The following is a 113423-nucleotide window of genomic DNA, read 5'->3' as shown; positions in this document are numbered from 1 at the left end:
CCGCATGGATTTTCCCGGTCTCATCGTAGCCGACGTCATAATCGACCACAAAATCGTGCCGCTTGCCCGTCGCGCTCATGTCGTCGTCGCGGTCAGGACGGATCTTGCAAGCCCTGTTCCACTTCTTGGCCGCCAGCGCCGCCACCACGGCAAACAGGTTCCCCTGCGTTTCCTTGCCGCCAAAGCCACCGCCCATGCGACGAACATTAACAGTGACAGCATTGTGCCGAATGCCCAGCGCCTGCGCGACGATTAGCTGAATTTCGCTCGGATGCTGGGTCGAAGAAAAGAGCGTAACGTCCTCGTCCTCGCCTGGCACCGCCAGGGCGATCTGCCCCTCGAGATAAAAGTGATCCTGCCCGCCAATGGTGATCGCACCCTTTGCCCGACGCGGTGCGCCCGCCAGCCCAGCCTTCACATCCCCGCGCTCAAGCTTGAGCGGCGGGGTGACCAGCTTGCCGCCAGCCGCCTGCGCCGACCGCACATCGGTGAAAAACGGCAGCTCCTTGTAGTCGATTTTGGCAAGATGCGTTGCACGTCGCGCCTGATCGCGCGTCTCGGCGACCACCGCGAAAACCGGCTGCCCCCAGAAATGCACCACCCCATCGGCGAAAACCGGCTCGTCATGCATATGCGCCGAGCTGATATCCAGCACGCCCGGCACATCGTCATTGGTCAGAACGCCAATAACTCCAGGCGCCGCAAGCACCGCCGAAAAGTCCATGCCGGCGATCTCGGCATGCGGCTTGGTCGACAGCGCCAGATAGGCATGCATCGTGCCCACTGGCTCGATCATGTCGTCGATATATTCCGCCGTACCCGTGACGTGCTTCGGCCCACTATCGTGCCGGGTATTGGTATGCATTACGGCGAGGCTGATGGGCGCAGCATGCTTGTTCATCACGCCACCTCACGCTTCAGCCGCACATCCTGCCCCGAAACATCGAGGAAGAAGCGTTTGAGCAAATTCTGGGCCGTGAGCAGCCGATAGTCGGCCGAAGCGCGCATATCGCTGATCGGCTGATAATCCTCGGCAAAAGCCGAAACGGCCGCTTCGATGGTTTCCATCGTCCAGGACTTGCCAACCAGCGCGGCCTCGACCGCCTTGGCCCGCTTCGGCGTCGCCGCCATGCCGCCAAAGGCAATCCGAGCCATGCCGACTACACCGGCATCGCTGACAAAAACCCGGAACGATCCGCACAGCGCCGAAATATCTTCCTCCCGGCGCTTGGAAATTTTATAGGTCGCAAACTTTTCGCCCGCCGGCAGCAGCGGCAGCGTTACGCTTTCGACGAACTCACCCGGCTGCCGATCCTGTTTGCCATAGGCGACGAAGTAATCTTCGAGCTTGATTTCGCGCCGATGCTCGCCGCGACGCAGACTGAGCTTTGCTCCCAGCGCAATGAATGGCGGCGGCGTATCCCCAATCGGCGAACCATTGGCGATATTGCCGCCAATCGTCCCCATATTGCGGATCTGCTCGCCGGCAATCCTGTTCCAAAGCTCCCCGAGCTGCGGGAAGTTCGCCTGAATGACCGGGAGCGCTTCCGAGTATGAGACGCCAGCGTAAAACCGCACTTCGCTGGCGTTCTCGGCGATGCGCTTCAATTCCTGCAGGTGACCGATAAAGATCACCGGCCCGATATTGCGCATGAATTTCGTCACCCACAGCCCGACATCGGTCGAGCCGGCAACGATCCGCGCATTGGGGTTGGCCTCATAAACGGCAGCGAAATCGTCGAGGCTCGCCGGGATGATGATCTGCTTGTCACCCTCGCCAATGACGACGCGCCGCCCATCATTCAGCGCCTTGATCGTGTCCTTGACCGCGATCCGTTCGGCCCAAAGCACATCGCCCTGCGGCTGCCCATAGGTGCCCATGGCCTCGCCCGCGCGAATGATCGGCGCATAACCGGTGCAGCGACAAAGATTGCCCTGCAGCGCCTTCTCGATCGCTGGTCGCGTCGGGCTCGGGTTCCGCATCCACAGCCCATAAAGGCTCATCACAAAACCCGGTGTGCAGAACCCGCACTGCGACCCGTGGTGATCCACCATCGCCTGCTGCACTGGATGCAGCGCGCCATTCTCGCCGCGCAGGTGCTCGATGGTGACGACATGCGTCCCATGCAAACTTCCGACGAAACGGATACACGCCGTCACCGAGTCATAAATGACCTCGTCGCCCATCAACCGGCCGACCAGCACCGTGCACGCTCCGCAATCGCCCTCGGCACAGCCTTCCTTCGAGCCGCGCAAACGTCGCTCCAGCCGCAGCCAATCGAGCAGCGTCAGATCAGGTGCGACATCGGTGAGGGTGACTTCTTCGCCATTGAGGAGGAACCGAATGGCATCAGCAACCTCGACCATGGCTCAGCTCCCCCGATAGGTGGAGTATGAAAAGGGGCTCACCAGCAGCGGCACGTGATAGTGCTTGTCCTCGGAAATCGTAAAGCGGATCGGCACGACATCGAGGAACGGCGTTTCGATCTCGACCCCAATGCGCTCAAAATACTGCCCGACATGAAAGCGGATTTCGAACTCGCCCTGCTGGAACTGATCGTCCGCGAGGAGCGGCTGATCCACCCGGCCGTCGGCATTGGTATAGCTGTCGCCAAGGTGATGCGTGTGGTCGCCATGCACAAAGTGCAGTTCGAGCCGCATGCCGCGCGCCGGCTTGCCCGCCATCGTGTCGAGAACGTGAGTGGTGAGGCGTCCGCCGGCCATATGCTGCTCCTAAGCACACCGTCCGAACGTAGGGCGTTTCGGAGCGGCATGCGCAATTCGTTTCCCCGAAGAGCACCATAGAACTGCGATTCTGCTCTTGATACTCTCAAATTGGGAGCACTATGCTGCCGAAACGGCAACAACAAGTCCCACGATGACCGACAAGAGCCCGACAGCCGATCGCCCCCGCGAACACGCGCTTTCTGCGGGCCTGCTCGCCCGCGTGTTCCATCAACCGTCGCTTCTTTATTTCAACGCGGTCGCCACCCACCTGTCGATCCGTGAAGCCGCCCGCCGACTCAACGTGGCCTCGTCGGCCGTCACGCGCCAGGTTGCCCAGCTCGAAGATGCCCTCGGCATCACCCTCTTTCTCCGCGACAAGCGCCGCATGCGCCTTTCCCCTGCCGGCGAAATCCTCTTTCGCCATTCGCGCCGCCTCGCCGCACCAATGGAAGCCGCAGTCTCCGAAATCGAACTCCTCCGCGGCGTCCGTGCCGGCGTCGTACGCATCGGCACCGTCGAAAGCGTCGGCCTCTCCTTCCTGCCGCGCCTGATCTCAGATTTCGGCCAGCGCTATCCGCGCCTCACCATCGATCTCTCGATCATATCCTCGAGCGAAGTGGTCGAACGCCTCGTCGAAGAGCGCATCGACATCGGCTTTGGCTTCATCTCCAAGCCGCCTCGTCAGATCGACATCGCCTTCCGCCGCGATGTCCATATCGGGGCCGTCATGGTCCCAAGCCATCCTTTGGCCTCGGCCGAAAACCTAACCATGGACCAGTGCCTCGATCACGCTGTCGCGGTCGCCCGGCCCGAAATCTCCATCCGCGAAGTCATAGAGCCCTTCCTCCGCCGCCCGGGCCTCGCGCTGCCTCCGATGGTGGAAGTCAATTCCATCCGCATGCTGGTCGAATTGGCCTTGGGCGGCCATTACCTCTCGATCATGACCCCTATCGGCGCACAAAACGAAATCGCCGACGGCCGCCTGATCTTCAAACCGCTGCACGATCCCGATCTTCCGACGAACCGCTTCGGCATCCTCGTCCGCACCGGTAGCGCGCTTCATCTCGCCCCCGCCATCTTCTTCGATCACGCCAAAAGCTACTTCGATGGATTGCAACTGCCCGGTGCAATCTGACGACTGGTAAAATCACCCGTCCTGCGCTTACCCTGCCCTCAACGACACCGACGCATGAGACAGTGATGAACCGCTACCCCCGCGACATGCAAGGCTACGGCCGCAATGCCCCAAATGCCAACTGGCCCGGTGGTGCCCATGTCGCGGTGCAATTCGTGCTCAATTACGAAGAAGGCGGGGAGAACAACATCCTTCATGGCGACGCGGCCTCAGAGGCCTTCCTCGTCGACGTCCTCGGCGCCGCCCCCTGGCCCGGCCAGCGCCACGCCAATGTCGAAAGCATGTACGAATACGGCGCCCGCGCCGGTTTCTGGCGGCTCCATCGCATGTTCACCGAGGCCGCACTCCCCGTCACCATCTATGGCGTCGCCACCGCCCTGATGCGCGCGCCCGCGCAACTCGCCGCCATGCAGGACGCCGGCTGGGAAATCGCCTCACACGGCTACAAGTGGGTTCAGCACAAGGACATGTCGCTCGATGAAGAGCGCAGCCAGATCGCCGAGGCCGTGCGACTTCATACGCTGGCCACCGGCTCCCGCCCCCTCGGCTGGTACACCGGCCGCTCCTCGCTCAACACGGTCGACCTCGTCGCCGACTATGGTGGCTTTGCCTATATCTCGGACACCTATGACGACGACCTGCCCTATTGGAAAGTCATCCACGGCCACCCTCAGCTCATCATCCCCTATTCCCTCTCGACCAATGACATGCGCTTCGTCACCGGCCCCGGCTTCGACAATGGCGAGGAATACTTCCAGTTTTTGAAGGACACTTTTAACTGCCTCTACGCCGAAGGCCAAGCCGGCAGCCCCAAGATGATGTCGCTGGGCCTTCACTGCCGCCTCGTCGGCCAACCCGGCCGCTTCCAGGGCCTTAAAAAGTTCGTTGATTACATCAAGACTTTTGACAAAGTCTGGGTCCCGACGCGCCTCGATATCGCCCGCCATTGGATGCAAGAACATCCCTACACCGCGCCCAAAGTCACCCCCAGCCTGCTCCCCAAAGACGAGTTTGTCACCCGTTACGGATCGATCTTCGAACACTCGCACTGGATCGCCGAACGCGCCTGGGAAAGCGAACTTGCCCCCGCCAACGACACCGCCATCGGCCTCCACTTCGCGCTCCGCACCCAGTTCCGCATGGCAACGCCGGAAGAACGTCTCGCAGTTCTCCGCGCTCACCCCGATCTCGCCGGAAAACTCGCTGCTGCGCAGCGCCTGACCGCAGACTCCACCGCCGAGCAGGCCTCAGCTGGCCTCGACGCCCTGACCGATGCCGAGCGCGAAAAGTTTACCGCGCTCAACAATGCCTATACCCAAAAATTTGGGTTCCCCTTCATCGTCGCCGTCCGCGACCACGATAAGGCGAGCATTCTCGCCAATTTCGAAAAGCGCCTCGCCAATTCGGCGCAAGATGAATTCGACACCGCCTGCGCGCAGGTCGAACGCATCGCGCTGCTGCGCCTCAAGGCCATCCTGCCCTGAGCCACCCTGGAATGGCGGCCTACCCGTTCATATCGTCGGGGTCAGCGTCGAATTGAGGTTCGTCGCTGAATAGGCCCATGAACAAGGCCAGCGCTGCCAACCACGGCAGATGATGCTGCAGCCAGGTAGAGGATCCGACGAAAAGCGACACGCTTGGGTTACTCATGCCTTCAACCATCAGACCAAAAGTTGAAAATTTGGTAACCCTAATCGAACCTTAGCGCTATTTGTAGAAGCCCGCGCGCAGGTTGATCCCGTGCTCGACATAGACTTTCAGCGCGCACAGCATTCCCGTCCACCCCTCGCAATTGCCATAGGACGCCTTCTGCGCCGCCGCGTTATCGCGCCAACCGCTTTCGTGGATCGTCACCAGCGTCCGACCATCGTCCAGCCCGGCAAAGCTCATCGTCACCGTGGTCTCGTATTGCCCTGCTTCGTCATTACCATCCGCTGCACCCCATCGCAGGACGATCTTTTCGTCAGGCACGACCTCGACCACATGGACAGGAAACGCGCCGGGAAAATCGTGAAAATCCCAAGTCACCACGGCGCCGGTCTCAAGCCGCCCTTTCGCGCCGCCTGTCGTAAAATACCCCGACAATTCCTTGGGATTAGCCACTGCCTCGAACACCTCGTGTACCGGCTTGCTGATCCGTCCGGATACAGAAAATTCCGGGCTCGGACGCGGCCCCTTGCTCACGACTGCACGCATATTTCTCACTCCTCCGCTTGACCCACAAAACCATATGTTATAAAAATATAACATGTCAACCGACGACCAAGACGATCTGATTTTCAAGGCTCTGAGCCACCGCATCCGGCGGCGCATGCTTGATGTTTTGAAGACCGAACCCGCGACCACTGGCACGCTCTGCTCTGCGTTCCCCGAGCTCGATCGCTGCACGATCATGCAACACCTAGGCGTTCTCGAAGCAGCCGGTCTCGTCATTGCCGAGCGCCGCGGTCGCGAGCGCTGGAACCACCTCGATGCCCTGCCCGTCCACGCCATCCACGAGCGTTGGATCGGCCCATACGCCGCCTATGCCGCGTCCATGTTCAGCAGGCTTGAGAAGAACCTAGCCCTCAGCGAATAAGAGGCATGGCCTCATCCGTCGTTCCGCTCTAATCTTTTCCGGAATCGTCCAGAATTGACCCGAGCTCATGGTAACGACCTACGCCTCACCCATCGCCGGCCTGCCGACCCAGATGGCCCTCCACACCGGCCGTGCCACCTTCACCGAGGCCTATGCCCTGATCCCGCACGGGGTGATGCGCGACATCGTAACATCCTACCTGCCCCATTGGCGCGAGACCCGGCTCTGGGTCATCGCGCGCCCCATGTCCGGTTTTGCCGAAACCTTCTCGCAATACATCGTGGAAGTCCTGCCGGGCGGCGGGTCCGAACGGCCTGAGGAAAACCCGGAAGCCGAAGGCGTCCTTTTCGTCGTCGCCGGCCAGATCAACATCACGATCGACGGTCAGACGCATACGCTCAAGGAGGGTGGCTACGCCTTCCTGCCGCCCGGCTGCAAGTGGTCCCTCACCAATCATGCGACCGATCCGGCCCGCTTCCATTGGGTACGCAAACGCTATGAAGTCGTCGACGGTATAGACATCCCCCCGCCCTTCGTCACCAACGAGCAGGACCAGCCCATCCGCTGGATGCCGGGCACCAAGGACACCTGGGGCACGACGCGCTTCGTCGAGCCCACCGACCTCCGCCACGATATGCACGTCAATATCGTCACGCTCGAACCCGGCGCGGTCATTCCCTTCGAGGAAACCCACGTCATGGAACACGGCCTCTATGTGCTCCAGGGCAAGGCGGTCTATCGGCTCAATCGCGACTGGGTCGAGGTCGAGCCCGGCGATTTCATGTGGCTCCGGGCCTTCTGCCCCCAGGCCTGCTATGCCGGTCCCGAGCGCTTCCGCTATCTGCTTTATAAGGACGTCAACCGCCACGCCAAGCTGCCGTTCTGAGCCGAGGAAACCGGAATGACCGACACCATCTTCATCGAGCCGCTGACGCCAGATGCCTTCGCCCTCTTCGGTCAGGTCATCCAGACGGAAGGCGCGCACCACTATCCGATAAATGCCGGCAAGACCGAACGCTTCCATGATCTTGCCCGCGTCGAACTCGGCGGCGTCCATCCCCGTCCACTGATCTCGATCTTCCGCGGCCAGCCTTACGCTTTGCCGCTCAGCCTCACGCTTGTCGAGCGTCACCCCCTCGGCAGCCAGGCATTCTATCCCCTCGGCGACGCCCACTGGCTGGTCATCGTTGCCGAGGACGAGAGCGGCACGCCGATCAATATCCGCGCCTTCCGCCCCGGCCCAGGCCAAGGCGTCAACATCGCCATGAACACCTGGCACGGCGTGCTGACGACGCTCGATAAAGAGAGCGATTTCCTCGTCGTCGACCGCGGCGGCGACGGAAATAATCTTGAGGAGCACGTTTTCGCAGACCCCCTCATCGTCACCCATCGCGAACAGGGCGCTTAACCCCAAGCGCCACTTTGCCTCGCCAACGTCCTGCCGACCCGCTACGCTAAAACGATAGGGAGGATTGCCATGCTCACCCGGCTTATCTCGATCGTTATGTCGCTTCTGCTGCTGTCGAGCTCAGCCTTTGCGCAGAGCCTGTCGCTGACCGGCGAAGTCACCTATCGTGAACGGATGGCGCTTCCCGCTGGCGCAAGCCTTTACATCGGCCTCGTCACCTTGCCCGATGGCCGCCCGGTCCTTGGTGCCGGCTCCTCCGTTCCCTCAGGCGCCCAGCCGCCGCTCCAATTCGCGCTGGCCATCCGCTCGGATCTGACCGGGTCGAAAAAATCCTATGGCCTCGTCGCCGATATCCGCCTCGGTAGTACCATCCTCTTCCGCAACGACGTCGCCGTGCCGGTAGATCTCAACTCGCCATCGCCAACGACAATCGTCGTCTCGCGTTACACGGGTGCCCAACCCGTCGTTGAACCTGTCATCGAAACCGGTCTCATCGGTGCAACCTGGCAGGTCACCAGCATAGCGGGAACGCCCGTCTCTGGCAGCCGCCCCATAACACTCTCCATCGCGTCCGATCTGCGCGTGGATGGTCATGCCGGATGCAACGATTATTTCACGCAAGCCACGATCGAGAGCGGCGGCCTCCAGTTTGGGCTGCCTGCATCGACCAAAAAGGCCTGTAGTGCCGACCTCATGGCGCAGGAACGGGCCTTCTTCGCGGCTCTTGACGCCACCGCGTCTTATGATCTCACTGATGATAGCCTGCGCCTTCTCGATGGCGCGGAGATTCCGTTAATCGGTCTGATCAAGGCCAAGGAGTAGATTTTGGAAACGACCCGCCTTCTCCAGCGCTTTCTCGATGTCATCGAGCACGACATCGTGCCGAAAACCGCGAGGGGAGTGGCCGCAGGCAACAAGCTGTTCGGCGCGGCGATCCTCCGCAAGTCTGACCTGTCGCTGGTGATCGCCGAAACCAATAACGAAACCGAAAATCCGCTTTGGCATGGCGAAATGCACGCCATCAAAAAGTTCTTTGAATTGCCCGAAGATCAGCGGCCCGCAACCAAGGACTGCATATTCCTCACGACCCACGAGCCTTGCTCGCTCTGCCTATCCGGCATCACCTGGGCAGGCTTCGACAATTTCTATTATCTCTTCACCTACGAAGACAGCCGCGACAGCTTCGCAATTCCCTACGACATTCAAATCCTACAGTCGGTTTATGCCGTCCCTGATCCTGATCGCGACAAAGTGCCGGATGAGCGCCCGCTCTATAACCGAGAGAACGCTTTCTTCAAAAGCCGGTCGATTGGTGAATTGCTGGCAAGTCTTGATCGCGGACAGCGCGAAGAACTGCTCGCGCGGGTCGACGATCTACGGGCCGCTTATGGGGATTTGTCGTCGATCTATCAGCGCGACAAAGGCAGCAAAGGCATTCCGCTTGCCTGAGTTTTGCGCAGCGACTTCAACGGTCGCCTGACCAACGTTTCGATCCCAGCGCATTTTGGCATGGGAATAACGACCCGAAACAATTCAGGTCGTTGAAGCTCGCTTTGCGTTGCGCTCGCCTTATTCATTGCTCCCTACCGCAATTTGCGCATCCGTCACCGGCATTTCCGCAAACGAAGCCGCTAATGTTATGAAGCTCAGCGCCGCAACGAAGAGAGCGGTCAGCATCAGTTGCGACTGAACGGGCTTGGTGAGCATAGGACGCATTTGTTCTGGTAATCCCTCAACTTAGTCCGAACCGAGCTGTTCACCGGTTCGCGATCATAAAACGCAACAAAAGGCATATCGCTCCCAACCTGAGGTGATCACGAACGCGTGATTTAGATTTCGTTCATATTCCCGCCACGTGCATGTCTGCCGTGTGGCGCGAACTTTTCTTCTCCCGTGGCGTTAGGTCTCATGAGCCGTAATCCGAAGTGAGAGAAGTTATGAACGAAATGCTAATTCGGAATGGCGCCGAGCTGCCCGCGCTGGCCATCTTCACCGACTTCGACGGCACTCTAGTCGAAATCGCCGAGCGGCCGGATGCAGTTGTGGTGCCGAGCGATCTTGCAGAGCAGCTTGAGCGCGCCACCCAGGAATTTGACCACGCCTTTGCCGTCATAACCGGACGCGAAATCTCCGACATCGATCGCTTCCTGTCCCCACTCCATCTTCCCGTCGCCGGAGCGCACGGTTCGCAGCGCCGTCGCGCCGATGGCTCGATGGAAGAGCTGGACGAAGAGCTGATCGTCGGCGCCGAAAAGATCGCTCGCGCTATCGAGCCGCTCGCCATGGCGCATCCCGAACTGATCATCGAGCCCAAGGCCGGCGCAGTGGCTCTTCATTTCCGTCAGGCGCCGGAGCTTGAAGGCGATTGCCTCCGCGCGATGGAAGAGGTGCTGGAAAGCCATCCGCAATATTCCCTCGTGCCCGGCAAAATGGTGCTCGAAGCGCGTCCTGCAGCCTTCGACAAGGGCGCCGCGCTGCGCGCTTTCATGGAAGAAGAACCCTTCAAGGGCCGCACGCCGATCTTCATCGGTGATGACCGGACCGATGAAGATGCGTTCCTCGCCGCTCAGGAACTTGGTGGCGTCGGCATCAAGCTCGGCGCCGGTGAGACATCAGCCCGTCTTCGCATTGCCGATGTTGCTTCAGTCCACGCACTGATCCGTGGCCTCACCGATATGGCGCATCGCGACGATGCACCGATCCTGGCGGACACGACGGCCAACTGATCCGAGGTGTCGATTACAGCCTGAAACCACGCAAGTTCAGACCCGGGCGCACCAGCGTCCGGTTCATTGTTTTTCTTACTAGGGGGTCTACCTATGAGCCGCATCGTCATCGTTTCCAATCGTACGCCAGGCAAGGGTCCTGCGGCCGGGGGCCTTGCGGTCGCTCTGAGAAAGGTGCTGTCCAACCACGAAGGCTTCTGGTTCGGCTGGTCTGGAAAACTCACCGAAACTCCATCGTCAAAGACGCATTTCGAAGACATCGATGGTTTGAAGGTCGCCCAGATCGACCTCACCGCCGATGATCACCGCGCTTATTATGCCGGCTTTTCCAACTCGATCCTCTGGCCGAGCTTTCACCTGCGCCTCGATCTCGCGACCATCGAAGGCTATTGGTACGAGGGCTATCGCCGCGTGAACCAGCAGTTCGCCAAGGCGCTTATGCCGCTCCTTAAGCCCGACGACGTTGTATGGGTGCACGATTATCACCTGATCCCCCTCGCCAGCGAATTGCGGCGCCTCGGCGCAAAGAACCGCATCGGTTTTTATCTCCACATCCCCTTCCCCACGGCGGACGCGCTTTACGCTATCCCGCACCATGGCGATCTCATGCGCGACCTGTCGCGCTACGATCTGATCGGCATGCAGGCCAATCGCGACGTTGCGGCCTTCACCGATTTCGCCGAACACCAGGCACCCTCGACCTTCGCTACGGCGTCGACCGAAACCATCGATTTCTCCAAAACCGAAGTGACCGCCTTCCCCATCGGCTCGGACCCTGAGGCTTTTACACGTCTCTCGACCAGCCCGGCGGCCAAGAAGATGATCCACCGCATGCGCCGCGCCCTCGCCGATCAACGCCTGATCCTTGGCGTCGATCGTCTCGATTATTCCAAGGGCCTGCCACAGCGCATCGAAGCCTATGAAAAGCTCCTCGCCAACAATCAGCGCTTCCGCCGAAACGTGCATTTGCTGCAGGTCGCCCCACCCTCGCGCGACAGTATCAAGGAATATCAGGAAACCAGCGACACGCTCGACGCCATGGCGGGTCGCGTCATGGGCCGCTTCGCTGAACCCGATTGGGCTCCTCTCACTTACGTCAAGCGCGCCTATGGCCAACCCAGTCTCGCCGGCCTCTATCGCCTCGCCCGCGTCGGCCTCGTCACGCCCCTCCGCGATGGCATGAACCTTGTCGCCCACGAATATGTCGGCGCTCAGGACCCCGAAGACCCCGGCGTCCTTGTCCTCTCCCGCTTCGCCGGCGCTGCCGAAATCTTCCCCGAAGCCTTGCTCGTTAATCCATTCGATACCGACGAAACTGCCGAAGCCCTCCGCATGGCCCTCGACATGCCGCTCGAAGAACGCAAGCAACGCTGGCAAGCCCTCTGGGCCGCCGCCACCAAGCACAATGTCGACGACTGGGCCCTCAGCTTCCTCAAGCGCCTCTCCCCCGGCATCGAGGATCAAGCTCAGGTCGACAAAGACACCATCTACATGGCTTCGGTGGCGTAACTGCTAAAGTCGCAGCGCTGCGGCAATGACTTCATGGTGAGATGCGATGCCTTGAACCACTGAGTTGCAGACAGAATTGGCAAACAAAAAGGGCGGCCACCGGGCCGCCCTTTTCGTTTAACCTTCGCCGCGGCGATTGCGTGCTGCGGACTTTTTCGCCCCTGTGGTCCAACGCGGCTTGGCCTTCAGACCGTCAGCGCGCGGCGGCTTCACCGAACGAGATGGCGCCAGCGGATTGCGTGGGTCACGGGCCGGGCCAGCGCTCGCTTCGCGCGGAGCGTTGGCGTCGCGCGGGCTGCCGCCCCTGCCACGTTCGCCACCCGGACGCGGCGTGTTGAACTTGCGCGGATCGGGCTTTGGATTGCGTGCGGTTCGCTGCCCACCAGGAGCCCCAACAGTGTGCCGTGGCTGACGCGGCGCCGAAGCCGTCGCTTCTTCGACCATGTTGACGTCGCCCGAAAGCGGCAGCGTGCGGCGGATCAGCTTTTCGACATCGCGCAGTTTCGAGCGCTCGGTGCCGTCGCAGAGCGTGATTGCGATGCCCGTTGCGCCATTGCGGCCCGTACGGCCAATGCGGTGCACATAGTTTTCCGGATCGTCCGGCAGATCATAGTTCACGACATGGGTGATGCCGGGAACGTCGATACCGCGCGCGGCAATATCGGTCGCAACGAGAATGCGAACATTCCCGCTCGCAAAACCCTTCAGCGCGGCCTGACGTGCATTCTGGCTCTTGTTGCCGTGAATGGCAGCAGCCTCATGCCCATCGATGGCGAGGTTCTTCGTTACGCGGTCAGCGCCGTGCTTGGTGCGCGCAAACACGATGACGCGCTCCATGCCTTCCTTTTCGTCGTCGAGGAGGCCATTCAGCACATTGCGCTTGGCCTTAGCGCCGGAAAGGATGACGCGCTGGTCGATCTTGACGACGGTCGACCCCTGCGGCGCTGCCTCGACCTTCACCGGCTCCTTGAGGAGCCCCTTGGCGAGATCTTCAACCTCAGCCGCCATGGTCGCCGAAAACAGCATGGTCTGACGACGCAAACCAATGGCCTTGGCAATGGCCTTCACCGGCGCAATGAAGCCCATGTCAAGCATGCGGTCGGCTTCGTCGAGCACCAGCCAGCGCGTTTCATTGAGGCGGATCTTATTGTCGTCGAGCAAATCCTTGAGACGGCCCGGCGTCGCCACGACGACGTCCACGCCCTTGGCAATCTTCTGGACCTGATGGTAGCGCGACACGCCACCGAGCACGAGGACCGTATCAATCTTCTGCTTGGAGCCTGCAAACTTACGGATATTCTCTTCGATCTGCACGGCAAGTTCACGCGTCGGCGCGAGGATCAGCGCGCGTGTCGTCATCGGCCGCGGACGGCCGGTCAATTGCGCAAGCCCAGCAAGGATCGGCAGGCCAAATGCTGCAGTCTTGCCCGAGCCGGTCTGGGCAATGCCCATCATGTCCCGGCCCTCGAGCAGCTTGGGGATCGCTTCGCTCTGGATCTTGGTTGGCGTCTCGAACCCACCCGCCTTGAGGCTATCAACGAGGGCGGTGGGCAGTCCAAGACTGGAAAAATCGGTCAAATCTAGATCTTTCATCATGCGCAAAACACTGCGCGGGCACGCTGCGAACCGCAGGCGCCATAAATAAAAATGCAATCGGGCGATAGGGATTATCGCGCGGGTGCTGGCTCAAACCCGGAGCATTTTCGCTATCCGGGCTGACTTCGCCGCTCACCGCTGAGTAAGAAGAGAAGTCCGTTAGCGGCACATTTCGCCGCAACGCTGGTAGTGATATGGGCGAGAATGGCAATAAACGCAAGTGCCGTGGGTGCATGGGTGGCCTGAGGGAAAGCTCATCCCCAGCCTACCGGTCCAGGCGACGTGTCAGACTGGAACAAATCTAGCCCCAAACTCGCTTCAGCACCTCCCCCTTTATGGGGAGGCTGGGAGGGGGTGTCGGCGAGCCCAAATGCCCTCTCAAATTCCTCCATACCAATCATAGCCGTTATCCGGCCAATACCCGCCCTTGCCCATGCCGAATGGGGTCAGATCATCGACCAATTCGATCGTGTGCAGATATTTCGGCTGCTTATACCCAAGCGCTCGCTCGATCCGCAGACGCACCGGCGCACCATTGCTCACAGGCAAAACCTGATCGTTGAGCCCATACGACAAAATGGTCTGCGGATGATAGGCGTCCACCAGGTCCGAGCTTTCGTAATAAAAGATCTCGCCCGAGAGCGACTTCTGGATATTGTCGAAGCAGTGATAGACGCAGTAGCGCGCCTCGGGCTTCACGCCGGCCATGTCGAGGAGCGGTCCGAGCTGTGTCCCGGTCCACTTGGCAATGCAACTCCAGCCTTCGACGCAATCGTGCCGGGTGATCTGGCTACGCGCCGGCATATTCCGCAATTCGTTGAGCGAGAACGAGACCTCGCGTTCCACCATGCCCTTGATGGTGAGCTTGTAAGACGCAAAGTTCTGCATCTTGAGGAAAGTATATTCCGGCGTCGTCGGCTGCGTGGAGCCGTTTGGCTTCATTCCCTGGCGGATTTCGCTGGCCGAATATTCGCGTGCCAGCGTCTGATCGCCAATCAATGCCCGTTGCGCGCGATAGGTCAGCACATTGGCCTGCTCCAGCGCCTGCCGCACAGGATGGCCGCGCTGCCCCAGAAAGTCGAACTGATCGCATCCAGCGAGCGCCAGGCTGGAGCCAAGCGCCGCGGAGCCCACCAGCAGTTTGCGGCGGTTCATGATCAGGCCGCTCATGGCTTATCTCCTTCGGCAGCCGGCGTTCCCGGGCTTGTGCGATACCACCCGGTTATCATCGAGCGCAGCTCATTGAGCGGCCCGGCCAGCAGCACCATCAAAATGTGGACGATGAAGAATAGCACCAGCAGCACCATCGTGCCGAAGTGGATGGTTCGCGCGGTCTGCCGCCCGCCGAAAAGATCGAGCAGCCATGGCCAGGCGGCGTCCATGCCGGGGCTCATGGTCAGTCCCGTCAGCACGATCAGCGGAAACAGCACGAAGAACACGGCGAAATAGCTCAGCTTCTGCAGCGGCGAATAGCGCCGCCCATGATGCAGCTTGAGCCGCGCATGGTCCCCGATATCCCTCGGCAGTTCTTTGAGATCATCACCACGCGGCAAGATATCCCGCCTGAGATGCCCGTTGATGAAGCTCGCCAAAAACCAGACGAATAGCGCGGCCACCATCAACCAGCCGAAAAAGAAATGCACAACCCGGCCGGTGGCAAGATCGCGATAGGATGGAATGGTCACTGCCCCCGGAAAACCCACATAAGCTGGCGCTTCAGCCGTACCGCTCATCCCGAGCACGCCAGTCGTATCGAACGTCTGCCCGAATACCGTCGTCTGCCCGCGCGGCCCTTGTGGCGTGTTGACCGCTCCGATCCGCAGAACAGAATTATCGAACTCGAAGCCCGATTGCTGGCCGATATAGAGCGCGGGATGGGCATTGAAAATCTGCAGCCCGGAAAGCAGCAGAAAGAAGAGGCAGATGACCCAAACCCAATGGGTCAACCGGGTCCAGATGGATTGGCGATAAACCAACGGTCCTTTGGGTCGAGCCACCGGCGTTTGGGAAGACGCGTCGGCGGAGGGCCTTGGCTCTCCACCCGCAGGTTGTTCTTGGCTCGAATCCACGCTCATCCTGCTCTCCTTGATCGTTTCAGATACGAGAGCAAAACGGGTCGGGTTTCAACTCACCTTCGAGCGAGAGCCTATTCGGCCCGCGCTGCCCAATTCATGCCCCGACGCATAATCGTGGCCATATCGGCGTTCTCGAATTCCTTGGCCTGATGGCCGAGCGTCATATGGAACACCTTGCCCTGCCCATGGCGGCGCTTCCAGACGACCGGCATGACGACACCATTGATCCAGCTTGCATGCTCGCCGGTGAAGGTCGTCGTCGCCAACACCTCGTTAGAGGGGTCGACATGCATGTAATACTGCTCTGACTTGTAGGGAAACGACGCGGGGATGCCGTCCATGATCGGGTCTTCAGGCTTCGTCACATCGACCGTATAGTCGATGATATTGCCAGGATGCGCCACCCATTGGCCCCCAACCATGAACTGATAGTCCACCGCTTCGCGGAACGCATCGCTCATGCCGCCATGATGCCCAGCAAGGCCAACGCCGCCTTCAACTGCCTTGACGAGGTTTTCGACCTCTTCCTTGGCAATCTTGCTCATCGTGAAAATCGGAACGATCAGCGAAAGATCGTGGATGGAGGGGTCGGCAAAGGCGCTGGTTTCGGTCGCGGTACGCACCGCATAGCCGTCTTCATGGAGCCAGCGACGATAGATCGCCGCACATTCTTCCGGGTCGTGACCTTCCCAGCCACCATAAACGATCAAAGCACTACGCATCAGGATTAACCCCGCAAATCAAACGGGGCGGAGAATACCTGACTCAACCGCTATTGAAACCCCGTCCCGTGCCGCCTTCGATCAATCGAGCAAATTGCGCTGCCACAACACTTTTCACTGTCATAATTAGCTGATTAACTAAACCTTATGCTTCCCCCGGCCGCTTGGCGAGGTGCATCGCCGGCGGTCCCGAAGCGGATTTTGCCACGAGCCACAAGGGATTTGAGGGATGAAGAAACTACTGCTGGGCGCCACTACGCTCACGCTTTGCGCTGGTTTTTCGACCACCGCCTATGCCGAGTTCACGCTGAACATCCTGCATATCAACGACTTCCATTCGCGCTTCGACCCCATCACCGGCTCTGATTCCAATTGCGATGCCGAAACCGACGCGGCCGGGGAATGCTTTGGTGGCATCGCCCGCCTCAAGACCATCATCGACGATACCCGCGCCAAATATGACGGCGGCAATTCTCTGCTGCTCTCTGCCGGCGATAATTTCCAGGGGTCGCTCTATTACACGACCTACAAGTCCAAGGTCGTCTCGGACTTCTTCAACCAGATGGGCTTTGACGTCGTCGCCACTGGCAATCACGAGTTCGACGATGGCCCGGAAGAATTCCTGAAGTTCATCGAAGCTGCTAAATTCCCGATCATCGGCGGCAATTTCGATGTGACCAAGGATGAAGGCCTCCGCGGCAAGATCGAAGGCTCGATCGTCCTCGATATCGGCGGCGAAAAGGTCGGCATCATCGGCGCGACCACCGAAGACACGCCCGATATCGCCTCGCCCGGCGATGTCGAATTCCACGATGTCATACAATATGTCCGCGGCGCCTCCGAAGCGCTCGATGCGGCCGGCGTCAACAAGATCATCCTTCTCAGCCACATCGGCTACAATGAGGATCTCAACGTTGCCGCCTCGCTGCCGCTCGTCGACGTCATCGTCGGCGGCCACAGCCACTCGCTCCTCGGCTCCATGGAAGGGGCCGTTGGCCCCTACCCCACCATGGTCACCAATCCCGAGGGCGTCGAAGTCCCCGTGGTTCAGGCCAATCAGTATGGCAAGTATCTGGGCGATATCGCCATCACCTGGGATGACAAGGGCAAAGTCACCAAGGCCGAGGGCGAGCCCTTCCTGATCGACGCATCGGTCACCGCCAACGAAGAGTTCAAGACCCAGCTCGCCGAACTCGCCGGCCCGATCGAGGAAATGACTAGCCAGGTCATCGGCTCGACCACCGCCAAGCTCGAAGGCGCGCGTGAAGTCTGCCGCGTCGAAGAATGCTCCATGGGCAATCTCCTCGCCGACGCCATCCTCGATCGCGTCGCCGATCAGGGTGCTACCATCGCCTTCCAGAATGGTGGCGGCATCCGCTCCTCCATCGACGCAGGTGAAATCACCGTGGGCGACGTGCTGACTGTCCTACCCTTCTCCAACACCCTCGCCACGGTGCAGATCTCCGGCGCCGATGTCATCGAAGCGCTCGAGAACGGCGTCTCCGACATCGAAAACGGCGCCGGCCGCTTCGCTCAGGTCTCAGGCCTCAAATATAGCTACACTCTCGCGAAACCCGCCGGCGAGCGCGTGAGCGATGTGATGGTCAAGGGTGAAGGCGATACCTGGGTGCCTATCGACGAGGAAAAGACCTATACCATCGTCACCAACAACTATGTCCGCGGTGGCGGCGACGGCTATGGCACCTTTGCCGAAGGCGAAAACCCCTACGACTTTGGCCCGCCGCTCGAGCAGGTGGTTGCTGAATACCTCGCCAAACTCGGAGGGGAATATACCCCCTATACCGATGGCCGTATCACGGTGATCAAATAAAAACTGGAAGGGCGCCCACCGGGCGCCCTTTTCGCTTCAGTTCAGCGCAATCGCTGAGGTGAGCAGGTCTTCATTCCAAGGCTTGGGGACGAAGCGCGCATTGTCGGGCATTTCGCCCGAAAACGGCTTTCGTCCCGCCGAAACGACGACGATCTTGATATGGGGCCAAATGAATCTCACGTGGTTCGCGAGCACCATACCGTTTCGCGTGCCGGGCATGTTGATGTCGGTGATGAGACCCGAAAAGGCATCGCCCGCCCGTTCAAGAATACCGAGAGCTTCTGCGGTGCTCCCAGCTTCCCATGGCTCATAGCCACACTCTCTGACGACCTCAGCCAGTTCCATCCTGACGATAGGCTCGTCATCGACGATCAAAAACGACTTGCGACCCGATTGTGTACTCATGACCAGACAACAACTCCGACCCATTCACGTTCCGGCCGTTATCAACGGCGGCGCGCGACCAGACCCCAAATGACGAGAATAATGATGGCACCGACCACCGAGGCAATGAAGCCTGCGCCGTCATTCGGGCCATACCAGCCGATCTGCTGACCGAGCCAGGTTGCGAGAACCGAACCGACGATGCCGAGGATAGTCGTTAGAATGAACCCGCGCGGTTCGTTGCTGCCCGGTGTGATCCACTTGGCGACGAGACCTGCGAGGAAGCCGATGATGATGGCCCAGATGATACCCATTTGACGCTCCTATTGTGATGCCGAATAAACAGCGATCCTGCCATCCCGGTTGCAATGGCTCATCACAATTGCCGCTTTCCTGTCCCCTTTGCTTAAAAGTGTTGCAACTGCCCGGTTAGCCCCCCGTTGTCAGGCGGGGGGCAATTGCAACCGGAGAATACCGATGAACAAGATCCTGGCCGCCGTTTCGGTCGCCGCTCTCATGAGCGCAGGTTCTTTTGCTATTGCCCAAGATGCAGCTGTTGGCGTGGATGCCGGCGCTGGGGTAAGCGTTGACACGCCTGCGATGGATGCGCAGGTAGGTGCTGGTACCAGCACCGATGCCAATGCCACGACGAATGGCACTTCCACGACCGGCAATGCCGGTACGAATGCCAATGCAAACGCCAAGGCCGGCACCAATGCCGGTGGCATGTCTGACAACACCTACGGCTCTGTCGTGTCCTCGATCTCTGGCAATGCCAGCGTCGATCTCTCGGCAGTGACTGAAGACTCCCAGGTCAGCATCGTTCTGCTGACCTCGCTCCAGGGCAATGCCGCCAGTGAAGCGGCCGCGCTTGATGAAGCTCTCTCGGCCAATGCCGAAGGCCAGACCACGCTTCACTCCAATATCGAAGCGAACGATGCTATCAAGGCCAAGCTCGATGCCGAAGGCTACACAGCCGATGACGTCGTCGCCGTCAAATCGGCCGCCGATGGCATGGTCACCGTTTATGTGGACGATCGCGCCTAAAACGACCCAAACTTAAAAAGAAAGCCCCGGTTCACATCGGGGCTTTTTTGTATTTCGGATATCGCGCTGAGGTTCTCAGACCTTGTGCTCCATCCGGTCACGGTCCGTCACCGTGCCCAAATCGAGCACCTTCTGAATGTTCGTCGCGTGACGGAAGCTCGGCTCCATATTCTGGCCCGTCCGCACCGCTTCGGCAAAGCGCTGATAGTTGGTGAACACCGGTTCCACCTCGACCTCGGTCCATGTCCCGGTCTCGACATCGTCGCCGAGGCAGGTGAAGAGCTTGGACCAGTCATGCCGGTGTTGCACTTCCACCGAGCCCTTGTCGCCATAGACACGAAGACGCAGTTCGTTGAAATGCCCGGTGGCCCAGCGCGTCGCATGGATGACGCCGAGCGCGCCATTCTCAAGCTGCGCTGTCATGGCAAAGCTGTCATTTGCGTCGAGATCGTATTCACCGATCTGGTTGCCCTCTGCCTTATCGAAGGTTTCGAGCCGGCAGAAGACCCTTGAGAAATCGCTCCCTGCCCCATAAGCGGCAAAGTCGAGGATGTGGACGCCGATATCGCCCAACACGCCGTTCGAGCCGTGCTTCTTCGACAGACGCCACAGCCACTGGCTTTCCGTGCGCCAATCGCCCCAGGCCTTAGAGACAAGCCAGCTCTGGAGATAGCTCGCCTCGAAATGCTTGACGCGACCCACCTGCCCCGATTGCACGATCTCGCGCGCCTTCTGCAGTTGCGCAACATTGCGATAGGTCAGGTTGACCATGTTGACGAGCCCGAGCCGTTCGGCCGTCTCGGTCATTTCCATGGCCTTGGCATAGTCGGTCGCCAGCGGCTTTTCGCAGAACACGTGCTTGCCCGCATTCAGCGCCGCCATAGTAGTCGGGTGGTGAATGCTGTCCGGCGTCACATTGGCGATGGCATCGAACTCGCCCCAGGCCAAAGCCGCATCGAGCGAGCCAAAGCCGCGCTCGATCCCGTGGCTTTGGTTGAACGCCTCTACGCGCGCGGGATCGACGTCCACGCCGCCGGCCAGCGTCACACCCTCGATCGCCGCAAAATGCTTGGCATGCTGGTTCGCCATGCCGCCAGTACCCAGAATGAGGATACGCATTCTTTTAATTCCTTGGCCGCCAAAACGACCGTCTGATTGTTTCACTACTCGAAGCGACAAAGAGCTTCGATACCTGTCCCGTCGTCATCGCCCGGCTTGTCCGGGCGATCCAGTCTCACGCTAGTAACGCCCGTGGATTGCCCGGACAAGCCGGACAACCAACGGACGAAGCGTCTCTTACTGCTTCACTTCGCCGGCGTGATCGGATGCACTGAGCTTGGCGCCGCGCTCTTCGATCTTTTCGATCGCCTCGCCAACCGGCGTGTTCGGCGCCTTCATCAGGTGCGCATGGCGGTCGCCGTTATAGGCCCAGTTCACCGCGTTGCGCAGCACCTGGCCGACATTGGCATCGTGATAGGTCGGATAGGTTTCGTGGCCGGGGCGGAAGTAGAAGATATTGCCGGCGCCGCGACGATAGGTCAGGCCCGAGCGGAACACTTCGCCACCCTGGAACCAAGAGACGAATACGGTCTCGAGCGGCTCCGGCACGGTGAAGGGCTCGCCATACATTTCTTCATATTCGAGTTCGAAATAGGCCGGCAGGCCCTTGGCGATCGGATGGCCCGGATTGACGACCCAAAGGCGCTCGCGCTCGCCGGCTTCGCGCCAGTGGAGGTTCGCCGGCGAACCCATCAGGCCCTTGAAGACCTTCGAATGGTGGCCCGAGTGGAGAACAATCAGACCCATGCCCTGCCAGACGTGTTCCATCACGCGCTTGACGACAACATCGTCGACCTTGTCATGCGCCGCGTGACCCCACCAGAGCAGCACGTCGGTTTCTGCCAGCACAGCATCGGTAAGGCCGTGCTCGGGCTCCTGCAGCGTCGTGGTCTTCACGGCCAGATTGCCGTCCTGCTTCAGCAACGAAGCGATCTGGTTGTGCATGCCCGTTGGGTAATTGTCGGCAACGACCTTGTTCTTCTGCTCATGGACGTTCTCGCCCCAGACCAGCGTACGGATCGGCATTGGTATTCTCCTAGATTCATGGCGAAGCGGGGAGGCGATCGCCATTCCTTGGTTTTTTCGGCGTCATTCCCGCGAAAGCGGGAATCTCCCGTTATCGAGGAGACTCCCGCTTTCGCGGCAGTGACAGATTGGGTGAGAAAGGTGACGATGCTTGGACCGTCACCTTTATTTTTTCGTCAGCGGATCGGCTTACCGGCTTCGTCGAAGCGATGTATATTTTCAGTCTGTGGCGATACGCGCACCGTTGAGCCGCTCTGATAGCTCGACGCGCCGTCGAGACGGACGACCACGGGCTCTTCTTCGCCCATATCGAGATAGACATAGGAGTCGGCACCAAGATTTTCCGTATGGATGACAGTGCCCTCCCAGATCCCATCGGGCGAGACCGTCAGGTGCTCGCCGCGAATGCCAAGCGTGGCGCAATTGTGCGCTGCCGCCTTGTCCTTGGTCAGGAAGTTCATCTTCGGTGACCCGATGAAGCCGGCAACAAAGATACTGTCCGGCCGCTCGTAAAGTTCCATCGGCGTGCCGACCTGTTCGACGAGACCATCACGCAGCACACAGATCCGGTCGGCGAGCGTCATCGCTTCCACCTGATCGTGCGTCACATAGATCATCGTGACGTCGTTCATTCCCTCGTGGAGCTTGGCGATCTCGATACGCGTCGCGACGCGCAGGGCGGCGTCGAGGTTCGAGAGCGGTTCGTCAAAGAGGAACACCTTGGGGTCGCGGGTAATAGCACGGCCAATAGCAACGCGCTGGCGCTGTCCGCCCGAGAGCTGCTTGGGCAGACGATCGAGATACTGCCGGATCTGCAGCATATCCGCAGCCCGCTCGACGCGGCGGCGGATCTCGTCCTTACTGTGGCCTTTGTCGAGCTTGAGGCCAAAGGCCATGTTTTCGTAGACCGTCATATGCGGATAGAGCGCATAGGACTGGAAAACCATGGCGATGCCGCGCTTCGACGGCGTCAGCGAATTGACCACCTCTCCGTCAAAGAGCATCTCGCCAGAGGTGATGTCTTCAAGCCCCGAGATCAGGCGCAGCAAGGTGGATTTGCCACAGCCCGAAGGCCCGACAAACACCATGAACTCACCCTTCTTCACCTCGAGGTCAACGCCCTTGATGACGTTCACCGCGCCGAAGGACTTCTTGATATTGCGAAGTTCGATAGATGCCACTTTTTGGAACCCCTTCAGACCGATAGGACAGTCAGTTTCGGATGAGACGAAAATTGCGATCTGCGAGAACCGGACCGGAGCGTACGTTTGAGGTACGTGAGGACCGGAAGCGCAGGAGATTGTAATTTGCAGGCCATCATAAGCTGAATGGACATCGGTCTTAGCCTTTGACGCCGCCGGCGGTGAGGCCGGACACGATCTTGCGCTGGAAGATGAGCACCAGTGCAACGAGCGGCACGGTGACGATGACCGAGGCAGCCATGATGATGCCCCACGGGATTTCATATTGCGATCCGCCCGAAAGCAGCGCGATGGCCACAGGCACGGTGCGGGTCTGGTTCGAGACGGTGAAGGTCAGCGCGAACAGGAACTCGTTCCACGCCGCGATGAAGGCAAGAAGCCCCGTCGTCACCAGCGCCGGCCACATCAGCGGCATGAACACCTTGGTGATGATCACCCAGGGCGTTGCACCATCGACGATCGCGGCCTCTTCGATCTCGATTGGCAGATCACGCATGAAGGTAGTCAGCACCCATACGGTGAACGGCAGCGTGAAGATCGTGTAGGCAAAGATCAGCGCCCAGGGCGTGTTGTAGATGCCAAGGAAGCGGATCACCTCGAATAGGCCAGCCAGCACGGCGATTTGCGGAAACATCGAGACCGCAAGGATCGTCATGAGCAAGAGGCTCCGCCCCCGGAACCGCACACGGCTGAGAGCAAAGGATGCCGTGATCGCAAGGAACAGGGCGAGGATCACCGTCACCGAAGCGACGAAAACCGAGTTCAGGAGGTTGCGCGGAAACTCTCCTTGCGTGAACACCTGACGGAAATTGTCGAGGCTGAACGAGGTCGGCCAATAGGTCACGCGGAATAGATCGGTGCCCGATTTGAGGCTCGTCAGGATCGCGTAGTAGAACGGGAACACCGACACCACGACGATAACCACGACGAGAGCGTAGAAGAGCACGGTTTTCGTGGTCTTCCAGAGATCGAAGGTCGCACCCATCAGCGGTCTCCCCCATCGAAATTGACTTTGCCGATCCAGATATAGAGCACGGTAAAGATCGCGATCATCAAGAACAGCAGCGTCGACTGCGTCGAGCCTTCGGCAAAATTGTTGAACTGGAACAGGTTTTCCTGCGCCAAGACCGACATGGTCTTGGTCGCCGAAGAGTTCGGTGTCAGCACATAGATCAGGTCGAAGATGCGCAGCGCATCGAGCACGCGGAAGATGATCGCGACCATCAGCGCGGGCCGCACCAGCGGCAGCGTGATCCGGAAGAACTGCTTGACCGGATGCACGCCATCGATCTCGGCGGCCTCATAGATGTCGCGCGGGATCATCTGCAGACCCGCGAGGATCAGCAGCGCCATGAAGGGCGTCGTCTTCCAGATATCGACGATCAGAACCGTCGTCATCGCCGTATCCGCCGAAGCTGTCCACGCCACCGGCGCGGCCAGGAGCCCCAGCTTCATGCCCAGATCATTGATGATGCCGAACTGGTCGTTGAGCATCCAGCTCCACATACGGGCGGAAACGATCGTCGGAATGGCCCAGGGAATAAGGATTGCGGCACGAACGATGCCGCGGCCCTTGAATTCTGCATTGAGCACCAGGGCAACGATCATCCCGAGGATGGTTTCCCAGAACACCGACCAAAAGGCGAAGCGCACGGTGTTCCACACCGCATTCCACCAGTCGGGATCAGCCAGCACGCCGCGATAGCGCACGGTGCCGCTTTCGAGCACCTGCCAGCGAAGGTAATTGCCGAAGCCGATCCATTCGGCGCCGTAGAGATTGTTGAGGGTTGCATCGGTGAAGGAGAAGTAGATCGAGCGCAGCAGCGGCCAACCGGCCACGATCGCCAGCGCGACCAACATGGGGATCAGAAACAGCCGAGCGGCACGTGCGCGCTGCAGCATGAGTTCTGATTTCGCCTTCGGCGCATTCGCCGTCGCAAGAGGCGCCAGTGCATCGGTCGCCATGATCGTCGTCCTCCCTATCCAGACAATTATTGAAAAAACGGGCGGCGGGGATAAACCCCGGCCGCCCGTCCATTAGGCTTGCCGGGAGGACTTACCAGGCGTCGCCCTTGAGATCGTTGAGGTCGGCCTCGAGCAGTTCGAGGTTTTCGGCAGCAGTGCCGTTACCCGAAAGCGTTTCGTGCACCGCACTCCAGAACATCGAAGAGACTTCGTTATAGTTTGTCTTGGTCGGAGCCGACGGACGCGGCACGGCCTGTTCGAAGATGGCCTTCCAGTTCGCCATGAAGGGCGACGCGGCAAGCACATCCTTGTCTTCATAGAGCGCTGGAATGGTCGGCAGGTTGGACTGGTTGATCGCGCGTTCCTTCTGCACTTCTTCCGAAGCCAGATACTTCACGAGCTCGATTGCAGCTTCCTGATCCGGAGAATACTTGGAAACGGCCATGTTCCAGCCGCCAAGCGTTGCAGCCGAACGAGCGCCTTCGCCGTCACCGGCTGGCAGCGGAGCGACGTCGAACTTGCCCTTCACGGCAGAGTCTTCGCCATTGCTCAGTGCATAAGCATAAGGCCAGTTGCGCATGAACACGGCATTGCCGAGCTGCCACACGCCGCGGCTTTCTTCTTCCATATAGGCCAGGACGCCATCGGGCGCGATCGTGCCAACCCAGCCGGCAGCACGATCGATCGCGGCAGCAGCCTGTTCGTTGTTGATCGAAATCGTACCGTCGGCCTCGATGATCTGGCCGCCGCCATTCGACACGACCCATTCGAGAGCGTCGCAGGTCAGGCCTTCATAGGCATTGCCCTGGAACACGAAACCCCAGAGTTCGGAAGCACCGGCGCCACGTTCGGCATCCATGATTTCCTTGGCCGTGGCTTCAAGCTCGGTCCAGGTCGTCGGCACGGACTTGCCGTACTTTTCAAGCAGGTCCTTGCGATAGTAGAGCGCAGGAGCGTCGGTGAACGCCGGCATGGCGACGAGCTTGCCGTCGACGGTCTGGGATTCGATGATCGAGGGGAAGTGGTTGCCCACGACATCCTTCATCGCTTCGGTCAGATCGGTGAAGTGCTCGGCAAGCTGCGGAGCCCAAATCACGTCGGTCTGGTAGACGTCGATATCGGCATTGCCGGCAGCGAGCCACAGGCGATACTGGCCGAACTGGTCGGTGGTCGAAGACGGCATCGGCACAACAGTGACCTTGTTGCCGGTCTGCTGTTCGAACTTGTCGAGCTGGCTGCGCAGGAATGCCAGGCCATTACCGGTATCGCCCGAAACGATCGAGAGATCGGCAGCCTGTGCAGCGCCCACCAGCGTCACGCTCGCCATCATCGCAACGAGCAGCTTGTTCAACATCATCGGAAGTCCTCCCAAAAGAATTTTGCCCGGGGAGACATAAAGGCACGCCCGGTGCCATACGCCAGGCCAGACCTGATCTCCCCCAAAGCCCTTTGCCACACCCATTTGCCGGGCACGTTTTCAAAGCGCTTTGAACGAAAAAGAACCAGAGCGCCGGAAAACTGTCAAGCAGCACCAATGCCGTATTTTTACCTTTTTTGATGGAACCTTATTTTTAGCATTATTTGTCAGCCACTTATCCCAATTCAGAGCCTCGAAGTCGTAAATTTGGCTGAATCTACGCTGACGTACGCACCTCAAACAATTTGAAACTTTGGACACCCTTGCATCCAAAATTGAAATCGCTTTGAATGGACTTTGGAGGAGTTGGGCCAAGGCTCTGGTCAAAGAGGCTGGCCTGCCCTAATGGGGCGGCAAACCAAAGGCTTTTAAAGCCGGATGCCGCACCAGCTGGGCCACGAGCGCTATGAGATTGAAGGAGCTCGCCGAGCATCTCGGCCTATCGCAGACGACGGTCAGTCGCGCGCTCAATGGCTATCCTGAAGTCAAGGAGGCCACGCGCCTGCGCGTCTCCGAGGCTGCGCTTGAGCTCGGATATCGCCCCAATGCCAGCGCCCTACGCCTCGCAACAGGTCGCGCTAGCGCCGTGGGGATGGTCTTGCGCGGTGCCGACGAGCTCGGCCCCCACATGTCAGAATTTCTCTCCGGCCTCGGCGGCCGCATGGCAACACAAGACATCGACATCGTCGTCACGACCGTTGCAAGCCAGCAGGAAGAACTCGCCGCCTATCGCCGCCTCGCCGCCAGCCAGCGCGTCGATGCCATGATCCTCCATTCGCCGACGCTCAACGACGAGCGCGCCGAGCTGCTGATGGATCTCAAAATCCCCTTCGTGCTTCATGGCCGCACCAATGCGACCCGCCCCGTCGCCTGGCTCGATATCGACAATACCGGTGGCCTCGAACGCGCCACGAGCCACCTGCTCGATCTCGGCCACCGCCGCATCGCGCTCCTCAATGGCGTCAAAGGCCGTACCTTCGCCGAACACCGCGAACTCGGTTACATGGCCGCCCTCTCCGCCCGCGGCGTCGCCTTCGATCCCGCACTCATGGGCAATACCGCATTCACCGACGAAGTCGCCTTCCGCATGGCCCAATCCATGCTCGAACTGCGCCCCCGCCCCACCGCTTTCCTCGCCGGCTCGATGATGACCGCCCTCGGCGTCTTCCGCGCCATCCGCCAGGCCGGCATGACATTGGGTACCGACGTCTCGATGATCGCCCACGACGACGTCTTCCCCTATCTCAACGCCGACAACATGTACCCCACCATGTCGACGACCCGCTCCTCGATCCGCCAAGCCGGGTCCCGCATCGCAGAACTCTTGCTTCAGCTCCTCGGCGGCAAACCCGTCAGCGAAATCCACGAACTCTGGCCCGTCGAACTCGTCCTCCGCGAAAGCTCCGGCCCCGCGCCTTTGTTTTAGCTGAAGAAGAAGCGTTTTGGTCGCGCAGCGACACCTCTCTCTTTGGGGAGAGGTCGGACTGCATGGCAGTCCGGGTGAGGGGGCCTTCTTCGGCCCTGGCTCAAAACCTCACGCCCCGAGCCTAAACCCTCGCATCCGCTCATAAAACGGCCGCGCCTCATCCGCGATGTCAGCCAACTCCCCCGGGAGCGCCCCGATCTCATCCGGCGGCGAGAACCCAGTGCTATTGTAAACCGCATTATACCAATGCGGCCCCCAGACCCCATCCTCCGGATGCGCGCCCTTGGGCCAGCGCAACATGGCCGGGTCCCAGGCAAGCTCGATCGCCGCACAAAGCGCCTGCAGCGTCCCCTCCGGATCGCGCCTGATATCATCGCTATCGACCACCACGGGCGCGCTCCCCGTCCGCTGCGCCACCCGATCGAACAGCATGGCCTGCCCTTCGAAACCGATATCGGCCAGCGTTACGCTTTCCCGCTTCTGCGCGTATGACGCGAGCACCCGCTCCGGCGCCCGCAGCAGGAAAACATTGGTCACCTTGTCCATCCAGTCGAGCGGAAACCCCTCGATCATATGGTGGCTCATATGCTTCTGATACCAGACGGACTTTCCGCCCGGCACAGGCCCGAGGATATAGTCGACCACCGCCTGAGGATCCTGCGGCTGCGACGCAAGGACCTCTTCCTGCATGGGATGGACGATCCCCGTCGCCTTCAGATAAGCCGCATAAAACGGTTCGTCGCTGACAAAGCTATCCGCCCGCGAAGAAAAGCTCCGCATCATCGCGGTAGAAAGATTTCGCGGCCCCGACCACATGGCAATTCGCATGACTTCGCTCATGGCCTAAAGGTCTCCGCTTCGATCAGGTCCCGATAAAGCCCGGCTAGCCGCGCCGTCATCTCTCCAGGAATTGGTCCCGGCCCCTTCAGCGGATGTCCCATTTTCCGGCCATCCACCTCGCGCACCGAGGTCAGCCCCGCAAAGGTCCCCGTCACAAAAGCTTCGTCCGCGCCATAGACATCGGTCAGCGAAAAATTCTTCTGCCGCACGGTGATCCCGGCAGCCTCAGCCACCCGGATAATGTTTCCGCGCGTAATCCCGCCGAGGCAATAATCCCCCGTGGACGTCCAGACCTCGCCCCGCCGCACGATGAAAAAGTGCGTCGAATTACACGTCGCCACAAAACCCTGCGGATCGAGCATCAGCGCCTCGTCCGCCCCTGCCTTTGCCGCCTGGATGCAGGCCTGAATGCAATTGAGCTTGGAATGCGAATTCAGCTTCTGGTCTTGCATATCCGGCGCCGTGCGGCGGATCGTGGAGGTAAAAAGCGAAATCCCATCGGGCTTTGCCGAAGGCGCCTTGTATTCGGGGATGATGACAATGGTCGCATCCCCGATCGTCACCCGCGGATCCTGATAAGGCGTCGCCTTGATCCCGCGCGTCACCATGAGGCGGATATGGACACCATCCGTCATGCCGTTGGCAGCAAGACAATCGAAAATCCGCTTCACCAATTCGTCCGGCGTTAAGCCGACCGAAAAATCGAGCGTCTTCGCCCCCTCATAGAGCCGCTCCAGATGCGCCCACAAAAACGGGATCCCGCCCTTATGGAGCCGAAGCCCTTCCCAAACGCCGTCGCCGAGCACGAAGCCAGAATCGAACACCGATACCACCGCCTTGTCGCGCGGCATCAACTGGTCATTGACGGCAATCAGAATGGAAGCATTACGCGGATCATCCGCATAGGCATGAACGCCATAGGCCATGAGGAGAGGCTCTCGAATTGTTAGTCGGGCTAAGCTTCACGTCCGCCAATGGAAAAGTCGAGATGGAATTGAGCGCTGGACGAACAGTGACCGCTTTTCTAGTCTGAAATAAACCTGGAGGATGGTTTGAAGAATATAGCAAAATTATGCTGCCATTTGCGCTTGCCACGGCCTCACTTGCAGGGCTGCCTGTGGTTGCAGAAACATACATCCTGCCTATCGAATTTCCACGACCCATTCTTAACGACTTGGTCGACAATGGCTCTGCTGAACTTGTCGAACAGAACGGGACGGAGTGGATCTATCGGCTGGAGATGAAGGAAGGCGTTTGCACAACGCGGTTGATCGTCATCAACCACTTCAGGCCTCTCTTTTTTCAATACGATCTTTGTAGCGGGAAGCTTATCGCCAAAGATAACTTCCAATGATTAGCATCTACTCCCCGCGACGATACTTTGACCATCTGGACGAGACTGTCACAATTGGGCAATCTCACCGTGCGGCTGGGAGGACGCGAGCAGATGGGCAGATGAGCGCAATCGATTGATGTTGCGGCCATTATCGCCCCTCTGTGGGCGACTCCGCACCGTCACCAATATGTCATTGCACTGTCATCTGACGTCTCTACTCCCTCGCCCGTTCGCACCAGCTCTCCTTGGGGAGGGCGAGCGACTGCTCATTCAGGGAGACAAAGAATGACGTTCAAGTCTGCGCTGACCGCATCGGTTTCGCTTCTCAATGTGCTCAGCTTCGCGGCTCCGACTTTCGCCCAGGCCGATCTGACCGCGCTCTACGACGCCGCCAAGACCGAAGGCCAGCTCACCGTAATCGCCCTGCCCCATTCCTGGTGCAACTATGGCGGCGTGATCGAAGGTTTCAAGGCCAAGTATCCCGGCATCAAAGTCAATGAACTGAACCCCGATGCCGGTTCGGCAGACGAGCTCGAAGCCGTCCGCGCCAACAAGGGCAATACCGGCCCGCAGGCTCCTGACGTTCTCGATATCGGTCTCGCCTTCGGCCCGCAGGCCAAGGATGAGGGCCTCCTCCAGGCTTACAAGGTCTCGACCTGGGACGAAATTCCGGACGATGCCAAGGACGCCGATGGCTTCTGGTATGGCGACTATTATGGCGTCCTCGCCTTTGGCATCAACAAGGACATCATCACCGGCGAAAACCCGGCAACCTGGGCCGACCTGAACAAGGACGAGTTCGCAAACTCCGTGGCTCTGGCTGGTGATCCGCGTACCGCCAACAACGCCATCATGTCCGTCTATGCCGCTGGCCTCTCGACCGGTGCCGCTCAGGATGCTGCCGCCCAAGCTGGCCTTGAATACTTCAAGGCGCTCAACGACAAGGGCAATTTCGTCCCCGTCGATGCTGAAGCTGCCGCCATTGCTCAGGGCACGACCCCGATCGCGATCAACTGGGACTACAACCTTCTGGCCGCCCGCGACAACCTCAACGGCAACCCACCGATCGAAGTCGTCGTGCCGTCCGATGGCGTCGTCGCCGGCGTCTACGTCCAGGCCATCTCGGCCTTCGCACCCCACCCGAACGCTGCCAAACTCTGGATGGAATACCTCTATTCCGACGAAGGTCAGCTCGGCTGGCTCGCTGGCTACTGCCACCCGATCCGCTTCAACGCCATGTCCGACGCTGGCGTCCTACCAGCCGACCTGATGGCCAAGCTCCCGGCCGCCGAAAACTACGCCAAGGCCGTGTTCCCCTCGATTGAAGAGCAGAACGCCAACAAGGCCACCATCACCGGCGGCTGGGATTCCACCGTCGGCGCGAGTGTTCAGTAAACTGACTGTTGTTGCTCAACCCACTGAATGTCACCCCGGCGAAGGCCGGGGCCCATCCTGAAATCTCAAGATGGATCCCGGCCTTCGCCGGGATGACAGCCGGTGAACTGGGCTGCAGCACCCCCACCCATCCTCCCCCTCACAAGGGGGAGGAGCCACATCGAGTTCGAGGCAAAATCGCGCCACATCCACTGCGCGGTCCCTCCCCCTCCCAGGGGGAGGCTAGGAGGGGGTCGCCCCAAGCACCATGAGCGCATCTAACGCCAAACGCCGCATCCACTGGGACAGCCTCGCCGTCTTCCCTTTCGTCCTCTTCGCGGTGATGTTCCTCTTCCTGCCGACGCTCTCCCTCCTCGGCGCCGCCTTTACCGATCGCGAGGGCAATTTCACCTTCGAAAACATCGCCGGCCTGTTCACCGATCAGATCATGGCCGCCTATTGGATTTCGATCCGCGTCTCCGGCGCCTCCGCCATTCTCGGCGCGCTGATCGGCCTTGCCATCACTCTCGCGATCATTCGCGGCAAGCTGCCCGCCGGCTTCCGTTCCGCAGTCATGACCTTTTCTGGCGTCGCGTCCAATTTCGCCGGCGTGCCCCTCGCCTTTGCCTTCATCGCCTCGATCGGCCGCATCGGCCTCGTCACCATCATCCTGCGCGATGTCTTCGGCTTCGATCTCTACCGCGCTGGCTTCAGCCTCTTTTCCTTCTGGGGCCTGACGCTGACCTATCTCTATTTCCAGATCCCGCTGATGATGCTGACCATCGCTCCCGCGATCGACGGCCTCAAGAAGGAGTGGAACGAAGCCGCCCAGACGCTCGGTGCCTCGCCCTGGCAATTCTGGCGCTATGTCGGCCTGCCCATTCTCTGGCCGAGCTTCCTGGGCACCCTCAGCCTACTCTTTGCCAATGCCTTCGGCGCCATCGCCACCGCTTGGGCGCTTACCGGCTCCAACCTCAACATCGTCACCGTGCTGCTCTACAATCAGATCCGCGGCGATGCCCTGCAAAATCCCGGCCTCGGCGCCGCTTTGGCCGTCGGCATGATCCTCATCACGTCTTTCGCCAACGTTATCTATCTCGTCGTCGCCGCGCGTGCCGAAAGGTGGATGAAATGAAGGCCCAAAAGTTCTGGCCCTGGCTCATCGTTTCGCTCGGCGCCGCCTATTTCCTCATTCCGCTGCTCGCAACCTTCATCTTCTCGCTGCGCATGCGCCGCAACGAGTACACCTTTGACGCCTATGTCTCGGTCTTCTCCGATCCGAAATTTTACGCGACCTTCGGCTATTCCCTCAGCGTCGGCGTCTTCACTATTATCGTCGGCATCCTCGTCGTCGTGCCTGCGGTTTATTTCGTCCGCTTGCGCATGCCCTGGCTGCGCCCCTTCATGGAATTCGTTACCCTCCTGCCGCTGGTCATCCCCGCGCTGGTGCTGGTCTATGGCTATGTCCGCCTTTACGGCTCAAGTTCTCTGATTCCATTCACGGGCTCCATCCTTGGCACCGATATCCTCCTCACCTGTGCCTATGTCATGCTCGCCATGCCCTATATGTATCGGGCGGTCGACAACGGCATGCGCACCATCGATATCGGCACCCTCACCGAAGCCGCGCAGATCATGGGCGCCAGCCAGGTCCAGATCATCGGCAATATCATCCTGCCCAATATCCTCGTCGCCATCCTCTCTGGCGCCTTCCTGACCTTCGCCATTGTCATCGGCGAATTCACCATTGCGAGCCTCCTCAACCGCCCTGCCTTCGGCCCCTATCTCGTGGGTATCGGCACCAATCGGGCCTATGAGCCCGCCGCGCTCGCCATCATTTCCTTCATCATCACCTGGGGCGCCATGGGCATGATCAACGTGCTCGGCCGCTTCGCCCCCCGCACTTCCGCCCGGACCGATTGACATGCCCGCCTTTCTCGAAGTTCAGAACCTCGTCAAATCCTTCGGCACCAATACGGTCGTCAAAGGCGTCAATTTTGCCTTCGACAAGGGCGAGTTCATCTCACTCCTCGGCCCCTCCGGTTGCGGCAAGACCACGATCCTCAGGATGATCGCCGGCTTCGAGCGCCCCACCTCCGGCACCATCCGCGTCGATGGCGAAGACATCACGCATCTCAAGCCCAATCAGCGTAAGCTCGGCATGGTCTTCCAGGCCTATGCGCTCTTCCCCAATATGACCGTCGGCGAAAACATCGCTTTCGGCTTAAAAATCGCCGGCATGCCCGCCGACCAGCGACGCGCCCGCGTCGATGAGATGCTCAAGCTGATCGGCCTCCCCGGCTTTGAAAAGCGTTACCCCTATGAAATGTCCGGCGGCCAGCAGCAGCGCGTCGCCCTCGCCCGCGCCATCGCGCCAAAACCGCGTCTCCTGCTGCTCGACGAACCCCTCTCCGCGCTCGACGCCAAAATCCGCGTCTCCCTCCGCGAAGAAATCCGCGCCATTCAGCGCGACCTCGGCATCACCACCGTCTTCGTCACCCACGATCAGGAAGAGGCCATGTCCATTTCCGATCGCATCGTGGTCATGAACTCAGGCAATATCGAGCAACTCGGCGCCGCCCACGATATCTACAATCGCCCCGCCACCCGCTTCGTCGCCACCTTCGTCGGCCAACTCAACACGCTTCCCGCCGGCGTTCTAGCTGCCACCTCGGGCGAACGCGCCATCCGCCCCGAGCTCATCTCCCTCGCCCCCCGCCCCGAAACCGACCTCACGCTGACCGGAACTATCGCCGATCTCCACTTCCTCGGCTCCGTCCAACGCCTCCGCGTCGACATCGGCGGCACGCTCGTCAACATCGACACTTTTAACAACCAGACCAGCCCCCTCCAACGCGGCGACACCGTCACGCTCCACCTCGCCCAAAAAGACCTCCTCACCCTCGGCGCATGAAGCACCTACGCCCCCACGTCCACAGGTTGTCGTCCCGGCGAAAGCCGGGACCCATCCCCAGATATCGGTGCGACCACCTGGAGAGAGGTTAGTCCCCCACGCATACCTCCCGCGTCGATTTACCCTTTGACCGCCGCCCGGCGCGGCGCCATTGTCCCCCCACAGCAATGAGGAATCGCGTGATGGAAAGCCTTTTCGTTTCAACTGAATGGCTGGCGGAACATCTGAGCGATCCAAACATCGCCGTGGTCGATGCGAGCTGGCACATGCCCAACGCCTCGCGCAATGCCCAAGCCGAATATCTCGCCGGCCACATCCCCGGCGCGGTCTATTTCGACATTGATGGCGTCGCCGATACGTCCTCCAACCTGCCCCACATGCTCCCCGCCCCCGAAGATTTCGCCCGCATGGTCGGCGCGCTCGGCGTTGGCAGCGACATGACCATCGTCATCTATGACGAACTCGGCCTTTTCAGCGCCCCCCGCGTCTGGTGGACCTTCAAGACCTTTGGCGCCAAGGACGTGCGCATCCTCTCAGGCGGCGGCCCCAAATGGCGCGCCGAACGCCGCCCGCTCGAAGCGGGCCACAAGACCAAGGCCCCGGCCACCTTCACGGTCCAATTCAATCCCGATCGCGTCGTTGATTTTGGTGCCGTAAACGACCTCAGCAAGACCGAAACGGCGCAGATCCTCGACGCCCGCCCCGCCCCGCGCTTCCACGCCGAAGCCCCCGAGCCACGTCCCGGCCTCCGCTCCGGCCACATCCCCAATAGCCGCAACGTCCCGGTGAGCCTCCTCACCGAAAACGGCATGCTCAAATCCCCCGAAGCCCTCAAGGCGCTCTTCGACGAGCGCGGCGTCGATCTCTCCGAGCCCATCGTCACCTCCTGCGGCTCCGGCGTCACCGCCTCGACCCTCGCCCTCGCCCTCGAACAAGCCGGTGCCAAATCTGTCGCCGTCTACGACGGTTCCTGGGCCGAATGGGGCTCCCGCCCCGACGCCGAAGTCGAAAGCTAGGTCTCGAATAGTCCAGTAGCCCTCATCCTGAGGTGCTTCGCCTTTGCGAAGTCTCGAAGGACGAGGGTGTGCCACTACCCCTCACAATCCCGAAACCTTTCCGCATTTTAATTTAACACGCCCGGTCAACCTGTTACCGTAACGGTGTTTTTCCCGTTTACAGTTTGAGGTTTGGTTTGATCCGGCAGATTGTCGCCTCGATCGTCATTCTCGTGGCTGCCGCGCTGGCGTGGCTCTTCTTCGCCCCTGGCGCCCATCAAACCCTGTCCGATGCAGGCATCACCCTGCCCTTTGGCCCGCAAGCCGAAGCTGCGCCGCAGCAAGGCGGCGGCCCGGGTGGCAATCGTCCTGGCGGCGGCCAGGGCGCCCAGGCCAGTGGTGGCGGCGCTCCCGGAGGCGGTGGCCGCCCCGGCGGCTTTACCCCTCGCGCCACCAATGTGATCACAACCGGCGTCACCATGGCCGATATCAACGACACGCTTGCCGCCATCGGCGAAGGCACCCCGGTTCGCTCCGTCACGGTCACGGCAACCGCCGGCGGCGAACTCGCTGAAGTCGCCGTCCGCCCCGGCCAGGTCGTCGAGCAAGGCGCCATCATCGCCCGCTTCGATGCCGCCGCCGAACAGATCGAATATGACCGCGCCGAACTCGCCGTCGAGGACGCCCGAGCGACCCTGACGCGCACCGAGGGCCTCGCCAGCAACAATGTCGTCGCCGGCACGGCCCTTTCCGCCGCTCAGCTCAGCGCCGCCAATGCCGAACTCGAACTGCGTAATGCCGACGTCGCCCTCTCGCGCCGCACCATCACGAGCCCCATCGCCGGCCGCGTCGGCCTCATCCGCGTCACCCCCGGCAATTACGTCCCGGCCCAGACCGCCGTCACCTCGATCGACGACACCTCCTCGATCCTTATCGATTTCTGGGTACCCGAGCGCTATGCCGCCCAGATCGAGCCGGGCATGGCCGTCTCCGTCGCCGCCGTCGCTCTCCCCGGCCAGACTTTTACCGGGGACATTTCCGCCATCGATACCCGCATCGATCCAGCGAGCCGCACCCTGCAGGTCCAGGCCGAAATCCCCAATCCCGACGACACCCTCCGCGCCGGCATGAGCTTTACCGTCTCCCTCGCCTTCCCCGGCGAGCGCTATCCAGCCGTCAATCCGCTGGCCATTCTCTGGTCCGCCGAGGGCTCCTATGTCTGGAAATATGTCGAGGGCAAAGCGACCCGCGTTCCCGCCGAAATCATCCAGCGCAACAGCGACGGCGTCCTCGTCCGCGCCGACCTCAAGCCCGGCGACGCCATCATCACCGAAGGCATTTTGCAACTGAGCGAAGGCGCCACCGTCACCCTGCTCGAAGGCCCGGACGGCACCGACCAAACAACCGCAGCCACAAACCCGTAAGCCACCGGCCATCCCTCCCCCTACCAGGGGGAGGCTAGGTGGGGGTTATCTAAAGGCCGAGCCCCCATCGCACCCACCGACACCGAGGGAACAAAAATGTCCATTGCCAGCAAGAACGAACGCGGCGGCGCTCTCGCCACCCTCTTTGTCCGTCGCCCGGTAATGGCCATCGTCATCAATGCCCTCATCATGGTGGCGGGCCTTGCCGCCCTCATCGGCATCGAAGTGCGCGAGCTTCCCCGCGTCGAAAGTCCGGTCCTTTCGGTTTCCACGAGCTTCACCGGCGCCGCCGCCGAAACCGTCGATCGTGAAGTCACCGCCATTGTCGAAGGCGCCGTCGCCCGCGTTCAGGGCGTCACCGCCATTTCCTCGAGCTCCTCGGTTGGCCAAAGCCGCGTCACCCTCGAATTCTCGGAAAACACCAATCTCGACATCGCCACCTCCGACGTCCGCGATGCCCTGAGCCGCGTCACGCGCAGCCTGCCCGATGACGTCGAAGCGCCCACCATCTTCAAAGCCGATAGCGATGCGCAGCCGATCATGCAGCTCGCCGTCACCGCGACAAACACCGACATTGCTGGCCTTAGCGAACTCGTCGATGGCATCATCACCGAACGTCTCGCCGCCGTCGAAGGCGTTGCCGAAGTCCAAGTATACGGCACCCGCACCTCGGCCTTCGAGGTCGATATCGACCCGGTAAAACTCGCGAGCCACGGCCTCACCGTCGCCGATATCCGCAACGCGCTCTCGACCATCGCCTTCGATTCCCCCGCCGGCTCCATCAACGGCCCCAACCAGAACATCACCGTCCGCGCCATTTCCGAAATCACCGAGCCCAAGGATTTCGAGGCCATCATCATCAATGGCCGCACGCGCCTCGGCGATGTCGCCAGCGTCGTCTTCGACGCTGCCGCCAGCTCCTCCTCCATCCGCGCCGATGGCCGCCCCGGCATCGGCCTCGGCATCGTTCGCCAGGCGCAGTCCAATTCCGTCTCGATCTCCCACGCCGTCCACGAAGCCGTCGACACGCTCAATCAGTCCCTTCCAGAAGGCGTCACCGTCACCATTTCGAGCGACGAAGCCGTCTTTATCGAAGGCGCGCTACACGAAGTCGAAATCGCGCTGATCGTCGCGCTCGTCGTCGTCGTGGGCATCATCTATCTGTTCCTCCTCGATTGGCGCGCCATCATCGTGCCCGCCATTTCGATGCCCATCGCCCTTCTCGGCGCCGTCGCCGGCATGTATCTCGCAGGCTTCTCGCTCAACATCATAACCCTTCTGGCGCTCGTCCTCGCCACCGGCCTCGTCGTCGATGACGCCATCGTCGTCCTCGAAAACATCATGCGCCGGAAGCATATGGGCGCCGGCCCCCGCGCCGCCGCCGTCCTCGGCACGCAAGAAGTCTTCTTCGCCGTCGTCGCCACTACGGTCACCCTCGTCGCCGTTTTCGTGCCTCTCTCCTTCCTCGAAGGCCAAAGCGGCCGCCTCTTCCGCGAGTTTGGCTATACCCTCGCCATCGCCGTGCTGCTTTCAGGCGTCGTCGCTCTCTCCATGGGCCCCATGGTCGCCTCGCGCCTCCTGCGCAACTCCTTGGGCGAACACACCGGCGGGCCCTTCGCCAAGATCGGCCACTTTTTCTCCGGTCTTTATCGCCGTACGCTGCGCGTCGCGCTCCGCAACCCGCTCGTCATCATCCTCGTCGCCGTGATCTTTGCGGGCTCGGCCTATTACGTCTATGGCAGCCTCCGCCAGGAAATCACCCCGTCCGAAGATCGCTCGGCCATTAATCTCCGCATCAACGCCCCCAACACAGCGAGCCTCGATTTCGTCCGCACCCGCCTGTCCGAAGTCGAATCCATGCTGCAGCCTTATGTGAAATCGGGCGAAGTGCGCTCCATTTTCGTCCTCTCCGGCTGGGGCAATGGCGGCTCGATCACGCTCACCCTTGCCCCCTGGGGCGAGCGAGAACGCAGCCAGCAGCAGATCGCGTCGGAGATCAGCGCCCTCATGGCCCACGTCCCGGGCGTCCGCGCCAATGTCAGCCAAGGCAATAGCCTCGGCATCCGCGGCGGCGGCTCCGGCCTCCAATTCGCCGTCACTGGCTCCGATTATGCGGTCCTCTCCGAAACCGCCGAAAAAATCTCCGATGCCCTCACCGAACATGGCCGCTTTGGCCGCGTCTCGGTCAACTTTGATACCACCCAGCCGCAGCTGACCCTCACGGTCGATCGCGCCCGCGCCACGGCCCTCGGCATCGACATCAACGGCCTCGCACCCGCCATGCAGGCCATGATCGATGGCTCCGATATCGGCACCATCTTCATCAATGACGAAAGCTATTCAGTCCGCATGCTCTCGACCTCTCACCCGGTCAACGACCCGCGCGATCTCGAAACCCTGTTCGTCCGCACCGGCGATGGCCGCTACGTCCCCATGTCCACCATCGCCACCATTGAAGAAGCCCCGGTGCCGCCGTCCCTCCGCCGCGAGCAACAGCGCCGCGCCGTCACGGTCACCGCCAGCCTCGAAGATGGTCTCGCCCTCGGCGACGCCTACACCCAGCTCCAGACCATCGCCGCCCCGCTCCTCGCTCCGGGCACGGCGATCATCCCGCTTGCCGAAGCCAAGACCATCGGCGAAGCCAACAACGCCCTCTTCCTCACCTTCGGCTTTGCGCTGGTCATCATCCTCCTCGTCCTCGCCGCCCAGTTCGAAAGTTTCTGGAGCGCCATCATCGTCATGGCCACAGTCCCCTTCGGCGTCGCCGCGGGTCTCTGGGCCATCCTCCTCACCGGCGGCAGCCTCAATATCTTCTCCCAGATCGGCCTCGTCCTCGTCGTCGGCATCATGGCCAAGAACGGCATCCTGATCGTTGAATTCGCCAATCAGCTTCGTGATCGCGGCATGTCGGTCGCCGAAGCCATCGAACAGGCCTCTAACATTCGCCTCCGCCCGGTCCTCATGACCATGATCGCCACCATTCTCGGCGGCGTGCCCCTCGTCCTCGCCTCCGGCGCCGGCGCCGAGGCCCGCGCCGCCCTTGGCTGGGTCATCGTCGGCGGCCTCGGCTTCGCCGCCATCGCCACCCTCTACCTCACCCCCGTCGCCTACCTCCTCCTCGCGCGCTTCTCGAAACCCAAATCGGAAGAAGAAGCTCGCCTCGAACGCGAGTTCGAAGAAATCAACGCCAAGGCCGAGCCTGCCGAGTAATCCCTCACTTCCCAAGTGATTACACCGCCTATATCCCTATACCCTCACGCATAAGACGTGTTGGGAGGAGCAGTCATGAAAGTCATTCGCGGCGATCTGCTGGCTTTGGCGCTTGCTGGCGAGTTCGACGTCATCATTCATGGCTGCAATTGCTATTGCACCATGGGCGCCGGCATTGCCTTTTCCATTAAGCGACTGTTCCCCGAAGCCTTTGCTGCCGACAAACAGACCAAATCCGGCGATAGGAAAAAGCTCGGCACGATCACCAGCGCCGACATTGTGCGCGGCGCAACCCAGTTCACGATCGTCAACGGCTATACCCAGTTCGACTTCCGCGGCCACGGCACCCGGGCCGATTACGACGCCATCCGCAGCGTCATGAACACCGTCGCCACCCAATTCCCCGGCAAACGCATCGGCTACCCCAAGATCGGCGCCGGCCTCGCCAAGGGCGATTGGTCGGTCATCTCGGCCATCATCGACGAAGAACTCGTGGGCCAAGACCACACCCTCGTCGAATTCGCCGGCTGAGAACCCGCGCGCCAAGGCCAAACCTGAGGTTGACCGATGCCCCTCGCCCTCCAAAAGCCCCGCCGCCTCGTGCCCGGTGACCGGATCGCGGTCGTCTCTCCATCATGGGGCGGCCCGGGCACTCTGCCCCAGCGTTATGCCGCGGGAAAACACCAGTTAGAGAAGACTTTCGGCCTCCAGGTCGTCGACATGCCCCACACGCTGGCATCCGCCGAAGACCTCGCCGCCCACCCCGAATGGCGCGCCGCCGATCTCCATCAAGCCTTCGCCGACCTCAGCATTGCGGGCATTTTCGCCAGCATCGGCGGCGACGACTCCATCCGCCTCCTCCCCCATCTCGATCTCGACATCATCCGCCGCAATCCCAAGGTCTTTCTGGGTTTTTCCGACACGACCACCATCCACCTCGCCTGCTGTGCCTTAGGCCTCGCTAGCTTTTACGGCCCCAGCATTATGGCCGGTTTCGCCGAAAACGGCGGCATGCACGCCTACACGGTCGATAGTCTGCGCAAAACGTTGTTCTCGCCCGATCCACCTGGCCTTGTCCCCGTCAACACGGCGGGCTGGACCACCGAGCGTACCGATTGGTCCGATCCCGTCGCGCAAGCCCAACCCCGCGCCCTCAACCCCGCTGCCCCGCCCAAAATCCTCCAAGGCACAGGCATCGCCCGCGGCCCCTTGATCGGCGGCTGCGCCGAAGTGCTCGAAATGATCAAAGGCACCGCCTGGTGGCCAGGCCTCGACGCGTGGGACGGCGCCATCCTCTTTTACGAAACCTCAGAGGACGCACCGCCCGACAAGTTCATCCGTTACTGGCTCCGCAATTATGCCGCCCAAGGCATCCTCGGTCGTCTTAGCGGCATCCTCCTCGCCCGCCCCGACCCCTTGGGCGATCCGACATACCAAAAGCAACTCGAAACCGTCGTCACCGATATCCTCGCCGAAACCGGCCTTCCAAATCTCCCGGTCCTCTCCGGCCTAGACTTCGGTCACACCATGCCGATGCTCACCCTGCCCTATGGCGCTATCGCGGAAATTGACTGCGCGAATGCCAGCCTTTCCATCACCACTTCAGGCGTCACCTGACGCCCCGCCCCCTCACGTCGTATCCCCCTCTTTAGCCCTCAACTGCTCGAGATAATCCCGCAGCAATGCCACGCGTCTTGGCCTAAAACTCTCTCCGGTCACGCGCGCTGCCCGCATCCGGTCGCCCCGAAAAATCCGAAAATCCTGCCTGAGGCAGCACCTGGCCAGCACCGATAGTGTCCGCTCCGTATAGACCAGCGCCAGCGGCCATATAGTCCGCTCGCTCTCGGCGCCATGTTGATCCACATAAGCTATCTCGACCGCCCGCTCCCGCCATGCCGCCTCGCGCAAGATTTCGAGATCGACACCAACCGCCCGCGGCTCCGGCCGATAGACCAGCGACACGGCATGCAGCACCTGCTGCTCCGCCTCGTCGGGCAGGGTCGCGGCGATCTTGGCCAGCGCCGAACGCGCCGCATCCGCCAGCGCCTTGTCCCCCATGCCGCGCACTTCGCTCAAGCCCAACACCAGCGCCTCAATTTCGGCCCGCGTCAGCGTCTGCGGCGGCAACGCAAAATCCTCGATCAGCCGATAGCCATAGCCACGCTCGCCCTCGATCCGCGCCCCCGCCGCCCGCAGGCTGTCGATATCGCGATAAAGCGAGCGCAGCGACACGCCTGTCTCTTCTGCCAGCCGTTGCGCGGTGATCGGCGCCGGCATCAGGCGCATGGCTTGCAGCAGCCTCAAAAGTCGATCGGATCGCGCCATGTCCAACTGCCGAAAAATGTCAGTTGGGTAGCGCTACAACAGCGTCATCACTTGAGCAAGGACGACGCCATGAGCATCACCACCACCACCCATCTCAATTTCCGCGGCGAGGCCCGCGAGGCTCTGGCCTTTTACCAGTCGATCTTCGGTGGCGAGGTCATGATCCTGACCCACAGCCAGATCTATCCCACCTTCCCAGCCGAAGAAGCCGATCACGTCGCATTCGGTCAGGTCCGCAGTCCGGACGGTTTTCACATCATGGCCTTCGACGTGCCCACCGCCCGCCCGTTCGATCCCGGCATCACGCCGATCTTCGTCTCGGTTCACGGCACAGACGCTGATGAAATCACCCGCTACTGGAATGCCCTCGCCGCGGGCGCCACGATCGTCCAACCCCTTGCCGCCGCAGGATGGGCTCCGCTTTACGGCATGCTCTCCGACCGTTTCGGCATCACCTGGGTCCTCGACGTCGCCAACACCGACGCGCGCTGATCTGGCCTAGCAAAGACAGCGGGCTGCTCGTCTCACTGACGGGCAGCCCAACTCTTTCCGCAGCCTCAGCCGGCTACGCCGACCGCGTCAACAATCCCGACGCCAGCGCATTGAACGCCCCGATCACGCGCGGCAGCGTCTCATCTGGATCAGTGCTCGCCGCCACCCAAAGCGCCGCGTTCAGCGCCGCCCCATTGATCAGCCGCGCCGCCGCCTCGACGTCCACTTGCTTGACCCGGCCCTCAGCCATTAGTCGCTCGAGTGTTGCCCGCGTCGCCTGCAGACAAGCATTCTGGCTCGGCCATTGTGACGGGTCTCCCAGCACCGATGGCCCATCGAGCAAGACGATCCGCTGAACTTCCGCATCGAGCGCCATCTCAATGTAAGCCGCGCCCTCCGCGAGCAGTCCCTCCCACGGGTCGTACTTCTTCGCGCCGATTGCCTGCGCCTTGGCCGCCATGGCGCCGTCGATCTCTTCGACCACTGCCGCCAGCAATCCCTTCTTGTCTCCAAAATTATGATAGAGCGCCCCGCGCGTCAGCCCCGCCGCCGCCGTCAAATCATCCATCGATGCCCCGGCATAACCGTTCGCGGCAAAAGCCGCCCGCCCCGCTGCGATCAACTTGGCGCGGTTTTCTTCCATCATCGCAATGCGCTTATTGGCCATATCCCCAAACCCAATTCACATACGCACCGTATCTGAATTTGACATACGGCACGTATTTCATTACATACGCCTCGTATATCAAATCCCGCGCGCTGCCGAAAGTCCGCGCCCAAACCAGTGATTGGAGCCCTCCATGGCCACCCGCGATCCCGTCTACCCCGCCGAACGCCACGCCCTTTATGAAGCCCATGGCTATTCCGCCGCCATCCGCTCCGGCGATCTGCTCTTCGTTTCTGGCCAGGTCGGCACCCGCCCCGATGGCTCTGCCGAACCTGACTTTGCCGATCAGGTCGAGCGCGCCTTCCAAAACCTCAGGGCCGTCCTTGCCGCCGCCGGCGCCACCCTCGATGACATTGTCGACGTCACGACCTTCCACACCGATCCCGAAAGCCAGTTCGAGACAGTGATGGCCGCCAAATCCCGCCATTTCGACACCAGGCCCTACCCCAATTGGACAGCAGTCGGCGTCAATTGGCTTGCCGGTTTCGATTTTGAAATCAAGGTGATCGCCCGCCTTCCTGAATCAGCCTGAAAACAAAAAGGGCCGCCGGATCTCTCCGGCGGCCCAAAACTGAAAGCCCGAGAAAATCAGGCGGAGCGGTTCTTGTTGTAGAGGTCGAAGAACACGGCTGCGAGCAGCACCACGCCCTTGATCATCTGCTGCCAGTCGATGTTGACGCCCATGATCGACATGCCGTTGTTCATCACACCCATGATGAAGGCACCGATCACTGCGCCAGCGACAGCACCGACACCGCCGAGTGCCGAAGCACCGCCGATGAACACGGCCGCGATCACGTCGAGTTCGAGACCCTGGCCGGCCTTTGGCGTCGCCGAGTTGAGGCGGGCCGCATAGATCATGCCGGCGAGCGCGGCGAGCGCACCCATGATGGCGAAGATGTAGAAGGTCGTGCGTTCGGTCTTGATGCCCGAAAGCGCAGCTGCCTTGAGGTTACCGCCGAGCGCATAGATGCGGCGACCAAAGGTCATGCGCTTGGTGAGGAACACGAAGAACGCAATGAGGATGCCCATGACGACGAGCACGTTGGGCAGGCCGCGATAGGACGCCAGCATATAGGCAAAGAACAGGACCAGAGCCGCGATGACGAGGTTCTTGACGACGAAGAGGCTGAATGGCTCGACATCATAGCCACGAGCCTTGCGGCGGGCGCGGGTGCGGATGGCGAAGAACACGGTCGCAACCACGGCAACAATGGCGATCACCATGGTCGTCGTGTGGAGGATCAGCGGCTGCACGCCTTCGCTGGCTGCAACCAGCGTGGTCGGCCCGATCACGTCGGGAATGAAGCCAGCCGAAAGCAGCTGGAATTCAGCCGGGAATGGACCAACCGACTTGCCGGCGAGGATTGCGAGCGACAGGCCCTTAAAGATGAGCATGCCCGCCAGCGTCACGATGAAGCTGGGGATCCGGTGGTAAGCGATGAGATAGCCCTGCGCCGCCCCGATCGCCGCGCCGACGATGAGACAGATGATGCCGGCAACGATCGGATTGGCGAGGAATGCCAATTCCGGCGGGAAGCGCCAGCCGACCATGAGCATGGCCGCGAGAGCACCGACAAAGCCGGAAACCGAGCCGACCGAAAGGTCGATATGGCCGGCAACGATCACCAGCAGCATGCCGAGCGCCATCACGATGATGTAGCTGTTCTGCAGGATGATGTTGGTGAGGTTCACCGGCTTGAAGAGCACGCCGGCGGTGAAATACTGGAAGAACACCATGATGAGGATGAGCGCCAGCAGCAGGCCATAGTCGCGCATATTGGCGCGAACGGCCCCGAAGAAGCTCAGCTCCTGGGTCTTGGTCTGATCGGCCGGAACGCCGGTCGGTGCAGTTTGAACGGTCATGATGCTTTTCCTTCAGCGCGCACGATGGAGCGCATGATCTTTTCCTGGCTTGCTTCGCTGGTCGGCATTTCGCCAACGATGCGGCCTTCGTTCATTACGTAAAGTCGGTCGGTGATGCCGAGCAGTTCCGGCATTTCCGAAGAGATCACCAGGATGGCTTTGCCCTGCGCCGCCAGCTGATTGATGATGGTGTAGATTTCATATTTGGCGCCAACGTCGATGCCGCGCGTCGGCTCGTCGAGGATCAGCACGTCCGGGTTGGCATAGAGCCACTTCGAGAGAACGACCTTCTGCTGGTTGCCGCCCGAAAGATTGCCCACGGTCTGATAGACGCTTGAAGAGCGGATATTGGTCTTCTTGCGATAGTCATTGGCAACATCGAGCTCGGCCAGATCGTCGATCACGCCCCAACGCGATACGCCCGGCAGATTGGCGATGGTTGTGTTGTTCTTGATGTGATCGATGAGGTTGAGCCCAAAAGTCTTGCGGTCCTCCGTGGCATAGGCAATGCCGTGGCGGATCGCGCGGCCAACCGTGCCGGTATCGATCTTCTTGCCATGCATGAAGACTTCGCCGGTGATCTTCTGACCCCAGGATTTGCCGAAAAGGCTCATGGCAAATTCGGTACGGCCCGAGCCCATCAGCCCGGCAATGCCGACGACCTCACCCTTGCGCAGGGTAATGTCGACATTCTTGATGACCTGACGGTCGCGGTGCTGGGGGTGATAAACCGACCAGTTCTTTACCTCCAGGATCGTCTCGCCGATCTTGGGCTCGCGGTTCGGATAGCGATCGTCGAGCGACCGGCCCACCATCGAGGTGATGATGCGGTCTTCGGTAATCTCTTCGTTTTCCATCGTCTCGATGGTGCGGCCGTCACGGATGACGGTCACGCGGTCGGCAATGCGCGAGATCTCGTTCAGCTTGTGGCTGATGATGATCGAGGTGATCCCCTGCTTGCGGAATTCCATCAAGAGATCGAGCAGCGCCTGGCTGTCCTTTTCAGAAAGCGACGCGGTCGGCTCGTCGAGGATCAGGAGCTGCACCTGCTTTGACAGCGCCTTGGCGATTTCGACGAGCTGCTGCTTGCCGACGCCGATATTGGTCACGAGCGTATCGGGGTCTTCCGAGAGACCGACCATCGAGAGGAGCTTGCGCGCCCCGTCACGGGTCTCGTCCCAGTCGATCACGCCATTGCTCGCCTGCTCGTTGCCAAGAAAGATGTTCTCGGCGATCGAGAGCAGCGGCACCAGCGCCAGCTCCTGGTGGATGATGACGATGCCCTTGTGTTCGCTGTCGCGAATGGAGCGGAACTGCTGTTCCTCGCCCTTGTAGAAGATCTGCCCTTCATAGGTGCCGTGCGGATAAACCCCGCTCAAGACCTTCATCAGGGTCGATTTACCGGCCCCGTTTTCGCCGCAGATCGCGTGTATTTCGCCTTCCCGCACGTCGAGATTGACGTCCGAAAGCGCCTTCACGCCTGGAAAGGTCTTGGTGATGCTGCGCATCTCAAGAATGGTGTTGGACATACTGGTCCCTGTTTTCGATAGAAGCCGCTCCGCCGTCACGACGGACCGGAATTGAGACTGCCGCTGTGGTTAAACCGCATTCTGAGCTTGTCGAAACACGAGGCCGTGTCCGGCTTTCGTGCCTGCCACCGTGCTTGGAAAAGCTCACCCTGAGGCCATCCGGTGCAATCTCGAAAGGGCCCCGCGTTGCCGCGGAGCCCCTGGTTTCAAAAACCGCAGTGATTACTGCAGGTCTTCTTCCTTGATGTAGCCCGAGTCGACGACCAGTTCCTTGTAGTTGGTCGCATCGACTTCATACGGGGTCAGCAGGATCGACGGCACAACCTTGACGCCATTGTCATAGGTGGTGGTGTCGAGACCTTCCGGCGTGCCGCCCGAAACCACGGTGTCGACGAGGTCGGCAGTGGTCTTGGCCAGTTCGCGGGTGTCCTTGTAGATGGTCGAATACTGTTCGCCGGCAATGATTGCCTTCACCGACGGAGCTTCAGCGTCCTGGCCGGTGATGATCGGCCATGCGAGGTCGCCCGAGCCATAACCAACGCCGCGGAGCGACGAGATGATGCCGCGCGAGAGGCCATCATAGGGAGCGAGAACGCCGTCAACGCGGCTGCCGTCCGAGTAGTTGGCCGAGAGGATGTTGTCCATGCGAGCCTGGGCAACAGCACCGTCCCAACGCAGCGTACCGACCTGGTCCATGCCCATCTGGCCGGACTTAACAACGATGTCGCCCGAGTCGATCATCGGCTGCAGAACGGACATGGCGCCATCATAGAAGAAGAAGGCGTTGTTGTCGTCCGGCGAACCGCCAAACAGTTCGACGTTCCATGGCTTGGTGTCGGCGAAACGTTCCTTGAGGCCCTTCACGAGGCTGTTGGCCTGGAGAACGCCAACCTGGAAGTTGTCGAAGGTGGTGTAGTAGTCGACATTGCCCGATTCGCGGATCAGACGGTCATAAGCGATGACCTTGATGCCGGCATCAGCGGCCTGCTGCAGCACGGACGAGAGCGTGGTGCCGTCGATCGAAGCGACCACGAGAGCCTTGACGCCCTTGGTGACCATGTTTTCGATCTGAGCAAGCTGGTTCGGGATGTCGTCTTCAGCAAACTGCAGGTCGACGGTGTAGCCCTTGCCTTCAAGCGCGGTCTTGAGCTCGTTGCCGTCCGAAATCCAGCGGAGCGACGACTGCGTCGGCATTGCAATGCCGATCTGGCCCTTATCCTGGGCATGGGCGGCGGTTGCAGCGGTTGCCATCAGGGCACCAGCGGCAAACAGCGTCGCAATTGATTTCAGAACCTTCACGTCTCGACTCCCTTAGATTTTTCGAGGTGATTGATGTGTTCGGCGTGGCTTGGCGATCGGGCCAATTCGTTTCCGGCTCCGCTCCCGGCGCGGCTCAAACCGCATCCGGACGGACTGTCCCTGCCCTGCCGGCGCACTGCCGGGGTCAGGAACGAAAACTGCATGATGTCCTCCTGCTCGGACGGCTCGTTAGCCGCCTCGGCCCTTCCAAGGCCACGGGCGGGAAATTAGGATAATCAGATATGCATGTAAAGCGGGGCTGCCTCCCGCATAGTTATTTTTTCGATTGTCGAAGATATAAATTTAGGCTTAGAACCCCTGCTTTCAGGGTGTTGCTGGTTGCAACCTGCATCGATACCCTGGATGACAACGAGGCGACTCCCCGCCAAAAACCAGCCGAAAAACGGCACGCGGGAGTCAAAGGTATCAGATACCTTGGGAGGCTTCATGGGTGTGTTGAGTGATGAGGCGCGCGCCGATCACACGAGCGCGGCAAGCGCTGTGGCCGATCACCTTGCGCAGGAGATTCTGGGCGAGCTGACGCCGGGCCAAAGCCTCCCCAGCGAAGCCGAATTGGCCGAGCGTTATTCGGTCAGCCGGCTGACGATTCGCGAGGCCGTAAAACTCCTTGCTGGCCGCGGACTTTTGGAGCTTTCGCGCGGTCGAAAAGCCGTCGTCCGCGAGCCCGATGGCTCCGCCTTTTCCGACTTCCTGACGAGCATCGTCCGCACCGATCCAAAGGGGCTTTTCGATCTCGTTGAGGTACGTCTGTCTTTGGAGGTCCAATCGGCGACGCTCGCCGCAAAACGTGCCAATCGCGCTGGCATCGTCGCCATTGAAAGCGCCCTCCAGGGCATGCGCGACGCCCTCGGTGATTCCAACGAGTTCGCAGATGAGGCCGCTGAAATCCGCTTCCACGCATCCGACTTCGGTTTTCACGAAGCGGTAGCCTTAGCGAGCGGTAACCGTGTTTTGGGATATTTGTTCGAGGCCATGGCCACGCCCCTCCGCGAGGGATTCTTCATCAGCCAGCGCGGCCACGTCGATCGCGGGCACACGCCCCACGACACCATCGCCGCCCATCAGCGCATTCTCGATTGCATTCGCGAAGGCAATGGCCGCGCCGCTGCAGAAGCGATGCGCCTCCATCTCCGCGATACCGAGCGCGACATCCGCAAAGTCGTCTCGAAAATGGGGCAGTCCGCCGCCCGTCGCTGATGAGCCTAACCTACATTAACCGAGTTTTGATCATGATTGCGCACAGTGTCCGTGGCAATTCAGCCTGCAAACATGTGTCGCTCTCGTGTTCCATCTATCTAAAACCATCTCGGGTAAGCTTTTACTTGTCTCGGGCGTCTCGATAGCGGCGATTCTGTCCGTCTACACCGCCTTCAATGTTTGGTCCGCCAAGACGCGTACCGAAGATCAGGTGATGACCCTCGCCGCCGAAACCGCCGCCAATGTCGCCAATCAGGTGGCGGTGAAGCTGTCGGTAGCGACCTCCGCCGGCGCAGCTCTTTCCGCCAGCATTTCAGGATATGAAACCGACGGCGCCAAGCTGCGCACCCACGTGATCGCCCTCCTCCGTCAGGTCGCCCCACAATATGATTTCGTCTTCGGTTCCTGGATGATGGAACTGCCTGGCGCGACCTCGCCGCGCGTTCTGACCGGCACCGAAGGCACCAATGCCGACGGCCTCTTCACGGCCTATTGGACCAAGAACGCGACCGGCGCGATGGAATTCTCGACCTGGTCCGTCAAACCCGATTCCGAATATTACACCGCCCCGCTCCAGACCAAGCAGCCGGTCATCACCTCGCCCTATCTGTCCAACGAGAACGAGCTGCTGACTTCGGTCTCCGTTCCTGTGATGGTGAACAATGAGATGGTCGGGATCACCGGCGTCGACATCAAGCTCAGCGATCTGACATCCGTCCTATCCGAACTTCACCCCTTCGGCGTCGGCCAGGTGATGCTGGTCGCGAGCAATGGAAATTGGCTTGCCCATCCTGATTCGACCAAGCTCATCACCGCCTATGCCGATCAGGGTGCTGATCTCGTCACCGAGGCGCTCACCAAGGGCACCATGCAGGTCATCCGCGATATGCCGGACGGCTCGGTCCGCCTCGTCTATCCCTTCACCGCGCCGGGGATGAACAAGACCTGGGCCGCCGTGCTCGATATTCCTGCCTCCGTTTTCCAGAACCCGGTCTGGCAACAGATCCAGGTCGCCATCATCGCAGGCGCGCTTATCCTGCTCGTCAGCCTCGGCGTCATCCTCATCACCTCGCTGGCCATTGTTCGTCGCCCGATTGCACGTCTCTCGAGCACCATGGATCAACTGTCGAAGGGCAATCTCGACGTTGCGGTGCGCGATACCGAGCGCAATGACGAAATGGGCGTCATGGCGCGCACAGTGGAAGTGTTCCGCGAGAACGCTATGAAGGTGCGGGATATGAGCCAAGCCGAAGCTGTTCGCATCGTTGCCGACGAGCAGGCCCGTCGCAAGATGATGAGCGAGTTGCAGAACGCCTTCGGCCATGTCGTCGATTCTGCCATTGCAGGCGATTTCTCGAAGCGCGTCGATGCGCAATTCCCCGATACCGAACTGAACGCATTGGCCAATTCGGTCAATTCTCTCGTCGAAACGGTCGATCGCGGGCTCGATGAAACCGGCACGGTTCTGGCCTCGCTTGCCGAAACCAATCTGACCCAGCGCGTTCAGGGCAACTATCAGGGCGCCTTCGCCAAGCTCAAGAATGACACCAATGCCGTCGCCGAGAAACTGACCGATATCGTCGGCCAGTTGCGCCGCACCTCGCGCGGCGTCCGCTCGGCAACCGGTGAAATCCTTGCCGGCGCAAATGACCTCTCCGAACGCACCACCAAGCAAGCTGCGACCATCGAAGAGACCTCGGCCACCATGGAACAACTGGCAGCCACCGTGCTGACCAATGCCAAGAAGGCCGAAGACGCCAATACCAAGTCGCAAGCCGTCTCCCACACCGCCGAAGAAGGCGGAGCGGTCATGCGTCAGGCGACCGACGCCATGGCAAAGATCACGACATCTTCGTCCAAGATCTCCAATATCATCGGCCTCATCGATGACATCGCCTTCCAGACCAATCTGCTCGCGCTAAACGCCTCCGTCGAAGCGGCACGCGCCGGTGACGCCGGCAAGGGCTTTGCCGTGGTCGCCGTCGAAGTGCGTCGCCTCGCTCAGTCCGCCGCGAGCGCCTCGTCGGACGTCAAGGCCTTGATCGAACAGAGCGCCAAGGAAGTCTCTGGCGGCTCCAAGCTCGTCGCCGACGCCGCCGCCAAGCTTGAGGCAATCCTGACTGGCATCCGCGAAAACAGCCTCGTCATGGAAGGCATTGCCCGCGACAGTCGCGAGCAGGCCTCCTCGATCGAGGAAGTCAATGTCGCCGTCCGGCAGATGGACGAGATGACACAACACAACGCCGCGCTCGTCGAAGAAACCAATGCTGCAATCGAGCAGACCGAAGGCCAAGCCTCCGAGCTCGATCGGATCGTCGATATCTTCATCCTCGAAGACCACCACCCCGCCGCCCGCGCGTCCGCAAGCCCGGCGCCGGCCCTAGGCATCAAGACGATCCAACGCAAGGTCCAGCAGGCGGCCAAGACCTACATGACCCGCGGCAACACCGCCGTCGCCGAAGACTGGAGCGAGTTCTAAGCCTCCCTCCCCATCCTGCTGATAAAAACACAAGGGCGCCCGGAAAATCCGTTGGCGCCCTTGGTGTTTTTGCGTCCCCTGGAGCGACCTACTAGACCATTGCGAAGGCTCGCCCATCGACCTGACCACAGGTGTCAGGTCGATGTCAGGCGGCCCATGGTACGATTCGCCCGTTCCAAAACAGAACCCAAGGACGCTCTCATGATGAAGTCAGCAACCGTGGCCATTGCCATGGCCCTCCTCGCCACCTCAGGCGCCTATGCGGATCCTGAAAACAACAATCGGGGCGGTAGCAAGCAGTACGAATTGGTCGACGGAACGACTTTCACCAATGCCGGCGAGATGATCCAGCACCTGCGCGATCGCGACAATGGCTACGCCTCGGGCAACCCCAAGGACATCGTCGACGCCTATCCCGAAGAATTCGAAAATGTTGGCGACCTGATCCACTCCAAGCGCGTGGATTGAAGCAAAGAGGCGGCCCCAGTCGCCGCCTCGCCTCTACCCTCCCACACATTGCGAGAAGAACAATGCCCGGATCGGTGCACCGCTACACGCTGCCCACATCGGTCGGCAGGCCTGACCAATGGTCGTTCACCTGGGCCCTGTCCGACGATGTCGCCTTTGCCTCATGCTGCGACTTTTGCGGCCAGGCGAACCAGCGTCTGACCTACGAAATCCGTCGCGACTCCGACCTGCGCTGGGTGTGTCAGCGCTGCGCCGGACGTTACAGCTTTGGCGCCATGCTCGATCAATTGACGCTCACCGCCAGCGATGCGCACGTCCATCTCAACGGCCTGACCATGCGCATCAAGCAACAGACCTGCCATGATATCATCCGCAAGGCTGTGGCCGGCAGTGGCGACACAGCCACTCTCGAAATCTCCCTCTATTTCGATCGTAATCTGCAGCTTTCCCCACGCCACGCAGCCCTGCTCTTTGCGCTTCTCGACGAAGTTGATCCCGGCATTGATAAGCGGATTTTCGAAATCCAGCTCCGCAGTCAGGCTCACCAGCGCGAATATGGCGATCTCGACAGCGCCGCCCGCAAGCTGGTCTGGCCAGCACTGACGCCGCAACAACAAAAGCGCATCACCGCTTTGGGCTTTGCGCCAAGATCGCTCTCGCAGAGGGGACCAAACTCGCAAACCCGAGCACCCCACCACGCTGCCTTGCAACTGCCGGGCTGACTATTTGCCCTCGACCCCGTTGTCGACATCGGCTTGTGCACGCCGCCTATCCAAGTCCCCAAATCACCGCTAAGCTCTCTTCCGGGAAGTCTAAAATCTGTGGCTATTGAGCGAGCGTTTCAGCCGAATGTCGATCAAAGCCGCAATCTATCATCTGACGCATTATAAGTACGACCGGCCCGTCTTCCTGCAGCCTCAGATCATCCGGCTCCAACCCGCTCCCCATTCCAAGACCAAGGTTCTGAGCCATTCGCTCCGGGTCTCGCCCAACCTCCACTTCGTGAACACGCAGCAGGATCCCTACGGCAATTTCCTAACCCGTTTCGTCTTTCCCGAACCGGTGACCGAACTCAAGATCGAGGTCGATCTCGTCGCCGATATGACGATCTACAATCCCTTCGACTTCTTCGTCGAAGAGTCGGCCGAGACATGGCCGTTCGACTATCCAGAAGACGTTCGGGCCGATCTCGCAATTTATCGCCAGCCCGAGCCGCTGACCCCGGCAGTTTCGAAATTCATCGACGCGATCGACAAGCGCCCGCGCAATACGGTGAACTTCGTCACCGATCTCAATGCCAGCCTGCAGCAATCAGTCGATTACATCGTGCGCCTCGAGCCCGGCGTCTGGACACCAGAAGAAACGCTCGTCAACGCCAGGGGGTCGTGCCGTGATTCAAGCTGGCTGCTGGTAAACGTCCTCCGCCATCTCGGCTTCGCCGCCCGCTTCGTCTCCGGCTACCTGATCCAGCTCAAGCCGGACCTCGTCTCGCTCGATGGTCCCGCCGGCACCGACCATGATTTCACCGACCTCCATGCCTGGTGCGAAGTCTATCTTCCTGGCGCCGGCTGGATCGGCCTCGACCCCACCTCCGGCCTTCTCACCGGCGAAAGCCATATCCCCCTCGCCGCGACCCCGCATTATCGCAATGCGGCGCCGATTTCGGGCTTCGCCTCCTATGCCGAGGTCGATTTCGCCTTCGACATGAAGGTGACGCGGGTCGCCGAGCATCCGCGCATCACAAAACCCTTCTCGGACGAAAGTTGGAACGAACTCAATGCCTTGGGGCATCAGGTCGATTCTCTTCTGAAGGCTGAAGACGTGCGCCTCACCATGGGCGGCGAACCTACTTTCGTCTCCATCGACGATTTCGAGGCCGACGAGTGGAATGCCGGCGCGGTCGGCCCCACCAAGCGCCGCCTCGCCGACACCTTGATCCGCCGGCTCCGCACCCGCTTCGCGCCCAATGGCATGATCCATCACGGCCAGGGAAAGTGGTATCCGGGCGAAACGCTCCCCCGCTGGACCTTCTCTCTCTTCTGGCGCCTCGACGGCAAACCGATCTGGTCCGACGAAAGCTTCATCGCCGAGGAAGGCAAGGACTATGGCGTCACCCCGGCCGACGCCGAGGCTCTGAGCAAGGCCATAGCTCAAAATCTCGGTCTGACCACCGACACGGTCTCACCCGCCTATGAAGACCCGGGCGAATGGCTCCTCAAGGAAGCCAAGCTTCCCGAAAACGTCGACCCCGCAAATTCCAAACTCGCCGATGCCGAAGAGCGTGCCCGCATGGCCACGGTCTTTGATCGTGGCCTCACCAACCCAACCGGCTATGTCTTCCCGGTCCAGCGCTGGAATGCCGCGGCCACCGGTCGCCGCTGGGTCACCGAACAATGGAAGACCCGCCGCGGCAAACTCTATCTCGTGCCCGGTGACAGCGCCGCGGGGTACCGCCTCCCCCTCGGCAGTCTCGACCATATTCCCCCGACATCTTATCCCCATGTCGTGCCCGCCGATCCCGGCGAAGTTCGGCCTCCACTGGCAGAGCCCGAAGCGATTTTGGAGCGCCTCCACGCCCAGCCCACCGCGTCTTTCACCGAAACACCCTTAAGCACGGCTCAACGGCAACGGAATGCTAACGAAATCAACTCCGATGTGCGCACCGCGCTAACGGTCGAAGTGCGCGAAGGCCGCCTCTGCGTCTTCCTGCCGCCCGTGGCCGACGCCGACGACTATCTCGATCTTATCACCGCCACCGAAGCGGCCGCCAAGGCAATCAAAAAGCCAGTCCACATCGAGGGTTACCCCCCTCCATTCGACCCGCGCCTAAACGTTATCCGCGTCGCCCCCGACCCCGGCGTCATCGAAGTCAACATCCACCCAGCCGCCAACTGGGACGATTGCGTCGCAACCACCACCGCCATCTACGACGAAGCCCGAAACTGCCGGCTCGGCGCCGATAAATTCATGATCGACGGCAAACACACCGGCACCGGCGGCGGCAACCACGTCGTCGTGGGCGGCGCTACGCCGGCGGACAGTCCGTTCCTGAGACGCCCGGATTTGCTGAAGTCTTTGATCCTTCACTGGCAGCGCCATCCCTCGATGAGCTACCTATTCTCAGGCCTCTTCATCGGCCCGACGAGCCAGGCCCCCCGCTTCGACGAAGCCCGCCACGACAGCCTCTACGAACTCGAAATCGCCATGGCCGACGTGCCCTCGCCCGATCTCGGCACCACCCCGCCCTGGCTCGTCGACCGCCTCTTCCGCAATCTCTTGACCGATGTTACCGGCAACACGCATCGCTCAGAGATTTGTATCGACAAGCTTTTTTCGCCTGACGGCCCCACCGGCCGCCTCGGCCTCGTCGAATTCCGCGGCTTCGAAATGCCGCCGAACGCGCGCATGAGCCTTGCCCAGCAATTGCTCATCCGCGCCCTCATCGCCCACTATTGGAAGAACCCGCTGGAAGGCGAGTTCACGCGCTGGGGTACGACGCTCCACGATCGCTTCATGCTCCCCCACTTCGTCTGGCAGGACTTCCTCGGCATCCTCGCCGACCTTGACCGCGCCGGCTTCAAGTTCGACCCAAAATGGTTCGAAGCCCAGCTCGAATTCCGCTTCCCCTTCTGCGGCGAAGTCGAATCGAACGGGGTAAAACTCGAACTCCGCCAAGCCCTTGAGCCCTGGCACGTCATGGGCGAACAAGGCGCCATCGGCGGCACCGTCCGCTATGTGGATAGTTCGGTCGAACGCCTCCAGGTCAAGCTCACAGCCCCAAATCCCGGCCGCTATCTCGTCACCTGCAACGAGCGCTCTGCCCCACTCGCCGCCACCGGCGAAGCCGGCACGTCTGTCGCCGGCGTCCGCTTCAAAGCCTGGCAACCGGCCTCCGGCATGCACCCCACCATGCCGGTCCACGCGCCGCTGGTCTTCGATATCTACGACATCTGGACCAAGCGCGCGATCGGCGGCTGCGTCTATCACGTCGCCCATCCGGGTGGCCGCAACTACGAGACTTTCCCCGTCAATGGCAACGAAGCCGAGGCGCGGCGGCTTGCGCGCTTCGTGCCGCACAATTATACGCCGGGCAATTATTTGTATCGCCCGGAACGGCCAACGGATGAATTCCCGCTGACGCTCGACTTGCGGCGCCCTCCACGGGTCACGTAACGCCATGAGAAAGCGGAGTCAGAACACCCGCACGACGCCGCCCGCCGGCCCGAGCATCATCAGGGATTACGCCCTTTTGCCGGGCGTGCCTGATGAAATGCTTGATGCATCAGGTGCCCTGCGTCCCGGGTGGGACAAGCTCATGGCGGCCTTCGATGCACTCGGGCCCGCGGAGCTTTCAGCCCGCTTCGAGCGCGCTGACCAATATCTGCGCGACGCTGGTGTATTTTACCGCAAGTATGATGGCGCCGAAGGGAAGGAGCGCGCCTGGCCCTTGGCGCATATTCCTCTCCTCATTCACGAAGCGGAATGGCAGACCATCTCGACCGGCCTGACCCAGCGCGCCGAACTCTTGGAGAAGATCGTCGCCGACATCTACGGCGACAATCGCCTCGTACAGGAAGGCCTGCTGCCGCCTGAACTGGTTGCTCAAAACGGCGAGTTCCTGCGCCCCCTCGTCGGGGTCAAGCCAACGAGCGGTCACTTTCTCCACTTCTGCGCCTTTGAACTCGGCCGTGGGCCGGATGGCGCCTGGTGGGTCCTTGGCGATCGCATGCAAGCGCCGTCTGGCGCTGGCTTCGCGCTCGAAAACCGCGTGGCTACCACTCGCGCGCTGTCCGATATCTATGGCGAGATGAACATCCAGCGCTTGGCCGGGTTCTTCCGTGATTTCCGTGATCATCTCTTTGCACAGGCCAAGCGCGATGGCGGCCGTGTCGGCATCCTGACACCCGGCCAGCTCAACGAAACCTATTTCGAACACGCCTATATCGCGCGCTATCTCGGTCTGATGCTGCTCGAAGGCGAGGATCTCGTTGTCGAGAACGGCCAAGTCATGGTGCGAACGGTTGCGGGCCTCAAGCCCGTCAGCGTCCTCTGGCGGCGTATGGATTCGAGCTTCGTCGATCCTCTGGAACTGCGCTACGATAGCCGCATCGGCACTCCGGGCATGGTCGAAGCCGTGCGCTCCGGCTCCATTTCCATGTTCAATGGCCTCGGCACCGGCATCCTAGAAACCCGCGCTCTCTCCGCCTTCATGCCGCGGCTCTGCGAGCATCTTTTGGGCGCAGGCCTCCAACTTCCCGAGATTGCGACCTGGTGGTGCGGCCAGCGTTCCGAGCGTGACTTCGTCCTCGATAATTTCGATAATCTCATGCTTGGGCCGGCTTTCGCCACGACCTTGCCCTTTGACGATCTGCGCGGCACCGCGCTCGGCTCCAGCATGACGGCTGAGCAAAAGACCCTGCTCCGCCAGCGCATCGCCGAGAATGGCCGCCACTATGTCGGTCAGGAGCCCGTGCAGCTTTCGACTGCGCCCGTCTATGTCGATGGCAAGCTCGAACCGCGGCCGATTACACTTCGCGTCTTCGCGTCCCGCACCGAGCGCGGGTGGACGCTGATGCCCGGCGGCTTCGCGCGCGTCGGATCGACCCCCGATACAACTGCCCTTGCCATGCAGCGCGGTGGTCAGGCAGCCGACGTCTGGGTCGTGTCATCGTCGCCGGTAGAACAGATTTCGCTATTGCCGCAGGAAGGAGACCGCCTGGTCCGCAATTCCGCCGGCAGCCTCCCGAGCCGAGCTGCGGATAATCTGATCTGGCTTGGCCGCTATGCCGAACGCTGCGAAGCGACAGTCCGCATTCTGCGCGCCTACAATGCCCGCCTCGCCGAGTTGTCAAAGCCCGATCTGCCGATCCTGACCCATTGCGCCGCTTTCCTCGACAGCATCGATGTCGATGCGTCCGAGGCAATGCCACAGGGCTTGCTGGTGTCGATCAACAGTGCGGTGCACAGCGCCGGCCAGATCCGCGACCGTTTTTCGCCCGATGGCTGGCTGGCCCTCAACGATCTGCAAAAGACTGCCCAACGCTTTGCGACGCGCATTCAAGGCGGCGATGACGCAACGCGTGCCATGACCGTGATCCTGCGCAAGCTTGCCGGCTTTTCCGGCCTTGTGCATGAAAACATGTATCGCTTCGCCGGCTGGCGCTTCCTCGAAATCGGGCGCCGCCTGGAGCGCGCCATTCAAACGGCGCGCATTGCTAGCGCCCTCTCGGGCGACGATGCGCCCGATGGCTCGCTCGAGATGCTGCTCGAGATCGGCGATAGCGTCATGTCACATCGCCGGCGCTATTCGGTAACGGCCGGAACGCAAAGCGCGATCGACCTTTTGGTCCTCGACCCGCTCAACCCGCGTTCGGTCCTGTTCCAGCTGACCGAGCTTCGCACCCAATTGGAGGAGTTGCCTGGCGGCATTCGGGATGGGCAACTCTCGACAGTTGCCAAGGCGGCGCTTGAGCTACAGACCCGCCTCATCATTGCCGAACCTGAAGCCATTACGCCTGAGGTTCTCGAAAACATCGCCAATGAAATCGGCATGCTCGCTGGTCTCATCGCCGCGCATTACTTCACCTGACCCATGCTCTACGACCTCCGCCTGACCCTCACTTATGATTATGATGCGCCGGTGCATGGTGGGCGCCATCACATCCGCGTCGCGCCGTCCTCGGTGCCTGGGCACCAGCGGGTCATCGCCTCATCGCTCTCGTTCTTCCCGAAGCCACAGCGCGCGACGAGTTTCATCGACTTCTTCGGCAATATGGTCAGCGATGTCAGCTTCGTTGAGCCGCACGAGAAATTCGAAGTTCGCCTTACGGCGCGGGTTCAGGTTGAAGATCATGTCGAGCGAAGTGACGTTTCCCCCACAATGGATCAGCTTGCCTTAGAGGTTGAACGCTACTGGTCCGTCCAACCCGACAGCCCGCAGCATTTCCTTGCGGCCTCCCCACGAGTGCAACTGGCTCCCGACATCAAGGACTATGCAAGCGCTCAGTCAGCGCATGCCGACACCGTCCTTGGCAAAGCCATGGCCCTTTGCCTCGCCATACATAGGGATTTCGAATACGACCCCAAAGCGACTGACGTCGAAACCAAGCCAGCCGAGGCCTTTGTCCTCAAAAAAGGCGTCTGCCAGGATTTCGCACATGTCATGATCGCCGGGCTTCGTGGATTGGGAGTACCAGCCGGCTATGTCTCGGGCTTCCTCCGCACCCTCCCCCCACCTGGAAAAGCACGCCTCGAAGGAGCCGATGCCATGCACGCCTGGGTTCGCGTCTGGTGTGGCACGACCATGGGTTGGGTTGAGTTCGACCCGACCAATGCCATGATGGCTGGCGGCGATCATATCGCCATTGGTCACGGTCGCGACTATGCCGACGTCTCTCCGATTGTCGGCGTTTTGCGCACCCACGGTTCGCACGAAACGCGCCAATCGGTGGACGTCATTCGCATCGAATAGATACCGGGCAGCGCGCTGGAACCAATTCACAGCATTGCCGTTTCTTTGTCACGATGCCCATGACGGGCAATGACCACGAGTTCCCGCGCTGGCGGGTCGCTGGAGGCAAAGATGACTCAGGCTGAAATTCGCGCTCTGGAACATGCTGGACGTTCCTCGATGGCTTGGCCAAACGAGGGTTACGACGAACCAAGCCACGCCAACGACGTTTTCCGCGCTCTGATCCCTGCAGCCTTCATTCTGGCTGCCGCCGCAGCACTCATGGTCGCACTTTTCTAATTCCGAATTGGCGGGAATGTCCGCCGATATCAGCGCTTCGTCTGGGTCGATCAAGCGCTGATCAAGCCGTTTAGATCGAGGAGGGTTTCATGGGTCTCGGCACTATTCTCATTATCATTCTTATTCTGCTTCTGGTCGGCGCACTGCCGAGCTGGGGCTATTCGCGCGGTTTCGGTTACGGCCCGTCCGGCATCTTGGGTGTCGTGCTCGTGGTTGTGCTGATCCTCGTGCTGATGGGCCGGATTTAGCAGCAACGAAATAGGCACTTGTCCCCTAGACCTGTGTCTTTGCGAACCGAAGGACGCCCCCCTTTCGGTCTCGCTTTGCCCCGATGCACTCTGTGCATTGGGGCTTTCTCTTTTAGGACCACAGGCCGGAACCGGGAGGAGGTTGCCGCGTTTTCACCTGTGATAAACAGGAGTTTCCCATGGCATCCACCACCGATATGGCACCCGCCGCTGCCCGCAAGGGCGCCCGCGTTTCCGAAAAGACCCGCGAGCAGGAACTTGAGGCACAGGTTGCCCAGCTTCAGGACGATCTCAAGTCCATCGGCGAGACGCTGCGCAAACTGACCGGCGAAAAGGCCGGCGAAGTCCGCGACATCGCCGAAACCGAATTCCGCCAGCTCAAGCGCCGTGGCCGTCATATGGTCGAGGAGGCCCAGGACCAGGCGGGGGAGTACGAGCAGCAGCTCAAGGACACCATCCGCGAAAAGCCGCTAACCTCCGTCGCAACGGCTCTCGGCGTCGGCTTCGTTCTGGCCCTGTTGACTCGCTGATGTTCAACCTGCTCATGCCCCTCGCCGGGCTTCTCGGCCTTGAGGTCGAGGGGCTCGGGCAGCGTCTCAAGGGTCTTGCAGTTGTCTACGCGGTTATTATGGTTTTCGGCGCCATTGGCGTCGGATTCCTGATTGCAGCAGGATATATCGCGCTCGCAGCGTCGGTCGGGCCTCTCTACGCCTCGCTGATCTTTGCTGGCGGGTTTCTGGCCATCGCGCTGATCACCTTGATCGGTTTCTCGATGGCTGAAGCAGGCCGTAAAAGGCGCATTGTCGAAAAGCGGCGCTCCAGCGACACTGGTGCGTTCCTGACGACGGCAGCCCTGACCGCTCTGCCACTGCTCGCCCGTTCGCCTTTGCTTTTGAAGCTCGGCATCCCGGTAGCAGCTATAGCCGCGGTTGCACTCCTGAGAGATCGCAACGACCACAACTCGTGACGGGAAACCGTCGCGAGTTTTAGCTTTCTGCTTTCGGCAGAATGACGCGCAGCGCCTGGGGCACCGCCTTCAAGATTACCTTCCGATCCAGATCGATCAATTCGCCATCGATCACGGCCTGCGCATCTTTCTTGCGCTTCGGAAAATGCAGCTCGAGCTGGGTGCACTCCAGCTCCGTCACCTGCGGATTGTTGCGCCAACGGCCCAACAGCACATCTATAGCGAGCCCAATGAGTTCACCCGTGGTCACTGGTGCGGCGAAGTAGACACCCAGGCGCCCGCTATCGAGTTGCCCAGCCACCGGTACAGGCCCATCATCGAGCGGATTGTTCGAAACCGCGATCCCAGAAACGGTTCGGCTGTGTTTGCCGGTACTGTCGGTGTACTCCACGTCGAATTTCGGCGGGTTTGCTGCCGCGGCCGCAATCGCTCGCAGGCTTGCCAACATTTTGCCGACGCGGCTTCGGTAAACCATGCCATTGCGGATCCTCACGAGCCGCGGGTGAATACCGACGCTAAACTGATGGACGAAAGGCTGTTGGTTGGCAGTCGCTATATCGACCGATCCAACGGTTCCCTGCGCAATCGCGTGCACCGCGCGGTGAATATCCTGGGGCACACCCAAAGTGCGCGCAAAAAGGTTCATTGTGCCCGCCGGCAATAGTCCCAAAACCTTATTTTCTTTGAGAGCGAGAGCCGCGGCGGTCGAAATTGTCCCGTCACCGCCAGCTGCGATGATCGCCTCGACCGTGTCGCTGGTGGCTAGGTTTTCAAGGGTCGAAACCACCTCATCGCCATTGACGATCTGGCAGTCGAATTCATGCCCGGCAGCCGCAAAAGCGTCCTTAGCCTCAGCGCAAAATTCTTCGAGGTTCATGGTGCGTAATGTGCCGCTGTCGCGATTGAAGACGGCGGCTAAATGCATGAATCTACTCCGCCGCCGCGTGGGTCGGCGCTTGAACGAGCGCGGGCATCGCCACCACTACGGTGACGCCATTACCCGGCTCACTCGTATAGATCGGTTCCCCACCAAACTGGCTGGACAACTGCTTGATGATGACCGAGCCCAGCCCACCCTCTTCCTTGCCCTCGGGTAGGCCGACACCCGTATCGCGCACCGTCAATGTCGGCACACCCGCATCATTGCGGAAAAGGGCAACTTCGACATGCCCCTTCCGTCCATCGGGGAAGGCATGCTTGAGGGCGTTAGTGACGAACTCACCAACCAGAATGCCCAACGTGGTCGCGTCCCGTGAGCTCACTTCGATCGGATCGATCTTGCCTTCGATGGTGATGCGCTCGGAATCGGATTGAGTGATTGATATATCTTCGAGGACTGCGCTCAAGAACTCCTCGGCGCTCGCCGATTCCATGTCATCGCCCAAGCGAAGGCGACGATGAGCCGACGCAATGGCGTGCACGCGAAGCCTTGCCGCCTCGAGGGCCACACGCACTTCTTCCGACCGTGTCCGCATCAACTGCAAGGCAAGAAGCGAAGAAACAGTGGCCAGTGAGTTGCCAATGCGGTGGCTGGTATCCTGCAGCAGCGCTTCCACGCGCTGCCGTTCACGCTCCGCATGCGCTCGCGCATCGTCGATCGCGCGCGTCCGCTCGGCCACCTCGGCTTCAAGCGCTTCGTTCTGGTTTATCAGCCCGCGGTTGCGCTGCGCCATCGAACTAACCTGCTTCTGCGTCCGCGACATCAAAGCATAGCCAAGGCACACCGCTGCCGCCAAAGCAGCGATGATCGTCCCCACCAGCCACAAGCGCGACTGATCGATAGCGTCATTACGCACGGCAAGCTTCTGATTTTCCTCGCCGATGAAGGCTTCGAGCGTATCGCGCACTTCACCCATCATCCGCGCGCCCATGCCGGTATCGGTCAGCGTCTGCGCCTCTTCCTGACGCTCCGTTGCGACGAGCTGCACCACCCGTTCCATCTCGGCCATCTTGCCCGCGATGTCGCCCGTTATGCTCCGCACACGAGCTGTCTGCGCCGGATCGTCAGCTGCCATATCCAGAAGCGAGGAAACATAGGTGTCGATCTGAGCGGCGGCAGTGCGGTATGGGACCAGAAATTGGCGGTCGCGCGTCAGCATATAGCCGCGCTGGCTGGCTTCAGCCTCTCCTATGATGTTGATGAGTTGCCGGGCCTTGTCACGCACAGCGTAAGTCTCGGTCATATCGCTCAACTGGCGTTCCATCCCCTGCATGAGCAAGAGCGAAACGATGGCAGCGAGAAAAACAAGGCAAAGGGAAGACCAGACAGCAATGCGTCGGGCAGTGCGATGTCCGAGTAATGGCACAACTGTGCTGTTGGGTTCTTGTCCCACCGTTATCATCCAAGCCATCCTGGCCGACTCTTGTCGCTGGACGGAGACCTATTGTAGGTCCACCGCGTGCCATGCGGCAATGGCAGCATTGAGGCTGCAATCATTTAGATCAGTGGCCTTGTGATTTCTCTGGGGGCATCCCAATCGGCGAGCTCTTGCAGACCTTCTGGATCGATGATTTCGCAACTCCGATCCAACCACCGGATGAGATCTTTCTCCGCTAGTTTGCGCAGCGTCTTATTCGTGTGCACGATAGAGAGGCCAAGTGTATCTGCGACATGCTGCTGGGTCAGTGGTACATGCAGCACCTTGTCGGTAACTGGCCCAAGTGTTGCGGCGCGGTTGTGAAGAAATGCCAGCAGATAAGCCGCCCGCTCGACCGCCGTTCTCCGGCCAACACTGAGAAGGTGTTCGTCAAGCATCCGCTCTTCCCGCGCCGCCAGCCAGGTGACGTCAAAGCCAAGCCCGGCGTGGGCCTCGAAAAGCTCGTTCAGCTTATCGCGCTGGAACACGCAGAGGATGACGGGCGTCAAGGCCTCGACCGAATGCTCCATTTCGCCCAACACGGACCCCTGTAGTCCAAGCAAATCGCCGGGGAGCAGATAATTCAAAATCTGACGGCGACCATCTGGCAGCGTCTTGAACCTGAAAGCCCAGCCCGAAAGCACCGTGTAGAGATGCGGACTGTGATTGCCTTCCGAAAGGATAGCCGATCCAGTTTCGGCAACCAGTTCGCCCCGCTTGAAACTCGACACGAATTTGAGCTCTGGTTCGGTAAAGTCGCGGAATGCTGGCAAGCCGCGCAGTGGGCATTGTTCGCAGGGCACCCTTCTCCCGGTGCTGGGAAGGACGAGATTCAAGGGAAATCCTGAAAGTTATGACGCTGGCGGAATAACGCGGGCGTGATCCGCCACGTTCCGATGCGTATGTCTTTTTTAAATGACGGCCTACCGGCCAAGGAACACAAGGATTGTCCCATCCAGCAAGGAAAACGCCGAATGCTCAAAGGCCAAACGGCGCTTATCGTTGAGGCTCAATACCTCATTGCGCTGGACATTCAGGCGACCCTTGAAGACCTCTCTTCGCCACGCGTTTTGATCGCGCAAGACCCCGCATTCATTGAGGAGCTGGCGGTCCCGTTCAGCGAAATAGGCCTCGCCATCGTCGAGATCGAACGCAACCTGCCGAGCAATCTTCAACTGATTGGCGATCTCGTGCGGCAGGGTATTCCGGTGATTGGCGTCACCGCCGATCAGGACTTGCGGAAGAGCATTAACTGGCTCTCCGGCGTGCCGCTATTGTTCAAGCCGACACCGTCCGAAAGCATGATCGATGCCATCCGGACGGTGATTGTAGCTTAGAAGGAGTGGTTGGTGGTGGTCACCTGGGCCGAAACAGCGTCCGGACCATAGTCGGATTCACCGCTGATCTTCAGCATCTCTTGCAGGCGTGAGCGTGCGCGGCTGACGCGGCTTTTCATAGTGCCAACGGCGCAATCGCAGATCTCTGCCGCTTCTTCATATGAGAAGCCTGACGCACCAATGAGAATGATTGCTTCACGCTGATCATCCGGCAGCTGACCTAGCGCCTTCTTGAAATCCTGAAGGTCCATCGAGCCATATTGCGATGGGTGCACCGACAACCGCTCGGTGAATGCACCATCGGTATCCTGCACTTCGCGCCCGCGCTTACGCATCTGGCTATAAAACTCGTTGCGCAGAATGGTGAAAAGCCACGCCTTGATATTCGTTCCCATCTCAAAGCTGGACTGCTTAGCCCACGCCTTCATGACGGTGTCCTGCACCAGATCGTCAGCTTTATCGTGCTTGCCGGTCAAGGACACGGCAAAAGCACGGAGGCTCGGCAATGTGGACAGCATTTCGCGCTTGAACGACGTCGTCTCTGTCGCCATTCGCTTATTCTCCGCCCTGCGAAGATTGCTTGGCATGTGCCTGTTCGGCACTATCCAGTTTTTCGAGTAGATCGAGCAACTGATCAGGCACGCCCTCTTCCTGCACTGCGCCATAGAGCGCGCGCAGACGCGAGCCAATATCTGATGTCGGCCCAAGGCCATCATCCGGCTGCTGCCGCATGTTTTGTTGGCCCACCAATGTGTCGTTCTTCATGCCCTGACTCTACCCAAGCTTCGGAAGCGGTCCCGCTAATCAGAGAAAATTCGTCTGGATAAAAAAAGTTCCATCGGTTCGGAACTTTTCTCTCCATGCGCCATTAAATTAATTCGTGAAGTCACGGACTAAAAGCGTCACTGGAGTTTCCCTACATGTCTCTGTCCACGCGGATTGCGCCGCACCTGCCTTACCTCCGGAGATTCTCACGGGCGGTTACAGGATCGCAGACGTCTGGCGACGCTTACGTCGCCGCCACGTTGGAAGCCCTTATTGCCGATATCTCGTTGTTCCCGGAAGCATCGAGCGATCGCATTGCGCTTTACAAATTGTTCTCGGCTCTCTTCACGTCGTCCGCTGTCGATATCCCAGAACCGATCTCGACCTTCGCGTGGGAACAGCGCGCTGCTCGTAATCTCGCCAACCTCGCCCCCCGCCCCCGCCAGTCCTTCCTGCTCGTTGCAGTCGAGGGCTTCACGCATGCCCAGGCTGCCGAAGTGCTTGGCGTAAGCGACCAGGAATTTGCCTCGCTCCTCGATCAGGCCTCGCATGAAATCTCGCGCCAGGTGGCGACCGAGATCATGATCATCGAAGATGAGCCATTGATCGCGATGGACATCGAGCAGATGGTCGAAAGCCTCGGCCACAAGGTCGTCAGCATCGCCCGCACGCATGCTGAGGCGGTTAGCCTGTTCAATCAGACCCAGCCGCGCATGATCCTGGCGGACATTCAGCTCGCTGATGGCAGCTCGGGCATCGATGCAGTCAACGACATCCTCAATACCCATTCGGTACCCGTGATTTTCATCACGGCATTCCCCGAGCGTCTTCTTACGGGTGAACGTCCTGAGCCGACTTTCCTCGTCACCAAGCCGTTCAATCCTGAAATGGTGAAGGCGCTGATCAGTCAGGCACTGTTCTTCGAAGACGGTTCGCGCGCCGCAGCCTGACACCAAAGGTTGCGTGCAAAACTCGAAAGCCGGCTATGCCGGCTTTTTTGTTGCCTGCAGGAACTTGCCAAAAGGTCGCACGTTTATTCTGCAAGACATCACTCTGGAGGCAACTATGCTTTACTACGCTCTCGTCTTCCTCGTTATCGCTCTTATTGCCGGCGTTCTTGGCTTTGGTGGCATTGCTGGCGCCTCTGCAGGTATCGCCCAGATCCTTTTCTTCCTTTTCCTGGCGTTCCTCGTCATTTCTCTTGTTATCGGCCTCTTCCGCCGGACTTAAAACTTCTAAATAGCCAAATGGGCGGCCCTCGTGGCCGCCTTTTTTATTGCTGAGGAAGAAAAGTGGTGGTTTTGCCTGTCCAATAGTAGACCGCGAGCCCGATCCACTCCTTGATCGCAACAGTCGTCACATTCAGATTTTGCACGGGATTAGCGATATCGAACCAAAGCCCCTGCGGCCCCGGTGTCCGATAATCCGTCGGCCAGGGGATTACGCGCAGTCCCGCCTTGCTGAAAATACCGACTGAGCGCGGCATGTGAAATGCCGAAGTCACCAATATGACATTGCCGTTCGCCAGATCACCCAACAGCGACTCGGTGAAAGCGACATTCTCGTCGGTATTTCGTGACTCGCCTTCGAGGATAAAGCGATCCTCGGAGATGCCGTGCATGGAGAAAAAGCGCTTGGCCGTTTCGGCCTCAGATTCTCCTTCGTCGTCCAACACGCCGCTTCCCCCACTGACAACGATCTTTGCCGTCGGATAAGCGTTGGCGAGCCATAAGGTCGTGGTCAGGCGATCGCCGGCATCATTGAGTTCCGCAATTTGCCGGGCTGAACTTGGACGCGCCAACGTTGCTCCACCCAGCATGATAATCGCATTGACCGCCTGTGGTGGCGTCGCGGGCACGGAAAACCGATCTTCGAGCGGCTGAATGATGACATAGCCCAGCGTGGTATATCCCACCAACCCGTGGACAAGCACGGCCAACACAAGCGCCGCAATGCTCGATTTCCGCTTCCTCAAAAGCGCGAAACCGAGCGCGAGAAGCAGCAGCAACACGACAATGCTCGACGGCTGCGCCACCAGCCAGAAAATCTTTGAAACCAGAAAGAACATGCCGCACCCTGCGCATCGAACACGCGGCCTTGTGCCCCGTTTTCACCGCAAGTCCAAGAGCGCTGGGCAATTCTGCTTTTTCCCCTTGCTATCTCGGCGCCATTTGCATTTGTTGAAGGCGGTCAAAACTGCCAGCCTCAAAATAAGGCAGTTGCCATCAGGAATGCCCGAAACCGGGTCTACGGTAAGCATGCACGAACTGAACACGGCGCCCGCTGCGACCATGCCCGTTGTGGAATTGCGCGATCTGCATAAGTCCTTCGGCGCGCTGGAGGTTTTGAAGGGCATATCGCTGTCCGTCGGCGAAGGTCAGGTGGTGAGTCTGATTGGGTCTTCTGGCTCGGGCAAATCGACCCTTCTGCGCTGCATCAATATGCTCGAAGTTCCCGATCAAGGCGACGTGTTGATCGATGGCGAAGCTATCAAGCTTCGCGGCTCGGCCCAAGCACGTCAGATCGCAGACGAATCCCAGATCCGGCGCATCCGCTCCGAGCTTGGCATGGTCTTCCAGTCCTTCAATCTCTGGGCGCACATGACGGTACTGCAAAATGTCATGGAAGCGCCGCTCATCGTCCAGGGCCGCCAGCGTGCCGAGGTTGAGGCCGAGGCTCGCGCCATGCTCGATAAGGTCGGCATCGGTTCAAAGACCGACGCCTATCCATCCCAACTTTCTGGTGGTCAGCAGCAGCGCGCCGCGATCGCTCGCGCCCTTTGCATCAATCCGCGCGTCATGCTCTTCGACGAACCGACCTCCGCGCTCGACCCGGAACTCGAGGTCGAAGTTCTGCGCGTCATCAAAGTGCTGGCTGACGAAGGCCGATCCATGGTTCTCGTCACCCACGATATGGAATTTGCCCGCTCCGTCTCGGACCGGGTGGTCTTCCTCCATCAGGGCCTGATCGAGGAGGAAGGCACGCCGGACGAGGTTTTTGGGTCCACCAAATCGGCCCGCCTCAGACAGTTTCTCAACGCTGCCAATCACGAAGAGCAGCGACATACTTAAACTCTCGACGTCAAACGTAATGGAGACGCTAATGAAGAAGATAATCCTGGCAGCACTTGCCACCCTGACGCTGAGCAGCGGCGCGATGGCACAAGAGAGCCTCCGCATCGCGACGGAAGGCGCCTATGCGCCATGGAATTTCCTCGACGAAAGCGGCAAACCCGCCGGCTACGAAATCGAGCTCGCCGGCGCCATCTGTGAAAAGGCTGGCCTCACCTGTGAATTCATCGTCAACGACTGGGATTCGATCATCCCGAACCTGTTGGCTGGCAACTACGATGCCATCATGGCGGGCATGTCGATCACCGAAGAGCGCAAGCAGACTATCGCCTTCAGCGACGAATACTTTCCGCCCGATCCGTCGCGCTATGTAGCGCTGGCTGGTGCAGAGATCGATTTCGATGCCCTCACCGGCAAGCGTATCGGCGTCCAGGGCGGCACGATCCAGGCAGCCTATGCCGAGGAAAATCTCGCCAAGGACAACACCATCGTTTCCTTCACCACCGCTGATCAGGCCGTGGCGGATCTCTCAGCCGGCAATCTCGACGCGATCTTTGCCGATGGCGCCTATGTCGACCCCATCGTCACCGCATCCAGCGGCGCCATCGACTACACCGGTCCTGACATCATGATCGGTGAAGGCATGGCCATTGGCCTCCGCAAGGAAGACACCGACCTGACCGCCAAGCTCGACGCCGCCATCGAAGCCCTCAAGGCAGACGGCACCGTCGATGGCCTCATCGCCAAGTGGTTCGACGGCCGCGGCCCCTATTACGCGAACTGATACGCCTAGAGCGAGGAGCCAAAACTCCTCGCTCACCGATTGAACTGGTGCGCGCCAAATGACCGACGACATCGCCTTCTGGCTCAGCTATCTGACCAATGGCAAGCATCTGACCTGGTATGCCAGCTTCCAGTTCACCATTTTCGCGGCCCTTATGGGTGGCGCGCTTGCCGTGCTGTTCGGCCTGGCCGGCGCCACGGCCCGACACTCGCGTTTCCTGCCGCTCCGCGTCCTTGGCACTATCTACTCGTCCATCGTGCGCGGCGTGCCAGACGTTCTCTTTTTCCTCTTTTTCCCCCTCGCCTTCGAGCAAGGCGTCGAGTGGCTAGTCGCAACGCAGGTGTGTTCACCGGCGATGGTTGCCGCCCAAACTGCCGCCTGGCCACCGTGCCGCGAAGCCAATTGGATTCTCGGCACGCCGGAATATCTGATGCTCGCCAGCGTTTCGCTCGGCATCGTCTATGGCGCCTTCGCCACCAATGTCATTCACGGCGCGCTTCGCTCCGTCCCGTTGGGGCAGCTTGAAGCCGCACGCGCCTATGGAATGTCGTCTCGCCAAGTGCTGTGGCACATTCACATCCGCCAGATGTGGGTCTATGCGCTTCCCGGCCTCTCCAATGTCTGGATGCTGATCATCAAGGCGACCTCGCTGCTTTCGCTGCTGCAGATCGCCGATATCGTCCTCTGGGCCGATCGCCTCGGTGCGCCAAACTTCCTGCCCGCTGTGGGCCTCGTCCACGCGGATTGGCGCTGGCGCTATTACCTCGTGCTCTTTGTCTTTTACATCCTTGTCACTTGGCTTTCGGAGCGCGTTTTCGAGGCCATCATGCGCCGCGTCGGCAAAGGCATTTTGAGCGAGGCACACGCGTAATGCAGGGCTTCCTCAACGACCTCGCCATCATGGCGCCGGCAGTGATGTTCAACATCTACTTCGCCCTCGCCTCCATTCCGCTCGGCTTTGTGCTCGCCGTCTTCCTCGCGCTCGGCAAGGCGTCGCGCAACCCGCTGATCAACCGGCTGTCGCGCGGCTATATCTACGCCTTCCGGGGCTCGCCGCTCTTCATCCAGTTCTTCATGTTCTACTCGTTGGCGCTGTCGCTCAATATTTCGGTGTGGAAGCCGCTCGGAATCTCGGGCTTTGTGCTGCACCCGCTATTCATCGGGCCGCTCGTTCTGGTGTTGAACACGGCCGCCTATACCGCTGAAATCTTCTACGGTGCCTTGCGCGCTGTGCCCCGTGGCGCCGTCGAAGCCGCACGCGCCTACGGCATGTCCCCTGCCCAGCAATTCCGCCGCGTTGTCTGGCCCAACCTTATCCGCCTCGCCTGGCCGGCTTACACCAACGAAGTGGTTTTCCTCTTCCACGCAACGGCCATCGTCTATTTCGCGCTGCCGGTCATCGGCGCCCAGGCGGATCTGATGATCACGGCAAAGACCCTCTTCGAACGCGACTACAATGCGTTCCTGCATTTCTCGGTCGCCGCGCTCTATTTCCTCGCGGTATCGCTCGTCGTGTTTTTTATCTTTGGCTTGATCTATCGGCGCCTGATGCGCCACTTGCCGCCGCAACCTGGCCTCCGTTTCGCGCCAAAGTGGATGCGCTGACGGTCAGTGCCTAGGCGCGCAACGTCTGGCGCAGCATCGCATGAGCAAGCACGCGAGAGATCTCGGCTGAAACAGCCGCCGCTTGAAGTGGCTTGTTCACGCTGCCCGCAGCGCCTGCCGCAAGCGCATCACTGTGCTCACCCAGCATGCAGATCATGATCACGGGGATATCGCCGGTTTGCGGATCGGCCCTCAATGCTGCCAGCACGTCCCAGCCGTCGAAGCCGGGCATCAGCACATCGAGAAGAATAACCGAAGGCGCCATCGATCGCGCCATTTGCAAAGCGGCCTGTGGGGCGCCAATCGACATCGGCACATGGCCCGCGGAGCGAATGATCCGCTCCGCCTCGCGCAACACATTGATATCGTCATCGACGACAAGAATGCGCGCCGGCTCCTGCAATCCCTGTGGCGGAAGATGCGGTGATGGCCTTAAAGACGTCACCGCTCGCCGTAACGCGCTCATCATACCCATCGCCACCACCACCTAGACTCAAGTGTACAGTGTGGCAGTGGCGCGCGGAGAGGGTGTTAACCGGTTGATTAGAAGTTTACCGATTGGTGTTCGAGCGCCGTCATGACGCCGCGCAATTCGGCAAGGCCCTTCATGCGCCCGATGGTCGGGTAACCCGGCTGCGCCCGGCGTCCAAGATCATCGAGAATATCCTGACCGTGATCTGGGCGCATGGGAATGATTGCGTCCTTGCGTCCCTCTGACTTCCTCCGCCGCTCTTCGCGTACGATCGCGGCAATGAGCGCGACCATATCGGTGTCCCCGCCAAGATGCTCAGCCTCGAAAAACGAGCCGACAATGTCGTCATTGTCGCGTTTGACGTTCCGCAGGTGCAGGAAATGCACCTTTCGCCCAAACCGCTCCATCATGCCCGGTAGATCATTGTCCGGTCGGGCGCCAAGCGACCCCGAACACAGCGTCATGCCATTGGCTGGGCTGTCGACGGCATCGAGGATGTATTTGTAATCCTCTTCCGTCGACATGATACGCGGCAAGCCGAGCAGTGCAAACGGAGGGTCATCCGGGTGGCAGCAGAGACGCAGGCCTAGCTTTTCCGCCTCGGGAACCACTTCTTCGAGGAAATGCACAAAGTGCTCGCGAAGCTGGTCGCGCGTGATGTTGCCATACTCATCGAGATGCGCCTGGACATCCTGCAATGACATGGATTCCGTCGAGCCCGGCAGACCCATAGTGACATTGCGCCCAAGCTGCTTCTTCTCGTGCTCGCTGAGGTTCGAAAAGCGGCGCTCCGCCTCGTCGGCGATAGCATTGGTATAGTCGGCGGCCGCACCCGGTCGCGTCAGGATATGAATGTCAAAGGCCGCAAAATCGTTGATATCGAACCGCATGCATGATCCGCCATTGGGCACTTCCCAGCGCAGATCCGTGCGCGTCCAATCGAGCACCGGCATGAAATTGTAGCAGATCACCTCCATGCCGCTTTCGGCGAGGTTCCGCATGGAGATCTTGTAGTTGGCGATATGCTCGCGCCAATCGCCCTTTTGCTTCTTGATATCTTCGCTGACCGGAAGGCTTTCCACCACGTCCCAGGTCAGGCCCGATGCCGAGCCGTCCTTGCGCGTCGCGATTTCCTGGTAACGCTTGGCGATCTCGCCCTTGGTCCAGACCACACCATTGGGAACATGGTGCAAGGCGCTGACGACGCCCACTGCCCCCACCTGCGTGATATCGTCGATCGAGCACAAGTCCTTCGGGCCGAACCACCGCCAGGTCTGTCGCAAAGCAGAACTCCATTCTTGTATGGTAGCTCTGCCTCTAGCACAGTCCGCTAGCGATTTGCCAGCTCAGCACGCCTGGCTTTACTTACGCATATCTCTATCGAAGACGAACTTCGGCATTTCCCATTTCAGCACGAGGGACAGCATGCGCAGGGGAAAGCCAACGGCCAAAGCCACAAGCACCATCAGATCGGTCGGCAAGCCGCCGAGGAGCCCGAGATAATAGACGACACCCGTGACGATCGACACCGTCGCATAGAGCTCGCCATGGAAGACCAGCGGAATGTCATTGCAGAGCACATCGCGCAGAATGCCACCGACGATCCCCGTTACCATGCCCGCAACGATGATGATGATCGGATGCGCATTGGTTTCGATGGCCACATTGCAACCGACGATCGTGAAGACCACAAGGCCGACCGCATCGAGAAGCAGGAATGGCCAGCGAAGTTTGTCGACCACCCGCGCCAGCGCTATGGTCAAAAGCGCCGCGCCGCAGACCAGCACCAGGATATAGGGATTGCGTACCCAATAGAGCGGATAGTGATCAAGGATCATGTCGCGCGCCGTGCCGCCACCAAGCGCGGTGACGCAGGCGATGATGCAGACGCCGAACCAGTCCATGTTGCGCCGCCCTGCAGCGAGGGCGGCCGTCATCGCCTCGGCGGTGATGGCGACATAAAACATGATCATCAGCATGGACAGAACCTGGAAGCGCGTCGAAATCGGGTTGTTTCCGCCACGTTACAGAAGCAACCCTTGCCGTCCAGAGCCGATGGAGATTTGTCCCATGCGTCCGCCGAAAACCGTGCGCGCCCTCGAAGCCTTCGGCCGCGTGAGGCTCTCGGAAAACTTCTTCATGCGCGATTTTCTGTATTCCGAAATCGCCGTCATCAACGGCCTCCAGAACCTGCCCGATGATCTCGATCTCGCCATCGCCGCCGGCACGCGCCTCTGCGAAGAACTGCTCGAACCGCTGCAGGAAAAATTCGGGCCCCTCTCCGTGCGCTCATCCTATCGCTCGCCGCAGGTCAACCACTTCGGCAACGTCAACAAACTCAATTGCGCCAGCAATGCCAGCAACTACGCCGGCCACATCTGGGACCGCCGAGACGCCGAAGGCCGCATGGGTGCCACAGCCTGCGTCATCGTCAACCGCTTCATTCCCTACTACGAACGCACCGGCAATTGGGAAGCCATGGCCTGGTGGATCCACGACCACCTGCCCTATTCGGATATGCCATTCTTCCCAAAATTCGCAGCCTTCAACCTGCAATGGCGAGAGGAACCCGTCCGCCGCATCTACAGCTACATCCCACCCCGGCGTGGGAAATTGACCGCGCAGGGAATGGCGAATTGGCCGGGGACGCATGAGGAGGACTATGCGGCGATGGTGGCGGAGATTGCGTAGCCCCCACCTAGCCTCCCCCTGATAGGGGGAGGAACGCATCGAGTATGCCGCGATACCAACGAGCCACTGGCAGATCCCTCCCCCTACCAGGGGGAGGCTAGGTGGGGGTCCTAAAACCTCTCACAAAAAATCCGCCCGATGCGGCGTAAACACATCGACCAGCCGGCCCTTCTCCAACGCCACGACGCCGTGCACCAACCCTGACGGCACAATGAAGCTGCCGCCCTGCCCGACCACTTCGGTCTTGCCGTCGATCGTCACCTCGAAGCTGCCCTCAGCCACATAGCTCACCTGAATATGCGGGTGGCTATGAAGCGCGCCGACGGCGCCCTTGTCGAAGCCAAACTCGACCTGCATCAATTCTGGCGTATGGATCAGCACCCGGCGGGTATTGCCCGGCGCCAGTTCGGTCCATTCGGTTTCGTTGGGTTGAGCGAAGAATTTCTGTTCAGTCATGATATCACCTTGCGAGCCAGCCGCCATCGACGGGGATAACGGCGCCATGCATGTAGTTGGAAGCCGGGGCGAGGAGGAACACGGCCGCGTCCCCGATATCGGACGGCACACCCCAGCGCGCCGCCGGAATACGCCCGAGGATCGAGGCCGAACGATCGGGATCGTTGCGCAGCGCCTCAGTATTGTTGGTCTCGATATAGCCCGGCGCAATGGCATTAACATTGATGCCCTTAGCCGCCCATTCATTGGCCAAAAGCCGCGTAATCCCCAGCACACCGCTCTTGGACGCCGTGTAGCTTGCGACGCGAATACCGCCCTGGAAGCTGAGCATAGAGGCGATGTTGACGATCCGCGCGGCCCGGTTTTCCGCCAGGGCTTTGCGGCCCATCGATTGCGCGAGGAAAAACATCGTCTTGAGATTGATGTCCATCACTGCGTCCCAATCCGCCTCGGTAAAGTCCACCGCATCGACGCGCTTGATGATCCCGGCATTGTTGACGAGACCGTCGATAGGCCCATGCTGGTCCCAAGTCGCATCGAACATAGCCTGCGCGTCCTTGGTCGAACCGAGATCGGCGCGCACGTCGACAAAATCGGCGCCCTGCCCGGCCATGAGCGAGGACGTTTCTTCCATGGACGACCGGCCGACGCCGACCACCCGCCCACCAGCCCGACCGATCGAGAGCGCGATGCCCTGCCCGATGCCGGTATTGGCACCGGTGACCATCACCGTCTTGCCAGTCAGGCTAAAGGCCGTGAGGTCGGTCAAAGAAGATCCTCCATCGGGATCTTTTCGGCGTCGGTATAGTCGATGTTGTCGCCGGCCATGGCCCAGATAAAGTTGTAAGACCCAGTTCCAGCACCCGAATGGATCGACCAGGGTGGGGAAAGAATCGCCTGCTCGTTGCGCACGATCATGTGCCGCGTCTCATCCGGCTCACCCATTAGGTGCACAACGAAGGCATCGGGCTTGAGGTCGAAATAGAGATAGGCCTCCATGCGCCGATCATGCACATGCGCGGGCATGGTGTTCCAGACCGAGCCGGGCGCGAACTGGGTCAGCCCGACGACCAACTGGCAGCTCTTGAGGCTGTTGGTGTATTGATAGATAGAGCGCTCGTTGGCGGTTTCTGCACTGCCCATATCGAGCCGCTTGGCGCCAGATTGCTGCAGAAGCGTCGTCGGATGCGAGGCGTGCGCCGGAGCGCTCAGGAGATAGAATTTGGCGCCTGCGCCAGTAAATAGCACATCCTTGGATCCCATCCCGATATAAAGCATGTCGCGCGAACCGACCGCATGCGCAGTGCCATCGACAGTGATCGTGCCGGCCGCGCCAATATTCACCGCGATCAGTTCGCGGCGCTCTAGGAAGCTCGCCGTCCCGGTCGGCTTGATGCTCTCCAGCACCAGTTCGCCGCCACTCGGCACCGCCCCGCCAACCGCCATTCGATCATAGTGCGTATAGGTCCAGCGCACCGCCCCATCGGCGAAGAGATCGTCGATCAAAAAATTCTCGCGCAGCTCGGCCGTGCCCATGCCAGCGGCCCCGACGGGATCGATGGCAAAACGGATGTCGAATTCGGTAGTCATGGCAGCTCCGGCGTAGGAAGGTGAAAGGGTCAGTCTTGCTCGGTCAGGCGGGCGCGATAGCGGTCCTGGCTGCGCGAGAGATGTTGGCGCATGGCCTCGCGGGCAGCGTCGGCATTCTGGGCAGCAATGGCCTGAAGGATGCGCTTGTGCTCCTCGTGCAGCCCGGCCTGATAGTCATAAGTCAGCACGCTCTCCGTGCCCCAGGGCGAAGCGACATCGCAGGGGATCGTGCGGCTCCCAAGGCCATCAAGGACTTCGATGTAGAACGGGTTGTTGGTCGCAGCAGCGATCGCGCGGTGGAACGCAAAATCGGTCTTGCCCGTAGGATTGCCCGATTTTAGCAGCAGGCCAAATTCGTGCCAGGCCTCCTGGATCGCCGCTTCCTGGCTGGCGCTGCGGCGCACCGCAGCGAGCCCGGCGGACTCGATCTCGATGCCCATGCGCACTTCGAGCACGTTGAGGGCGACCGAAATCTTGTTCGACGTTTCCCCGCCGATCGCGGCAAAGGCGCTGGCAGCATTCGCTAGCACGAACACACCCGCTCCCTGCCGCGGCTGCACGGAACCATCCGCCGAAAGCGCTGCGATGGCTTCGCGCACAACGGTGCGGCTGACGCCGAAATGCACGGTCAACTGGCTTTCGGTGGGCAGCTTTTCGCCCGGCCCGAATTCACCGGACGAAATGCGCTTTCTCAGCGCATCGATGACCATTTGTGCCAGCTTGGGCTTGCGGGCGGGAAGTGCGGCTTCAACGAGGGACATGACCTTACCGGAACTGACTCGGCAACCAGAGCGAGAGCGCCGGAATATAGGTCACGAGCCCGAGAACGACGAGCCCTGCCCCATAGAATGGCCAGACACTCTTCATGGCTTCCCAGACCGTGATCTTGCCCACGGCAGCAGCCACAAACTGCACCGGCCCAAGGGGCGGCGTATTGAGCCCGATGCCGAGGTTGAGGATCATGATGACGCCGAAATGCACGGGGTCGACGCCGAAGGCCGAGACCATGGGCAGGAAGATCGGCGTCGTGATGACGATCAGCGGACCCATATCCATAAAGGTGCCGAGAAGGAGCAACAGCACGTTGATCAGCAGCAGCACCATCAGCGGATCGGTGGTCAGCTGCGAGATCGCGTCAGTGAGAATGGTCGCAACCTTGAGATAGGCCATGAGCCAGCCGAAAGCCGCCGCCGCGCCGATGATGAACAGCACCATGGACGTGGTCCGCACCGCACCCATCACGCAGTGCACGAATTCCTTCGGCCCCATGGAGCGGTAAACCAAGACGGTGACGAGCAGCGCATAGATCACCGCGATGCAGGAGCTTTCCGTGGCGGTGAAGATGCCGGAGCGAACGCCACCGAAGATGATGACGATCAGCATGAGGCCCGGGATCGAAATTAGGAAATACTGGAAGGCCCGCGCAAACCCCGGGAACGGCTCCGTCGGATAGCCGCGCTTCACGGCAACGAAATAGGCCGTGACCATCAGCGCTGCAGCGAGCAGCAATCCGGGGATGATACCAGCGGTGAAGAGATCGGGGATAGAAATGCGCCCGCCGCCCGAGAGCGAATAGATGATCATATTGTGGCTGGGCGGCAGAAGAAGCGCGATCAGTGCCGCCATCGAGGTCACGTTCACCGCGTAATCAGCGCCATAGCCGCGCGCCTTCATCTGCGGGATCATGATGCCGCCGACCGCTGCGGCTTCCGCCACGGCCGAGCCGGAAATACCGCCAAAGAGCGTCGAAGCCGCGACATTGACTTGGCCCAGACCGCCCCGGACATGGCCGATCAGCGAGCCAGCAAACTGGATGATCCGCGCCGCAATCCCGCCCCGCATCATCAGATCGCCGGCAAAGATGAAAAACGGAATGGCCATCAGCGTAAAAGCGGAAACGCCGGAATTGAGCTGCTGGAACACGACGATTGCCGGGCGGCCGAGATAGACGACCGTCGCAAAGCTCGCGATTCCGAGGCAGAAGGCGATGGGCGTACCCACCAGCATGAGCAGCGTGAAGACGCCGAAAAGAATCCAATATTCCATTTTTCCCTCAGTCCGCCGTCACGGTGGCATCGATGATGGGATCATCAACATTCTCGCCGGCAGCGCGCAGCAAGAGGCGCTCGAGCGAGAACAGGCACATCAAAAAGCCCGCGATGACGATTGGGAGGTAGGTGAAGGTCTGCGGCAGGCCGACTACCGGAATGCGCACGGTCCAACCGCGCAAAGCCAGTTCACCGCCATAATAGACCATGCCAGCGGCGAAGGCGAAAATGGCGATGTCGCTCATCCCGCGCAGCCAAGGCTTGCCCCCCGGTGGCAGGATATAGAGAAGCACGTCGAACCCCATATGGAAGTTCTCGCGCACGCCAACGGCCGCGCCCAAGAAAATGAACCAGCTCATGATCATGATCGAACCGGCCTCGGTCCAAGGCGGCGACGAATTGACCACGTGCCGCATGAAGACCTGATAGGCCACGATCACCGTCATCGAAACGAGACCGATACCGGCAACCCAGAGCGCGCCTTCCGACAAGGCATGCGTCACCGCTCCGGCTCTCTTGAACCGTTCTCTCATGGCTCAAACTCCTCGGGGGAAAGACGGGCCGGCCTGAGCCGGCCCGAGAGGCCTCAGCCTTCGGTGGCCTGGATGCGGGAAACGAGGTCCTGCAGCTTAGGATCGGTGACATACTTGTCGTAGACCGGCTTCATGGCTTCGATGAAGGGGGCCTTGTCGACTTCGTTGATCGTCGCGCCGAGCGCTTCGACGGCAGCCTTGGATTCGACTTCCTTGGCCTGCCAAAGTTCGCGCTGCACGGCGACGGATTCCTTGGCGGCTTCGCGGAACAGCGCCTGATCTTCCGGCGACAGGCCATCCCAGACGACCTTGGACACCACCAGCACTTCGGGCACCATCAGGTGCTCGTCGAGCGAGTAGTACTTCGCGACTTCGGCGTGACCGGCCGTGTCATAGCTCGGATAGTTGTTTTCCGCGCCGTCGATAACGCCAGTTTGGATGCCGGAATAGACTTCGCCATAGGGCATGGGGGTTGCATTGGCGCCGAGAGCGCCGACCATGTCGACAAAGATGTCGGACTGCATGACGCGGAATTTGAGGCCCGCCATGTCGGCCGGAGAGTTGATCGGCTTTTCGCTGTTGTAGAACGAGCGCGAGCCGCCGTCATAGAAGGCAAGCGCGACGACATCGACAGGATCGAAGGCGGCGAGAATTTCCTCGCCGATCGGACCATCGAGCACGTTGTGGAAGTGCTCGGCCGAGCGGAAGATAAACGGCAACTGGGTGACTGTGGCTTCCGGAACCTGGGTGCCAAAGGCGCCGATCGAGATGCGGTTCATATCGATGACGCCGAATTGGGTCTGCTCGATCGTGTCGGCTTCCTGGCCAAGCTGGGCCGAGTGGAACACTTCGACCGAATAGCGGCCATCGGTCTTTTCGCTCAGCAATTCCCCGAATTTCTTGACCGCTTCGACGGTCGGATAGCCATCGGGATGCGTGTCGGACGAGCGCAGCACCGTCTGGGCGCTGGCCGTCGAAAGCATGAGCGAAGTCGCGACAACGGCCATAGCCGCCATCTTTGGCAGATGAAACATGGATGTCCTCCCAAAAATCCAGCGTCAGGTCCCTTCCTCGAACCAGACGCATGGCCGGCCTATGCCGGCCGCTGGGCACCCTCCCCTCCTCGGAAATTGGTGCCGTGGGCAAACTGGTATGGAAGTCTTCAAGACAAGTCAACATACAATTAATCTGAACTTGTATGATGAATTATCGACAGGCAGAAAAGGCGCCGTGATTAGCGGCGCCTCATCTGTCTTCGATCAAACCACTGCGTGTCATCCCCGCGCAAGCGGGGATCCATCTTGAGATGTCAGGATGGGCCCCGGCCTTCGCCGGGGTGACAAGCGGTGGAGCTCGGAGACTGCGTCAGATATGGATCGCCCCGTCGCCCAGCGCAAGCGCCGCTTCACGCACAGCTTCCGACAGCGTCGGATGGGCATGCGTCGTCCGCGCCAAATCTTCCGCAGCGCCCGAGAATTCCATCAGCGTCACCAACTCGTGGATCATTTCGCCGGCATTCTTGCCCACAATATGGGCGCCGAGCACGCGGTCGGTTTCGACATCGGCGAGGATTTTGACAAAACCCTGCGTCGCCAGCATCGCCTTGGCGCGGCCATTGGCGGTGAAGGGGAACTTGCCGATCTTGTAGTTGACGCCATCGGCCTTGAGTTCGTCTTCGGTCTTGCCGACCGTGGCGACTTCGGGATTGGTGTAAACCACCGACGGGATGGCGGCATAGTTCACATGGCCGGCCTGGCCCGCCAGGATTTCCGCGACGGCAATGCCTTCGTCCTCGGCCTTGTGCGCCAGCATCGGCCCGGCAATCACGTCGCCAATGGCATAAATGCCATCGACCGACGACTTGTAGTGTCCATCGACCTTGACGCGGCCGCGCTCGTCGAGCGACACGCCAGCGCCTTCAAGGCCGAGACCTTCGGTGAACGGCTTGCGGCCGATAGCGACGAGCGCGATGTCGGCGTCGATCACTTCGGCCTGGCCACCCTTGGCCGGCTCGACCTGCACCTTGAGCGCGCCGCCTGCATCCTTCTGAACGCCGGATACCTTGCTCGAGAGCTTGAATTCCATGCCCTGCTTTTGCAGCATGCGCTGGAACTGGCGGGCAACTTCGCTGTCCATGCCGGGCAGGATGCGATCGAGATATTCGACGACGGTCACCTTGGCGCCAAGACGCAGCCAGACCGAACCGAGCTCGAGCCCGATGACGCCGGCGCCGATAACGAGGAGATGGCCCGGCACCTTGTCGAGCGACAGCGCGCCCGTCGAGGTGACGATGGTCTTTTCATCGATGTCGATGCCCGGAAGATTGGCCGAAACCGAACCCGTTGCGATGACGATGTTCTTTGTTTCGATTTCCTGCGCAGCGCCGGACTGCGGCGTCACCAGCACCTTGCCCGCAGCCGGGATCGAGCCAGTGCCGCGAAAAACGGTGATCTTGTTCTTCTTGAAGAGATAATCGACGCCGCCGACATTGGAGGCCACGACATCGGACTTGTGCGCCAGCATCTGCTGCAGGTTGAGAACCGGTGCCGGAATGTCGATGCCGAGCTGCTTGAAGCTGTGCCCGGCTTCTTCGAAAAGCTCGGATGCGTGGAGCAGCGCCTTCGATGGGATACAACCGATATTGAGGCATGTGCCGCCGAGCGTCGGCCACTTTTCGACCACGGCCACCTTGAGCCCGAGCTGCGCGGCGCGGATGGCGCCCACATAGCCGCCGGGGCCGGAGCCGATTACTACGAGGTCGAATTGGTCTGCCATGGTTCTTCTAAGCCTCAGATAAGTTTAGCGCTGCTGTGCCAGCGCGACGCGAACGGCCAACGCCAGGAATGTAATGCCGGTAACCCGATTAAACCACCGGCCGACGCGGAAAAAGCCCTGCCGCACCGAAGGGGTCGTAAAGAAAAACGACACCAATGCGAACCAGGCAAAAAGCATAAGGCTCATGCTGCCCACGTAGATAACTTTTACTTCGCCAGGCGTGTGGATGGACACGAGCGAGGTGAACAGCGCGAGGAAGAACAGCACGGCCTTGGGGTTGAGGAGGTTCGTGAGGAACCCAAGCGCGAAGGCCGCCATGTCGCCACGGCGGGCCTGCGCGGCATCGAGTTCGGATGGCGGCTGCGGCGGCGGGCTGCGCAGCGCCTGAATGGCGAGCCAGACGAGATAGGCTGCGCCCAACCACTTCAAGATATTGAACAAAAGCAATGATTGGCCGACGATCACGCCGACGCCGAGCAGCGTATAGGTGCCGTGGACGAGGATCGATGTGGCGATACCGGCGGAGGTGAAGAGCGCAGCGCGGCGGTCATGGGCCACCGATTGGCGCAATACCATGGCGAAATCTGCGCCAGGAATGACAGCATTGATGCCAAAGGCCAGCATGAGGCCGGCGAATTCGAGCCAGGGAAAAGTCATGGTGCACCGCAATGATAGCGGTCAAACCGTTACACCACTGGCTTCCGGGCGGCAATGCGCCGCCCGGCAAGGGTCCTCACCTAAAAGGCAACGCCCACAAAGAGAAGGAGCAGGCCGATCATCGACACTGTCCAGATGCCGGAGCGCACAAAGGGCACGTCGATAAAGTAAGCTGGGATATAGACCCACCGCGCCCAGAACCAGATCTGCGTGCCCCACTGCGTCAGACCATCGGAGCGGCCGGAGAGCTCGGTCGCGACGGCGAGCACGATGAAAATGCCATAGGTTTCAAGGAAATTGCGCAGCGCGCGATTGCCGCGGGCGGCCCATTTATTGGGCGGCCGCTCATTGTCGCGCTGCGAGCCGGCATATTTGATCCCGTAATCGAGCCGGTAGGCCGTCGATTGCACGAGAACATAGGCAAAGGCGAGCGCGGCGCTCCAGATCAGGAAAGTCAGTTCGGTGCTCATGAAATCCTCCGGCAACTGTAGCTGAAACGCGCGAGACGTCCGCTGGATCAGGACGAGGCCGAGATTTCCTGCGCCCGCTTCAACGGATCGGGCAATTGCTGATCGATATCGAGCGCGCCTGATTCCACTTGGGCCAGAAAGGCGCGGCAGAAATTGTCTTTGTTGTCGGCCTGGTTATAGGCCGTCATGATCTGCGAACCGCCATAGGTTTCGGCGGCGCGGCGCTGGTCCTCTGCCCCGCCGCCCAGCCGAGCGATGACGCGATCGGCGAGATCGAGAAAGCCGATATTCCGCAGATACCAATTGTCGGCGGCCGCCTTATAGGCGCCATCGAGACCGGTGGTTTCGTAGCAATGGGTGGTCATGACATCGACGATGGCTTGCGAACCATGGAAGGCCATAAGCTCGCCGATCAACTGCTGATTGCCGGCGGAATCATCCTGTGCGGTGGCGGGGATAACCGGAACGAGAAGAAGAGCGATCAGGGTCAGACAAAAACGCAACCCACATCTCCGAGGCGTGTGACAGTTCAACGACTACGCTATGCATAGGGGCCACTTCCGCTAACAGGTCGTTAACATCGAGCTCCGCCAACAACACGGTTTGGTTAGACCAAGAAAAAAGGCCCGACGAAGCGGGCCTTTCGCGTAACGCATCGTTGGCTTCAAACGTTCCTTAGAGGTCGAGGACCAGACGCTCGGGCGCTTCGAGGCTTTCCTTGACGCGGACGAGGAAGGTGACCGCTTCCTTGCCGTCAACGATCCGGTGGTCATAAGAAAGCGCGAGATACATCATCGGACGGATGACGATCTGGCCGCCGACGACGACCGGGCGCTCCTGGATCTTGTGCATGCCAAGAATACCAGACTGCGGCGCATTGAGGATAGGTGTCGACATCAGCGAGCCATAGACACCACCATTGGAGATGGTGAAGGTGCCGCCCTGCATGTCGGCCATCGACAGCTGACCGTCGCGAGCCTTCTTGCCGAGATTGCCGATTTCTTTTTCGATCTGGGCGATCGACATCTGATCGGCATTGCGCACGACCGGAACGACGAGACCCTTATCGGTACCCACGGCGACGCCGAGATGGGCATACTGCTTGTAGATCAGTTCATCGCCATCGATCTCGGCATTAACGGCCGGGATTTCCTTGAGCGCGTGAACCACGGCCTTGGCAAAGAAGCCCATGAAGCCAAGCTTGACGCCATGCTTTTTCTCGAACAGTTCCTTGTAGGAATTGCGCAGGTCCATGACCGGCTTCATGTCCACTTCGTTGAACGTCGTGAGCATGGCCGCAGTGTTCTGCGCGTCCTTGAGGCGGCGGGCAATGGTCTGGCGGAGACGGGTCATCTTGACGCGTTCTTCGCGCTCTGCATCGCCGGCAGCGGTCGGTGCGCGCGGCGCAGCAGGCGCCTTGGCTTCGGCAGGCTTGGCAGCCGGAGCGGGTGCAGCCGGGGTCGAGGTGCGGGCGAGAGCGCCGAGCACATCTTCCTTGAGCACCTGGCCAGACTTGCCCGAACCGCCGATCGCATTGGCATCGAGGCCATTTTCGTTGATCAGCTTCTGAGCCGATGGCGCCGGAGCGCGGTCGGTCGCACCAGCCTGCTGGATCGGCTCGGGGCCGGCAGCATTGGCAGCAGGCACTTCGGCCTTGGCAGGAGCCGGCGCAGCAGCAGCGGCAGGCGCAGAGGCAGCAGCCCCGGCACCGGCAGCGCCGATGGCGCCAAGCAGCGCGCCGACATCGACGGTGTCGCCGGGATTGGCGGCAATAGCTTCGAGCACGCCGGCCGAAGGGGCCGGCACTTCGATGGTGACCTTGTCAGTTTCAAGTTCAACCAGCGGTTCGTCAGCGTTGACGGTATCGCCAACCTTCTTGAACCACTGGCCGATGGTCGCTTCGGTGACGCTTTCGCCCAGCGTCGGCACACGGATTTCTGTCGACATTGTTGATCCTTTTATCTCGTGCTTACTTGGCAAACGCTTCGTCGAGGAATTCCTGGAGCTGCGCCAGGTGGGTGCGCATCAGGCCGGTTGCCGGCGAGGCGGCAGCCTTGCGTCCGACATAGCGAACGCGCTGATATTCGCGGCCGATCTGGTCGAACACCCATTCCACATAGGGCTGGATGAACGTCCAAGCGCCCATATTGCGCGGCTCTTCCTGGCACCAGACGATCTCGGCATTGGGGAAGCGGCTCAATTCGTCCACCAGCGCCTTGGCCGGGAACGGATAGAGCTGCTCGACGCGGAGAAGGTAGACGTCATCGACGCCCTTCTTCTCGCGATCTTCGAGGAGATCATAGTAGACCTTGCCGGTGCACAGGACGACGCGGCGGATCTTGTCGTCGCCGACAAGGCGCGTAGTCGTCTTCGGCACGCCCGGAGCCTCGGCATCGTCCCAGAGGAGACGGTGGAAGCAGGAATCAGGGCCCAATTCGACGAGGCCAGAGACGGCGCGCTTGTGACGCAACAGGCTCTTTGGCGTGAAGAGGATCAGCGGCTTGCGGAAGTCGCGCTTAAGCTGCCGGCGCAGCACATGGTAGTAATTGGCCGGCGTTGTGCAGTTGGCGACCTGCATATTGTCTTCGGCGCAAAGCTGGAGGAAGCGCTCGGGACGCGCGGAGGAGTGCTCCGGCCCCTGCCCTTCATAGCCATGCGGCAGAAGCATAACGAGGCCCGACATGCGGAACCACTTGCGCTCGCCCGAGGAGATGAACTGGTCGATGACGACCTGCGCACCGTTCACGAAATCGCCGAACTGGGCTTCCCAAAGGGTCAGCGCCTTCGGCTCGGCCAGCGAGTATCCATATTCGAAACCGAGCACGGCTTCTTCCGAAAGCATCGAGTTGATGACTTCGTAGCGCGCCTGGTTTTCCGGATCGAGATTGTTGAGCGGGGTATAGCTCTTGTTCTCGACCTGCTGGTCATTGAGCACCGAATGGCGCTGGCTGAACGTGCCGCGTTCGCAATCCTGGCCGGAGAGACGGACCGGGTGGCCTTCGGTGACCAACGTACCAAAAGCCAGGGCTTCCGCGGTGGCCCAATCGATGCCCTCGCCCGACTCGATCGCGCCGAGGCGGTTGTCGATGAAGCGCTTGACCGTGCGGTGGACGTTGAGGTCTGCCGGAACGGTGGTGAGCTTGGTGCCGATCTCGACGAGCTTGTCGAGCGAGACACCGGTTTCGCCACGGCGCGGGCCCTCTTCGTCGGCGGGCTTGAAGTTCTTCCAGGCGCCATCGAGCCAGTCGGCCTTGTTCGGACGGTAGTCCTGGCCGGCTTCAAACTCGGTTTCGAGCTTGGAGCGCCAGTCGGCCTTGAGCTTGTCGACTTCGGCAAGGCTGATGACGCCTTCGGCGGCCAGCTTTTCCGAGTAGATTTCAAGCGTCGTCTTATGGCTCCGGATCTTTGAGTACATGAGCGGCTGGGTGAAGCTTGGCTCGTCGCCTTCGTTGTGGCCGAAGCGGCGATAGCAGAACATGTCGATGACGACAGGCTTGCCGAACTTCTGGCGATATTCGACCGCGACCTTGGCGGCGAACACCACGGCTTCCGGATCATCGCCGTTCACGTGCAGAACCGGCGCTTCGATCATCTTGGCAACGTCGGTCGGATAGGGCGACGAACGCGAATAGATGGGCGAAGTGGTAAAGCCGATCTGGTTGTTGATAACGAGATGGATCGAGCCGCCGGTGCGGTGACCCTTGAGACCGGAAAGGCCCAAGCATTCAGCGATGACGCCCTGGCCGGCAAAGGCCGCATCGCCATGGATCAACAGCGGCAGGACCATGGACCGGTCCGGCTTGCCGTCGACGGCAATGTTGACGAGCTTGCCATCGGGCGCGATGTGCTGGTCTTGCTTGGCGCGCGACTTGCCGAGCACGACGGGATCGACGATCTCGAGATGGCTGGGGTTCGCGGTCAGCGACAGGTGAACCTTGTTGCCATCGAATTCGCGATCGGAAGACGCACCAAGGTGGTACTTCACGTCGCCCGAACCTTCGACGTCGTCGGGATAGAAAGCGCCGCCCTTGAACTCATGGAACAGGGCGCGATGCGGCTTCTGCAGCACCTGGGTCAGGACATTGAGGCGGCCGCGGTGGGCCATACCAAAGACGATGTCCTTGATGCCGAGCGCGCCGCCGCGCTTGATGATCTGCTCGAGCGCCGGAATCGCGGCTTCACTACCATCAAGGCCGAAGCGCTTGGTGCCGGTATATTTGACGTCGATGAACTTTTCGAAGCCTTCTGCCTCGATCAGCTTGGAAAGGATCGCCTTCTTGCCTTCGGCGGTGAAGGTGATTTCCTTATCGGGGCCCTCGATGCGCTCCTGGATCCACTGCTTGGCTTCCGGATCCGAGATATGCATGAATTCGATGCCCACCGTGCCGCAATAGGTGCGCAGCAGGATGGCGAGCATTTCCGGGAGCGTCGCGTATTCGAGCCCCAGATAGTTATCGATGAAAATCTTGCGGCTGTAGTCGGCTTCGGTGAAGCCATAGCTCTTGGGGTCGAGCTCGGGAGCCGGTTCTTCGGCCTTGAGACGCAGCGGATCGAGATCGGCATGCAGATGGCCGCGCATGCGATAGGCACGGATCATCATGATGGCGCGGATCGAATCGCGCGTCGCCTGCAGCACATCGGTGGCGCTTGGCGCGGGCTTGCCTTCGGCAGCAGCCTTCTTGGAGGTCGCCTTTTCAGCCTTGACCGCCACTTCGCCCCAATTGCCGTCGAGCGCAGCAATCAGGTCGCCACTCGCCGCCTGCGGCCAATCCTTGCGGCCCCAGCTTGCGCCTTCGGCGTTCTTCAACGCTTCGGCATCACTGTCGTCGAGCCTTGAGAAGAAGCTGGACCACGTACCATCGACACTCGACGGATCGGTCTTGTAGCGGGAATAGAGTTGTTCGATGTAGTCGGCGTTCCCCCCATAGAGGAACGAGGTCAGTAAGAACGCGTCGTTCTTTTCCTGTCGTGTCATCGCTTTTTGCGCAGGACCTTGCGTCCTGTCATCCTTCTCAACAAACCGGCGGAGAGCCGGTTCTCAATTGCGGCCACCCAAAGTGGGGGAATATTGACCGCTTTTCCTTTGTATCTTGTTAAGACTTGCGGCGCCCTGAGCAGGCGCCGCGACTTAGAACATATGTACCAAATCGGTCGGCGTCCGGCTTAACACCAAACCGTGACCGAAGCGCGACCGACATTGGTCGCAGAGGGGAAATTTGGTGGGTGGGAAGACCCCCACCTAGCCTCCCCCCTCGTAGGGGGAGGGGTCTGTCCGTGGCCCACCAAGATCGAGCCAAACTCGATGCGTCCCTCCCCTACCAGGGGGAGGTTAGGTGGGGGTCGCGACCGTCTTTAGCCGCGCAGAACTTCCACAAGCGTCGTACCCAAACGTGCCGGCGATGGCGAAACGCGGATACCCGCGGCTTCCATCGCAGCAATCTTGGATTCCGCATCGCCCTTGCCGCCGGAGACGACAGCACCGGCATGGCCCATGGTGCGGCCCTTCGGCGCAGTGCGGCCAGCGATGAAGCCAGCCATTGGCTTCTTGCGGCCCTTCTTGGCTTCGTCGATCAAGAACTGCGCCGCATCTTCTTCAGCCGAACCGCCGATTTCGCCGATCATGATGATCGACTGGGTGGCTTCGTCGGCAAGGAACATCTCGAGCACGTCGATGAATTCGGTGCCCTTGACCGGATCGCCGCCGATGCCGACAGCCGTGGTCTGGCCGAGGCCTTCGTTCGAGGTCTGGAACACGGCTTCATAGGTCAGCGTGCCGGAGCGCGAGACGATACCCACCGAACCCTTGCGGAAAATCGAGCCCGGCATGATGCCAATCTTGCATTCTTCCGGCGTCAGGACGCCCGGGCAGTTCGGGCCGAGGAGACGCGACTTGGAGCGGTCGAGGCGAGCCTTGACGCGCACCATGTCCATTACCGGGATACCCTCGGTAATGCAGGTGATGAACGGGATTTCCGCGTCGATCGCTTCGATGATGGCATCGGCAGCGCCGGCTGGCGGCACATAGATGACCGAGGCGTCAGCGCCGGTGCGTTCCTTGGCTTCGGCAACGGTTGCGAAAATCGGCAGGGATTCGCCGCCAGCGCCGGTCCAGGTTTCGCCACCCTTCTTGGGGTGGATACCGCCGACCATCTGCGTGCCGTAATAGGCCAGAGCCTGTTCGGTGTGGAAGGTGCCGGTCTTGCCGGTCAGGCCCTGAACGAGGACCTTGGTGTTCTTATTGACGAGAATAGACATCAGGTAAGGTCCTTCAAATTAGCCGTTGATCGCCGCGACGATCTTCTTGGCGGCGTCGTCGAGATCGTCGGCCGCCGTGATCGCGAGACCCGACTCGTTGAGGATCTTCTTGCCCAGGTCGACATTGGTGCCTTCGAGGCGCACGACCAGCGGCACCTTCAGACCCACTTCCTTGACGGCTGCGACAACGCCTTCGGCGATGACGTCGCACTTCATGATGCCACCAAAGATATTGACGAGGATGCCCTCGACCTTGGGGTCAGCCGTGATGATCTTGAAGGCTGCAGCGACCTTCTCCTTGCCGGCGCCACCGCCGACGTCGCAGAAGTTTGCCGGCTCCTTGCCGTACAGCTTGATGATGTCCATGGTCGCCATCGCAAGGCCCGCGCCATTGACCATGCAGCCGATGTTACCATCGAGCGCAACGTAAGCGAGGTCCCACTTCGAGGCCTCGATTTCCTTGCTGTCTTCTTCGCTTTCGTCGCGCAGCGCCTTTACGTCGTCGTGACGGAAGAGCGCATTGCCGTCGAACGAGACCTTGGCGTCGAGGACGCGGAGGTGCCCGTCGGTCATGACAATCAGCGGGTTGATTTCGAGAAGAGCCATGTCCTTCTCGCTGAACGCCTTGTAGATGATCGGGAACAGCGTCTTGGCGTCTTCGGCGGCAGCGCCGTCGAGCTGAAGCGCGGCAACGATCTTAGCGGTATCAGCAGCGGTGACGCCGGCTTCTGGATCGATGGCGATGGTGTGGATTTTTTCGGGCGTGTCATGGGCGACAGCTTCGATGTCCATGCCGCCCTCGGTCGAAACGACGAAGGCCACCTGACCGACTGAACGATCGACCAAGAGCGAGCAATAGAGTTCGCGGGCGATATCGGCGCCGTCTTCGATATAGAGGCGGTTGACCTGCTTGCCGGCATCGCCAGTCTGAGCGGTCACGAGGGTGTTGCCGAGCATTTCCTTGGAGAATGCCACGACGTCCTCGATGGTGCGGGCGAGGCGAACGCCGCCCTTGGCATCGGGACCGAGTTCCTTGAACTTGCCCTTGCCGCGGCCGCCGGCATGGATCTGGCTCTTGACCACATAGAGCGGGCCGGGCAGCGACTTTGCCGCAGCTTCAGCTTCGTCAGCCGAATAGATGGCGACGCCGGCAGCAACGGGCGCGCCATATTCTTTCAGCAGCGCCTTGGCCTGGTGTTCATGGATGTTCATTGGATTCCCCTTGGGTGGGCAGATGATAACCGGCCGATTCTAGAGACCGGAAAGGAGAAGCCGCCGGACTTGCCAGCGGCTTTTCATAAACTTACGCCAGCTTTGGCGCGATCTTCTTACAGGCTTCGATCAAGCCTTCAACCGACTCGACGGACTTGTCGAAGGCTTTTTGTTCGGCCGAATTGAGCGAGATTTCGATGATCTTCTCAGCGCCGCCGGCGCCGATCACGATCGGCACGCCGACATACGTATCCTTGACGCCATACTGGCCGGAAAGGAAGGCAGCAGCAGGCAGTACGCGCTTCTTGTCCTTGAGATAGCTTTCGGCCATCGCAATGGCGGAGGCGGCCGGCGCGTAAAAGGCCGAACCGGTCTTCAAAAGACCAACGATCTCGGCGCCACCGTCACGGGTGCGCTGGACGATCTCGTCGAGCTTTTCCTTGCTCATCCAGCCCATCTTGACGACGTCGGTCAGCGGAATGCCGGCAACGGTCGAATAACGGGTCAGCGGCACCATCGTGTCACCGTGGCCGCCGAGCACGAAGGCCGAAACGTCTTCGATCGAAACGCCAAGCTCTTCGGCGATGAAGTGGACGAAGCGCGAGCTATCGAGAACGCCGGCCATGCCGACGACCTTGTTCGCCGGGAGACCCGAGAACTTCTGCAGCGCCCAGACCATGGCGTCGAGCGGATTGGTTATGCAGATAACGAAGGCGTTGGGCGCATACTTCGCGATGCCCGCACCCACCTGATCCATCACCTTGAGGTTGATTTCGAGAAGGTCATCGCGGCTCATGCCGGGCTTGCGCGGCACGCCGGCGGTGACGATAACGACGTCGGCGCCTTCGATATCCTTGTATTCCGACGTGCCCTTCATGGCAGCGTCAAAACCCTGGGCCGGAGCCGACTGGGCGATATCGAGAGCCTTGCCCTGGGGAACACCATCAACCACGTCGAACAGGACGACGTCGCCCAGTTCCTTCTGTGCGCTCAGCAGAGCCAGTGTTCCGCCGATCTGTCCCGCACCGATAAGGGCAATCTTCTTGCGCGCCATAAGTCTTCATCCCAGACTGCGTTGAATTGGCGCACGTCTTAACCCTGTCGGGCAAACCGGGCAAGTGAACCCTTCGTCTTAGGGCGCAAATCTGCCTTGCCGATGAGCGATGGGGGAATGCCGGTTGGGCATGCAGTAATTTCTGTACCGACACTAATTCTTGCGTCGCGCATTTATTGGAGTTACAAATATTCCAATGCTGATCACCTGGGACGAACCCAAGCGCCTCGCGAACCTCGCCAAACATGGCCTGGATTTCCGCGACCTCGACGCTGAGTTTTTCCTGTCCGCCTTTGTCGAGCCATCGCGTGACGGGCGCTTGCTCGCGATAGGGAGCTTGTCTGGAGTGCAGGTGATCGTTGTGGTGTTTCGCCCGCTTGGTTCCGAAGCGCTTTCGGTGATTTCGATGCGACCGGCGAGCCGTCAGGAGAGGATGCAAACTCATGCCTAAAAACTGGCCTGCCTTCGTTACCAAAGATCTGGACGATAGTCCCGGTGGCGAAGCAGAATTGCAGCGGCGTTGGGAACTGTACAACGAGGAGATGCAGGCGCTGATCGCGGCTGGCGGCGTTCACCAGGATGACGATGGCTGGTGGGTCGATGACGCCACCGGCGAGCTAATTGGCCCCGACCCGGAAATCGAGAGACCGTCCACCGACGATGAGCTCGCGCAATTCCGTCCCTTCACTGAGGTCTTTCCTGAACAGGCGGAAAGCATCCGGCGCAGCCGAGGCCGCCCTCCCCTCGAAAGCCCGAAGCAGCAGGTCACGCTGCGTATCGACGCCGATGTGCTCGCCCGCCTGCGCGCGTCTGGCAAAGGCTGGCAGGGCCGGGTAAATGACGTGCTTAAGAAGTCGGTCGGACTTTAGCTTACTGTTTCCACTGGCGCCGCGTCCCGCAGACCCTTGGCTAGGTATTCTTCGGACTGCATTTCGTTGAGGCGCGAGATGGTCCGCTGGAACTCAAAGGCGGTCTTGTCGTCTTTGCCCAGCGCCTCGAGCCCGACCTCGAAACTGGCAGCGAGTTTAACACCACGGTCGTATAGGCTATCGATCAGGAGGATAAAGCGCTTGGCAGCATCGGACTTGGTGCGGTCCATTTGCGGCACGTTGTCGAGCATCAGCGAATCGAAATGGTGGGCGATACGAACGAAATCCCGCGTGCCCAGCGGCTTTTCGCAAAGGTCAGCGAAGGCGAACCGCCCTGCGCCCATGGATTGGAGCGGCACGGGGATTTGCCGGCCGATGCTCTCGATGCTGCCGGGTTGTCCGGCCTCGCCACCGGTAATCCGCAGCCACAGACGGTCCATAACCGGCTTCACCTCGACTGGTTGACCAAAGGCGTAGACTTGCTGGCCGGCGAATTTCAGCCGCCGATAATCCTGCTCGGAAAGGAGCGTGACGACCTCAGCCTCAGCCTTGAGACGCGCAATGAATGGCAGGAAGAGCTGGCGGTTGAGACCGTCTTTATAGAGCTGATCCGGCTCGACATTCGAGGTCGCAACCAGCGTGACGCCGCCGGCAAAGAGCTTTTCAAAAAGCCGATCGAGCAGCATGGCATTGGTGATGTCATGCACATGAAACTCGTCGAGACAAAGCACGCGCAGGCCCGATTTCAGGATCGGCTTGGTGACGGCATCGATGGGATCGGCATTATCGTCCCTGCCCCGCGGTGATTTCCGGAACGCGGAAATGCCGGCATGCACCTCATCCATGAATTCATGGAAATGCACTCGACGCTTTTGCTTGATCGGCAGTGCTCCATAGAACAGGTCCATGAGCATGGTTTTGCCACGCCCCACCTCGCCGACGAGATAAATGCCACGGATGTGCCGCGGCTTCTCGAAAAACCCCAAAAAGCCCTTGGATCGCTGTTCGGTCAGGTCCCGCCAAAGCCGATCGAAATGGGTTGCCGCTTCGAGCTGTGCCGGGTCGGACGTCAGCGCGCCGCGCTCGACCAATGCGAGATACTCGCTGCGAACCGGGCTCGCGACAGGGTGGGTAGCAAACTGATTTTGGGACAAGAGAATGAACCGCTGGGAAAGAGGCCCGGGCAACAACCCGACAAAGCGGTCGAAACCCGACGCTTGTGGCCCATCCATACTCGACACGCCAGCCCGCACAAACGGTATGGCAGCGGAGCAGGCAAAAGAAAGAGCCGGTCTCGCGACCGGCTCCAAAAACTTATCGGGCGATCGAGATCGCCTGACCGCCGCTCATGGTGCCGATATAGCGGCCACCCGAGGGGGCGAGGAAGGCAGCGATATTGCCGTTATCATCATAAAGCTGGAGCTGGCTGCCCACCTGCTGCCAACCTGTGACGCCAGCGATCTGGGCCACGGTGCAGCCCGGCGAGGACGCACGATAGTAGGACGTGCCCGTCTTGGCCGTCATCGGCAGGTTGAGCTGGCATGTGCTGGCGCCGGCCGTCACCGTCCATACGCCTTCGGGACCAGCCGAGAAACCGGCAGCCGGAGCGCCGACATTGACGATCGAGCTATTGCTGCCCATCGGCGTCGTCATCGAGCCCGATGCGGACGCCGTGGTCATCGGCGCCATGCCGCCAACTGGCGCGCCGCCAAGCACGGGCGTACCCGAAAGACCGGGCGCTGGCGTGCCCGATGCACCGATAGCGGGCAGCGTGCCCTGCTGTACTGTCGAGGACTGAACCGGCTGCAACTGCTGCGCCGGGCGTACGACATTGAGATTGGCCGTGTTCGACTGGCTGGTGGTCGAACATGCCGCCAGCGTCATCGCGACGAGGCCCAATCCAACCACGGAAGCGGATCCGCGCATCCAAACCTTCATTGGTCACTCCTGCCCGAAGGCTTAAAGGAAATTAACTCTTTAGGCGGCTTATTAACGCAAGCCGCGCTGGGGTTCAACGCCCGTCCCGCATAGAAAACATCGCTTCTGTTTATGGCGCTTTTACGTGCCACTCTGGCCCATGTCCTTCAACAACTGTTCGACCAGAACCGTTGCATCGGAGGCCTCTGATTCCGGAACGTTTATGCCGACCCCTTCCGGCCCGAAGAGATTGGGCACACCGGGAAGCCCGCCATCGCCTTGCTCCATGGGGTGAAATCCATGCGCGCGAAGGGCCACAAGGATGACCCGGGCCACACTGTCGTCGCGCACCTGCGCAATGGTCATGAAGTTCATCAAAACTCCCTTTCTGCGCCGAATGTGGCCCGCTCTTTGCCGTAGAGGCAATGAAAACCTTGCACAGGTGAACAAGACAACGCGCTTGTGATGTTGCCAAATGTGGCAACAGGTGATGCACTGCAGCCAAGGTCCCGTAAACGCAGGTGATTTGCCCGCGAAAGAAGGATTATCGAGGAAACGAGCTGGAGCCGCGATGGGCGCCTACATCATCCGCCGACTTCTGCTGATGATTCCCACGATTTTCGGCATCATGGCCGTATCTTTCGTCATCACCCAATTTGCCCCCGGCGGTCCCGTCGAACAGGCGCTGGCCAATATGTCGGGGCAGAACGTCGCTTTAAGCGAGCGCGTGAGTGGCGGCGGCGAGGAGGTGCAATCCCAGCCCGGCCCGCAAAACAATCAAAAGGCTGGCGAATATCGCGGCCGGCAAGGGCTGCCGCCCGAGTTGGTCGCCCGAATCGAAAAGCAGTTTGGTTTCGATAAACCGCCGCTCGAGCGCTTCGGGCTGATGCTGTGGAATTATCTGCGCTTCGACTTCGGCCAGAGCTATTATCGCGACATTTCCGTCATCGATCTCGTCATCGAAAAAATGCCCGTTTCGATCTCGCTCGGGCTCTGGATGACCCTGATCGCCTATGGCATTTCGATTCCCCTCGGGATCGCCAAGGCAAGGCGCGATGGGTCCCGTTTCGATGTCTGGACCTCGACCGTGGTCATCGTCGGCTATGCCGTACCCGGTTTTCTCGTCGCTATTGCGCTGGTCGTCCTGCTCGCCGGCGGCAGTTTCTGGCAGGTTTTCCCGCTGCGCGGGCTCACGTCACCCGGCTTTTCGAGCTTCCCAATCTGGCGACAGGTTCTCGATTATTTCTGGCACCTGGTCTTGCCGATCATCTCCATGGGTCTTGGTGCATTCGCCACAGCGACGTTGCTCACCAAGAACTCGTTCATCGACGAAATCTCCAAGCAATATGTGACAACGGCCCGCGCCAAGGGACTGACCGAGCATCAGGTGCTCTATGGCCACGTCTTTCGCAACGCGATGATGCTGATCATCGCGAGCTTCCCCGGTGCCTTTATCGGTGCCTTTTTCGGCGGCTCCTTGCTGATCGAGACCATCTTCTCGCTCGACGGCCTGGGGCTTCTCGGCTTCGAAGCCATCGCGACGCGGGATTATCCCGTGGTCTTTGCGACGCTCTATATCTTCTCGCTCCTCGGCTTGGTCATCAGCCTCATTTCTGACCTCGCCTATATGTGGGTCGATCCGCGGCTCGATTTCGAAAGCCGCGACGCATGAGTTCGCTGGCTCTCTCCCCGCTCAACCAGCGGCGCCTTGCCAATTTCAAGAAAAACCGCCGCGGCTGGTGGTCGTTCTGGCTTTTTCTCGTGCTCTTCGTGCTGACATCGGGCGCGGAGTTCATCACCAATGATCGTCCTGTCCTCGTCTCTTACAAGGGCGAGGTCCTCGCGCCGGCATTCGTTACCTATCCCGAGGCAAAGTTCGGCGGTTTTCTGGCCACCACGGACTATCGGCAGCCCTTCATCGCCGAGGAAATAGCCGCCAATGGCTGGTCGATCTGGCCACCGGTGCGCTTCAGACATGACACGGTTGATGGTTATCTCCCCTCCTCCGGCACCAATCCACCGAGTTGGATGCTGACCTGGGATCAGTTCTGCTCGCGCTATCCCCAAGGAACAGCCGACCCCAATTGCCATCTCGGCAATTATCATTGGCTAGGGACCGATGATCGCGGCCGCGATGTCCTCGCCCGCCTCATCTATGGCTTCCGAATTTCCATTCTCTTTGGCCTGATCCTCACTGTAGTCTCGTCCGTCATCGGCGTCTTTGCCGGCGCCGTGCAGGGCTACTTTGGTGGTTGGCTCGATCTCATCTCGCAACGCCTCATCGAAATCTGGACGTCCGTCCCGGCGCTTTACCTGCTGCTGATCATTTCGAGCGTCATTGCCCCCAGCTTCTGGGTGCTGCTCGGCATACTCCTGCTCTTTTCCTGGGTCGCGTTGGTCGGCATCGTCCGCGCCGAATTCCTCCGCGCCCGCAACTTCGAATATGTCAACGCCGCCCGCGCCTTGGGCGTCTCGAACCTCACCATCATGTGGCGGCACCTCCTGCCCAATGCCATGGTCGCGACGCTGACCTTCATGCCGTTCATTCTCTCAGGCTCGGTGACCACCCTCACCTCCCTCGATTTCCTCGGCTTCGGCCTCCCCCTCGGCTCGCCCTCGCTTGGCGAACTGCTCGCGCAGGGCAAACGCAACCTCCAGGCACCCTGGCTAGGCCTCACCGGCTTTTTCACCATCGCCATCATGATGACCCTCCTCGTCTTCATCGGCGAAGCCGTCCGCGACGCCTTCGATCCAAGAAAGACGTTCTCGTGACCGCCCCCCTCCTCTCCGTTCGGGATCTGACCATCCGCTTCGGCGCCTTTGCGGCGGCTAAGGGTGTCAATTTCGCTATCGCGCCAGGCGAGACGCTGGCGCTGGTGGGGGAGAGCGGATCGGGCAAGTCGGTGACTGCCCTTTCGGTCCTGAAACTCCTGCCGCCTGCGGCGCAGCTAGAGGGCAAGGTGCTGCTTGATGGGCAGGATCTGCTCACTGCATCCGAGCAAGCCCTACGTGGTGTGCGCGGCAATCAGGTCGGGATGATTTTCCAGGAGCCGATGAGTTCGCTCAATCCGGTCCACACCGTCGGCAAGCAGATCGGCGAGGTGCTCGCGGTCCACCAAGGCATGCGCAAGACCGCGGCGCGGCAGCGGACGCTCGAGTTACTGGGTGAGGTCGGTATTCCCGATCCCGAAAGCCGGATCGACGATTATCCGCACCAACTTTCCGGCGGCCAGCGGCAGCGCGTCATGATCGCCATGGCGCTGGCCAACAACCCGAAACTGCTGATTGCCGATGAACCGACGACAGCGCTCGACGTCACGGTCCAAGCGCAGATCCTCGCCCTGCTGAAATCGCTGCAGCAGCGCCATGGCATGGCGATGCTGTTCATCACACACGATCTGACCATCGTGCGCCGGATCGCCGATCGTGTGGCGGTGATGACCGGGGGCGAGATCGTGGAAAGCGGACCGACCGCCGAAATCTTTGCGCGCCCGCAACACGCCTATACCAAAAAGCTGCTCGCTGCTGCGCCCAAGGGCGCGCCCAACCTGCCCAATGGTCACGCGCCGACACTGGTCGAGACCAAGGACCTAAAAGTCTGGTTCCCGATCAAGCGGGGCCTGCTTCGCCGTGTCGTGGGCCATATCCGGGCTGTCGACGGCGTCGATCTCGCGATCAAGCGTGGCGAGACGCTGGGCGTTGTCGGCGAAAGCGGCTCGGGCAAATCCTCGCTGGGCTACGCCATCCTGCGGCTCATTCCATCGAACGGCAAAATCGTCGTGCTCGGCGAGACAGTGAGCCAAAAATCATCGAAGGGCTTGCGGCCTTTGCGTCGGCACATGCAGATCGTCTTCCAGGACCCGTTCGGTTCGCTCAGCCCGCGCATGTCCGTCAGCGAGATCATCGGCGAAGGTCTGCGCGTGCATATGCCGAACCTCTCGTCGACTGAGCGCTCGGCCAAGGTGGAAGCGGCACTCAAGGAAGTCGGGCTCGATCCCGCAGCGGCCGATCGCTATCCGCACGAGTTCTCAGGCGGTCAGCGCCAGCGCATCGCGATCGCCCGGGCCTTGGTGATCGAGCCGGATTTCCTCGTCCTCGACGAGCCGACCTCCGCGCTCGACATCTCGATCCAGGCGCAGGTCATCGACCTGCTCCGCGCCGTGCAGCAGAAGCGCAATCTCACCTACCTGTTCATCAGCCACGACCTGCGGGTGGTCAAAGCCCTTGCCCACTCGCTCGTTGTCATGCGCCATGGCAAAGTGGTCGAAACCGGCCCGGCCGCGGCGATCTTTGCGCGGCCGCGCGATCCCTATACCCGCCAGTTGATGGCGGCCGCATTCGATATTGATCCAGTCGGCTCCACCAAGCCGGCAAAAGCCTCCGACGACACTCCAACCCCATAGACAGAGCGCCCCATGAAGTTTTCGACACTCCTTGCTTCCGGACTTCTGACCCTTGGCCTTGCTCTGCCCGCTTTGGCGCAAACGCCCACCGGAGTCTGGGTCTATGCCGACAGCCTCACAGAAGCGCCGAAATATCCCGAAGGTTTTGCGCATTTCGATTACGTCAATCCCGATGCGCCCAAGACCGGTACGGTTCGGCTCGGCACCCGTGGCGGGTTCGATACCTTCAACCCCATCCTGCCCAAGGGCGATGCCCCTCTTGGCTTGAGCTTGGTCTATGAGACCCTGCTGACCTCGTCGCTCGACGAGGTGAACACTTCCTACGGTTTCCTCGCAGAATCGATGAAGGTCGCCGACGATTTCGGCTCCGTCATCTTCCGCATGGACCCCAAGGCACGTTGGCAGGATGGCGAGCCGGTGACGGCGGAGGATGTCGTCTGGTCCTTCGACAAGCTCACTGAGCTCAGCCCGATGTATACCCAATATTACGCCAACATCACCAAGGCCGAGGTGACGGCGCCGGGCGAAGTCACCTTCACCTTCAACATGACCGGCAACAAGGAGCTGCCGCACATTCTCGGCCAGCTCATGGTGCTGCCGCAGCATTGGTGGGAGGGCACAGACGCCAATGGCAAGAAGCGCGATATCGGTGCCTCGACGCTCGAGCCGCCCATGGGCTCGGGCCCCTATAAAATTACCAGTTTCGATGCCGGCCGGTCCATCACCTATACGCGCGATGAAAATTATTGGGCCAAGGACCATCCGACCCAGATCGGTACCAACAATTTCGACGTGATCGACTACGAATATTTCCTCGATGAATCCGTCTGGTTCGAGGCGTTCAAGGGCGACCAGTTTGATTATTGGAGCGAATATACCGCCCGCCGCTGGGCCACGGGCTTCGATTTCCCAGCCGTTACAGAAGGCCGCGTCGTCCGCGAAGAATTCCCGCAGGACTATAACGGCCGCGGCGACATGACCGCCTTCATTCCCAATCTCCGCCGCGAGAAATTTCAGGATCAGCGCGTCCGCGAAGCGATCAACCTTGCCTTCGATTTCGAAGAGCTGAACAACACGATTTTCTATAATCAGTACGCCCGCATCGACAGCTACTTCTTTGGCCTCCCCTTCGCCGCCAAGGGTCTGCCGCAGGGCGAAACCCTCGCTGTGCTCGATAGCGTGAAGGACGAAGTCCCGCCGGCTGTCTTCACCGAGGCTTACACCAATCCGGTCAATGGCGACCCGACCAAGCTGCGCGAAAACCTCCGCAAGGCGCTCGGCCTCTTGACCGAGGCAGGCTACACGCTCAACGGGACCCAGCTTGTCGATGCCAATGGTCAGCAGCTTTCATTCGAAATCCTGATGCACCAGCCGACGCTCGAAGCCATCGCTGCCAATCTGCAGCGCAATCTCGGTCAGATCGGCATTGCCGTCTCTGTGCGCATCGTCGACACGCCACAATATATCAACCGGCTGCGCAGCTTCGATTATGACATGATCTATACCGGCTGGACGCAGTCCTTCTCGCCCGGCAACGAGCAGCGCGATTTCTTTGGGTCAGGCAGCGCCAATGAAGAAGGCTCGCGCAATTATGCGGGGATCGCCGACAAGGGCATCGACACATTGATCGATAAGCTCGTCGCCGCGCCAGACCGCGATACGCAGTTGGCCGTGATCGAGGCGCTCGACCGCGTCCTTCTCGCCCACGATTACGTTATCCCCGGCTATGCGCTGCGCTATTCCCGCACCGCCCGCTGGGACCGCTTCAGCCGTCCTGAAACCCTGCCCGAATTCGCCAGCGGCTTCCCGAGCATCTGGTGGTGGGATGAGGCCAAAGCGGAAAAGACAGGTGGCGCGGGCCGGTAGTAGGCTTGACCAAGGCGGATCGGAACAGTCCCGGTCCGTCAATTTCACAAACGCGGCGTCATTCCCGCGAAAGCGGGAATCCCATCGCACCGACGCAGAGATTCCCGCTTTCGCGGGAATGACGCGGTGGACGTTCAAGAAGGAGGGTGGAAGAACAACCCGCTATCCGGGCTTACGCGCCACAAGATCAACGAGATGCGACCGGCCTACATGCCGCGCGCCTTCGGCGAGCTCGACATCATGGTCCTGCAGCTGCAAAATCTCGAGACCGGCGAACTTCTCGGCGAGCAAAGCTTCGGTATAGAGGTTCTCGATCATGCTCGGCCCACCGGTCTTGTACTCGAGCTGGCGCGGACCATAGCCTTCCAGGATCAACAGGCCACCGGGCTTGAGGGTTCGTTGCATGCCCGCAAAGATCGCATCGCGCAGGTCAGGTCCGGCGAACTGAAAGAAGATGCCGACAACGACCTCGAACTGCTCAACCGGCCAACCATAAAGGGCGATATCGACGAGCTGTGGATCGAGAGCGACCCCACGCTTCTGCGCGAGCCGCCTGGCTTTCTCGATACCGACCGGCGAGGCATCAAAAGACACGACGCCCAGCCCCTGTTCGGCGAGCCAGACCCCGTTGCGCCCTTCCCCATCGGCGATGGCCAAAGCCGTCCCAGACTTGGGGAGCAGATGCGCCTGGCGCGCGAGGAAAGCGTTGGGCTCCTCTCCGAAAAGGTACTCGGACGTGCTGTAGCGCTCGTCCCAATAGCTCATCAGTAATCCTGCTCGTAATAGACGCCGACGCTCGAATTCCCATCCTGCCCCGCAGCGCCGCGCACGACGAGATCGTCGGTCACATCGAGATTGATCGACACTTTCGACTGTCCATTGGCCCCAGCCGTGACGCCAAGATAGACATTGTCCTGCAGATAGGTCCCGGCCTGCACGCCAACATTGCCCTGCGCATCTGTGACGACGTCGAGATCGTCGAGGCCGGCCGCACCGCGAAGACCATCGACGAGGCCGCCTCCACCGCCGCCGCCGACGAGCTCCGCCGCCGCGCCCGCAAGCTGAGCCAACTGGATCGGCGACAGTTCGCCCATGGAGCGCTTGAAGATCAGGCGGCTGAGGACTTCATCCTGCGGCAGGCTGGGGTTGGAACTGAAGCTCACATCAGGCGCCGAAGCGCGACCGGAAATGGTGACGAAAACGGTGATGTTGTCGCCCTCGGTCCGTGCCACGAAATAAAGCTGCGGATCGAGATCGCCGACCAGCGTCACAGTGCCCGTCTCGAAATCAAGCCGCTGGCCAAGCACGGAAAGACGACCGCGTTCGAGCGAGAAGGCACCGACCGGCTGGATATTGTTGAGCGGCCCGGCAAGCCGCACCGAACCGCCGACCTCGGCATCGAGACCACGGCCGCGAATGAAGATCTGGTTCGGCGCATTGACATTGACGTCGAGCAAGAGACCAGCCGACCGCGTCTGCGGAACCGGCGCACCAGCCGCATCGAACCGCGCGCGCTGCAGCGTCTGGCTGACGGCAGGCGGGGTATTGATGTGGCGCACATCGATCAGCGGCGTGCCGCCACCAAAGCCTTCCGGAACGGTGATATTGGCGTTTTCGATGGTGACGTTGCCGGCAAGCAGCGGCGTACCAAGAAGATTGCCAGTCAGCCTCAACCCGCCCGAAACGGTCGCGAGGAAAATCTCGCCATCCGAGTAGCGCGCCGAATTGATCGAGACGCTGAGATCGGCCGGGAATTGACCCGAAATGCCGACGGTACCCGAGGCCGAAGCCGAGCCACCCGTCGAAAGGTTGGCCGAAAGATTTTCGATCCGAGCCTGGGTGCCTGCAAGGCTTGCCCGGCCCGTAATGCCCGTCAAACGCAGGTTGAGCTCGGGATCAATATAGCCTGCGCCCGCGACGGAAACCGAGCCACCAAACTGTGGCGCGGAAATGCTGCCCGAGACATCGGCGTTGAAATTGGCTGTGCCGGAAAGCTGCCCGCCGCGATCGGCGACGAAGCGATTGGCGAGCGCCAGTGGCGCCGAACCGGTTAGAGACACGGCCAGCCCATTGCCCGCAAGCGGCACGCGGCCCGAGCCGGACACGGAGAGACCACCCGAGCCATTGGCCGCCAGCCGCTCAAGCGCCACTAAATTATTGGCATAGGTCCCGCTTGCCGTGATGCTCACCGGCGCAATGCCGAAGGGCTGGATGACGGCCGCATTGATGCCGCTGCCCTGCGCCTGGAACTGCACTTGGGGATCGGACGACGAACCGGAAATGACCGCCGTGCCCTCGAGCGTCCCGGCCAGACCAAGGCTCGGCACGATCGTATTGGCGATAGACAACGGCAGCGCCGAAATCTGGACGCGCATATTGAGCGTTTCGCCGGCCGTGCCGGTCGCCGTGATGCTGCCCGACCCGACATCGAACCGCAGCGCATCAAGCGACACGGCATTGTCGCGAACGATCAGTTCCGTCGGCGAAGCCAGCCGTGCGGCCAGCGTGCCTTGCGTCAGGTTGGCGCGATCGAGAGAGAGACGATAGCCGCCATCGGTCGGCGCCAAAGCACCAGCAAGATCGATACGAGTACCGGTCGCAAGCGCGGCTTCGCCATCAAAGCGCGTGGTGTCGCCGCTTTGGTCTGCGCGGGCATTGAGGCTCGTTATGGTGGCGCCGGCCGCCTTCACATCGCTGGCCGCAATCGTGCCATTGGCGACGGGCACGCCGAAGAGATCGCTGACCGTCCCGGTGATATCAGCGCGGCCGACGACGATGTCGTTGACCGTCAAACCGCTGGCATTGGCCGTTAGCCCCACCTGCTGCGTGCCATCAACCGGCGCAAGAACCAGCGCCGCATTGACGCTGCCGGCAGCGTCCTGCAGGAGCAAAGCTGCCGCGAGCGACACATCCGGCGCGACGACGTCGAGCCGGCCCGTCAGCAAAGCGGTATCGACCGCACGGCTGACCGAACCAAAAATCCGCGTGCCGGCAATCTCGAAATTCAGGTCCTTGAGCGCCTGCTGCACTTCATCGACAGCGATCTGCGACGAGAGCGTTGCCTCATAGCCATCGAGCATGGCCGAGCCATCGACACTGCCGCTGATCTTGCCACTGAGCACGTCGAGGTTGAGCCCGAGCTTCGCATCGCGCAGCGTCCGGTCGATCAACCGGCCATCAGCCACATTGGCGTCGAGCGCGAGAACAACCGGCGCCTCGGCGCTGGTGGATTTGGCCGTGCCACGCACCTTCAACGCGCCGGAGGCCTGATCGCTCAGAAGGCCGAGATCGGAGAGATCGAGCCCAATGGCAAAATTGGCTTCGGCCGTGCCATAGACGCCATCGGCGGTGAACTGCACCTGCGGATTGGTGATCGCAAAGTCGTCGGCGACGAGACCGGCCGGCGTGCGCGCCAGGCGGCCGGACAGCGCCACATTGCCCGCGAGCAAGGCATCGGCTGTCGGATCGTCGATGGTGAGATTATTGCCCGAACCATCAAAGGTCAGGTCAAAACCGCCACCAATAAAGGCGAGCGATCCCTCGGCATCGAGCGAGAGCGCACCGGTCAGGTCGCGCCCGGCCAGCGCCGAGAACGGCGCGATATTGTCGGTCTGAAGACCAATGCGCCCACGAAACCCGCCGCCGTCGATATTGCCCGAAAGTCCTGCCGTCAGCGCCTTGCCGACGACGCGCAACTGCGCCAGTTCAATCGGCTGCCCGGCATTCCAGAGGCCAGCAAGGCCAAGCCCGACGCTGTCCCCAAGCGCGGCGATGACAGCCTCGTCGCCGGTAATCCCGGACACGGCACCATCGCCATTGAAGGTGATCATGCGCTTCGTGGGATCAGCGAGAGCGCTTGCGACGCCATTGACGTTAAGGCCCACCCGCGCGGCCGAAAACTCATCGGTCACGAGCCCGTCGATACCGACATCAGCCCGCCAATCTTCCGAGCCATCTTCGCCAAAATCGATGACGAACTGCGCCGCGCGCACCTGCGTCGTGCCCGCCGCCGGCAGCGTCACGAGTCCACCCTGAGGATCGGCGATGGAAGCCTTCAAATCGAGGCGGGAGAGGAAATTGTCGGCCGTGGTGCTGGCCGTCGCTTCAAGCGCCAGTTGCCCGCCGGAAATATTGAGGGCGTTGAGATCGAACCCACCGGCGCTGCGCAGGAGGGCATTGGCCGTCAGCCGCGTATCGGCGCCGAAGAATGGGCGATACTGTTCGGCGATCAGGGTCGAGAGCGGCCCGCCGAGATTGGCGTCAATCAGATATCCGTCGGCATTCTGCGTGATCGTCGAAACGCCCGAAAGCGCCGTCTGGCCATTGGCGAGGAGATTGAGATCGGCACGAAGATCGGCAACCGGCCCCTGCCCCGCCAGCGTCAACTGCATGGCCGGCCGCCCCTCGATGCTGAGGAGATTGGCGAGGACGCCATTTTCCGGCTCGTTGAGATCGAGGTTGAGATTGATCTCGTTGCTGTCGCGCGCATATTTGAGGTCGAGATCGAGCGTGCCGCCCGGGCCATCAAGCCGCACGATATCGAGCGTCGTATCGAGATTGCCGCCATCGAGCTTGAGATTGCCCGCCAGCGAAATCTCAGAGCCAAGCCCGAACACGCCTTCGCCGAACGTCACCTTGGGGATCGACAGCTCACCAAGCTCGATCGCCACCGGAAATTCCGGCACCGAAAAACTACCCGCTTCCGGCGGCGGCAGGTCGACACCCTCGGCAGGAACGGCATTACGCAGATATTCGATCGAATCCGCTTTCAGCGAATTGACCTGCAGCCGGCCGGTAAACAGCGCCGTTTGGCTCCAGTTGAGGCTGGCATTATTGACGCGCAGCCACACGCCCTGCTGGTCGGAAATGGTGATCTCACGGATCGTCACATCCGAACCAAGCGCACCCTCGATATTGGAAAGGGTGATCTGCCGTTCAGGCGTCGATAGCCGATCCTGCACGAAACTCGTGAGCCAGTCCTTCTGCTCCTGGTCCGATCCATCCTGCGCCATCAGTGTCGCGGGAATAGCCGTCATGGGCACAAGAATGAGACCGACAAGGGCCAGCCGGCGATGATTGCGAGACCAAGCCATCAGAATGCCTGCCCTATGCCAGCGTAGATGGCATAATCGGGATCGCCGGCGCGCTTGTTGAGCGGAATGGCCAGATCGAGCCGCAGCGGACCAAGACCCGTATAATAGCGAGCACCAACACCGGCGCCGAGCCGCAGATCCTCAAGGCCGGGGAAGGTATCAGCCGCGACATAGCCGCCATCGACGAAACCGACCACGCCGATGCTCTCGGTCACCTTGGCGCGCGCTTCGAGCGAAGCCTCGAGCAGATAGCGGCCACCCGTCACCTGCCCATTGCCATTGTCGACGCCGATCGACTTGAACCCGTAGCCACGTACGGACCCGCCGCCGCCTGAAAAGAACAGTTTGTCCGGCGGAATTTCATTGAGTCCCGGCCCGAGCAGCGCGCCGCCCTTGATGCGACCGGCGAGAACGAACTGATCATTTTCGGAAAAACCAAAATAGGTGCGCGCTTCGGCCGTGACGCGCAGACCCATCTTGCCGAAGGCAAAGTCATAATAAGGCTCTGCCGTGCCGGCGGCATAAATGCCCTCGGTCGGATCGACCGTGCTGTTGCGGCCATCAAAGGTCGCGCCGGCATAAACGCCCAACGTCGAGAAATCGCGCGTGCCAAAGACGTCGTCGAAGCGGGCGCGCTCATAGCTCGCGCCGCCTTCAAGCGTCAGCTCATCGGAAAGATAATGGGTCAAGCCGACCCGTCCGAGCGCCGAAGTTTCGGTATAGGTCGGATAGATCGTCCGCTCGGCCGAAATGGCGGCGACAAGATCGGTATCCGGCGTCAAGAAGCCCGGCTTGGTAAAGGTGCCACCGAAGAAATAATCGAACTGCGCCGTATCGATCGGCCAGGCAATGCTGGCAACGCGCGCATCGAGCCTAAGCCGCTCGGCCTGGCCAAAGAGATTGCGCCAGAGGTGATAGCCTTCAACGCCGAGCCCATCGACGGTCGAGAAGCTCGCGCCTGCACCAAAGCGGCGGCCGGGTAATTCTTCGACGATCAACTGATAGGGCAAGAGCCCGTCGGGTCCGATTTCCTGCGCCGCCTGGAAACGCGCCGCGCGGAACACTTCGAGTCGATCAAGTCGCTTCTGCGCCCGCTCGATCTCGTCGGGATCGTATTCCTGACCCACGGCAAGCCCGGCCTGCTGCCGCACGAATTCGGGGTTCATGCGCTCGGTGCCGGTGACGTTGATATCGCCAAATGCCGCGATGCGGCCGGGATTGACTGTGATGGTGACATCGACCGTCTGCCGCGCATGGTCGGCGATCACATCGCGATTGACCACTTCTGCCTTGGCATAGCCCTGCTGCTGCCAAGCCTGCACCGCCAATTGCTCGGCGGCGAGAATGACGGAAGATCGCGCAATCTGTCCCGCGCCATAGCCGCGCATGACGGGCAGTTCGACTTCGTCACCGGCATCACTGGTCAGCGGCGCCTGATTGACGATGGCGACATTGTTGAAGGTGAAAAGCGGTCCTGCCGTCACAGCAATGGTGACATCAACCGGATCGGGCAGGTTCACGTCGGGCGCGAGGGTGGACGCTTCGACCCCACCGATTCGGATGCTGACGGCCGCGCCATAATGGCCTTCATTATAAAGCGCCGCGATGATGCGACGGTAATCACCCCGCGCCTTGGCAATCAGCCCGGCAGCGGCTGAGGCGGGCTCTGATTCGTCCGCGATCAGCGAGGAGGCATTGCGCGCTGCGGTTTCCACCGCGCCGCCCTCGCTCGAGGTGAACGTAACCACATAGGGCTGGGGGTCGACGATGACGGACTCTTCGGTCTCGTCCTCGAAAAACTTCATGCCAAAGAGTTCAAAACCATAAGCAGGCCCGACCGCTGCGGACAATGCAGCCGCGGCGAAACACAAGGCGCCAATACTCGATACCCAACGCGCTCTTTGCAGTGGACCAGTTCCCGACCGTTACGCTTCAACCAATAGGCGGAAGCTGAGAATAGAGGGACGGCAGGAAAGATTGGGTTAACCCTCCGCCGCGTGCCCGAGGGGCGATGCGTTCGGCGCGACTGTAGGTCGGCATTGCAGCGCGGGGCAAGCACCGGGGAAGAAATTGATGGTGCGAAAGGCAGATGCGTGGCCGATCGGCAACGCTGTTAATTCTGATCGTGCCGCTGCGAGCCACCACGCCTGTTGACGGCAACGCGCCTGCGGGTCCACCCTGAAACCCTCCCCTTCGACCATTCCTCCAGGACCGAAAAATGTACCAGCTGCTCGATCCCAGCCGCTTTGTCGTCTTCATCACCGGCGCCACCTCCGGCTTCGGCGAGGCTGCCGCCCGCCGCTATGTCGCTGCCGGCGGCAGGGTGATCGCAACCGGTCGGCGTCAGGATCGGCTGGAAAAGCTGCAGGCCGAGCTTGGCGCTGACAATTGCCACATCATCGCCCTCGACGTGCAGGATCGGGCCGCCATGGAAAAGGCGATCGCCGACCTTCCCGCGCCCTTCGACGGCGTCAACATCGTCCTCGCCAATGCCGGCCTCGCGCTTGGTTTGCAGCCTGCCGCCGAAGCCAATCTCGAAGATTGGGAGACCATGATCTCCACCAATATTTCGGGCCTCGTCTACACCGTCCGCCTGTTGCTGCCCGGCCTCATCGCCCGCGGCGGCGGCCATGTCGTTACTCTGGGCTCGGTAGCCGGCGAATATGCCTATCCCGGCGGCTCGGTCTATGGCGCGACCAAGGCCTTCGTAAAACAATTCGCCCTCAACCTCCGCTCAGACCTGCAGGGCAAGAAGGTCCGCGTCACCAATATCGAGCCGGGCCTGACCGAGACGGAGTTTTCCCTCGTCCGCTTCAAGGGCGACGAAGGCAAGGCCTCCGCGCCCTATTCCAAGACCAAGGCCATGAATGCCGACGACATCGCCGAAAGCATCTTCTGGGCGACGACCCTGCCTGCGCATGTCAACGTCAACAAGATCGAACTGATGGCGACGACGCAGGCGATCGGGCCGTTTGATATTTATCGGGAAGATTGAGGGTCCTCCGCGCCTCTCACACACTCAACGCCACACCTCCCCCTTGACGGGGGAGGGGGGCGAGGGGAGCCACCATTTTCGAGCGTGTGAACACCCCTCCCCGTCAAAGGGGAGGGTGTCCATCGTGTGTGTGGACAGCCCTGCTTACACCCCCAAAAACCGCACCGTATCCGGGTCCAGCGGAATCCCCTCCTTCTTCCGCTTATCCATCTCCGACCATTCTCGATCCCCCGGCGCCATCACCCGCCCGCCTTTGCGCACGTGCGATCCCCGCAGGCTCTCGAGATAGCGTCCGATCGCGCGCAAAAACACCTCGCGCCCAGCGAACTTGTCCGGATCGATCACCAGCACGAAATGCCCCATGTTCCGCGGCGTCGAGATATCGTCCCCGCCATACATCGGGATGAAATCGCCATCGAGTGTCGTCCCGGTCAGCAGCGCCGAAAACAGCGTCGCGACCCCGGCAAGCGCCGCGCCCTTATAGCCATAATCCACACCGCCCAACGGCAGCAGCATATCCGCCTCATGCGGATCGGTCGTCGGTTGCCCATCCGGCGTCGCCGCGACACCCGCCGGCAGCTCCTTGTCGAGCGAGCGATGCAGCAGCACACGATTGAGCGGGATGGACGATGTCGCCATATCCAAGAGCCACGGCCGCCCCTCGGCCACCGGCGCCGCAAAGGCGAGCGGGTTGGTGCCGTGGAATTTTTGCGCCCCATCGAACAGCGCCACCATGGAATCGGTATTGGTCGTCGCAAAGGTCACAAAACCCTGCTCCGCCCCCGCCACCGCATAGGCCCCCGCCGCGCCGAGATGCGAGGAATGCTGAATGCCCACCGCCCCAACACCGGCTTCGCGCGCCAGTTCGATCCCAACCTCGACCGCCTTGTACGCCGCATAGTGCCCGAGCCCATCATCGGCATGGATCAGCGCACTCCCCGCCCCGCGCTTGTCGACCGTCAATTGCGGGTTCTGGTTGAGCCGCCCACCGCCCAACATCCGGCAATAATGCTCGGTCAACCGCACGCCATGGCTGTCCACGCCCACGAGCGAAGCATGCAGCATCGCCCGGATCGCGGCGGCACGCGACGCTTCACTCGCCCCCGCCTCCGCCAACCGCGCCTCAACCTGGCTGCGCACCAGGGCCTCGGGAAAGCGTGGGGTGGTTTGATTGTCCATAGTGTCCTCCTGTGAGCAGTCTAGACACGCTGTCCACGAGGCGGAAGCCGAAACCTCCCCACCGTCATTGCCCGACTTGTTCGGGCAATACAACTCTCCGCGCACTCCGGAGTATCCCATGGATCACCGGGACGAGCCTGGTGATGACGGCGGCGGGGCAAGCGGTATGCACTGCCCAAACCTTAACCGCACACCCTCACCCGCACTTTTTGTTGGCACGCCCCGTCCACATCGCTATTCTCCTGCGAACCTCGAAAGCACGCCCATGCCCAAAGCCCCAGACCCCATCACCCGCGATCTCTGGCACGTCGTCGCCGCAACCGACGAGCTCAAGATCGGCCTTATCGAAACCACGCTCCTCCTCGATCGCCGCCTCGCCATGACCCGCGGGCTCGATGGCGAGCCGGTGGTTTGGTTCGCGACCGATGAAGAAAACGGCGAGGATATCGACGCGGAAACGGTGCTCGATCGCCTGCCGGTGAAAACCGCCTATGGCTATACCTGGACATGCCTCGGCACACCATCGGCCGATCTCTTCCCGATTCCAGAATTTGCCGAAGCCGACCGCGTCAACATGAGCTGCGGCTCCATCGGCATTCACGTCTCCGCTCCCCGTGCCGTCGAGAATTTCCTCGACATGGGCCACTTTCCCTATGTCCACACCGACATCCTCGGCTCCGAGCCACATACCGAGGTCAAGGAATACGACGTGGAAGTTTCGGAAGAGCGCGACGAAGTGCTCGCCACCAAGTGCAAATTTATGCAGCCGCGTGCCGCCAAATCCGCGACCCAGGCCATGGAAGTCGAATACGTCTATCGCGTGCCGCATCCCTTCTGCTCGGTGCTCTATAAATCCTGCCCCGAGGACGAAAGCCGCCGCGATGTCATCGGCATTTTCCTCCAGCCCATGACCGAAGAAACCTGCCGCGCGCATCTCCTGCAATCGATGATCGACTCGACCTCGACCATCACCGACCTGCGCCGGTTCCAGCAGACCATCTTCGGCCAGGACAAGCCGATCCTCGAAAACCAATATCCCAAGAAACTACCGCTCGATCCGCGCTCGGAAACCCCCATCCGCGCGGATAAGTCAGCCATCGCCTATCGGAGATGGCTGAGCCAGAAGGGGATTACGTATGGGGTGATTCCCCAGGCGAATTGACCGCCAAACCACGGCGTCATTCCCGCGAACGCGGGAGTCCCCGCCACAAGGTAAGATCCCCGCTCTCGCGGGGATGACGCCGAGCAAAAAGACGAGACACCCCGTACGCCAGGGTGGCAATCGTGACTAAAAATTCGATCGTGGCGCGATCCTCAAACTTTGGATCTGATCGACAATGCCCCTCAGTCTATCCGACCCCACCTGGTATCCCATCGCCTCGAGCGAGGACCTGCCCTTTCGCCATGTCTATCATGGCCAATTGCTCGGCCGCGAATTGGCCGTCTGGCGGGCTGACGATGGCAATGTAAATGCCTGGGAAAACCGGTGCCTCCATCGCGGCGTGCGCCTCTCCATCGGCATCAACGAGGGCCAGGAGCTGAAGTGCCAGTATCATGGCTGGCGCTATGCCAATCGCTCTGCCGGCTGCACCTATATTCCGGCCCACCCGGCAGACGCCCCCGCCCGCCGCATCGAAAACCGCAAATATCCCGTCCGAGAAGCCTTCGGGCTCATCTGGTCTGCAGCGAACGATGACCAGCCCTTTGCCCCCTTCCCCGGCGCTGAGGACCACGATTGGTTCGCACTGCGTCCCGTACCGGTCAATGCCACGCCCGAAGACGTCCTCGCCGGCCTCTCCCGCCTAGCGCCCGATGATCAGCCTGTCGAGTTCATCCCCGGCCGCGCCGTTACGCTGGGCAGCGCCCATTTCTTCGTTCAGCCCGTCGACGCTGCCCGCTCGGTCATCCGCGGCATCCTGCCGGAAAAGCCGGCCGACGAGATCGCGACGCTGCGCTATTACAACGAGCAATTGACCAAGCTGCGCGACAGCCTCGAACGCGCCGCCGCCAAAAAGCCGGCGCCCGAGCCGCTGCAGCCGGTCTTTGAAAAAGTCTCGGTCGAACTCTCGACCATGCCTGATATTGCCGTGCCGCGCGGCAATACCTTCCCGGTCGTCGTCAAGCGCAAGTGGCAGTCTGCCGATGGCGTCATCGGCTTCGAACTTGCCGACCGCGATGGCAAGCACCTGCCGACCTTCCAGCCCGGCGCCCATATAGACGTGCACCTGCCCAATGGCCTCGTGCGCCAATATTCGCTGACCAACGGACCCGGCGACCTGATGAGCTACACCATCGGCGTCAAGGCCGAGAGTGCGTCCAAGGGCGGCTCGAAGGTCTTGGTCGAAACCGTTCGCGAGGGCGACGTGCTCGCCATTTCTGAGCCGCGCAACAATTTCCCCCTCCGCCGCGACGCCACCCGCACCGTGCTCATCGCCGCCGGCATCGGCATCACGCCGCTCCTCTCCATGGCGCGCTTCCTCGATAAGTCGAGCCTCAACTACGAGCTGCACTATTTCGCCCGCGCCAGCGAAACCATGGCCTTTTCGAGCGAGCTCGACGTGCTCCACGGCCGGGCCGACCGCCATATCGGCCTCACGCGCGAAGCCATCAAGGCCAAGGTCGCCGAGGTGCTTGGCCAATACCAGTTCGCCAACCATGTCTATATCTGCGGCCCCGGCGCCATGCTCGAAATGGTGCAGGAAACCGCGACCGCGCTCGGCTGGCCCGACGAAGCCGTGCATTTCGAATATTTCCAGAACGACAAGACCATCGATGCCTCCTCGGCCTTCGATGTCGAACTCGCCCGCTCTGCCATGACGCTCCACGTCCCGGCCGGCCGCACCATCCTCGAGACCATGCGCGAAGCCGGGCTCACCGTCCCCTCCTCCTGCGAGCAAGGGGCCTGCGGCACCTGCCTCACCGGCGTCATCGAGGGCGAAGTCGATCACCAGGACGTCTATCTCAACAAGACCGAGAAGGCGTCCAACACTTGCATGATGACCTGCGTCAGCCGCGCGAAGTCCGGCCGCCTGGTTCTGGATATCTGACAATGATCATAACGCTTTACGACTTCGAGCTCTCGGGCAACTGCTACAAGCTGCGGTTGCTGATGAACATTCTCAACGTGCCCTATGCGATTCATCCGGTTGATTTTTTCCCCGGTCGCGAACACAAGGCCGACTGGTTCCTGCGTCTCAATCCGTTCGGCCAATTGCCAGTGCTGAAAGACGACGATCTTGTCCTCTCCGACTCCGGCGCCATCCTCGCCTATCTCGCCAAGAAGTTCGACACGTCGGGCCAATGGTTTCCCGATGATCCGGCTGTCACCGCCGAAATCCTCCGCTGGCACGCCGTCGCCGACGATATCACCGCGACCTCATCTGCTGCCCGCCTTGCACTCGGCTACAGCTATCCCTTCGATATCGAAAAAAGCCAAATGGGCGCGCATCGCATCTTCCGCATTCTCGATGAACATCTCTGGTTCGGCGAGAAATCCGGCCGCGACTGGCTCTGCGCACCGGCTCATCCGACCACCGCCGACATCGCCTGCTTCCCCTATGTGATGCTGAGTGAAGAAGGCGGCATCGGCCGCCAGGACTACCCCGCCCTCCGCCGCTGGACGGATAGGGTACGGCGTGTACCGGGGTTCACGGTAATGTCCGGGATTTTCCCCGCAGGGCCAGCGAAGAGCTAGCTCCTTTCTTCACCTCTCCCTCTGGGGGAGAGGTCGGCCCG

110 protein-coding genes (1 of these 110 running past the window's edge) are annotated in these 113423 nt (G+C 60.7%); 53 read left to right on the top strand and 57 right to left on the bottom strand.

Annotated elements, in window-relative coordinates; translation table 11 throughout:
- The 3 genes in view from xdhB to uraH are tightly spaced (at most 3 nt apart) and all read right to left on the bottom strand, a layout consistent with a single transcriptional unit that may run on beyond the window.
- On the bottom strand, positions 1-901 hold the beginning of the coding sequence (gene xdhB / locus ASE94_RS18595; RefSeq protein ID WP_062631576.1) for a xanthine dehydrogenase molybdopterin binding subunit. 1430 nt of this gene lie to the left of the window's left edge; the window shows 901 of its 2331 coding nt (coding positions 1-901); the start codon lies at positions 899-901; its stop codon lies off the left edge, out of view.
- Positions 901-2367: a xanthine dehydrogenase small subunit gene (gene xdhA, locus ASE94_RS18590; RefSeq protein ID WP_062631575.1), complete on the bottom strand. Its 1467-nt coding sequence runs from the start codon at positions 2365-2367 to the stop codon at positions 901-903. Before xdhA ends, xdhB begins: the two co-directional genes overlap by 1 nt.
- Positions 2368-2370: 3 nt before the next feature.
- Positions 2371-2724, bottom strand: a complete 354-nt coding sequence (gene uraH, locus ASE94_RS18585; RefSeq protein WP_062631574.1) for a hydroxyisourate hydrolase — start codon at positions 2722-2724, stop codon at positions 2371-2373.
- 154 nt (positions 2725-2878) lie between these two features.
- Between uraH and ASE94_RS18580 the strand changes: the two genes are divergently transcribed.
- The gene (locus tag ASE94_RS18580) at positions 2879-3862 is read left to right on the top strand and encodes a LysR family transcriptional regulator (RefSeq protein ID WP_062631573.1); all 984 of its coding nucleotides are present in this window, start codon (positions 2879-2881) and stop codon (positions 3860-3862) included.
- Positions 3863-3927: 65 nt separating this feature from the next.
- Positions 3928-5346, top strand: a complete 1419-nt coding sequence (gene puuE, locus ASE94_RS18575; protein ID WP_062631572.1) for an allantoinase PuuE — start codon at positions 3928-3930, stop codon at positions 5344-5346.
- A 19-nt stretch (positions 5347-5365) separates the two neighbouring features.
- Here the strand turns inward: puuE and ASE94_RS21060 are convergent, their stop codons facing one another.
- Together ASE94_RS21060 and ASE94_RS18570 are read right to left on the bottom strand one after the other, a co-directional pair.
- On the bottom strand, positions 5366-5512 hold the full coding sequence (locus ASE94_RS21060; RefSeq protein ID WP_156352217.1) for a hypothetical protein: 147 nt from the start codon (positions 5510-5512) through the stop codon (positions 5366-5368).
- Between the two features lie 57 nt (positions 5513-5569).
- Positions 5570-6058, bottom strand: coding sequence for an SRPBCC family protein (locus tag ASE94_RS18570; RefSeq protein WP_062631571.1), 489 nt, complete (start codon positions 6056-6058; stop codon positions 5570-5572).
- Between the two features lie 52 nt (positions 6059-6110).
- Here ASE94_RS18570 and ASE94_RS18565 point away from each other — a divergent pair, with 52 nt between their 5' ends.
- The 5 genes from ASE94_RS18565 (at position 6111) to ASE94_RS18545 (ending at position 9297) form a co-directional block, all read left to right on the top strand.
- Entirely contained in the window at positions 6111-6440 is a 330-nt protein-coding gene (locus ASE94_RS18565) for a helix-turn-helix domain-containing protein (RefSeq protein WP_062631570.1), read from the top strand.
- Positions 6441-6507: 67 nt separating this feature from the next.
- Positions 6508-7326 carry a bifunctional allantoicase/(S)-ureidoglycine aminohydrolase gene (locus tag ASE94_RS18560; protein WP_062631569.1) on the top strand — a complete coding sequence of 273 codons (819 nt, stop codon included), beginning with the start codon at positions 6508-6510 and terminating at the stop codon, positions 7324-7326.
- Positions 7327-7341: 15 nt separating this feature from the next.
- On the top strand, positions 7342-7848 hold the full coding sequence (locus ASE94_RS18555) for an ureidoglycolate lyase (protein ID WP_062631568.1): 507 nt from the start codon (positions 7342-7344) through the stop codon (positions 7846-7848).
- A gap of 69 nt (positions 7849-7917) precedes the next feature.
- Positions 7918-8670, top strand: a complete 753-nt coding sequence (locus ASE94_RS18550; RefSeq protein WP_062631567.1) for an META domain-containing protein — start codon at positions 7918-7920, stop codon at positions 8668-8670.
- Between the two features lie 3 nt (positions 8671-8673).
- Entirely contained in the window at positions 8674-9297 is a 624-nt protein-coding gene (locus ASE94_RS18545) for a nucleoside deaminase (protein ID WP_061910397.1), read from the top strand.
- 120 nt (positions 9298-9417) lie between these two features.
- On the opposite strand, the gene ASE94_RS21055 is transcribed toward ASE94_RS18545, so the two are convergent.
- Positions 9418-9564: a hypothetical protein gene (locus ASE94_RS21055; RefSeq protein ID WP_156352216.1), complete on the bottom strand. Its 147-nt coding sequence runs from the start codon at positions 9562-9564 to the stop codon at positions 9418-9420.
- Between the two features lie 221 nt (positions 9565-9785).
- Between ASE94_RS21055 and otsB the strand changes: the two genes are divergently transcribed.
- Complete coding sequence (otsB, locus tag ASE94_RS18540; protein WP_200913711.1) at positions 9786-10574, top strand: trehalose-phosphatase; 789 nt, start codon at positions 9786-9788, stop codon at positions 10572-10574.
- Positions 10575-10667: 93 nt separating this feature from the next.
- Positions 10668-12083, top strand: coding sequence for a trehalose-6-phosphate synthase (locus tag ASE94_RS18535; RefSeq protein WP_082461312.1), 1416 nt, complete (start codon positions 10668-10670; stop codon positions 12081-12083).
- Positions 12084-12200: 117 nt separating this feature from the next.
- On the opposite strand, the gene ASE94_RS18530 is transcribed toward ASE94_RS18535, so the two are convergent.
- The 4 genes from ASE94_RS18530 to ASE94_RS18515 all read right to left on the bottom strand — a co-directional run bounded on the left by ASE94_RS18530 (position 12201) and on the right by ASE94_RS18515 (position 16476).
- Positions 12201-13679, bottom strand: a complete 1479-nt coding sequence (locus ASE94_RS18530; protein WP_062631566.1) for a DEAD/DEAH box helicase — start codon at positions 13677-13679, stop codon at positions 12201-12203.
- Positions 13680-14057: 378 nt separating this feature from the next.
- Complete coding sequence (locus ASE94_RS18525) at positions 14058-14849, bottom strand: molybdopterin-dependent oxidoreductase (protein ID WP_062631565.1); 792 nt, start codon at positions 14847-14849, stop codon at positions 14058-14060.
- Positions 14846-15676: a cytochrome b/b6 domain-containing protein gene (locus ASE94_RS18520; RefSeq protein ID WP_062631564.1), complete on the bottom strand. Its 831-nt coding sequence runs from the start codon at positions 15674-15676 to the stop codon at positions 14846-14848. The genes ASE94_RS18525 and ASE94_RS18520 overlap by 4 nt, the downstream gene beginning before the upstream one ends.
- 149 nt (positions 15677-15825) lie before the next feature.
- The gene (locus tag ASE94_RS18515; protein ID WP_061910391.1) at positions 15826-16476 is read right to left on the bottom strand and encodes a ThuA domain-containing protein; all 651 of its coding nucleotides are present in this window, start codon (positions 16474-16476) and stop codon (positions 15826-15828) included.
- A gap of 229 nt (positions 16477-16705) precedes the next feature.
- Here ASE94_RS18515 and ASE94_RS18510 point away from each other — a divergent pair, with 229 nt between their 5' ends.
- Entirely contained in the window at positions 16706-18307 is a 1602-nt protein-coding gene (locus ASE94_RS18510; protein ID WP_062631563.1) for a bifunctional metallophosphatase/5'-nucleotidase, read from the top strand.
- Positions 18308-18343: 36 nt separating this feature from the next.
- Here the strand turns inward: ASE94_RS18510 and ASE94_RS18505 are convergent, their stop codons facing one another.
- Together ASE94_RS18505 and ASE94_RS18500 are read right to left on the bottom strand one after the other, a co-directional pair.
- Positions 18344-18712 carry a response regulator gene (locus tag ASE94_RS18505; protein ID WP_162236119.1) on the bottom strand — a complete coding sequence of 123 codons (369 nt, stop codon included), beginning with the start codon at positions 18710-18712 and terminating at the stop codon, positions 18344-18346.
- A gap of 41 nt (positions 18713-18753) precedes the next feature.
- On the bottom strand, positions 18754-19005 hold the full coding sequence (locus ASE94_RS18500; protein ID WP_061910387.1) for a GlsB/YeaQ/YmgE family stress response membrane protein: 252 nt from the start codon (positions 19003-19005) through the stop codon (positions 18754-18756).
- Between the two features lie 163 nt (positions 19006-19168).
- Here ASE94_RS18500 and ASE94_RS18495 point away from each other — a divergent pair, with 163 nt between their 5' ends.
- Positions 19169-19738, top strand: coding sequence for a hypothetical protein (locus ASE94_RS18495; protein ID WP_062631561.1), 570 nt, complete (start codon positions 19169-19171; stop codon positions 19736-19738).
- A gap of 75 nt (positions 19739-19813) precedes the next feature.
- Here the strand turns inward: ASE94_RS18495 and ASE94_RS18490 are convergent, their stop codons facing one another.
- The 6 genes from ASE94_RS18490 to ASE94_RS18465 all read right to left on the bottom strand — a co-directional run bounded on the left by ASE94_RS18490 (position 19814) and on the right by ASE94_RS18465 (position 26347).
- Positions 19814-20857 carry a Gfo/Idh/MocA family oxidoreductase gene (locus ASE94_RS18490; RefSeq protein ID WP_062631560.1) on the bottom strand — a complete coding sequence of 348 codons (1044 nt, stop codon included), beginning with the start codon at positions 20855-20857 and terminating at the stop codon, positions 19814-19816.
- A gap of 177 nt (positions 20858-21034) precedes the next feature.
- Complete coding sequence (locus tag ASE94_RS18485; RefSeq protein WP_062631559.1) at positions 21035-21823, bottom strand: ThuA domain-containing protein; 789 nt, start codon at positions 21821-21823, stop codon at positions 21035-21037.
- Between the two features lie 176 nt (positions 21824-21999).
- Positions 22000-23004 carry an ABC transporter ATP-binding protein gene (locus ASE94_RS18480; protein ID WP_062631558.1) on the bottom strand — a complete coding sequence of 335 codons (1005 nt, stop codon included), beginning with the start codon at positions 23002-23004 and terminating at the stop codon, positions 22000-22002.
- Positions 23005-23164: 160 nt separating this feature from the next.
- On the bottom strand, positions 23165-24010 hold the full coding sequence (locus tag ASE94_RS18475; RefSeq protein ID WP_061910376.1) for a carbohydrate ABC transporter permease: 846 nt from the start codon (positions 24008-24010) through the stop codon (positions 23165-23167).
- The gene (locus ASE94_RS18470; RefSeq protein ID WP_062631557.1) at positions 24010-24990 is read right to left on the bottom strand and encodes a sugar ABC transporter permease; all 981 of its coding nucleotides are present in this window, start codon (positions 24988-24990) and stop codon (positions 24010-24012) included. Before ASE94_RS18470 ends, ASE94_RS18475 begins: the two co-directional genes overlap by 1 nt.
- Before the next feature lie 91 nt (positions 24991-25081).
- Positions 25082-26347 (bottom strand): ABC transporter substrate-binding protein, encoded by a 1266-nt coding sequence (locus tag ASE94_RS18465; protein WP_062631556.1) that lies wholly within the window; start codon positions 26345-26347, stop codon positions 25082-25084.
- A gap of 466 nt (positions 26348-26813) precedes the next feature.
- Here ASE94_RS18465 and ASE94_RS18460 point away from each other — a divergent pair, with 466 nt between their 5' ends.
- Positions 26814-27833, top strand: coding sequence for a substrate-binding domain-containing protein (locus ASE94_RS18460; RefSeq protein WP_061910372.1), 1020 nt, complete (start codon positions 26814-26816; stop codon positions 27831-27833).
- Positions 27834-27941: 108 nt separating this feature from the next.
- Here ASE94_RS18460 and ASE94_RS18455 read toward each other — a convergent pair whose 3' ends face one another.
- Positions 27942-28673, bottom strand: coding sequence for a hypothetical protein (locus tag ASE94_RS18455; RefSeq protein WP_200913708.1), 732 nt, complete (start codon positions 28671-28673; stop codon positions 27942-27944).
- On the bottom strand, positions 28670-29599 hold the full coding sequence (locus tag ASE94_RS18450) for an aminotransferase class IV (RefSeq protein ID WP_062631555.1): 930 nt from the start codon (positions 29597-29599) through the stop codon (positions 28670-28672). Before ASE94_RS18450 ends, ASE94_RS18455 begins: the two co-directional genes overlap by 4 nt.
- A gap of 146 nt (positions 29600-29745) precedes the next feature.
- On the opposite strand from ASE94_RS18450, the gene ASE94_RS18445 reads away from it, so the two are divergent.
- From ASE94_RS18445 to ASE94_RS18400, 10 genes are all read left to right on the top strand, one after another.
- On the top strand, positions 29746-30027 hold the full coding sequence (locus ASE94_RS18445) for a hypothetical protein (RefSeq protein ID WP_062631554.1): 282 nt from the start codon (positions 29746-29748) through the stop codon (positions 30025-30027).
- Between the two features lie 267 nt (positions 30028-30294).
- Positions 30295-31404 (top strand): ABC transporter substrate-binding protein, encoded by a 1110-nt coding sequence (locus tag ASE94_RS18440; RefSeq protein WP_062631553.1) that lies wholly within the window; start codon positions 30295-30297, stop codon positions 31402-31404.
- Between the two features lie 247 nt (positions 31405-31651).
- Entirely contained in the window at positions 31652-32518 is an 867-nt protein-coding gene (locus ASE94_RS18435; protein ID WP_062631552.1) for an ABC transporter permease subunit, read from the top strand.
- The gene (locus tag ASE94_RS18430) at positions 32515-33306 is read left to right on the top strand and encodes an ABC transporter permease subunit (protein ID WP_062631551.1); all 792 of its coding nucleotides are present in this window, start codon (positions 32515-32517) and stop codon (positions 33304-33306) included. The genes ASE94_RS18435 and ASE94_RS18430 overlap by 4 nt, the downstream gene beginning before the upstream one ends.
- Before the next feature lies 1 nt (position 33307).
- Entirely contained in the window at positions 33308-34297 is a 990-nt protein-coding gene (locus ASE94_RS18425) for an ABC transporter ATP-binding protein (protein WP_062631550.1), read from the top strand.
- Positions 34298-34479: 182 nt separating this feature from the next.
- A complete protein-coding gene (gene sseA / locus ASE94_RS18420; RefSeq protein ID WP_244484203.1) occupies positions 34480-35313 on the top strand; it encodes a 3-mercaptopyruvate sulfurtransferase in 834 nt (277 codons plus the stop codon).
- A gap of 176 nt (positions 35314-35489) precedes the next feature.
- Positions 35490-36716 carry an efflux RND transporter periplasmic adaptor subunit gene (locus ASE94_RS18415; RefSeq protein ID WP_062631548.1) on the top strand — a complete coding sequence of 409 codons (1227 nt, stop codon included), beginning with the start codon at positions 35490-35492 and terminating at the stop codon, positions 36714-36716.
- Positions 36717-36812: 96 nt separating this feature from the next.
- A complete protein-coding gene (locus ASE94_RS18410) occupies positions 36813-39926 on the top strand; it encodes an efflux RND transporter permease subunit (protein ID WP_062631547.1) in 3114 nt (1037 codons plus the stop codon).
- 75 nt (positions 39927-40001) lie between these two features.
- The gene (locus tag ASE94_RS18405) at positions 40002-40457 is read left to right on the top strand and encodes a macro domain-containing protein (protein ID WP_061910353.1); all 456 of its coding nucleotides are present in this window, start codon (positions 40002-40004) and stop codon (positions 40455-40457) included.
- Between the two features lie 36 nt (positions 40458-40493).
- Entirely contained in the window at positions 40494-41543 is a 1050-nt protein-coding gene (locus tag ASE94_RS18400; RefSeq protein ID WP_062631546.1) for a S66 peptidase family protein, read from the top strand.
- Positions 41544-41555: 12 nt separating this feature from the next.
- On the opposite strand, the gene ASE94_RS18395 is transcribed toward ASE94_RS18400, so the two are convergent.
- Positions 41556-42251 (bottom strand): YafY family protein, encoded by a 696-nt coding sequence (locus ASE94_RS18395; RefSeq protein ID WP_062631545.1) that lies wholly within the window; start codon positions 42249-42251, stop codon positions 41556-41558.
- Positions 42252-42320: 69 nt separating this feature from the next.
- Between ASE94_RS18395 and ASE94_RS18390 the strand changes: the two genes are divergently transcribed.
- Entirely contained in the window at positions 42321-42743 is a 423-nt protein-coding gene (locus tag ASE94_RS18390) for a VOC family protein (protein WP_062631823.1), read from the top strand.
- Positions 42744-42816: 73 nt separating this feature from the next.
- On the opposite strand, the gene ASE94_RS18385 is transcribed toward ASE94_RS18390, so the two are convergent.
- Positions 42817-43410, bottom strand: a complete 594-nt coding sequence (locus tag ASE94_RS18385) for a TetR/AcrR family transcriptional regulator (protein ID WP_062631544.1) — start codon at positions 43408-43410, stop codon at positions 42817-42819.
- Positions 43411-43543: 133 nt separating this feature from the next.
- On the opposite strand from ASE94_RS18385, the gene ASE94_RS18380 reads away from it, so the two are divergent.
- Entirely contained in the window at positions 43544-43942 is a 399-nt protein-coding gene (locus ASE94_RS18380; protein WP_062631543.1) for a RidA family protein, read from the top strand.
- 56 nt (positions 43943-43998) lie between these two features.
- On the opposite strand, the gene mmsB is transcribed toward ASE94_RS18380, so the two are convergent.
- The 3 genes from mmsB to chvE form a co-directional block, all read right to left on the bottom strand.
- Positions 43999-45189: a multiple monosaccharide ABC transporter permease gene (mmsB, locus tag ASE94_RS18375; protein ID WP_244484286.1), complete on the bottom strand. Its 1191-nt coding sequence runs from the start codon at positions 45187-45189 to the stop codon at positions 43999-44001.
- Positions 45190-45272: 83 nt separating this feature from the next.
- On the bottom strand, positions 45273-46805 hold the full coding sequence (gene mmsA / locus ASE94_RS18370; protein ID WP_061910339.1) for a multiple monosaccharide ABC transporter ATP-binding protein: 1533 nt from the start codon (positions 46803-46805) through the stop codon (positions 45273-45275).
- Positions 46806-47027: 222 nt separating this feature from the next.
- Complete coding sequence (gene chvE / locus ASE94_RS18365) at positions 47028-48095, bottom strand: multiple monosaccharide ABC transporter substrate-binding protein (protein ID WP_061910805.1); 1068 nt, start codon at positions 48093-48095, stop codon at positions 47028-47030.
- 456 nt (positions 48096-48551) lie between these two features.
- Between chvE and ASE94_RS18360 the strand changes: the two genes are divergently transcribed.
- The 11 genes from ASE94_RS18360 to ASE94_RS18315 all read left to right on the top strand — a co-directional run bounded on the left by ASE94_RS18360 (position 48552) and on the right by ASE94_RS18315 (position 61234).
- Complete coding sequence (locus tag ASE94_RS18360) at positions 48552-49322, top strand: FadR/GntR family transcriptional regulator (RefSeq protein WP_061910338.1); 771 nt, start codon at positions 48552-48554, stop codon at positions 49320-49322.
- Between the two features lie 85 nt (positions 49323-49407).
- Entirely contained in the window at positions 49408-51801 is a 2394-nt protein-coding gene (locus tag ASE94_RS18355; protein ID WP_062631542.1) for a methyl-accepting chemotaxis protein, read from the top strand.
- A 201-nt stretch (positions 51802-52002) separates the two neighbouring features.
- Positions 52003-52269, top strand: a complete 267-nt coding sequence (locus ASE94_RS18350; protein WP_062631541.1) for a hypothetical protein — start codon at positions 52003-52005, stop codon at positions 52267-52269.
- Positions 52270-52331: 62 nt separating this feature from the next.
- Positions 52332-52991, top strand: coding sequence for a hypothetical protein (locus tag ASE94_RS18345; protein ID WP_062631540.1), 660 nt, complete (start codon positions 52332-52334; stop codon positions 52989-52991).
- 127 nt (positions 52992-53118) lie between these two features.
- On the top strand, positions 53119-56442 hold the full coding sequence (locus ASE94_RS18340) for a transglutaminase family protein (protein WP_062631539.1): 3324 nt from the start codon (positions 53119-53121) through the stop codon (positions 56440-56442).
- Positions 56443-56446: 4 nt separating this feature from the next.
- Complete coding sequence (locus ASE94_RS18335; protein ID WP_062631538.1) at positions 56447-58858, top strand: circularly permuted type 2 ATP-grasp protein; 2412 nt, start codon at positions 56447-56449, stop codon at positions 58856-58858.
- Between the two features lie 3 nt (positions 58859-58861).
- Positions 58862-59740, top strand: coding sequence for a transglutaminase family protein (locus ASE94_RS18330; RefSeq protein ID WP_061910326.1), 879 nt, complete (start codon positions 58862-58864; stop codon positions 59738-59740).
- 111 nt (positions 59741-59851) lie between these two features.
- Positions 59852-60019 (top strand): hypothetical protein, encoded by a 168-nt coding sequence (locus ASE94_RS18325; protein ID WP_156352215.1) that lies wholly within the window; start codon positions 59852-59854, stop codon positions 60017-60019.
- Positions 60020-60108: 89 nt separating this feature from the next.
- Positions 60109-60267, top strand: a complete 159-nt coding sequence (locus ASE94_RS20750) for a DUF3309 family protein (RefSeq protein ID WP_082461306.1) — start codon at positions 60109-60111, stop codon at positions 60265-60267.
- 179 nt (positions 60268-60446) lie between these two features.
- Positions 60447-60797 (top strand): DUF883 family protein, encoded by a 351-nt coding sequence (locus ASE94_RS18320; RefSeq protein WP_061910324.1) that lies wholly within the window; start codon positions 60447-60449, stop codon positions 60795-60797.
- Positions 60797-61234 carry a phage holin family protein gene (locus ASE94_RS18315; RefSeq protein WP_062631536.1) on the top strand — a complete coding sequence of 146 codons (438 nt, stop codon included), beginning with the start codon at positions 60797-60799 and terminating at the stop codon, positions 61232-61234. The genes ASE94_RS18320 and ASE94_RS18315 overlap by 1 nt, the downstream gene beginning before the upstream one ends.
- 19 nt (positions 61235-61253) lie before the next feature.
- Here ASE94_RS18315 and ASE94_RS18310 read toward each other — a convergent pair whose 3' ends face one another.
- The 3 genes from ASE94_RS18310 to ASE94_RS18300 all read right to left on the bottom strand — a co-directional run bounded on the left by ASE94_RS18310 (position 61254) and on the right by ASE94_RS18300 (position 64427).
- Complete coding sequence (locus ASE94_RS18310) at positions 61254-62159, bottom strand: diacylglycerol kinase family protein (protein WP_062631535.1); 906 nt, start codon at positions 62157-62159, stop codon at positions 61254-61256.
- A 4-nt stretch (positions 62160-62163) separates the two neighbouring features.
- Positions 62164-63417 carry a CHASE3 domain-containing protein gene (locus tag ASE94_RS18305; protein WP_244484284.1) on the bottom strand — a complete coding sequence of 418 codons (1254 nt, stop codon included), beginning with the start codon at positions 63415-63417 and terminating at the stop codon, positions 62164-62166.
- Positions 63418-63671: 254 nt separating this feature from the next.
- The gene (locus ASE94_RS18300; protein WP_061910316.1) at positions 63672-64427 is read right to left on the bottom strand and encodes a Crp/Fnr family transcriptional regulator; all 756 of its coding nucleotides are present in this window, start codon (positions 64425-64427) and stop codon (positions 63672-63674) included.
- 42 nt (positions 64428-64469) lie between these two features.
- Between ASE94_RS18300 and ASE94_RS18295 the strand changes: the two genes are divergently transcribed.
- Positions 64470-64928 carry a hypothetical protein gene (locus tag ASE94_RS18295; RefSeq protein ID WP_156352214.1) on the top strand — a complete coding sequence of 153 codons (459 nt, stop codon included), beginning with the start codon at positions 64470-64472 and terminating at the stop codon, positions 64926-64928.
- Here the strand turns inward: ASE94_RS18295 and ASE94_RS18290 are convergent.
- Both ASE94_RS18290 and ASE94_RS18285 read right to left on the bottom strand, forming a co-directional pair.
- Entirely contained in the window at positions 64925-65479 is a 555-nt protein-coding gene (locus tag ASE94_RS18290) for an RNA polymerase sigma factor (RefSeq protein ID WP_061910312.1), read from the bottom strand. The two genes, ASE94_RS18295 and ASE94_RS18290, sit on opposite strands and share 4 nt — an antisense overlap.
- Positions 65480-65483: 4 nt before the next feature.
- Complete coding sequence (locus ASE94_RS18285; RefSeq protein WP_061910310.1) at positions 65484-65693, bottom strand: NepR family anti-sigma factor; 210 nt, start codon at positions 65691-65693, stop codon at positions 65484-65486.
- Positions 65694-65848: 155 nt separating this feature from the next.
- On the opposite strand from ASE94_RS18285, the gene ASE94_RS18280 reads away from it, so the two are divergent.
- Positions 65849-66643, top strand: coding sequence for a response regulator (locus ASE94_RS18280; RefSeq protein WP_061910309.1), 795 nt, complete (start codon positions 65849-65851; stop codon positions 66641-66643).
- Between the two features lie 115 nt (positions 66644-66758).
- A complete protein-coding gene (locus ASE94_RS20745; protein WP_046142315.1) occupies positions 66759-66923 on the top strand; it encodes a DUF1328 domain-containing protein in 165 nt (54 codons plus the stop codon).
- Positions 66924-66966: 43 nt separating this feature from the next.
- Here the strand turns inward: ASE94_RS20745 and ASE94_RS18275 are convergent, their stop codons facing one another.
- A complete protein-coding gene (locus ASE94_RS18275; RefSeq protein WP_162236117.1) occupies positions 66967-67728 on the bottom strand; it encodes a YdcF family protein in 762 nt (253 codons plus the stop codon).
- A gap of 223 nt (positions 67729-67951) precedes the next feature.
- On the opposite strand from ASE94_RS18275, the gene ASE94_RS18270 reads away from it, so the two are divergent.
- Genes ASE94_RS18270 through ASE94_RS18255 form a run of 4 tightly spaced genes read left to right on the top strand, consistent with a single transcriptional unit; the run spans position 67952 to position 71153 of the window.
- The gene (locus tag ASE94_RS18270; RefSeq protein WP_061910307.1) at positions 67952-68764 is read left to right on the top strand and encodes an amino acid ABC transporter ATP-binding protein; all 813 of its coding nucleotides are present in this window, start codon (positions 67952-67954) and stop codon (positions 68762-68764) included.
- 31 nt (positions 68765-68795) lie between these two features.
- Positions 68796-69548, top strand: coding sequence for a transporter substrate-binding domain-containing protein (locus ASE94_RS18265; RefSeq protein WP_061910306.1), 753 nt, complete (start codon positions 68796-68798; stop codon positions 69546-69548).
- A gap of 58 nt (positions 69549-69606) precedes the next feature.
- Positions 69607-70419, top strand: coding sequence for an ABC transporter permease subunit (locus ASE94_RS18260; protein ID WP_062631534.1), 813 nt, complete (start codon positions 69607-69609; stop codon positions 70417-70419).
- Positions 70419-71153: an ABC transporter permease subunit gene (locus ASE94_RS18255; RefSeq protein ID WP_062631533.1), complete on the top strand. Its 735-nt coding sequence runs from the start codon at positions 70419-70421 to the stop codon at positions 71151-71153. The genes ASE94_RS18260 and ASE94_RS18255 overlap by 1 nt, the downstream gene beginning before the upstream one ends.
- Before the next feature lie 10 nt (positions 71154-71163).
- Here the strand turns inward: ASE94_RS18255 and ASE94_RS18250 are convergent, their stop codons facing one another.
- The 3 genes from ASE94_RS18250 to ASE94_RS18240 form a co-directional block, all read right to left on the bottom strand.
- The gene (locus ASE94_RS18250; RefSeq protein WP_156352212.1) at positions 71164-71640 is read right to left on the bottom strand and encodes a response regulator; all 477 of its coding nucleotides are present in this window, start codon (positions 71638-71640) and stop codon (positions 71164-71166) included.
- 56 nt (positions 71641-71696) lie between these two features.
- Entirely contained in the window at positions 71697-72908 is a 1212-nt protein-coding gene (gene uxuA / locus ASE94_RS18245; RefSeq protein WP_062631531.1) for a mannonate dehydratase, read from the bottom strand.
- A gap of 78 nt (positions 72909-72986) precedes the next feature.
- Positions 72987-73604 (bottom strand): trimeric intracellular cation channel family protein, encoded by a 618-nt coding sequence (locus ASE94_RS18240; RefSeq protein WP_062631530.1) that lies wholly within the window; start codon positions 73602-73604, stop codon positions 72987-72989.
- A 91-nt stretch (positions 73605-73695) separates the two neighbouring features.
- On the opposite strand from ASE94_RS18240, the gene ASE94_RS18235 reads away from it, so the two are divergent.
- The gene (locus ASE94_RS18235; RefSeq protein ID WP_062631529.1) at positions 73696-74316 is read left to right on the top strand and encodes a hypothetical protein; all 621 of its coding nucleotides are present in this window, start codon (positions 73696-73698) and stop codon (positions 74314-74316) included.
- 120 nt (positions 74317-74436) lie between these two features.
- Here the strand turns inward: ASE94_RS18235 and ASE94_RS18230 are convergent, their stop codons facing one another.
- The 16 genes from ASE94_RS18230 to mdh form a co-directional block, all read right to left on the bottom strand.
- Positions 74437-74772, bottom strand: coding sequence for a cupin domain-containing protein (locus ASE94_RS18230; protein ID WP_062631822.1), 336 nt, complete (start codon positions 74770-74772; stop codon positions 74437-74439).
- A gap of 4 nt (positions 74773-74776) precedes the next feature.
- A complete protein-coding gene (gene kduD, locus ASE94_RS18225; protein WP_062631528.1) occupies positions 74777-75541 on the bottom strand; it encodes a 2-dehydro-3-deoxy-D-gluconate 5-dehydrogenase KduD in 765 nt (254 codons plus the stop codon).
- Positions 75538-76362, bottom strand: a complete 825-nt coding sequence (gene kduI / locus ASE94_RS18220; protein WP_062631527.1) for a 5-dehydro-4-deoxy-D-glucuronate isomerase — start codon at positions 76360-76362, stop codon at positions 75538-75540. The genes kduD and kduI overlap by 4 nt, the downstream gene beginning before the upstream one ends.
- 29 nt (positions 76363-76391) lie before the next feature.
- Positions 76392-77123, bottom strand: a complete 732-nt coding sequence (locus ASE94_RS18215) for a FadR/GntR family transcriptional regulator (protein WP_061910286.1) — start codon at positions 77121-77123, stop codon at positions 76392-76394.
- Between the two features lie 4 nt (positions 77124-77127).
- A complete protein-coding gene (locus tag ASE94_RS18210) occupies positions 77128-78408 on the bottom strand; it encodes a TRAP transporter large permease (protein WP_062631526.1) in 1281 nt (426 codons plus the stop codon).
- A 7-nt stretch (positions 78409-78415) separates the two neighbouring features.
- Entirely contained in the window at positions 78416-78943 is a 528-nt protein-coding gene (locus tag ASE94_RS18205) for a TRAP transporter small permease (RefSeq protein ID WP_062631525.1), read from the bottom strand.
- Between the two features lie 53 nt (positions 78944-78996).
- The gene (locus ASE94_RS18200; protein WP_062631524.1) at positions 78997-79977 is read right to left on the bottom strand and encodes a TRAP transporter substrate-binding protein; all 981 of its coding nucleotides are present in this window, start codon (positions 79975-79977) and stop codon (positions 78997-78999) included.
- Between the two features lie 331 nt (positions 79978-80308).
- A complete protein-coding gene (gene lpdA / locus ASE94_RS18195; protein WP_062631523.1) occupies positions 80309-81718 on the bottom strand; it encodes a dihydrolipoyl dehydrogenase in 1410 nt (469 codons plus the stop codon).
- 24 nt (positions 81719-81742) lie between these two features.
- On the bottom strand, positions 81743-82375 hold the full coding sequence (locus ASE94_RS18190) for a LysE family transporter (protein WP_062631522.1): 633 nt from the start codon (positions 82373-82375) through the stop codon (positions 81743-81745).
- A gap of 80 nt (positions 82376-82455) precedes the next feature.
- A complete protein-coding gene (locus ASE94_RS18185; RefSeq protein WP_062631521.1) occupies positions 82456-82845 on the bottom strand; it encodes an MAPEG family protein in 390 nt (129 codons plus the stop codon).
- 47 nt (positions 82846-82892) lie between these two features.
- Entirely contained in the window at positions 82893-83348 is a 456-nt protein-coding gene (locus tag ASE94_RS18180) for a hypothetical protein (RefSeq protein ID WP_062631520.1), read from the bottom strand.
- A gap of 172 nt (positions 83349-83520) precedes the next feature.
- Positions 83521-84792 (bottom strand): 2-oxoglutarate dehydrogenase complex dihydrolipoyllysine-residue succinyltransferase, encoded by a 1272-nt coding sequence (gene odhB, locus ASE94_RS18175; RefSeq protein WP_062631519.1) that lies wholly within the window; start codon positions 84790-84792, stop codon positions 83521-83523.
- Between the two features lie 22 nt (positions 84793-84814).
- Complete coding sequence (locus ASE94_RS18170) at positions 84815-87820, bottom strand: 2-oxoglutarate dehydrogenase E1 component (RefSeq protein ID WP_061910268.1); 3006 nt, start codon at positions 87818-87820, stop codon at positions 84815-84817.
- A 377-nt stretch (positions 87821-88197) separates the two neighbouring features.
- Complete coding sequence (gene sucD, locus ASE94_RS18165; protein ID WP_061910266.1) at positions 88198-89100, bottom strand: succinate--CoA ligase subunit alpha; 903 nt, start codon at positions 89098-89100, stop codon at positions 88198-88200.
- 18 nt (positions 89101-89118) lie between these two features.
- Positions 89119-90312, bottom strand: a complete 1194-nt coding sequence (gene sucC / locus ASE94_RS18160; protein WP_061910264.1) for an ADP-forming succinate--CoA ligase subunit beta — start codon at positions 90310-90312, stop codon at positions 89119-89121.
- Positions 90313-90403: 91 nt separating this feature from the next.
- Entirely contained in the window at positions 90404-91366 is a 963-nt protein-coding gene (gene mdh / locus ASE94_RS18155; RefSeq protein WP_062631518.1) for a malate dehydrogenase, read from the bottom strand.
- A gap of 196 nt (positions 91367-91562) precedes the next feature.
- On the opposite strand from mdh, the gene ASE94_RS18150 reads away from it, so the two are divergent.
- On the top strand, positions 91563-91817 hold the full coding sequence (locus tag ASE94_RS18150; RefSeq protein ID WP_061910260.1) for a BrnT family toxin: 255 nt from the start codon (positions 91563-91565) through the stop codon (positions 91815-91817).
- On the top strand, positions 91810-92235 hold the full coding sequence (locus ASE94_RS18145; protein ID WP_061910258.1) for a BrnA antitoxin family protein: 426 nt from the start codon (positions 91810-91812) through the stop codon (positions 92233-92235). Before ASE94_RS18150 ends, ASE94_RS18145 begins: the two co-directional genes overlap by 8 nt.
- Here the strand turns inward: ASE94_RS18145 and zapE are convergent.
- From zapE to ASE94_RS18130, 3 genes are all read right to left on the bottom strand, one after another.
- The gene (zapE, locus tag ASE94_RS18140; RefSeq protein WP_200913704.1) at positions 92232-93389 is read right to left on the bottom strand and encodes a cell division protein ZapE; all 1158 of its coding nucleotides are present in this window, start codon (positions 93387-93389) and stop codon (positions 92232-92234) included. The two genes, ASE94_RS18145 and zapE, sit on opposite strands and share 4 nt — an antisense overlap.
- A gap of 160 nt (positions 93390-93549) precedes the next feature.
- A complete protein-coding gene (locus tag ASE94_RS18135; RefSeq protein ID WP_061910254.1) occupies positions 93550-94173 on the bottom strand; it encodes an AprI/Inh family metalloprotease inhibitor in 624 nt (207 codons plus the stop codon).
- A 120-nt stretch (positions 94174-94293) separates the two neighbouring features.
- A complete protein-coding gene (locus tag ASE94_RS18130) occupies positions 94294-94527 on the bottom strand; it encodes a hypothetical protein (protein WP_061910252.1) in 234 nt (77 codons plus the stop codon).
- A 196-nt stretch (positions 94528-94723) separates the two neighbouring features.
- On the opposite strand from ASE94_RS18130, the gene ASE94_RS18125 reads away from it, so the two are divergent.
- From ASE94_RS18125 to ASE94_RS18110, 4 genes are read left to right on the top strand one after another with little or no spacing between them, the layout of a single operon-like run.
- Positions 94724-95824, top strand: a complete 1101-nt coding sequence (locus ASE94_RS18125) for a microcin C ABC transporter permease YejB (protein ID WP_061910250.1) — start codon at positions 94724-94726, stop codon at positions 95822-95824.
- Positions 95821-96924, top strand: a complete 1104-nt coding sequence (locus ASE94_RS18120) for an ABC transporter permease (protein ID WP_062631517.1) — start codon at positions 95821-95823, stop codon at positions 96922-96924. Before ASE94_RS18125 ends, ASE94_RS18120 begins: the two co-directional genes overlap by 4 nt.
- Positions 96921-98555: an ABC transporter ATP-binding protein gene (locus ASE94_RS18115; RefSeq protein WP_061910247.1), complete on the top strand. Its 1635-nt coding sequence runs from the start codon at positions 96921-96923 to the stop codon at positions 98553-98555. The genes ASE94_RS18120 and ASE94_RS18115 overlap by 4 nt, the downstream gene beginning before the upstream one ends.
- A gap of 12 nt (positions 98556-98567) precedes the next feature.
- Positions 98568-100421, top strand: coding sequence for an extracellular solute-binding protein (locus tag ASE94_RS18110; RefSeq protein ID WP_061910245.1), 1854 nt, complete (start codon positions 98568-98570; stop codon positions 100419-100421).
- A gap of 162 nt (positions 100422-100583) precedes the next feature.
- Here the strand turns inward: ASE94_RS18110 and ASE94_RS18105 are convergent, their stop codons facing one another.
- The 3 genes from ASE94_RS18105 to ASE94_RS18095 are packed head-to-tail and all read right to left on the bottom strand — an operon-like array spanning position 100584 to position 107319.
- Positions 100584-101186: a class I SAM-dependent methyltransferase gene (locus ASE94_RS18105; protein WP_062631516.1), complete on the bottom strand. Its 603-nt coding sequence runs from the start codon at positions 101184-101186 to the stop codon at positions 100584-100586.
- Positions 101186-105514: a translocation/assembly module TamB domain-containing protein gene (locus ASE94_RS18100; protein ID WP_062631515.1), complete on the bottom strand. Its 4329-nt coding sequence runs from the start codon at positions 105512-105514 to the stop codon at positions 101186-101188. The genes ASE94_RS18105 and ASE94_RS18100 overlap by 1 nt, the downstream gene beginning before the upstream one ends.
- Entirely contained in the window at positions 105514-107319 is a 1806-nt protein-coding gene (locus ASE94_RS18095) for an autotransporter assembly complex family protein (RefSeq protein WP_082461351.1), read from the bottom strand. The genes ASE94_RS18100 and ASE94_RS18095 overlap by 1 nt, the downstream gene beginning before the upstream one ends.
- A 413-nt stretch (positions 107320-107732) precedes the next feature.
- Between ASE94_RS18095 and ASE94_RS18090 the strand changes: the two genes are divergently transcribed.
- Positions 107733-108509 (top strand): SDR family NAD(P)-dependent oxidoreductase, encoded by a 777-nt coding sequence (locus tag ASE94_RS18090; RefSeq protein ID WP_062631513.1) that lies wholly within the window; start codon positions 107733-107735, stop codon positions 108507-108509.
- Positions 108510-108653: 144 nt separating this feature from the next.
- Here ASE94_RS18090 and ASE94_RS18085 read toward each other — a convergent pair whose 3' ends face one another.
- The gene (locus ASE94_RS18085) at positions 108654-109688 is read right to left on the bottom strand and encodes an Ldh family oxidoreductase (RefSeq protein WP_061910237.1); all 1035 of its coding nucleotides are present in this window, start codon (positions 109686-109688) and stop codon (positions 108654-108656) included.
- A gap of 265 nt (positions 109689-109953) precedes the next feature.
- Here ASE94_RS18085 and ASE94_RS18080 point away from each other — a divergent pair, with 265 nt between their 5' ends.
- The 3 genes from ASE94_RS18080 (at position 109954) to ASE94_RS18070 (ending at position 113382) form a co-directional block, all read left to right on the top strand.
- Positions 109954-110850, top strand: coding sequence for an aromatic ring-hydroxylating dioxygenase subunit alpha (locus tag ASE94_RS18080; RefSeq protein ID WP_061910235.1), 897 nt, complete (start codon positions 109954-109956; stop codon positions 110848-110850).
- 175 nt (positions 110851-111025) lie between these two features.
- Positions 111026-112735 carry a Rieske 2Fe-2S domain-containing protein gene (locus ASE94_RS18075; RefSeq protein WP_061910233.1) on the top strand — a complete coding sequence of 570 codons (1710 nt, stop codon included), beginning with the start codon at positions 111026-111028 and terminating at the stop codon, positions 112733-112735.
- Between the two features lie 5 nt (positions 112736-112740).
- Positions 112741-113382 (top strand): glutathione S-transferase family protein, encoded by a 642-nt coding sequence (locus ASE94_RS18070; RefSeq protein ID WP_062631821.1) that lies wholly within the window; start codon positions 112741-112743, stop codon positions 113380-113382.
- Positions 113383-113423: the final 41 nt, after the last annotated feature.

Source organism: Devosia sp. Leaf64 (genome assembly GCF_001421945.1).
Taxonomy (GTDB): domain Bacteria; phylum Pseudomonadota; class Alphaproteobacteria; order Rhizobiales; family Devosiaceae; genus Devosia.
The sequence above is the reverse complement of the archived record's forward strand: the minus strand, read 5'-3'. Positions and strand labels throughout refer to the sequence as shown.

Bases quoted from the DNA above. Each gene is read 5' to 3' on its own strand.
- ASE94_RS18510 (WP_062631563.1), top strand. From the start codon at position 16,706: ATGAAGAAACTACTGCTGGGCGCCACTACGCTCACGCTTTGCGCTGGT.
- ASE94_RS18525 (WP_062631565.1), bottom strand. From the start codon at position 14,849: ATGAGCGGCCTGATCATGAACCGCCGCAAACTGCTGGTGGGCTCCGCG.
- ASE94_RS18260 (WP_062631534.1), top strand. From the start codon at position 69,607: ATGACCGACGACATCGCCTTCTGGCTCAGCTATCTGACCAATGGCAAG.
- ASE94_RS18380 (WP_062631543.1), top strand. From the start codon at position 43,544: ATGGCCACCCGCGATCCCGTCTACCCCGCCGAACGCCACGCCCTTTAT.
- lpdA (WP_062631523.1), bottom strand. From the start codon at position 81,718: ATGGCAGACCAATTCGACCTCGTAGTAATCGGCTCCGGCCCCGGCGGC.
- ASE94_RS18555 (WP_062631568.1), top strand. From the start codon at position 7,342: ATGACCGACACCATCTTCATCGAGCCGCTGACGCCAGATGCCTTCGCC.
- ASE94_RS18580 (WP_062631573.1), top strand. From the start codon at position 2,879: ATGACCGACAAGAGCCCGACAGCCGATCGCCCCCGCGAACACGCGCTT.
- uraH (WP_062631574.1), bottom strand. From the start codon at position 2,724: ATGGCCGGCGGACGCCTCACCACTCACGTTCTCGACACGATGGCGGGC.
- xdhA (WP_062631575.1), bottom strand. From the start codon at position 2,367: ATGGTCGAGGTTGCTGATGCCATTCGGTTCCTCCTCAATGGCGAAGAA.
- ASE94_RS18285 (WP_061910310.1), bottom strand. From the start codon at position 65,693: ATGAAGAACGACACATTGGTGGGCCAACAAAACATGCGGCAGCAGCCG.
- ASE94_RS18090 (WP_062631513.1), top strand. From the start codon at position 107,733: ATGTACCAGCTGCTCGATCCCAGCCGCTTTGTCGTCTTCATCACCGGC.
- ASE94_RS18235 (WP_062631529.1), top strand. From the start codon at position 73,696: ATGCGTCCGCCGAAAACCGTGCGCGCCCTCGAAGCCTTCGGCCGCGTG.
- ASE94_RS18270 (WP_061910307.1), top strand. From the start codon at position 67,952: ATGCACGAACTGAACACGGCGCCCGCTGCGACCATGCCCGTTGTGGAA.
- ASE94_RS18200 (WP_062631524.1), bottom strand. From the start codon at position 79,977: ATGTTTCATCTGCCAAAGATGGCGGCTATGGCCGTTGTCGCGACTTCG.
- ASE94_RS18130 (WP_061910252.1), bottom strand. From the start codon at position 94,527: ATGAACTTCATGACCATTGCGCAGGTGCGCGACGACAGTGTGGCCCGG.
- mmsB (WP_244484286.1), bottom strand. From the start codon at position 45,189: ATGCGCGACTATGGCCTGCTGCTGGCGCTCATCCTCATCATGGTGTTC.
- ASE94_RS18455 (WP_200913708.1), bottom strand. From the start codon at position 28,673: ATGAGCGAAGTCATGCGAATTGCCATGTGGTCGGGGCCGCGAAATCTT.
- ASE94_RS18280 (WP_061910309.1), top strand. From the start codon at position 65,849: ATGTCTCTGTCCACGCGGATTGCGCCGCACCTGCCTTACCTCCGGAGA.
- ASE94_RS18535 (WP_082461312.1), top strand. From the start codon at position 10,668: ATGAGCCGCATCGTCATCGTTTCCAATCGTACGCCAGGCAAGGGTCCT.
- kduI (WP_062631527.1), bottom strand. From the start codon at position 76,362: ATGACTACCGAATTCGACATCCGTTTTGCCATCGATCCCGTCGGGGCC.
- ASE94_RS18395 (WP_062631545.1), bottom strand. From the start codon at position 42,251: ATGGCGCGATCCGATCGACTTTTGAGGCTGCTGCAAGCCATGCGCCTG.
- ASE94_RS18315 (WP_062631536.1), top strand. From the start codon at position 60,797: ATGTTCAACCTGCTCATGCCCCTCGCCGGGCTTCTCGGCCTTGAGGTC.
- ASE94_RS18335 (WP_062631538.1), top strand. From the start codon at position 56,447: ATGAGAAAGCGGAGTCAGAACACCCGCACGACGCCGCCCGCCGGCCCG.
- ASE94_RS18485 (WP_062631559.1), bottom strand. From the start codon at position 21,823: ATGCCGATCCGTACGCTGGTCTGGGGCGAGAACGTCCATGAGCAGAAG.
- ASE94_RS18340 (WP_062631539.1), top strand. From the start codon at position 53,119: ATGTCGATCAAAGCCGCAATCTATCATCTGACGCATTATAAGTACGAC.
- ASE94_RS18460 (WP_061910372.1), top strand. From the start codon at position 26,814: ATGAGATTGAAGGAGCTCGCCGAGCATCTCGGCCTATCGCAGACGACG.
- ASE94_RS18440 (WP_062631553.1), top strand. From the start codon at position 30,295: ATGACGTTCAAGTCTGCGCTGACCGCATCGGTTTCGCTTCTCAATGTG.
- ASE94_RS18075 (WP_061910233.1), top strand. From the start codon at position 111,026: ATGCCCCTCAGTCTATCCGACCCCACCTGGTATCCCATCGCCTCGAGC.
- ASE94_RS18205 (WP_062631525.1), bottom strand. From the start codon at position 78,943: ATGAGAGAACGGTTCAAGAGAGCCGGAGCGGTGACGCATGCCTTGTCG.
- ASE94_RS18465 (WP_062631556.1), bottom strand. From the start codon at position 26,347: ATGATGTTGAACAAGCTGCTCGTTGCGATGATGGCGAGCGTGACGCTG.
- ASE94_RS18435 (WP_062631552.1), top strand. From the start codon at position 31,652: ATGAGCGCATCTAACGCCAAACGCCGCATCCACTGGGACAGCCTCGCC.
- ASE94_RS18530 (WP_062631566.1), bottom strand. From the start codon at position 13,679: ATGATGAAAGATCTAGATTTGACCGATTTTTCCAGTCTTGGACTGCCC.
- ASE94_RS18145 (WP_061910258.1), top strand. From the start codon at position 91,810: ATGCCTAAAAACTGGCCTGCCTTCGTTACCAAAGATCTGGACGATAGT.
- ASE94_RS18150 (WP_061910260.1), top strand. From the start codon at position 91,563: ATGCTGATCACCTGGGACGAACCCAAGCGCCTCGCGAACCTCGCCAAA.
- ASE94_RS18330 (WP_061910326.1), top strand. From the start codon at position 58,862: ATGCTCTACGACCTCCGCCTGACCCTCACTTATGATTATGATGCGCCG.
- ASE94_RS20745 (WP_046142315.1), top strand. From the start codon at position 66,759: ATGCTTTACTACGCTCTCGTCTTCCTCGTTATCGCTCTTATTGCCGGC.
- ASE94_RS18170 (WP_061910268.1), bottom strand. From the start codon at position 87,820: ATGACACGACAGGAAAAGAACGACGCGTTCTTACTGACCTCGTTCCTC.
- mdh (WP_062631518.1), bottom strand. From the start codon at position 91,366: ATGGCGCGCAAGAAGATTGCCCTTATCGGTGCGGGACAGATCGGCGGA.
- ASE94_RS18135 (WP_061910254.1), bottom strand. From the start codon at position 94,173: ATGAAGGTTTGGATGCGCGGATCCGCTTCCGTGGTTGGATTGGGCCTC.
- puuE (WP_062631572.1), top strand. From the start codon at position 3,928: ATGAACCGCTACCCCCGCGACATGCAAGGCTACGGCCGCAATGCCCCA.
- ASE94_RS18410 (WP_062631547.1), top strand. From the start codon at position 36,813: ATGTCCATTGCCAGCAAGAACGAACGCGGCGGCGCTCTCGCCACCCTC.
- ASE94_RS18515 (WP_061910391.1), bottom strand. From the start codon at position 16,476: ATGCGTAGTGCTTTGATCGTTTATGGTGGCTGGGAAGGTCACGACCCG.
- ASE94_RS18405 (WP_061910353.1), top strand. From the start codon at position 40,002: ATGAAAGTCATTCGCGGCGATCTGCTGGCTTTGGCGCTTGCTGGCGAG.
- ASE94_RS18505 (WP_162236119.1), bottom strand. From the start codon at position 18,712: ATGAGTACACAATCGGGTCGCAAGTCGTTTTTGATCGTCGATGACGAG.
- ASE94_RS18445 (WP_062631554.1), top strand. From the start codon at position 29,746: ATGCTGCCATTTGCGCTTGCCACGGCCTCACTTGCAGGGCTGCCTGTG.
- ASE94_RS18345 (WP_062631540.1), top strand. From the start codon at position 52,332: ATGCCCGGATCGGTGCACCGCTACACGCTGCCCACATCGGTCGGCAGG.
- ASE94_RS18230 (WP_062631822.1), bottom strand. From the start codon at position 74,772: ATGACTGAACAGAAATTCTTCGCTCAACCCAACGAAACCGAATGGACC.
- sucD (WP_061910266.1), bottom strand. From the start codon at position 89,100: ATGTCTATTCTCGTCAATAAGAACACCAAGGTCCTCGTTCAGGGCCTG.
- ASE94_RS18425 (WP_062631550.1), top strand. From the start codon at position 33,308: ATGCCCGCCTTTCTCGAAGTTCAGAACCTCGTCAAATCCTTCGGCACC.
- ASE94_RS18560 (WP_062631569.1), top strand. From the start codon at position 6,508: ATGGTAACGACCTACGCCTCACCCATCGCCGGCCTGCCGACCCAGATG.
- ASE94_RS21060 (WP_156352217.1), bottom strand. From the start codon at position 5,512: ATGAGTAACCCAAGCGTGTCGCTTTTCGTCGGATCCTCTACCTGGCTG.
- ASE94_RS18185 (WP_062631521.1), bottom strand. From the start codon at position 82,845: ATGAGCACCGAACTGACTTTCCTGATCTGGAGCGCCGCGCTCGCCTTT.
- ASE94_RS18470 (WP_062631557.1), bottom strand. From the start codon at position 24,990: ATGGCGACCGATGCACTGGCGCCTCTTGCGACGGCGAATGCGCCGAAG.
- ASE94_RS18210 (WP_062631526.1), bottom strand. From the start codon at position 78,408: ATGGAATATTGGATTCTTTTCGGCGTCTTCACGCTGCTCATGCTGGTG.
- ASE94_RS18125 (WP_061910250.1), top strand. From the start codon at position 94,724: ATGGGCGCCTACATCATCCGCCGACTTCTGCTGATGATTCCCACGATT.
- ASE94_RS18325 (WP_156352215.1), top strand. From the start codon at position 59,852: ATGACTCAGGCTGAAATTCGCGCTCTGGAACATGCTGGACGTTCCTCG.
- ASE94_RS18570 (WP_062631571.1), bottom strand. From the start codon at position 6,058: ATGCGTGCAGTCGTGAGCAAGGGGCCGCGTCCGAGCCCGGAATTTTCT.
- odhB (WP_062631519.1), bottom strand. From the start codon at position 84,792: ATGTCGACAGAAATCCGTGTGCCGACGCTGGGCGAAAGCGTCACCGAA.
- ASE94_RS18290 (WP_061910312.1), bottom strand. From the start codon at position 65,479: ATGGCGACAGAGACGACGTCGTTCAAGCGCGAAATGCTGTCCACATTG.
- otsB (WP_200913711.1), top strand. From the start codon at position 9,786: ATGAACGAAATGCTAATTCGGAATGGCGCCGAGCTGCCCGCGCTGGCC.
- ASE94_RS18100 (WP_062631515.1), bottom strand. From the start codon at position 105,514: ATGGCTTGGTCTCGCAATCATCGCCGGCTGGCCCTTGTCGGTCTCATT.
- ASE94_RS18500 (WP_061910387.1), bottom strand. From the start codon at position 19,005: ATGGGTATCATCTGGGCCATCATCATCGGCTTCCTCGCAGGTCTCGTC.
- ASE94_RS18350 (WP_062631541.1), top strand. From the start codon at position 52,003: ATGATGAAGTCAGCAACCGTGGCCATTGCCATGGCCCTCCTCGCCACC.
- ASE94_RS18095 (WP_082461351.1), bottom strand. From the start codon at position 107,319: ATGAAGTTTTTCGAGGACGAGACCGAAGAGTCCGTCATCGTCGACCCC.
- ASE94_RS18105 (WP_062631516.1), bottom strand. From the start codon at position 101,186: ATGAGCTATTGGGACGAGCGCTACAGCACGTCCGAGTACCTTTTCGGA.
- ASE94_RS18110 (WP_061910245.1), top strand. From the start codon at position 98,568: ATGAAGTTTTCGACACTCCTTGCTTCCGGACTTCTGACCCTTGGCCTT.
- ASE94_RS18430 (WP_062631551.1), top strand. From the start codon at position 32,515: ATGAAGGCCCAAAAGTTCTGGCCCTGGCTCATCGTTTCGCTCGGCGCC.
- ASE94_RS18360 (WP_061910338.1), top strand. From the start codon at position 48,552: ATGGGTGTGTTGAGTGATGAGGCGCGCGCCGATCACACGAGCGCGGCA.
- ASE94_RS18265 (WP_061910306.1), top strand. From the start codon at position 68,796: ATGAAGAAGATAATCCTGGCAGCACTTGCCACCCTGACGCTGAGCAGC.
- sseA (WP_244484203.1), top strand. From the start codon at position 34,480: ATGGAAAGCCTTTTCGTTTCAACTGAATGGCTGGCGGAACATCTGAGC.
- ASE94_RS18080 (WP_061910235.1), top strand. From the start codon at position 109,954: ATGCCCAAAGCCCCAGACCCCATCACCCGCGATCTCTGGCACGTCGTC.
- ASE94_RS18565 (WP_062631570.1), top strand. From the start codon at position 6,111: ATGTCAACCGACGACCAAGACGATCTGATTTTCAAGGCTCTGAGCCAC.
- ASE94_RS18495 (WP_062631561.1), top strand. From the start codon at position 19,169: ATGAACAAGATCCTGGCCGCCGTTTCGGTCGCCGCTCTCATGAGCGCA.
- ASE94_RS18400 (WP_062631546.1), top strand. From the start codon at position 40,494: ATGCCCCTCGCCCTCCAAAAGCCCCGCCGCCTCGTGCCCGGTGACCGG.
- ASE94_RS18550 (WP_062631567.1), top strand. From the start codon at position 7,918: ATGCTCACCCGGCTTATCTCGATCGTTATGTCGCTTCTGCTGCTGTCG.
- ASE94_RS18120 (WP_062631517.1), top strand. From the start codon at position 95,821: ATGAGTTCGCTGGCTCTCTCCCCGCTCAACCAGCGGCGCCTTGCCAAT.
- ASE94_RS18490 (WP_062631560.1), bottom strand. From the start codon at position 20,857: ATGCGTATCCTCATTCTGGGTACTGGCGGCATGGCGAACCAGCATGCC.
- ASE94_RS18305 (WP_244484284.1), bottom strand. From the start codon at position 63,417: ATGACCGAGACTTACGCTGTGCGTGACAAGGCCCGGCAACTCATCAAC.
- ASE94_RS18310 (WP_062631535.1), bottom strand. From the start codon at position 62,159: ATGCATTTAGCCGCCGTCTTCAATCGCGACAGCGGCACATTACGCACC.
- ASE94_RS20750 (WP_082461306.1), top strand. From the start codon at position 60,109: ATGGGTCTCGGCACTATTCTCATTATCATTCTTATTCTGCTTCTGGTC.
- ASE94_RS18450 (WP_062631555.1), bottom strand. From the start codon at position 29,599: ATGGCCTATGGCGTTCATGCCTATGCGGATGATCCGCGTAATGCTTCC.
- ASE94_RS21055 (WP_156352216.1), bottom strand. From the start codon at position 9,564: ATGCGTCCTATGCTCACCAAGCCCGTTCAGTCGCAACTGATGCTGACC.
- ASE94_RS18385 (WP_062631544.1), bottom strand. From the start codon at position 43,410: ATGGCCAATAAGCGCATTGCGATGATGGAAGAAAACCGCGCCAAGTTG.
- ASE94_RS18240 (WP_062631530.1), bottom strand. From the start codon at position 73,604: ATGCTGATGATCATGTTTTATGTCGCCATCACCGCCGAGGCGATGACG.
- ASE94_RS18215 (WP_061910286.1), bottom strand. From the start codon at position 77,123: ATGTCCCTCGTTGAAGCCGCACTTCCCGCCCGCAAGCCCAAGCTGGCA.
- sucC (WP_061910264.1), bottom strand. From the start codon at position 90,312: ATGAACATCCATGAACACCAGGCCAAGGCGCTGCTGAAAGAATATGGC.
- ASE94_RS18475 (WP_061910376.1), bottom strand. From the start codon at position 24,010: ATGGGTGCGACCTTCGATCTCTGGAAGACCACGAAAACCGTGCTCTTC.
- ASE94_RS18085 (WP_061910237.1), bottom strand. From the start codon at position 109,688: ATGGACAATCAAACCACCCCACGCTTTCCCGAGGCCCTGGTGCGCAGC.
- ASE94_RS18190 (WP_062631522.1), bottom strand. From the start codon at position 82,375: ATGACTTTTCCCTGGCTCGAATTCGCCGGCCTCATGCTGGCCTTTGGC.
- ASE94_RS18320 (WP_061910324.1), top strand. From the start codon at position 60,447: ATGGCATCCACCACCGATATGGCACCCGCCGCTGCCCGCAAGGGCGCC.
- ASE94_RS18390 (WP_062631823.1), top strand. From the start codon at position 42,321: ATGAGCATCACCACCACCACCCATCTCAATTTCCGCGGCGAGGCCCGC.
- ASE94_RS18255 (WP_062631533.1), top strand. From the start codon at position 70,419: ATGCAGGGCTTCCTCAACGACCTCGCCATCATGGCGCCGGCAGTGATG.
- mmsA (WP_061910339.1), bottom strand. From the start codon at position 46,805: ATGTCCAACACCATTCTTGAGATGCGCAGCATCACCAAGACCTTTCCA.